Origin of the sequence: Moraxella sp. ZY200743, from assembly GCF_050885545.1 — a bacterium.
GTDB classification, from domain to species: domain Bacteria; phylum Pseudomonadota; class Gammaproteobacteria; order Pseudomonadales; family Moraxellaceae; genus Moraxella; species Moraxella haemolytica.
Genome location: NZ_CP091313.1, coordinates 922,747 through 1,038,089 on the forward strand (window position 1 = coordinate 922,747; position 115,343 = coordinate 1,038,089).

The 115,343-nt window shown below is 38.5% G+C and carries 116 protein-coding genes (2 of these 116 only partly in view); 51 read left to right on the top strand and 65 right to left on the bottom strand.

The window, feature by feature from the left end:
• Positions 1–2,043: the 3' portion of a bifunctional 23S rRNA (guanine(2069)-N(7))-methyltransferase RlmK/23S rRNA (guanine(2445)-N(2))-methyltransferase RlmL gene (gene rlmKL / locus L3D27_RS04505; protein ID WP_432481691.1), read on the top strand. 780 nt of this gene lie to the left of the window's left edge; the window shows 2,043 of its 2,823 coding nt (coding positions 781–2,823); its start codon lies beyond the left edge, outside the window; its stop codon occupies positions 2,041–2,043.
• Positions 2,044–2,236: 193 nt separating this feature from the next.
• Positions 2,237–3,214 (top strand): tRNA 2-thiocytidine(32) synthetase TtcA, encoded by a 978-nt coding sequence (ttcA, locus tag L3D27_RS04510; RefSeq protein WP_432481871.1) that lies wholly within the window; start codon positions 2,237–2,239, stop codon positions 3,212–3,214.
• 72 nt (positions 3,215–3,286) lie between these two features.
• Here ttcA and aroQ read toward each other — a convergent pair whose 3' ends face one another.
• A complete protein-coding gene (gene aroQ / locus L3D27_RS04515) occupies positions 3,287–3,766 on the bottom strand; it encodes a type II 3-dehydroquinate dehydratase (protein WP_432481873.1) in 480 nt (159 codons plus the stop codon).
• A 354-nt stretch (positions 3,767–4,120) separates the two neighbouring features.
• Between aroQ and L3D27_RS04520 the strand changes: the two genes are divergently transcribed.
• The 6 genes from L3D27_RS04520 to L3D27_RS04545 all read left to right on the top strand — a co-directional run bounded on the left by L3D27_RS04520 (position 4,121) and on the right by L3D27_RS04545 (position 9,401).
• Complete coding sequence (locus L3D27_RS04520) at positions 4,121–4,330, top strand: cold-shock protein (RefSeq protein WP_284674395.1); 210 nt, start codon at positions 4,121–4,123, stop codon at positions 4,328–4,330.
• Positions 4,331–4,481: 151 nt separating this feature from the next.
• Positions 4,482–4,922, top strand: a complete 441-nt coding sequence (locus L3D27_RS04525; protein WP_373630488.1) for a hypothetical protein — start codon at positions 4,482–4,484, stop codon at positions 4,920–4,922.
• 37 nt (positions 4,923–4,959) lie between these two features.
• Positions 4,960–6,186, top strand: a complete 1,227-nt coding sequence (locus tag L3D27_RS04530; RefSeq protein WP_432481874.1) for a DEAD/DEAH box helicase — start codon at positions 4,960–4,962, stop codon at positions 6,184–6,186.
• A 3-nt stretch (positions 6,187–6,189) separates the two neighbouring features.
• A complete protein-coding gene (hemW, locus tag L3D27_RS04535) occupies positions 6,190–7,395 on the top strand; it encodes a radical SAM family heme chaperone HemW (RefSeq protein WP_432481692.1) in 1,206 nt (401 codons plus the stop codon).
• A 339-nt stretch (positions 7,396–7,734) separates the two neighbouring features.
• Positions 7,735–8,268, top strand: coding sequence for a tRNA (cytidine(34)-2'-O)-methyltransferase (locus L3D27_RS04540; RefSeq protein ID WP_432481693.1), 534 nt, complete (start codon positions 7,735–7,737; stop codon positions 8,266–8,268).
• A gap of 65 nt (positions 8,269–8,333) precedes the next feature.
• Positions 8,334–9,401: a site-specific integrase gene (locus tag L3D27_RS04545; protein WP_432481694.1), complete on the top strand. Its 1,068-nt coding sequence runs from the start codon at positions 8,334–8,336 to the stop codon at positions 9,399–9,401.
• On the opposite strand, the gene nrdB is transcribed toward L3D27_RS04545, so the two are convergent.
• The 20 genes from nrdB to L3D27_RS04645 all read right to left on the bottom strand — a co-directional run bounded on the left by nrdB (position 9,331) and on the right by L3D27_RS04645 (position 22,500).
• On the bottom strand, positions 9,331–10,428 hold the full coding sequence (nrdB, locus tag L3D27_RS04550) for a class Ia ribonucleoside-diphosphate reductase subunit beta (RefSeq protein WP_432481695.1): 1,098 nt from the start codon (positions 10,426–10,428) through the stop codon (positions 9,331–9,333). The two genes, L3D27_RS04545 and nrdB, sit on opposite strands and share 71 nt — an antisense overlap.
• Before the next feature lie 47 nt (positions 10,429–10,475).
• The gene (locus L3D27_RS04555; protein WP_432481696.1) at positions 10,476–10,871 is read right to left on the bottom strand and encodes a hypothetical protein; all 396 of its coding nucleotides are present in this window, start codon (positions 10,869–10,871) and stop codon (positions 10,476–10,478) included.
• An 18-nt stretch (positions 10,872–10,889) separates the two neighbouring features.
• Complete coding sequence (locus tag L3D27_RS04560; RefSeq protein ID WP_432481697.1) at positions 10,890–11,420, bottom strand: crossover junction endodeoxyribonuclease RuvC; 531 nt, start codon at positions 11,418–11,420, stop codon at positions 10,890–10,892.
• Positions 11,421–11,432: 12 nt separating this feature from the next.
• Positions 11,433–12,128, bottom strand: a complete 696-nt coding sequence (locus L3D27_RS04565; RefSeq protein WP_432481698.1) for a hypothetical protein — start codon at positions 12,126–12,128, stop codon at positions 11,433–11,435.
• 32 nt (positions 12,129–12,160) lie between these two features.
• Positions 12,161–12,664 carry an HNH endonuclease signature motif containing protein gene (locus L3D27_RS04570; protein ID WP_432481699.1) on the bottom strand — a complete coding sequence of 168 codons (504 nt, stop codon included), beginning with the start codon at positions 12,662–12,664 and terminating at the stop codon, positions 12,161–12,163.
• Positions 12,657–13,376, bottom strand: a complete 720-nt coding sequence (locus L3D27_RS04575) for an AAA family ATPase (RefSeq protein WP_432481700.1) — start codon at positions 13,374–13,376, stop codon at positions 12,657–12,659. The genes L3D27_RS04570 and L3D27_RS04575 overlap by 8 nt, the downstream gene beginning before the upstream one ends.
• Positions 13,377–13,442: 66 nt before the next feature.
• Positions 13,443–15,605: a DUF3987 domain-containing protein gene (locus tag L3D27_RS04580; RefSeq protein ID WP_432481701.1), complete on the bottom strand. Its 2,163-nt coding sequence runs from the start codon at positions 15,603–15,605 to the stop codon at positions 13,443–13,445.
• Between the two features lie 8 nt (positions 15,606–15,613).
• Complete coding sequence (locus L3D27_RS04585; RefSeq protein WP_432481702.1) at positions 15,614–15,802, bottom strand: hypothetical protein; 189 nt, start codon at positions 15,800–15,802, stop codon at positions 15,614–15,616.
• Between the two features lie 53 nt (positions 15,803–15,855).
• Positions 15,856–16,308 carry a hypothetical protein gene (locus tag L3D27_RS04590; protein WP_432481703.1) on the bottom strand — a complete coding sequence of 151 codons (453 nt, stop codon included), beginning with the start codon at positions 16,306–16,308 and terminating at the stop codon, positions 15,856–15,858.
• Positions 16,305–17,267, bottom strand: a complete 963-nt coding sequence (locus L3D27_RS04595) for a hypothetical protein (RefSeq protein ID WP_432481704.1) — start codon at positions 17,265–17,267, stop codon at positions 16,305–16,307. The genes L3D27_RS04590 and L3D27_RS04595 overlap by 4 nt, the downstream gene beginning before the upstream one ends.
• Positions 17,268–17,347: 80 nt before the next feature.
• Complete coding sequence (locus tag L3D27_RS04600) at positions 17,348–17,788, bottom strand: enoyl-CoA hydratase (RefSeq protein ID WP_432481705.1); 441 nt, start codon at positions 17,786–17,788, stop codon at positions 17,348–17,350.
• The gene (locus L3D27_RS04605) at positions 17,781–18,353 is read right to left on the bottom strand and encodes a DUF4376 domain-containing protein (protein ID WP_432481706.1); all 573 of its coding nucleotides are present in this window, start codon (positions 18,351–18,353) and stop codon (positions 17,781–17,783) included. The genes L3D27_RS04600 and L3D27_RS04605 overlap by 8 nt, the downstream gene beginning before the upstream one ends.
• Position 18,354: 1 nt before the next feature.
• Positions 18,355–19,512, bottom strand: coding sequence for a gp53-like domain-containing protein (locus tag L3D27_RS04610; protein WP_432481707.1), 1,158 nt, complete (start codon positions 19,510–19,512; stop codon positions 18,355–18,357).
• A complete protein-coding gene (locus L3D27_RS04615) occupies positions 19,512–19,706 on the bottom strand; it encodes a hypothetical protein (RefSeq protein WP_432481708.1) in 195 nt (64 codons plus the stop codon). Before L3D27_RS04615 ends, L3D27_RS04610 begins: the two co-directional genes overlap by 1 nt.
• A 10-nt stretch (positions 19,707–19,716) precedes the next feature.
• On the bottom strand, positions 19,717–20,901 hold the full coding sequence (locus L3D27_RS04620; protein WP_432481709.1) for a hypothetical protein: 1,185 nt from the start codon (positions 20,899–20,901) through the stop codon (positions 19,717–19,719).
• Positions 20,902–20,956: 55 nt separating this feature from the next.
• Positions 20,957–21,289, bottom strand: coding sequence for a hypothetical protein (locus L3D27_RS04625; protein ID WP_432481710.1), 333 nt, complete (start codon positions 21,287–21,289; stop codon positions 20,957–20,959).
• Positions 21,255–21,455, bottom strand: coding sequence for a hypothetical protein (locus tag L3D27_RS04630; protein WP_432481711.1), 201 nt, complete (start codon positions 21,453–21,455; stop codon positions 21,255–21,257). Before L3D27_RS04630 ends, L3D27_RS04625 begins: the two co-directional genes overlap by 35 nt.
• Complete coding sequence (locus tag L3D27_RS04635; protein WP_432481712.1) at positions 21,424–21,690, bottom strand: hypothetical protein; 267 nt, start codon at positions 21,688–21,690, stop codon at positions 21,424–21,426. Before L3D27_RS04635 ends, L3D27_RS04630 begins: the two co-directional genes overlap by 32 nt.
• Position 21,691: 1 nt before the next feature.
• Positions 21,692–22,030 carry a hypothetical protein gene (locus tag L3D27_RS04640; protein ID WP_432481713.1) on the bottom strand — a complete coding sequence of 113 codons (339 nt, stop codon included), beginning with the start codon at positions 22,028–22,030 and terminating at the stop codon, positions 21,692–21,694.
• A gap of 161 nt (positions 22,031–22,191) precedes the next feature.
• Positions 22,192–22,500: a hypothetical protein gene (locus L3D27_RS04645; protein WP_432481714.1), complete on the bottom strand. Its 309-nt coding sequence runs from the start codon at positions 22,498–22,500 to the stop codon at positions 22,192–22,194.
• A 140-nt stretch (positions 22,501–22,640) separates the two neighbouring features.
• Between L3D27_RS04645 and L3D27_RS04650 the strand changes: the two genes are divergently transcribed.
• Together L3D27_RS04650 and L3D27_RS04655 are read left to right on the top strand one after the other, a co-directional pair.
• Entirely contained in the window at positions 22,641–23,006 is a 366-nt protein-coding gene (locus L3D27_RS04650; protein WP_432481715.1) for a hypothetical protein, read from the top strand.
• A gap of 9 nt (positions 23,007–23,015) precedes the next feature.
• Entirely contained in the window at positions 23,016–23,549 is a 534-nt protein-coding gene (locus tag L3D27_RS04655; RefSeq protein ID WP_432481716.1) for a TIGR02594 family protein, read from the top strand.
• A gap of 14 nt (positions 23,550–23,563) precedes the next feature.
• On the opposite strand, the gene L3D27_RS04660 is transcribed toward L3D27_RS04655, so the two are convergent.
• The 24 genes from L3D27_RS04660 to L3D27_RS04775 all read right to left on the bottom strand — a co-directional run bounded on the left by L3D27_RS04660 (position 23,564) and on the right by L3D27_RS04775 (position 38,774).
• Entirely contained in the window at positions 23,564–23,827 is a 264-nt protein-coding gene (locus L3D27_RS04660; RefSeq protein WP_432481717.1) for a DUF6378 domain-containing protein, read from the bottom strand.
• A gap of 17 nt (positions 23,828–23,844) precedes the next feature.
• Positions 23,845–24,765: an FAD-dependent thymidylate synthase gene (locus L3D27_RS04665; RefSeq protein ID WP_432481718.1), complete on the bottom strand. Its 921-nt coding sequence runs from the start codon at positions 24,763–24,765 to the stop codon at positions 23,845–23,847.
• Positions 24,758–24,937: a hypothetical protein gene (locus L3D27_RS04670; protein ID WP_432481719.1), complete on the bottom strand. Its 180-nt coding sequence runs from the start codon at positions 24,935–24,937 to the stop codon at positions 24,758–24,760. The genes L3D27_RS04665 and L3D27_RS04670 overlap by 8 nt, the downstream gene beginning before the upstream one ends.
• Before the next feature lie 3 nt (positions 24,938–24,940).
• A complete protein-coding gene (locus L3D27_RS04675; protein WP_432481720.1) occupies positions 24,941–25,198 on the bottom strand; it encodes a hypothetical protein in 258 nt (85 codons plus the stop codon).
• Positions 25,199–25,204: 6 nt separating this feature from the next.
• Positions 25,205–25,486 carry a hypothetical protein gene (locus L3D27_RS04680; RefSeq protein ID WP_432481721.1) on the bottom strand — a complete coding sequence of 94 codons (282 nt, stop codon included), beginning with the start codon at positions 25,484–25,486 and terminating at the stop codon, positions 25,205–25,207.
• Positions 25,487–25,496: 10 nt separating this feature from the next.
• On the bottom strand, positions 25,497–25,943 hold the full coding sequence (locus tag L3D27_RS04685) for a DUF6948 domain-containing protein (RefSeq protein ID WP_432481722.1): 447 nt from the start codon (positions 25,941–25,943) through the stop codon (positions 25,497–25,499).
• 135 nt (positions 25,944–26,078) lie between these two features.
• Entirely contained in the window at positions 26,079–26,609 is a 531-nt protein-coding gene (locus L3D27_RS04690) for a nucleoside triphosphate pyrophosphohydrolase family protein (protein ID WP_432481723.1), read from the bottom strand.
• A 16-nt stretch (positions 26,610–26,625) separates the two neighbouring features.
• Positions 26,626–26,859, bottom strand: coding sequence for a hypothetical protein (locus tag L3D27_RS04695; RefSeq protein ID WP_432481724.1), 234 nt, complete (start codon positions 26,857–26,859; stop codon positions 26,626–26,628).
• A 54-nt stretch (positions 26,860–26,913) separates the two neighbouring features.
• Positions 26,914–29,409: a DNA polymerase gene (locus L3D27_RS04700; RefSeq protein WP_432481725.1), complete on the bottom strand. Its 2,496-nt coding sequence runs from the start codon at positions 29,407–29,409 to the stop codon at positions 26,914–26,916.
• Positions 29,396–29,839 carry a hypothetical protein gene (locus tag L3D27_RS04705; protein WP_432481726.1) on the bottom strand — a complete coding sequence of 148 codons (444 nt, stop codon included), beginning with the start codon at positions 29,837–29,839 and terminating at the stop codon, positions 29,396–29,398. The genes L3D27_RS04700 and L3D27_RS04705 overlap by 14 nt, the downstream gene beginning before the upstream one ends.
• Positions 29,836–31,092 (bottom strand): ATP-dependent DNA helicase, encoded by a 1,257-nt coding sequence (locus L3D27_RS04710; RefSeq protein WP_432481727.1) that lies wholly within the window; start codon positions 31,090–31,092, stop codon positions 29,836–29,838. Before L3D27_RS04710 ends, L3D27_RS04705 begins: the two co-directional genes overlap by 4 nt.
• Positions 31,093–31,170: 78 nt before the next feature.
• Positions 31,171–32,280, bottom strand: a complete 1,110-nt coding sequence (locus tag L3D27_RS04715) for a vWA domain-containing protein (RefSeq protein ID WP_432481728.1) — start codon at positions 32,278–32,280, stop codon at positions 31,171–31,173.
• On the bottom strand, positions 32,277–32,600 hold the full coding sequence (locus tag L3D27_RS04720; RefSeq protein WP_432481729.1) for a hypothetical protein: 324 nt from the start codon (positions 32,598–32,600) through the stop codon (positions 32,277–32,279). The genes L3D27_RS04715 and L3D27_RS04720 overlap by 4 nt, the downstream gene beginning before the upstream one ends.
• Positions 32,601–32,604: 4 nt before the next feature.
• Positions 32,605–32,817, bottom strand: coding sequence for a hypothetical protein (locus L3D27_RS04725; RefSeq protein WP_432481730.1), 213 nt, complete (start codon positions 32,815–32,817; stop codon positions 32,605–32,607).
• Positions 32,818–32,826: 9 nt separating this feature from the next.
• On the bottom strand, positions 32,827–33,219 hold the full coding sequence (locus tag L3D27_RS04730; protein WP_432481731.1) for a hypothetical protein: 393 nt from the start codon (positions 33,217–33,219) through the stop codon (positions 32,827–32,829).
• The gene (locus tag L3D27_RS04735) at positions 33,216–34,211 is read right to left on the bottom strand and encodes an AAA family ATPase (RefSeq protein ID WP_432481732.1); all 996 of its coding nucleotides are present in this window, start codon (positions 34,209–34,211) and stop codon (positions 33,216–33,218) included. The genes L3D27_RS04730 and L3D27_RS04735 overlap by 4 nt, the downstream gene beginning before the upstream one ends.
• A gap of 136 nt (positions 34,212–34,347) precedes the next feature.
• Positions 34,348–34,632 (bottom strand): hypothetical protein, encoded by a 285-nt coding sequence (locus tag L3D27_RS04740; protein WP_432481733.1) that lies wholly within the window; start codon positions 34,630–34,632, stop codon positions 34,348–34,350.
• Between the two features lie 13 nt (positions 34,633–34,645).
• A complete protein-coding gene (locus tag L3D27_RS04745) occupies positions 34,646–34,915 on the bottom strand; it encodes a hypothetical protein (RefSeq protein WP_432481734.1) in 270 nt (89 codons plus the stop codon).
• 188 nt (positions 34,916–35,103) lie between these two features.
• Positions 35,104–36,321 (bottom strand): DNA-directed RNA polymerase, encoded by a 1,218-nt coding sequence (locus tag L3D27_RS04750; protein ID WP_432481735.1) that lies wholly within the window; start codon positions 36,319–36,321, stop codon positions 35,104–35,106.
• Between the two features lie 63 nt (positions 36,322–36,384).
• Positions 36,385–36,774: a hypothetical protein gene (locus L3D27_RS04755; protein WP_432481736.1), complete on the bottom strand. Its 390-nt coding sequence runs from the start codon at positions 36,772–36,774 to the stop codon at positions 36,385–36,387.
• Positions 36,774–37,694, bottom strand: a complete 921-nt coding sequence (locus L3D27_RS04760; protein ID WP_432481737.1) for a hypothetical protein — start codon at positions 37,692–37,694, stop codon at positions 36,774–36,776. Before L3D27_RS04760 ends, L3D27_RS04755 begins: the two co-directional genes overlap by 1 nt.
• Before the next feature lie 174 nt (positions 37,695–37,868).
• Positions 37,869–37,991 carry a hypothetical protein gene (locus L3D27_RS04765; RefSeq protein WP_432481738.1) on the bottom strand — a complete coding sequence of 41 codons (123 nt, stop codon included), beginning with the start codon at positions 37,989–37,991 and terminating at the stop codon, positions 37,869–37,871.
• A gap of 75 nt (positions 37,992–38,066) precedes the next feature.
• On the bottom strand, positions 38,067–38,309 hold the full coding sequence (locus tag L3D27_RS04770) for a hypothetical protein (RefSeq protein WP_432481739.1): 243 nt from the start codon (positions 38,307–38,309) through the stop codon (positions 38,067–38,069).
• 306 nt (positions 38,310–38,615) lie between these two features.
• Positions 38,616–38,774, bottom strand: a complete 159-nt coding sequence (locus L3D27_RS04775) for a hypothetical protein (RefSeq protein ID WP_432481740.1) — start codon at positions 38,772–38,774, stop codon at positions 38,616–38,618.
• 348 nt (positions 38,775–39,122) lie between these two features.
• Between L3D27_RS04775 and L3D27_RS04780 the strand changes: the two genes are divergently transcribed.
• The 20 genes from L3D27_RS04780 to L3D27_RS04875 all read left to right on the top strand — a co-directional run bounded on the left by L3D27_RS04780 (position 39,123) and on the right by L3D27_RS04875 (position 72,800).
• Complete coding sequence (locus L3D27_RS04780; protein WP_432481741.1) at positions 39,123–39,491, top strand: hypothetical protein; 369 nt, start codon at positions 39,123–39,125, stop codon at positions 39,489–39,491.
• Positions 39,491–39,931 (top strand): hypothetical protein, encoded by a 441-nt coding sequence (locus L3D27_RS04785; protein WP_432481742.1) that lies wholly within the window; start codon positions 39,491–39,493, stop codon positions 39,929–39,931. The genes L3D27_RS04780 and L3D27_RS04785 overlap by 1 nt, the downstream gene beginning before the upstream one ends.
• Positions 39,932–40,020: 89 nt before the next feature.
• Positions 40,021–40,416 (top strand): hypothetical protein, encoded by a 396-nt coding sequence (locus L3D27_RS04790; protein ID WP_432481743.1) that lies wholly within the window; start codon positions 40,021–40,023, stop codon positions 40,414–40,416.
• A gap of 528 nt (positions 40,417–40,944) precedes the next feature.
• Positions 40,945–41,634, top strand: a complete 690-nt coding sequence (locus L3D27_RS04795) for a hypothetical protein (protein WP_432481744.1) — start codon at positions 40,945–40,947, stop codon at positions 41,632–41,634.
• Between the two features lie 81 nt (positions 41,635–41,715).
• Positions 41,716–43,308: a hypothetical protein gene (locus L3D27_RS04800; RefSeq protein WP_432481745.1), complete on the top strand. Its 1,593-nt coding sequence runs from the start codon at positions 41,716–41,718 to the stop codon at positions 43,306–43,308.
• Positions 43,309–43,316: 8 nt separating this feature from the next.
• The gene (locus L3D27_RS04805; RefSeq protein WP_432481746.1) at positions 43,317–44,045 is read left to right on the top strand and encodes a hypothetical protein; all 729 of its coding nucleotides are present in this window, start codon (positions 43,317–43,319) and stop codon (positions 44,043–44,045) included.
• On the top strand, positions 44,042–46,498 hold the full coding sequence (locus L3D27_RS04810; RefSeq protein ID WP_432481747.1) for a portal protein: 2,457 nt from the start codon (positions 44,042–44,044) through the stop codon (positions 46,496–46,498). The genes L3D27_RS04805 and L3D27_RS04810 overlap by 4 nt, the downstream gene beginning before the upstream one ends.
• 19 nt (positions 46,499–46,517) lie before the next feature.
• Positions 46,518–46,823 carry a hypothetical protein gene (locus tag L3D27_RS04815; RefSeq protein ID WP_432481748.1) on the top strand — a complete coding sequence of 102 codons (306 nt, stop codon included), beginning with the start codon at positions 46,518–46,520 and terminating at the stop codon, positions 46,821–46,823.
• Positions 46,824–46,835: 12 nt separating this feature from the next.
• Entirely contained in the window at positions 46,836–47,951 is a 1,116-nt protein-coding gene (locus L3D27_RS04820) for a hypothetical protein (protein WP_432481749.1), read from the top strand.
• A gap of 13 nt (positions 47,952–47,964) precedes the next feature.
• Complete coding sequence (locus L3D27_RS04825) at positions 47,965–49,128, top strand: N4-gp56 family major capsid protein (protein ID WP_432481750.1); 1,164 nt, start codon at positions 47,965–47,967, stop codon at positions 49,126–49,128.
• 63 nt (positions 49,129–49,191) lie between these two features.
• On the top strand, positions 49,192–49,710 hold the full coding sequence (locus L3D27_RS04830; protein ID WP_432481751.1) for a hypothetical protein: 519 nt from the start codon (positions 49,192–49,194) through the stop codon (positions 49,708–49,710).
• Between the two features lie 15 nt (positions 49,711–49,725).
• Positions 49,726–51,558 (top strand): hypothetical protein, encoded by a 1,833-nt coding sequence (locus L3D27_RS04835; RefSeq protein ID WP_432481752.1) that lies wholly within the window; start codon positions 49,726–49,728, stop codon positions 51,556–51,558.
• A gap of 66 nt (positions 51,559–51,624) precedes the next feature.
• Positions 51,625–53,493, top strand: coding sequence for a hypothetical protein (locus tag L3D27_RS04840; protein ID WP_432481753.1), 1,869 nt, complete (start codon positions 51,625–51,627; stop codon positions 53,491–53,493).
• A gap of 19 nt (positions 53,494–53,512) precedes the next feature.
• The gene (locus L3D27_RS04845) at positions 53,513–54,268 is read left to right on the top strand and encodes a hypothetical protein (protein ID WP_432481754.1); all 756 of its coding nucleotides are present in this window, start codon (positions 53,513–53,515) and stop codon (positions 54,266–54,268) included.
• The gene (locus L3D27_RS04850) at positions 54,268–56,151 is read left to right on the top strand and encodes a hypothetical protein (protein WP_432481755.1); all 1,884 of its coding nucleotides are present in this window, start codon (positions 54,268–54,270) and stop codon (positions 56,149–56,151) included. Before L3D27_RS04845 ends, L3D27_RS04850 begins: the two co-directional genes overlap by 1 nt.
• Before the next feature lie 276 nt (positions 56,152–56,427).
• Positions 56,428–56,988, top strand: a complete 561-nt coding sequence (locus L3D27_RS04855) for a hypothetical protein (RefSeq protein ID WP_432481756.1) — start codon at positions 56,428–56,430, stop codon at positions 56,986–56,988.
• Between the two features lie 148 nt (positions 56,989–57,136).
• A complete protein-coding gene (locus tag L3D27_RS04860; protein ID WP_432481757.1) occupies positions 57,137–57,718 on the top strand; it encodes a hypothetical protein in 582 nt (193 codons plus the stop codon).
• On the top strand, positions 57,715–58,185 hold the full coding sequence (locus L3D27_RS04865; RefSeq protein ID WP_432481758.1) for a hypothetical protein: 471 nt from the start codon (positions 57,715–57,717) through the stop codon (positions 58,183–58,185). The genes L3D27_RS04860 and L3D27_RS04865 overlap by 4 nt, the downstream gene beginning before the upstream one ends.
• Before the next feature lie 75 nt (positions 58,186–58,260).
• Positions 58,261–72,159 carry a transglycosylase SLT domain-containing protein gene (locus L3D27_RS04870; RefSeq protein WP_432481759.1) on the top strand — a complete coding sequence of 4,633 codons (13,899 nt, stop codon included), beginning with the start codon at positions 58,261–58,263 and terminating at the stop codon, positions 72,157–72,159.
• A gap of 131 nt (positions 72,160–72,290) precedes the next feature.
• Positions 72,291–72,800 carry a tRNA (cytidine(34)-2'-O)-methyltransferase gene (locus L3D27_RS04875; RefSeq protein ID WP_432481875.1) on the top strand — a complete coding sequence of 170 codons (510 nt, stop codon included), beginning with the start codon at positions 72,291–72,293 and terminating at the stop codon, positions 72,798–72,800.
• A gap of 8 nt (positions 72,801–72,808) precedes the next feature.
• Here the strand turns inward: L3D27_RS04875 and L3D27_RS04880 are convergent, their stop codons facing one another.
• From L3D27_RS04880 to tusD, 3 genes are all read right to left on the bottom strand, one after another.
• Positions 72,809–73,132 carry a TusE/DsrC/DsvC family sulfur relay protein gene (locus tag L3D27_RS04880; protein ID WP_284674399.1) on the bottom strand — a complete coding sequence of 108 codons (324 nt, stop codon included), beginning with the start codon at positions 73,130–73,132 and terminating at the stop codon, positions 72,809–72,811.
• Complete coding sequence (locus L3D27_RS04885) at positions 73,133–73,441, bottom strand: hypothetical protein (RefSeq protein ID WP_284674400.1); 309 nt, start codon at positions 73,439–73,441, stop codon at positions 73,133–73,135.
• A gap of 80 nt (positions 73,442–73,521) precedes the next feature.
• The gene (gene tusD / locus L3D27_RS04890) at positions 73,522–73,902 is read right to left on the bottom strand and encodes a sulfurtransferase complex subunit TusD (protein ID WP_284674401.1); all 381 of its coding nucleotides are present in this window, start codon (positions 73,900–73,902) and stop codon (positions 73,522–73,524) included.
• A 117-nt stretch (positions 73,903–74,019) separates the two neighbouring features.
• On the opposite strand from tusD, the gene glnE reads away from it, so the two are divergent.
• Positions 74,020–76,812: a bifunctional [glutamate--ammonia ligase]-adenylyl-L-tyrosine phosphorylase/[glutamate--ammonia-ligase] adenylyltransferase gene (gene glnE, locus L3D27_RS04895; protein WP_432481876.1), complete on the top strand. Its 2,793-nt coding sequence runs from the start codon at positions 74,020–74,022 to the stop codon at positions 76,810–76,812.
• A 62-nt stretch (positions 76,813–76,874) separates the two neighbouring features.
• On the opposite strand, the gene L3D27_RS04900 is transcribed toward glnE, so the two are convergent.
• The 5 genes from L3D27_RS04900 to L3D27_RS04920 are packed head-to-tail and all read right to left on the bottom strand — an operon-like array spanning position 76,875 to position 82,833.
• On the bottom strand, positions 76,875–77,705 hold the full coding sequence (locus tag L3D27_RS04900; protein WP_284674402.1) for a glycosyltransferase family 32 protein: 831 nt from the start codon (positions 77,703–77,705) through the stop codon (positions 76,875–76,877).
• On the bottom strand, positions 77,692–79,122 hold the full coding sequence (locus L3D27_RS04905) for a mannose-1-phosphate guanylyltransferase/mannose-6-phosphate isomerase (protein WP_432481761.1): 1,431 nt from the start codon (positions 79,120–79,122) through the stop codon (positions 77,692–77,694). Before L3D27_RS04905 ends, L3D27_RS04900 begins: the two co-directional genes overlap by 14 nt.
• Before the next feature lies 1 nt (position 79,123).
• A complete protein-coding gene (locus L3D27_RS04910) occupies positions 79,124–80,743 on the bottom strand; it encodes a glycosyltransferase family 2 protein (protein WP_432481762.1) in 1,620 nt (539 codons plus the stop codon).
• A gap of 13 nt (positions 80,744–80,756) precedes the next feature.
• Positions 80,757–82,313: a phosphoethanolamine transferase gene (locus L3D27_RS04915; protein ID WP_432481764.1), complete on the bottom strand. Its 1,557-nt coding sequence runs from the start codon at positions 82,311–82,313 to the stop codon at positions 80,757–80,759.
• Positions 82,314–82,365: 52 nt separating this feature from the next.
• Entirely contained in the window at positions 82,366–82,833 is a 468-nt protein-coding gene (locus L3D27_RS04920; RefSeq protein WP_284674406.1) for an Lrp/AsnC family transcriptional regulator, read from the bottom strand.
• 180 nt (positions 82,834–83,013) lie between these two features.
• On the opposite strand from L3D27_RS04920, the gene leuA reads away from it, so the two are divergent.
• Entirely contained in the window at positions 83,014–84,756 is a 1,743-nt protein-coding gene (gene leuA / locus L3D27_RS04925) for a 2-isopropylmalate synthase (RefSeq protein WP_284674407.1), read from the top strand.
• Between the two features lie 152 nt (positions 84,757–84,908).
• On the opposite strand, the gene L3D27_RS04930 is transcribed toward leuA, so the two are convergent.
• Entirely contained in the window at positions 84,909–85,574 is a 666-nt protein-coding gene (locus L3D27_RS04930; RefSeq protein ID WP_432481766.1) for a TerD family protein, read from the bottom strand.
• A 227-nt stretch (positions 85,575–85,801) separates the two neighbouring features.
• Here L3D27_RS04930 and L3D27_RS04935 point away from each other — a divergent pair, with 227 nt between their 5' ends.
• Positions 85,802–86,584: an META domain-containing protein gene (locus L3D27_RS04935; RefSeq protein ID WP_432481767.1), complete on the top strand. Its 783-nt coding sequence runs from the start codon at positions 85,802–85,804 to the stop codon at positions 86,582–86,584.
• Between the two features lie 116 nt (positions 86,585–86,700).
• Here L3D27_RS04935 and ruvC read toward each other — a convergent pair whose 3' ends face one another.
• Complete coding sequence (gene ruvC, locus L3D27_RS04940) at positions 86,701–87,288, bottom strand: crossover junction endodeoxyribonuclease RuvC (RefSeq protein WP_432481769.1); 588 nt, start codon at positions 87,286–87,288, stop codon at positions 86,701–86,703.
• 168 nt (positions 87,289–87,456) lie between these two features.
• Between ruvC and L3D27_RS04945 the strand changes: the two genes are divergently transcribed.
• A complete protein-coding gene (locus tag L3D27_RS04945; RefSeq protein ID WP_284674411.1) occupies positions 87,457–88,035 on the top strand; it encodes an FxsA family protein in 579 nt (192 codons plus the stop codon).
• Between the two features lie 105 nt (positions 88,036–88,140).
• Here L3D27_RS04945 and L3D27_RS04950 read toward each other — a convergent pair whose 3' ends face one another.
• Positions 88,141–89,082, bottom strand: a complete 942-nt coding sequence (locus L3D27_RS04950) for a LysR substrate-binding domain-containing protein (protein ID WP_432481770.1) — start codon at positions 89,080–89,082, stop codon at positions 88,141–88,143.
• A gap of 250 nt (positions 89,083–89,332) precedes the next feature.
• On the opposite strand from L3D27_RS04950, the gene L3D27_RS04955 reads away from it, so the two are divergent.
• From L3D27_RS04955 to L3D27_RS04975, 5 genes are all read left to right on the top strand, one after another.
• The gene (locus L3D27_RS04955; RefSeq protein ID WP_432481771.1) at positions 89,333–91,162 is read left to right on the top strand and encodes an AmpG family muropeptide MFS transporter; all 1,830 of its coding nucleotides are present in this window, start codon (positions 89,333–89,335) and stop codon (positions 91,160–91,162) included.
• A 17-nt stretch (positions 91,163–91,179) separates the two neighbouring features.
• On the top strand, positions 91,180–92,013 hold the full coding sequence (gene prmC / locus L3D27_RS04960) for a peptide chain release factor N(5)-glutamine methyltransferase (RefSeq protein ID WP_432481772.1): 834 nt from the start codon (positions 91,180–91,182) through the stop codon (positions 92,011–92,013).
• Positions 92,014–92,074: 61 nt separating this feature from the next.
• Positions 92,075–92,854, top strand: coding sequence for a HesA/MoeB/ThiF family protein (locus L3D27_RS04965; RefSeq protein ID WP_432481877.1), 780 nt, complete (start codon positions 92,075–92,077; stop codon positions 92,852–92,854).
• A 29-nt stretch (positions 92,855–92,883) separates the two neighbouring features.
• On the top strand, positions 92,884–93,963 hold the full coding sequence (locus L3D27_RS04970; RefSeq protein WP_432481773.1) for an ABC1 kinase family protein: 1,080 nt from the start codon (positions 92,884–92,886) through the stop codon (positions 93,961–93,963).
• Positions 93,923–94,153 carry a hypothetical protein gene (locus L3D27_RS04975; RefSeq protein ID WP_432481774.1) on the top strand — a complete coding sequence of 77 codons (231 nt, stop codon included), beginning with the start codon at positions 93,923–93,925 and terminating at the stop codon, positions 94,151–94,153. The genes L3D27_RS04970 and L3D27_RS04975 overlap by 41 nt, the downstream gene beginning before the upstream one ends.
• 25 nt (positions 94,154–94,178) lie before the next feature.
• On the opposite strand, the gene L3D27_RS04980 is transcribed toward L3D27_RS04975, so the two are convergent.
• Positions 94,179–95,555, bottom strand: coding sequence for a DUF3482 domain-containing protein (locus L3D27_RS04980; RefSeq protein ID WP_432481775.1), 1,377 nt, complete (start codon positions 95,553–95,555; stop codon positions 94,179–94,181).
• Between the two features lie 199 nt (positions 95,556–95,754).
• Here L3D27_RS04980 and L3D27_RS04985 point away from each other — a divergent pair, with 199 nt between their 5' ends.
• From L3D27_RS04985 to sodA, 7 genes are all read left to right on the top strand, one after another.
• The gene (locus L3D27_RS04985) at positions 95,755–96,933 is read left to right on the top strand and encodes a carboxynorspermidine decarboxylase (RefSeq protein ID WP_432481776.1); all 1,179 of its coding nucleotides are present in this window, start codon (positions 95,755–95,757) and stop codon (positions 96,931–96,933) included.
• Positions 96,934–97,067: 134 nt separating this feature from the next.
• Positions 97,068–98,306 carry a saccharopine dehydrogenase family protein gene (locus L3D27_RS04990; protein WP_432481777.1) on the top strand — a complete coding sequence of 413 codons (1,239 nt, stop codon included), beginning with the start codon at positions 97,068–97,070 and terminating at the stop codon, positions 98,304–98,306.
• 85 nt (positions 98,307–98,391) lie between these two features.
• Positions 98,392–98,988, top strand: a complete 597-nt coding sequence (locus L3D27_RS04995) for a 6-pyruvoyl trahydropterin synthase family protein (protein ID WP_284674419.1) — start codon at positions 98,392–98,394, stop codon at positions 98,986–98,988.
• Positions 98,988–99,416 (top strand): tRNA (adenosine(37)-N6)-threonylcarbamoyltransferase complex ATPase subunit type 1 TsaE, encoded by a 429-nt coding sequence (tsaE, locus tag L3D27_RS05000; RefSeq protein WP_284674420.1) that lies wholly within the window; start codon positions 98,988–98,990, stop codon positions 99,414–99,416. Before L3D27_RS04995 ends, tsaE begins: the two co-directional genes overlap by 1 nt.
• A 22-nt stretch (positions 99,417–99,438) precedes the next feature.
• Positions 99,439–100,509, top strand: a complete 1,071-nt coding sequence (gene miaA / locus L3D27_RS05005) for a tRNA (adenosine(37)-N6)-dimethylallyltransferase MiaA (protein WP_432481778.1) — start codon at positions 99,439–99,441, stop codon at positions 100,507–100,509.
• Between the two features lie 60 nt (positions 100,510–100,569).
• Positions 100,570–101,196: an RNA chaperone Hfq gene (gene hfq / locus L3D27_RS05010; protein WP_432481780.1), complete on the top strand. Its 627-nt coding sequence runs from the start codon at positions 100,570–100,572 to the stop codon at positions 101,194–101,196.
• A gap of 164 nt (positions 101,197–101,360) precedes the next feature.
• Positions 101,361–101,972: a superoxide dismutase [Mn] gene (sodA, locus tag L3D27_RS05015; protein WP_432481781.1), complete on the top strand. Its 612-nt coding sequence runs from the start codon at positions 101,361–101,363 to the stop codon at positions 101,970–101,972.
• Positions 101,973–102,058: 86 nt separating this feature from the next.
• Here the strand turns inward: sodA and mnmC are convergent, their stop codons facing one another.
• The 4 genes from mnmC to lon form a co-directional block, all read right to left on the bottom strand.
• Positions 102,059–103,969 carry an FAD-dependent 5-carboxymethylaminomethyl-2-thiouridine(34) oxidoreductase MnmC gene (mnmC, locus tag L3D27_RS05020; protein WP_432481782.1) on the bottom strand — a complete coding sequence of 637 codons (1,911 nt, stop codon included), beginning with the start codon at positions 103,967–103,969 and terminating at the stop codon, positions 102,059–102,061.
• 17 nt (positions 103,970–103,986) lie between these two features.
• Positions 103,987–104,283 (bottom strand): YciI family protein, encoded by a 297-nt coding sequence (locus L3D27_RS05025; protein WP_432481783.1) that lies wholly within the window; start codon positions 104,281–104,283, stop codon positions 103,987–103,989.
• A 202-nt stretch (positions 104,284–104,485) separates the two neighbouring features.
• The gene (locus L3D27_RS05030; RefSeq protein WP_432481785.1) at positions 104,486–105,112 is read right to left on the bottom strand and encodes an inner membrane-spanning protein YciB; all 627 of its coding nucleotides are present in this window, start codon (positions 105,110–105,112) and stop codon (positions 104,486–104,488) included.
• An 89-nt stretch (positions 105,113–105,201) separates the two neighbouring features.
• Positions 105,202–107,625, bottom strand: coding sequence for an endopeptidase La (gene lon, locus L3D27_RS05035; RefSeq protein WP_432481786.1), 2,424 nt, complete (start codon positions 107,623–107,625; stop codon positions 105,202–105,204).
• A 270-nt stretch (positions 107,626–107,895) separates the two neighbouring features.
• Between lon and L3D27_RS05040 the strand changes: the two genes are divergently transcribed.
• The gene (locus tag L3D27_RS05040) at positions 107,896–109,218 is read left to right on the top strand and encodes a Na+/H+ antiporter family protein (RefSeq protein ID WP_432481787.1); all 1,323 of its coding nucleotides are present in this window, start codon (positions 107,896–107,898) and stop codon (positions 109,216–109,218) included.
• 151 nt (positions 109,219–109,369) lie between these two features.
• Here the strand turns inward: L3D27_RS05040 and L3D27_RS05045 are convergent, their stop codons facing one another.
• From L3D27_RS05045 to L3D27_RS05060, 4 genes are all read right to left on the bottom strand, one after another.
• Complete coding sequence (locus L3D27_RS05045; protein ID WP_432481788.1) at positions 109,370–109,825, bottom strand: M16 family metallopeptidase; 456 nt, start codon at positions 109,823–109,825, stop codon at positions 109,370–109,372.
• Entirely contained in the window at positions 109,818–110,831 is a 1,014-nt protein-coding gene (locus tag L3D27_RS05050) for a M16 family metallopeptidase (RefSeq protein WP_432481789.1), read from the bottom strand. The genes L3D27_RS05045 and L3D27_RS05050 overlap by 8 nt, the downstream gene beginning before the upstream one ends.
• A 132-nt stretch (positions 110,832–110,963) precedes the next feature.
• Positions 110,964–112,274 carry a M16 family metallopeptidase gene (locus tag L3D27_RS05055; RefSeq protein WP_432481790.1) on the bottom strand — a complete coding sequence of 437 codons (1,311 nt, stop codon included), beginning with the start codon at positions 112,272–112,274 and terminating at the stop codon, positions 110,964–110,966.
• A gap of 62 nt (positions 112,275–112,336) precedes the next feature.
• Positions 112,337–112,471, bottom strand: a complete 135-nt coding sequence (locus L3D27_RS05060; protein ID WP_284674431.1) for a hypothetical protein — start codon at positions 112,469–112,471, stop codon at positions 112,337–112,339.
• 296 nt (positions 112,472–112,767) lie between these two features.
• On the opposite strand from L3D27_RS05060, the gene L3D27_RS05065 reads away from it, so the two are divergent.
• The 4 genes from L3D27_RS05065 to L3D27_RS05080 all read left to right on the top strand — a co-directional run.
• Complete coding sequence (locus L3D27_RS05065; RefSeq protein ID WP_284674432.1) at positions 112,768–112,968, top strand: hypothetical protein; 201 nt, start codon at positions 112,768–112,770, stop codon at positions 112,966–112,968.
• Positions 112,969–113,031: 63 nt separating this feature from the next.
• A complete protein-coding gene (ftsY, locus tag L3D27_RS05070; protein WP_284674433.1) occupies positions 113,032–113,967 on the top strand; it encodes a signal recognition particle-docking protein FtsY in 936 nt (311 codons plus the stop codon).
• A gap of 157 nt (positions 113,968–114,124) precedes the next feature.
• A complete protein-coding gene (locus L3D27_RS05075; protein WP_373627420.1) occupies positions 114,125–114,679 on the top strand; it encodes a methylated-DNA--[protein]-cysteine S-methyltransferase in 555 nt (184 codons plus the stop codon).
• A gap of 135 nt (positions 114,680–114,814) precedes the next feature.
• Positions 114,815–115,343, top strand: partial view of a quinone-dependent dihydroorotate dehydrogenase gene (locus L3D27_RS05080; RefSeq protein ID WP_373627330.1) — the 5' portion only. It continues 500 nt past the right edge of the window; only the first 529 of its 1,029 coding nucleotides appear in the window; its start codon is at positions 114,815–114,817; its stop codon lies off the right edge, out of view.

Here is a 115,343-nt window from a genome sequence, read left to right on the forward strand (position 1 = left end):
GCTGATTACCCTGTAGGGCTAGATAAGACGACTAACGAGTTTGGTTTTTATCACTGGGCATACCATGACGATGCACTATGGCAACAGCAGGTCATGACGGCAAATGACAGATTTCATGCCAATTTGGATAAACTGAGTCAGAATATGCCTACTGTCATCGCCCTTGATGCCAATGCAACAGCGGTACACGCCTGCCATCAAAATCTCATGGCGTCAGGACTGTCGCCCATCATCAATCACATCACACTAAGACAGCAGCCACTTAGTGCCTTAAAAGATACGCTTGCCAAACTACAAGCGAGCAACCCTTTATTGATTACCAATCCGCCTTATGGGGAGCGATTGGGTGAGGCTGATTTTATTAAGCCTTTATATCAAGGTTTGGGCTTGTGTGCATCTGATGGTTTTGAGTGTGCTGGCATTCATCAAGCGACTTTAGCTGTGTTGGGTAGTCATGTAGAGCATGTTGATACATTGCCTATTATCAATCCTGCGACTTTGCGTTGTCATAACGGTGCATTGACGGTGTATTTTCGTCATGGTTCGCTAGATATACAAAGACAGCCAAGTTTGATTGAGCGATTTGAAAGACAGTATATCGTCAGCGAAGAGGCTCAAGAATTCATCAATCGCCTACAAAAGAACCTAGCTCACCTAAAAAAAGCTGCCAAAGTGGATGAGGTGAGTAATTTGCGTGTTTATGATGCAGATCTGCCCAACTACAATGTCGCCATTGATTTATATGGCACAAAGGTGCATGTACAAGAATACGCACCACCCAAACAAATCCCTGCTGATGTTGCCAAGCAGCGTTTTAATTCGGTGTTACATCACACAAGAGAAATACTTGGGGTGTTTCGTGAAGATGTTTTTATTAAAACTCGTGCCAGACAGTCAGGTAATGACCAATATACCAAAAATTCAGATGCTCAAACCAAACGCAAAAAAATGTATGTTGTGCGTGAATATGGGGCTTACTTTTATGTCAATTTTACCGACTATCTAGATACAGGGCTGTTTATTGACCATCGCAATATGCGTCAGATGGTTGCTGCTACCAGCCGTGGCAAGCGAGTATTAAATCTATTTTCTTATACCTGTACAGCAAGTGTCCATGCGGCGATGGCAGGAGCAAAGTCTGTTACGAGTGTGGACTTGTCCGCCAATTATCTAGATTGGGGGCGTCAAAACTTTGCTCTAAATGGTCTGGATTTATCCGCCTATGTTGATGGCAAATTGAAATATCAATTCATCGCATCAGATGTTTTTGAGTGGATTAAAGAGCATACTGAGCAATATGAGGTAATTTTTATTGACCCACCAACTTTCTCAAACTCTAAGAAGTTTAAGGGGACTTTTGATGTACAGCGAGACCATGTTGCACTCATTAATCGTGCGATGAACCGACTCTCGGCTGATGGCGTACTGTATTTTAGTAACAACTACACTCGCTTTGAGCTTGATGAAAGTTTATTGGCTCGCTATGAAGTGGTGTGCTTAACAGATAAGACAACCGGCTTTGATTTTAATCCAAAAAAACCCATCCATCAAAGTTACCAAATCCGTCATAAAAATGGCATAAAAGCCATAGAAAGATCTGTACAGACGCACCAAAAGCAAGTGGATGGTGAAGTCGTTAAAGATACGAATGAAAAACGCAGTGGTTGGAGTAGCTTTGATAAGCATGGCGACCGTACTCATCATGCCAGTAAGCACCGCTCTCATCAAAATGGCACAAAAGAAAGCGGGCGTAGCCGTTCCCAACAGGATAAATCTGCTCGGCATGGTCTAGCAGGTGGTTTTCATCAGCGTGGTATAAAAGATGAAACAAGGGTGGGGCGTTTTGATAGACAGTCCAAGCACTCTCATCGCTTTGATAAGACTTATGCCAATAAAGATGGTGATAATAACGCCCAAGCAGTCAAAAAATCCACCCCAAAGGTACGCTATGAAAAAATCGATGGTAAATTGGTCGCTGTTGCCATTGAAAACACCAAAAATACCAGTGAGATAAAAAAATATACCATCAAATCAAAATCCTAAACAACCCATGGCCATGGCAAGCTGTGAGCGATGGTCAAATGGGATAAATAAAGGTTAAACACATCAATCATAGAATATTGAGCAAGATAACATGAACGACATGATAAACGACTTGAAGAATGATGCAGCACCGCTAGACAGTGATGACCTAGAGGTCATTCATGCCTTGTCGCATGATGACAAGCGAGATGACATGACCGATAATAATGATGAAACTCATGATTTTGACGATGGCATTAAATCAACTCGCTTTAAGAAATTGCAAAAGAAACTTCGCAAGGAAGTCTCGTGGGCGATTCGTGATTTTAATATGATTGAAGATGGCGATGTGGTCATGGTGTGTATCTCAGGCGGTAAAGACAGCTTTACTTTACTAGATATTCTACTTTTTTTAAAGCGTATTGCACCGATTAATTTTGAAGTTGTGGCGGTCAATCTTGATCAAAAACAACCCGGTTTTCCTGAACACATACTGCCAGAATACTTATCTGAGCAAGGCATTCCTTACTACATTCTAGAAAAAGATACTTACAGTATCGTTAAGCAGGTTGTATCAGAGGGTAAAACTTATTGCTCGGCTTGCTCTCGCTTGCGTCGTGGCTCGTTATATGGCTTTGCTAAGCAAATTGGTGCAACCAAAGTGGCACTTGGGCATCATCGTGATGATATTTTGGCAACTTTCTTTTTAAACTTGTTTCATGGTGGTTCATTAAAGGCGATGCCGCCTAAACTGCTATCAGATGATAAGCAAAATATCTTGATTCGTCCGCTTGCTTATGTCGCCGAAAAAGACATCATTAAATACGCCAATTATAAAGGCTTTCCCATTATCCCTTGCAATCTTTGTGGCTCACAAGAAAACCTACAGCGAGCGATGATTAATGATATGTTGCGTGAATGGGACAATGCCCACCCAAAACGCCTAGCAAGTATGTTTAAGGCCTTGCAAAATGTTGCCCCAAGTCAGCTTGCTGACCGTGAACTGTTTGATTTTGAAAGCCTAAAAACCGAGCGGACGGATGATGAACGCCTGTTTGAAGGTGATAATATTCAAGTGGGTGTGGCAGATAAGCTGGCTGATATTGGACTGCCAACTAACCCTGAGGTGCAGACCTTTAATCCAAAATTTGACAAAGATAAAAAAATCCCTGTTATCAATCCTGTGTTATGACTTGTATCAAGATGGGTGGTTGGGCGTATTTTACCGCCTGCATTACCCATCTTAGCTATCAAAAAAGGATTGTCAATCACTGTCTGCTTTATTCAAATACTCAACCAACCAATCTAGTGCCATGTCGTAGCCCATATCGCCAAGCCCGCAGATTACACCCACTGCCTTATCGGAAAAATAAGAATGCGTACGAAATGGCTCTCGTGCATGCACATTGGATAGGTGGACTTCAATGAATGGCTTGTTTGCGGCGGTGAGTGCATCACGAATCGCTACTGAAGTATGGGTAAAGGCGGCAGGATTGATGATGACAGCGTCAAAGCCCGTACCATCAGCCAATAATCCCAATTCACCAATCTTATCAACGATGTCGCCTTCGTGGTTTGACTGAAAGGCAGTCAGCATGATGCCATGCTTGGTGGCTTTACTGATTAAGCGATGTTCGATGTCAGCTAGCGTGGTTGTACCGTAGATGTGCGGTTCTCGTTTGCCTAGCAGATGTAGGTTTGGACCATTTAGTAATAAGATGTGGCAAGACTGTTTCATAATGATGGGCGGTCTAAAAGTAAGAATGGTGTTATTTTAGCAGATTTTTTGTGAAAAGTTTTGTCTGATTGGTGGTTAATCGTGGATAAATAGACACTTGTGTGTGAAAATTGATAAAAATACTTGTATTCTGAATTTATCATGGTATGATAATTGCGGTAGTTATGTAAAGATGTGATTTTTTGTAAATATTGTTAGTAATATTATTGCTGGCGATATTGATGAAATTGCCTACTGATTACTGTAAAAAGAGTGTGGTTGAGATTTTCAACCCGCTTGAGTTCATTTAGCTTGATGAGCTTTGATGGCGTGTTTAGTAACCATGCCCATCATATTCAAGCGTTTTTATAGGAAGAGAATATGTCAGTTCGTGAACAAGGTACTGTAAAATGGTTCAATGATTCCAAAGGTTTTGGCTTCATTCAGCGTGCGACAGGTGAAGATGTGTTTGTGCATTTTCGTGCGATTTTGGGCGAAGGTTATCGCTTGCTAAAAGAAGGTCAAGCAGTGGAATTTGTTGTAAGAGAAGGCGATAAAGGATTACAAGCTGAAGAAGTAACCAAGCTATAAACACTTTTCTTGACACACTAAAAGTCCGCTTTTTTGTGGGCTTTTTTTATGCGTTCATCACTCATGATGTGGATAATTTTGCAAATCATTTGCATAAATTGTTATAATGCGTTATTGTGTATATTTTTTACTATCCTATTGGAGCATGACAATGAAAATTATGAATAAACTATTGGCTGGTGTACTTGCTGTAGGCATCTGCATGGGTGCATCTGCTGCAGACACTCAAGATGCACAAGAACTAAGCGATGAACAAAAAACAGCTTATGGCATCTGTAATATTGTCGGTGAAGGCGTGTTTAGCGTGGCGGTCATGCGTCAATCTGATGTTAAACAAAGCGATGCCGTAAAAGAAGTTGAGGTGGTATCAGCTGAGCTTGTCAAGCAGTTCGGTGATAATGAAATCACCGAATACATCAAAGAATTTTGGCAGGTGGCATTGACTGAGTTGTATAAGCAGAATGTTGAAGCAAGCGATGATAAAAAGCGTGAATTTGTACAAGGTGCAACCGCTGAAGCAGGCTATGCGTGCCTTGATATGATTTTAGAAGAATCAACTGAACCAACAAAAACATCCGCCAAAAATAAATAAGGATAATCATTTGAGTTTATACACACTTCCAAGCGATGTGGCGACTTTTGGTCGTTTTGAAGATTTGCCATTGTCTGAGACGACTTTAAAGGCGGTGCGTGCACTTGGGTTTGAGAAGCTAACCCCAATTCAAGCACAAATCTTACCACATACGCTTGCCAATCAAGATGCCATTGGTCAGGCTCAAACAGGTACTGGCAAGACAGCGACTTTTTTGATTACCATCATTGAATCGCTAATGAAACACCCCTTTGCGTCTGATGAGGCAAGGTTTTTGGGTGAGCCCCGTGCTCTAATCTTAGCACCGACTCGTGAGTTAGCACAGCAGATTTTTGCCGATTGCCGTGAATTAACCCGTTTTAGTAACCTGTATAATTTATGTATCACAGGTGGTGCGGATTTTGATAAACAAGCAAGTCAGCTTGAACGCCGTCCTTTGGATATTTTGATTGGTACACCAGGTCGCATTATTGACTGGGTGAACAAGGGAGTGTTGTTCTTAGATAGAGTGGAGGTGTTTGTTTTGGATGAAGCGGACCGCATGCTTGACATGGGCTTTATCCCTGATATTAAACGCATCGTTCGGCACATGCCTGTCAATACACACCGCCAAAGCCTATTGTTCTCGGCAACATTTAATACTGATGTGATGAACCTAGCCTATCGCTGGCTACATAACCCTGCTTTTGTGGAAATCGCTCCAGAGAGTAAGACCAATCAGGCGATTGACCAACGCTTTTATTTATTGACTGAGCGTGAAAAGATGGCGGCGTTGCGTGAGATTTTGTCTGACAAAGATGTGAAAAAAGCCATTATTTTTGCCAATCGCAAAGACCAAGTGAAGCGACTATATGATAACTTGCGTCGCCAGTTTGAGGTAACCATGCTCTCAGGTGATGTCGCCCAACAAAAACGAGAGCGTTATCTTAAACGCTTTAAGGATGGCGAGGTAAATATCTTGGTGGCGACTGATGTGGCAGGGCGAGGTATCCATGTTGATGATGTGACTCATGTCATTAATTATACGCTACCTGAGATGCCTGATGACTATGTGCATCGCATTGGGCGTACTGGACGAGCAGGGCACACAGGTATTTCCATTAGTTTTGTCAGTGAAAATGATGCCTTTAATCTACCTGCACTTGAAAAGCATGTGGATATGAAGTTTAAATTAAACCAATTTGAATTCATAGAGGCAGATAATCATGCTGGTTCATCACAAAATAAAACCGATCGGTCGGATTGTTATAGTGAAGCAGGGTAGCTAATGAACCCATTGTTAGAGCTACAACCCAAGCGTATTCCGCTGTCGCTATATATCCATATTCCTTGGTGCATCAAAAAATGCCCATACTGTGACTTTAATTCACACGCCTTGCCTAGCCCTGACCAAAACGCGCTGTTATCAGCACCTTTTGCTGATTATGTAGATGCTTTGATTGCAGATGCCCAGTCTCAGCTATCTTTTGTGCAAGATAGGCAGATTGAATCTGTGTTTATCGGTGGGGGTACGCCATCGCTACTGCCTGCTGAGCAGTTTAAACGGCTGTTTGATGCATTGCGAGAGCTTTATGATTTTCGTCCAGATTGTGAGATTACGCTTGAGGTCAATCCTGGTACGATTGAACATTCACCATTTGAGGCATATCGCCACATTGGAATCAATCGTGCGTCTATTGGGGTGCAGACTTTTGATGACAAGGTATTGCAAACGCTAGGGCGTGTCCATAATCCCATGCAGGCGATGAATGCCATTAAACAAGCAAGACAAGCGGGTTTTGAGCGGGTGAATGTGGATTTGATGCATGGACTACCCAATCAAGATGCGAATATGGCCATTCACGATTTAAAAACCGCTGTGCAGATGGGGGCGACTCACATTTCGTGGTATCAGCTAACCATTGAACCAAACACCGCTTTTTATCGTTCACCACCTGCCTTGCCTGATGATGAAGTGCTTGAATCCATTGAAGAGGCAGGGCGTTGTTATCTGCTTGAGCAAGGCTTTAATAATTATGAAGTCTCAGCATGGGTAGGGGCAAATGACAGACCTTGTCATCACAATATGAATTATTGGCAATTTGGTGATTATCTGGCAATCGGTGCAGGTGCACATGGTAAAATAACACTATATAATCATACTGAACATGCAGATGGTATTTATCGGTTTAGTAAGTCTCGTTTGCCTAAAGATTATCTGAATTTTATGCCATCCTATGCCCCAAAAATGGTGAGCTTTGAGAAAGTTAGCGAAGATAGTCTGCCCTTTGAGTTCATGATGAATGCCCTTAGGCTAAGGCATGGTGCGACAACACAGATGTTTGAGGAGCGAACAGGACTGCTTGTTAGTAGCATTGATAATGAGCTACTGCCCTTACAGCATGAGGGTTTTATGGTGCATGATGCGACCTTGCTTAGCCCAACTAACATGGGGTTTCGCTATGTAAATCATTTGGTGCGTTCATTTTTATGATTGGTGCTATCACATGAACAACGGATACCGAAAATAATTTTTTTGGTATTTTGTGAGATGAGCTTGTTAAATCTTTTGTCAAACTTTTTTGCACCATTGATAACGGCATCGCTAGCTTCCAAAAAATGTCCTTAACGCAACTTTTCATGGTGTTCAACCAGTTAGAACAAAAAATTATAGCAACAGTAGCGGTGATTGATTTTTGTATGATAATTTTCTTTTATAATTAGGCTTGAGTTTCAAGAAGTTCCGACAAACTTGCACTGATTATCATGAATATTGATGATATTTTGTGTGAATTTAAATCATTAATATTTTGATTAACCCTGTATAATAACCATGTCAACCATTCATATTATCCTATTTACCCCAAAAATCCCCAACAATACTGGCAATATCATTCGCCTGTGTGCCAATACAGGAGCCAAACTGCATTTAATTAAACCGCTTGGTTTTGAGCTTGACGATACCAAGCTAAAACGAGCAGGGCTTGATTATCATGAATATGCTGATTTGAAAGTGCATGAAGACTGGTGGGTGTGCCGTCAGATGCTAAATGAGATGGGTGTTGACCAAGTGGTAGCATTGACCACCAAGTTTAGCCATAGCTTTTATGAGCATGATTTTAGTCTTGCTCAAGAAGAAAGTGTTGCGATGGTGTTTGGTTCGGAGACTGATGGTCTGCCAGCGAAGATTAGAGATGATATCGGTGTAGATAATTGGCTTCGCTTGCCCATGTTGCCACAGTCTCGCAGTCTAAACCTTGCCAATTCGGTATCTATTTGCTTATATGAACTTTGGCGACAGATGGGTTTTGTTGGTGATGTTGGTGAGAGTGTTGGCTATCACCGTTTATCCAGTCGTCCTCATTAAGTATATGGATAAATTGGGTATTCTTGGGTTGTCTTTATAAAAAAGTTTCCCAAAAGTTTCCCAAAATGAGTCGTCAATTAACCCCTCATCGTCATGGCAATAAGTGGCGAGTAAAGTTTAGTTTTTCTAAACAAAAATACATCATCACTGCACATACAGAACAAGAATGTATCCATTTAGCAAAACAAAAACTAAGTATACTTGAACAAGCTAAAGTGTCTGGTGGAGGTTTAACTTTTAAACAAGTGGCTACCATTTATTATGAACAACATGGTCAATATCTAAAAAGCCATAGACAAGTATACTACTTGATACATAGGTTTATCCGTGAGTATCCAAATATAAGTAATAAACTTATCCAAGATATAACAGCACATGGTTTAATACTATGGCGTAATGATAGATTGCAGAAAGTAAAAATTAATACTGTAAAAACAGAATTATCAAGACTATCTGCCATCTTTGCTTATGCTAAAAATGAGTTGCTTATCATTAATGAAAATCCCTTTAATAAAATAAAACTATACAAAACAACCCTATCAAGAAATCGTAGAGTGTCTGAAAATGAGCTTGTAAGGCTCATACAAGCAAGCAAATACCTGCTGGGTACTAAACCTAAGAATAACTTACAAGTGGCTGTATGGTGCTTTATATTCGCTATAAATACCTGTATGCGGATAGGTGAAATACTATCCATTAAAGCAATACACATACATAGCAATCACATACATATACCCATTACTAAGAATGGTTATAGTCGTGATGTACCATTAACAGATAAAGCCAAAGAGATGTTATCTTGGTTGGATATAACTGATAATTTATTTGATAAACCATATAAAGTAAGTCAAATATCTGAAACTTGGATAAGATTAACCAAGAAAGCAGGAATTACAGATTTACACTTTCATGATTCTCGTCATGAAGGTATATCTCGGTTTGTCAAAGATTATCAATTACCTGTACAGACACTGGCTAAAATTACAGGGCATAGGAGTTTAAAGGTATTGCTCAACACTTACTACAACCCTACGGTTGATGAAATGTTGAGCATGATGAAGCTTAAAGCTCAAACTCATCAAGCTGTAAGTTATCCAAATCACTGTTCACTTGACCTACAAGATAAGAAGTAATCTCTGTTTCTTGTGGTGCTACTTGTACATTATCAGAAGATAACCAAGTATTTATCCAAGGAATTGGGTTGGACTTATTATCAAATACAGCAGGTAAGCCAATTGCAGTTAAACGGATGTTGGCAATGTACTCAATGTATTGGTGTAAAATATCTTTATTTAAACCAATCATAGAACCATCTTTAAATAAATACTCAGCCCACTGTTTTTCTTGTTCAACAGCTTTATGAAAGATACCTATTGCTTGTAGCTTACATTCATCAGCAATATCTACCATCTCTGGGTCATCTTTACCATATTGCATTAGGTTAATCATGTGCTGAGTACCATTTAGATGTAGTGCTTCATCACGAGCAATCATCTTGATAATCTTAGCATTACCTTCCATCAGTTTTCGCTCTGCAAAGGCAAAGCTACAAGCAAAAGACACATAGAAACGAATGGCTTCTAACACATTTACTGCAAGCAAGCACAGATACAGTTTCTTTTTGATGTCTCTTAGATTACCTTTACCTGTTAATAAATAATGCTGAGAGGCTTCATAAAGGTCATCATAATAATGAGCAATGTCTCCTGCACGAGCTAAGATATGCTCATTCTCCATGATATCATCAAATATGATTGATGGGTCAGTAACAATATTACGAATAATATGTGTATAGCTACGACTATGTACGGTCTCACTAAATGACCAAGTCTCAATCCAAGTCTCAAGCTCAGGAATAGAAACCAAGGGTAATAACACTGCATTAGGACTGCGACCTTGAATACTATCAAGTAAGGTCTGGTATTTTAGATTAGAAATGAAAATGTGCTTTTCATGTTCTGGTAGTGCCATATAATCCAATCTATCTTTGGATACATCAATCTCTTCTGGTCGCCAAAAGAATGACAACTGTTTTTCAATCAGCTGTTCAAAGATAGGATGTTTTTGTTGGTCATAGCGAGAGATATTAACAGACTGCCCAAAGAACATAGGTTCTTTGAGCTGGTCATTCTTAGTTTGGTTGAATATAGAATAACTCATTTAAGTTTACCTGTTTGTATGGTATGGTCATAAAGTTTTAGTTCTCCTTATGAAAATAACTTACGCACATCTGAAGTGGTAGATTGTTTAAAGGCAAATAAATTTTTATCCTCATGTTCATTTACCGTAATGGGTTCTTGGTTGTCTTGGTCATCATTTGATGTTGACTCTAACTCGTTTGCGTTTTCATTTTTTGGTTCTGGTTCTGGTTGAGCAACCTGTTTGGGTGTCTGCTCTGTCTTAGTCTTAACCTCTTTATTATCATCTTTATTTTTTGGTTTTTCTTGTTTGGTAGGTTTGGTGTCAGTAGGGTTGGTGTCAATCTTGACACCTTCTGAAGTAATCTCAACAGATGCTTTGTCTGTATCTACAGTAAGACCTTGAGATTCTAAGTATTGAAGTACTGCTTGGTTAAGTTCTTGTGAGTTAAGGGTAATTTTCATGGTTATTCCTTTTTTGGTTTAGTTAAGTAAGGCGGTATGAGTAGCTGCAATGGCATCACAAATATGCTCTTGTTTACCTTTTGGGTATTTGTTTAGCCATGCACAGACTTCTGGGTAGGTATTAACCACCCAGTTAATGACTTGTTCTTTAGAAGCATCTAGCTGTCCTACAGTACGCTTAACTTCCTGTGGGGTAACAGCCAGTAGTGGGATAGTATTAACACCATCTTGATAAGCCACTACGCTTGATAGTGCAATACACACACCATAGCTCACCATAGCACGAGCTGATTGTGAACCTACTGGTAGCTCTGCAATAAAGTACTTGGGTTTATGTGTCTGGTTAAGTTTATATAACCCATCATATAGCTGTGTGGCTGATGCTAAATCCTCTAAATTTTGATAAGGTTGTGTTTTTGGATTACTGTTGATAACACCCCCTTCTTTAATGAATAGGGTTTTAGTTTCTGGATTAAAGCTGGCAATACAATAACCCCAGTTGCGTAAACTGGGGTCAAAGCCAATGACAGTTTCTAAATTCTCTGACATTGATTGCACCTATTAACCAAATAGTCCAGATTTTTTTACACCAGCAGTAGTAGGTGTTGATGATTTATTGGTAGTGGTAGAATCTTTGATTTGACCTTCCCACTTATCTAACCAGTTTTTATAGAACTCTGCTTCTTTACCTGCACGAACCTCTGATGTAGTACGATTATCTTTGGCACTAAATACTTTTGAAATAGAAGCTCTTTTAATGATTTCATCACCATCTACATAGTTACCGTTGTTATCTTTAACTTGCTTGAATAGTTTTTCTTTAATGATGCCTAGCTTAACTTCTTTACCCAACAAATCTACAAGCATAGGCACTTCTGTTGGTACTTCTTTTTTTTGTTCAAAGTTATATACCTTGATGACTTTTGGTTGAATTTTTTGCTCTGCCAAAGGTTTGGTTGATGCAAATAAGGCGATGGCATCAGCATTTAAAAATGAGGGTAGGTAGTTTCTTTCACCGTTTTTCTCATAAAAATTATTACCTTGACGGTTAGTTACATACAAGGTCTCACGGAAAATAACACCGTCTAGGTCAAATTCAAAATTAATCGCACCTGCACCTGATTGCGATTGTGAAGTGTATGCGTGCTTAATAATTGCTGAATAAATGCCTGATTCTGGAACTTTATAATTACCACCAAGTACATCTTTTTCTTGTTCAATATTTTCTTGGTAGCCTAAATTAGATAAAAAGTTCATAATAATTCCTCTTGGTTTTGGTTGGTTAAAAATTAATTTCCATGATTCTCATGAAAGCCTAATTCTATGGCTCGTTGTTTACGAGCAATTATCGCATCATCAATATCATCAAAAGATTTTTGAAATACTTTTCGTCCGTTTAGGCGGATTTGTGCGACATACTTACGAGTGCGTTTGTTATACCAGATACCCACTTCTTGGGTTCTTGATTGGGTATTTTTAGCTCTGTTGCGAGCATTTTCGCTAACTGTAACCTGTCTAAGATTGTTAATGCGGTTATCTGCTCTATCATGGTTAATGTGGTCTATTAAGTGTTTGGGTGGTGTACCGTGTATGTAAAACCACGCCAAGCGATGCTCAGCGTAGCGTTTACCTTGAATGTTAATATAACGATAACCTGTGGATGAATCTACTCTACCTGCACGAACACCTGCATGGATATTCTTAGATGGTTTAATACGCCATGTAAAATGTCCTGTAGCAGGGTCATAATAAAGTGTCTGGGTTAGAGTGTCATGGGTTAGGTCATTAAGCATAGTATTCATTCAAGCGGTTGAGTACTAAAGTAACATCATTATTGATAAAGGTTTCTTTATCATCAAACAATCCCATTGGACTACGCATTCTTTCATTGACGGTATCTTTGGTGATTTGAGTTTGAAATACATATTTAAAACCTAATGCACGCTCACGGTCTGTGTAGGTAAGCAAGTCATTATCATAATCAGTTAAATCATCAATGGTTACTTTTTTAGTACTAACGATACAACTAAAGTATGACTCTACACCCTGATTTGACAAAGAGCCTTTGATAGGTACTTTGGTTTCCATAACCATTGCTTTATCATTTAAAGCACTCTTGGTGTGTGCAGTAAAGACAACGGATTTGCTACTACTAGCAACATACTTTTGCATCAAGTTTTTAAAAAACTGAGCATAATTAGACCAACTTTGCATGGTGTTTGATGCAGTTAAAACATGAACACTCTCATACATATCCATCAAGTAATTTAGACCATCAATAACGATGGTTTTAATGTCATCTTGATTTTCTGCCCATTCAAATGCTTCATATACTTGATAAGGGTCTGTGATGGTTACTTCTTTAAAGTTCTTTGGTTTAAATGGTAAGCGTTTTCCTGATTCACAATTTAAATAAAGTACATTACTTAGATTGGATAAGCTAACAGACTTACCTGTACTGCTCTCTCCACAGACCAACAGTAGATGGTCATTATTGCTACTCATAATTTCTCCTATTTAGGTTAATGAAAAAACACCCTATAAAGGGTGCTTTAACCAGTATCATTGATACTAGATTTTCCCATTGGCTGCAAGTCTCCCTGCAACTGTATGGAAAATGGTACTATGAAGCTCCAATTCATCTAGTTTATCAGATAGCTTATTGTTCAACGAAATTACCTTTTCTTTGATAATATCAAAGCTAAATCCACCATCTACTAATACAAAGGCATAACGAAGTAGCATATTATTGCGATTACCATCACCTGTGTTATTGATGACCCATCTTTCTAGGTTATCAAGATGGTTTTGGTCGTGTAAGATACGCTCTCGTTCTTCGTTCTTAGAAGTTTTTGGGATATAGGGTAAGATGTCAAATAGCTCACCTTCTGTATAGATAACTAATGCATTAGGGTTACTAAGCCACTTCTTAGCACGATGCCCACACTGTCTATCTACTTCAAACGGTAAATCATTAAGTACATTGTTATAAAGCTCTTTGTACTCATTCTTATCCAGTTTTAAATTGTAGTTGATGGGTAAGATGATACGGAAACGATGATTATCATCTGTGTGGCTCTTAGTGGTGTAATAGATGGCTTGATATTTTTTCAATAACATCTGAGCTGTAGATAAATTGGTGCTACCATCTACATCTAAAACCAGTAAATTAAATCCTTCAATGGCATTATCTTCTTTACGATAGCCATCAGTAACATGATGACTAAGCCAATGGTAATCAGGTTGGGTAACCAGTTGAGTTAGCTGCTCAAAGGTAATGCTGTCATTATAATAACCAGTGGTCATGTCTGAGTTATTGGTATAACTGACTGTAAGATTATCAAGACTGGTTTCATCAATAGTATCTGCATGAAGAAATAAAATAGATTCAATATAAGATTTTTTAATAATTATATTGTTTTTATATCCCCATGCAATAGCCATCATGAGCATCTCATCTTTTTGGGCTTTACTACCTCTAAATGATGGTAAATCCTCATCAAGGTCTGCCAAAGTTACTTGTGTACGAGTCTGTGCTAGATAGTTGGCTAATTTAACATAAGGTCTTTGAGGTGTCATAAGACTTACAAAAGCCTGTCCACTATCTTCTGCCAGTTTGATGGCATACTCTACATGATGTGGATAGATTTCATCATCACCATCAATAAATGCATAAGCACCTGCTAATTTCATTACTTTAAAATAACGATGTTCTAACTCACTTTTACGAATATTTTCAAGCTCTGATAACTGCTGGCTTTGTTGTTCACAGATGAGTTTATACTCAACCAGTAGCTTAATACTATCTTGGGTAAGTCGTAGTGATTTATTCATATTGGATAAATCTGCAAGTAATGCTAAGCGGTCTGATAGTTGTTCAATATAATCATCATGGTCGCTATTAAATAACTGATTGATGACTTCATCAACACTCATGCCTGTTTGCTTAGTACTGCGTTCTGCATAACCAAAGAAGCATCTACGAGCATATCCCATTTCAAGCATTTGCATGAGTTGCTCTTCTGTTCTTGCTCCATCTAATAGCTTAGAAGGTGTACCAAATAACAACATATTAGCAGGGGTATATCCATCAATGCGTTCAAATCTGGTATTCTCAGCAGAAGATTTAACCAGCTTATCTTTAATAAATCCTTTATCATACAGCTCTAAATAAGCGGTAAGAGCTTCAATAGAGCCACTAAAGTTCGCTCCAATTTCATCTACTTGCAGATTACAACTGCCTGCATTAGCCATAAGTAGCTTTTGACGCATTTGTTTAATGGCTGGTGTGGTAGCACTATCAAAACTGAATAATAATGCACCTAACTCATTAAAGCTCTTAGCCAGTTTAATAAGCTCATCATCAATGTCTGTACCATTCCTCTTAGCTCGTTTGGCTGCAAGTAATTCACAATTTTGTTCAGCACAGATAGGAAAAGTATGTTCCATAAATGCTGTCTTAAATGAATTAATCACTTCATTTTCAATCAGTGAAGTACTGTGTCCTTTACCACTACCTGAAGGGGATAAAGCAAAGGCATATACATTGATAGGAATAGTACCTTTACCTGCCCACCCTGCAATGTTTACTCTCATGTGGCTGGTAATCATTGCCATATAATAAGCAACAATTACTCTAAAAAATAAAGGATTGCTGTTTTGTGTTTTTGTTTGAAGTATCTTAACTAATTTTTGTGAAGTAGGGTGATACTCCATTTCATTAATAGATTTCATAATTAACCTTATTTAATTTTAATGCTAAGTACAAGACTAAGGATAAAAACAAAAAATGGATAATAAGGTAGATGCACATCTGTATCAAAAACTATTTTGATAAGTGCTACTGGAATAAGCAAGGTACTCATAACGATAAATAAGATAATATAGCTGAATAAAAAATCAGTTATGTCTACTGAGAATTTTTGTTTCATAATGGATTCCTTTTATTAAAAATAAAACCACAAAAGCGTGCCAGCACGCTTTACTAAAGGTGAGTAGATTGGGGTTGTGTGTATTTCATTAATAGCTGATATAAGGCATCTATTTGATTTGGTATGAGTACACGATTTATATGATGTACCCATTTTGGTTGTTTGAGCATATCTGCTTGAGGGTTTTTGGATATGTGTGAACCTCCTCTATTAACTACCTCAGCTGTACGACGCAAATGATTAATAGTCGTTACTAATTCTAGAAATTGCCAAATATCTTCTTCATCTGTAATGATGAAATCCTCATCAAAATATTCCTTAAGTTTAGTAATTGGGATTATATTTAACGAATGGAATTGAGTATAAATATCTTTATTATAAATATGTCCAAAACCCCAATACCAATCACAATCCCATGAAGGTCTCTTCATATACAGACGCCCTTCATGACTGCTCGTACCTATATAGATACTTTCAGGGTAATCATTTAATAGACTAGGTTTCATAAAGTAAGTTCTCCTGTATTAATGAGTGTGTCTTTTTGGCTACATAAATTAAAAGCAGGGCAATATTTACAAGAGGATACTTGCCCCTTAACCAGTTTAACGATGCCTTGATTACCTTGAGTAGCCTTATAGGCATAAGCATCTGCTGAATTATCAAAGTTCTTGGTAGAGCGAGTTAGTTTATTTGGGTCTTTGTAGTATTTATACACATCAGGTTTACGCCATAAGTCGTCATCTGTGCATAGGGGTAATTGGGATTCTGGAGCATCTTTATATAAGTCTATTTGCTTAACCTTATCATGGATATATTGATTGGTTTGTTGAAGACTCATCAAAGGATATTCTTGAGAGATTACTCGTGATGCTGGATAATCTTTATTACGCCTAGATTCAGCCATACTCCAATCAGTAAAGATATAATGAATAGTCATGGTATCTTTGGTAATAATGTCTGGATTTAACCAACGATAAATAGACCCTTGTAATCTGTATTTATCTGCATTGGATTGGTTCATATAATTCCATACAGAAGTGGATTTAAAATCCTGTACTTTACCTTCAGCAACAAAGTCAAACTTGCCTGATATGGTGTAGCCAAGCACCTCTCGTTTGGAGCGTTTTTCCATATAGACATTAATATCTTTTGGGTCTGGGTTATCAGGATTAATTTTAATTTTATTAATGACTTTATCATTAAATCCCAGTGCTTTTAGTGCTTGGTTTGGATTAAGCCAAGCTTGTTCAATAGCAGTATGAATGGCACTACCCATACGAGATGAGATAAGACTGCTGATGTCTGTTAGGGTATTCTCCTTATCCATTCTTAAGGATAATACTATCTGTCTAATAGAACGAAGTAGGGTAGTAGCACTAATGACATTGTCTTCATGGTCGTAACTGTCTGTGGCTAAGAATACTGCTAAGGGTAATGGGATATTTGTAATGTTGCTATAATTCATAATGCACCTTATGGGTAACAAAAACCCATCTTATGATGGGTTTTATTTTAAGTAAAAATGGTTTAGATACTAATAGTACCTCACACATCATTTTTTAGCATACTGGCTAAATCGTTGGGACTAAATCGCCAACCCTCATTAGAGCTAAAAATAGCGTTAAAACACCACTCTGAACAAAAATATCGCTCTTTAGATTGGGAAAACAATGCTACTACACCTAATGCACCCCATAAGTCATAGCCTGCTCCTTGGGTGTGCTTAAAATAGTCTTTTACTCGCTCGTGTGTGATGGATAGCGGTATCAAATCCCACTTATCAATAGGTAGTACCATCTCTTTACATCTTACACCACCATCACGGTAGCTTGATGTGTAGCATTCATAACGACCGTTAGGCAAGGCAATGGCAATTTCACAATGTGAATATCTTCCTTTGGTAAAAACCCTAGTAATACCATCACAAATGCGATGACTAAGTTTTTTAGCAGAACCATGATAACAAGCTAAATAAATCTTACTCATAAATAGCACTCCAACCTGTTGAGTAGTCATAATCATAAGGGTTATCCATTTGCATCATTTGAGCTTTGTGTTTTTCAGCATTGACAAAGTTGGCTTGCTCTTCTGCAATTAATGTAATGGTAAGCTCTGCTAATAAGTCTTTATTGAGTTCAACAAAGCTATTATCCATAGTTTTCCACATCAGATTGTCAGGTAGTTGTGGTAGCGTCTGTAAGGCAAGGTATTGTGTACGAGAAGAATCATCAGAATGGAACCATTTATCCACACTCTTGATGTATACACCACTACGACACATACGATATCTTTTATCTTTAATGGCTTCCCAGATTTCTTGCTGTGCTTGGTCTTTATCAATAGATAATACCCACCCATCATCAGTGTATTGATGGTGTATAGATGGTCGCTTAATAGCAGATAAATCAGCTAAGATGTAATAACCATCATTGATTTGTTCTAATAGCTTGGTGTGTTCATCTTTTGAGATTTCTATCAAGTCATTGGGTAAGTCTTGATAATCCAAACTGGTATCATAAAATGCTTGTTGGCTTGGGCTAAATTGGAGCATATTAGTATCCTATCACTAAAAAATAGAGTGGGTATCTTCCACTGCTTACTAGACCGTTGAATATTTTCTTCATATATATTGGGCAACTACGCCTACTCGGACTACCTTGAGCATAAGCTATATAACCATCATCATGCTTATTAGGGTTACCCATTGATGTCTGAATACTTAATGCTTTATTAGGAAAGGCGATGGGAAAACTTACATTATATGTTACGGTATCTCTACCACCTAATGTAAATTGATATATTCCCCATTGAATAATCAACCCATTTTTAAGTTTGACATAGCCTTTGTCTGCTAATGATGCTTCGCCATTAACTGCAGAAAGAATCTCTGCTCTTACCTCTGGGAGGCTAACAAAATTTGTAATATCAGTTCTATCTGCTTTACTGTTGAGTTCTGATTTTCTAGCATAAGCAGATAAATCAATATTAGTTTGATTGCGAGATAATGCTTGATTGAGTTGCTCAGTGTTTACCAAACCATTAAGAATGTTTTGTAAGTTTGTGATTTCACTGATGGAATGTGTATGCCTTAAATTTGCTTTACTACTTAAATCATTTTTAGTGGCATAAGGTGTTAAATCTATGGCATCAGATTTGCTATCAATGATTCTTAGAAGCTCTTGTTTTAAATGATTTAAATCCTCTGTACTTACCTTATCTAATAAGGCAGGTAAATTAGTATCCATGTTACTTGATAAGGCTTGTATAAGTGATTTTAGCTCAGTAACTTGTGTTTTATCTGCTTTACTGGCAATCACTTCATCTTGAATACGATTGGCTTCAGTAACCGCATTAGTAGCAGCTTTATCTGCTACTAAACGCAAAACTTCAGTCTGTACTTGTTCAAGAGTTAAGTCATTAAGCTCAGCTTCTGCAATTAGAGCTTTAACCTGATTAATAGTAACAGTATTTTCTAATTGAGATTTATCTGCTTTTGTAGATAATGCTTCAATCAAACCTGTAATTTGAGCTATTGTGTGAGTATGTCCTTCAATAGTACCATTTTGTATTGGTTGCTTAAGCCCTTGTTTGAGACCATCTAAAAGCGAAGCAGTGTTTTTATTCTCTTGTTTTACTAAACGCACAGCTTCTGCCAAAGCAATAATGGCTTGAGCAATTCCTTGTTTTTCTATTTTATCTATTGGCATCATTATTCTCCTAGAATCTCTGTAACTTTATTTAATAAGTCAAGGTCATCTTGGTAACCTGTAAAAGCTTTTAGCTTAGCGATTTCTCCAGAATTTTGTGTGTTCTTTTTAAGAATATCATCTTTAAACTCTTTAAATTTATTAGCCAGTAAAACAATAGCACCTGCTGTACCTGTATGAGATAATGAGTCAGACATAAGAAATTCCTTAAATTAGTAAAGAGTGAATTTGTGTTAATAGGTCTGTGTCTTTGACAAAACCTGTAAAGGTTTTATGTTCAGCAACTTCAGACTTAAGTAGCGTAACATCTTCTTTAGTTTGTAAGGAAATCTGATTAAGTTCTTTGTATTCACTTGAATTGACAAATTTATTAATAACCAAATCAATCATATCTTCTTTAAAAGTTTCAACATTAAATGCTTCATTATCATTGATACCTAAAATGGCTGATACAAGATGTATGTGTCTATAAAGCTCATCTACATGGGTTTTATTTGCTTTATCTTGGATAAGCCCTAAGATGTAATTGGTATTTTGAGATACCCATTCTGCATTGGCTTTTTGTTTGACTGTCTCTACCAATGCATCAAAAGCCTCTTTATCAGTCTTAAGGTCAAGTAGCTCAGTAATATGCTCAGTATTGTCTGTAAGCTGTTTTAATGACACTTTATCTTGTAGCTGACTTTGTGTGAGGGTAGCTGTGCTAGTAGCCATCTGTGCAGTTTTAACAGCTTGCTCTGTAAGCTCTGTTAATGTAGTTATGTTGTCTTTATCTGCTTTGGTTTGTGTTAGATGAGCATAAGAGCTTTGCAATAAACCAATGGCACGAGACAAGCTATCTACGCTGATTTTATCTGCTTTATTGTTGAGTACTTGTTTTAGTTCATCCAAAGCATCAATAGATGCTTTAATATCCAGTTCAGACTTTAAAGCATATACAGATAAATCAGGTAATTGGGGAATTGTAGGAATGAGTTTTAGAATTTGTTTTTTGGTTAAAAACTGTGAGATGTCTTGCTTAATAACTAAGTCATTAAGTTCATTCTTTTTTACAAAAGCATCAAGCTCATTTTTGGTAACCAGTGAAGGTAAATCCACTTGTGTCGTATCAGAGGCTATATCTCTTAAGATAGGGTTGGTTGCTGTAATAGATATTGTAGTGGCTGAAACCAAACGAACATATAAGATGCTTTTATCCAAGCGTAAAGGGTTACTTGCTTGTGGTTCAATAGATGCTAGTGGTTTCCATTCAAAACCATCAGTACTGTACTGAATACTAGCAGTATTTTCACCTGTGTTGGTAAAAGTAGTGGTTTCATGTAGTAAAGTAAATTTAACTACTTCACCTGTTTTGATGTGTAAGGTTTTAATCTTATCAGTAATAAATAACATAAAAACTCCTAAAGTATATGGAGCTTTTATGCTACAACTAAACAAGCAAAACTACCTAAAATGGGTCATAGTCTACTTTTTCATAAACTGTTTTGGCTTCATAATTATTAGGATGTGTTTTCATTTCTTGGATAACTTCTGAAATGATACTTTGTAGTTCCTGCCAATGCCCAATAAAGTGGTTATCTCCATTAACAATATAAGAGATAATATTTATCATACTGTGTAAAGATTCTGCTTGTACTGGGTCAAGATTACCAAAGCCAGAATAACTCTGTAAGATGTTTTTTATATTATGGGACAAATGAGTATTTAAAAAGAAAGAGCCATTAATTTGGCTCTTTGTCAGGTTATCAAGAGTGTTTTGCGATGTATGTGTGATGGGCATAGTAATTTACCTTATGAGAGTTTCGTGTATAGTAAGGAGTATAGCCATACTGTTTAGCTACCTCAGAGATGAGCATACGACTACGAGAATGTTTATCCAGTTCTCTGATGCTGATGATGCCTGATTTATTTTGTTCAAATACTTGTCTTAAACTCAATAGGCTCATCACAAACCTCTTTAATATAGGGACGGATACTATTTAGATGGTGTCGTTCTGCAAACGCCATTGCATCATAATGCTCGTCAAAATCAAATAAATGAATACGACCTATACCATCAGCACAAGCGAGTCTTAAACGCTTATGCTCTGGTTTGATGGTGTAGGTGTATTTAATACCCACAGCTTGCCATTCATCGTGTCCTTGCATATTCCATTCTAAGGGTTTTAGTTCAAATTTCATATTAACAACTCACCGTTAAATAAGAAGCACTTCTATCAATGTCTGCATCAACCAAGTAAGGCTCTAGTGCATTATCAATCAAACCGTTTAATTCGTGCTTATTAAGTAGCACAGGGGAAGTTACATTATCCACATACTTTTTACCGTCTAATGTGGTGATATAGATATTAATATACCACTGTCTTTTGGCATCTTTTGAGAGTATCTGCTTTCTTTGGGTAATCCATTGACCATAATAGGTAAGCTCCTTGGTCAATTGATTAAAAGGTTTATTAACATCTAAGGACATCTTTAGACACCCTTTGTATTTTTTGATTCTTTTTGGTTTACGAGTTTTCATTTGAAAAGTACCTAGTTAAATAAATGACTAAGACAATCAAAATGATAAAAATGATTGTCTTAATAATGATGGTAAGAATAAGAGGCAACAAACTCAAAGAGATAAGTGCAATAAGTATCCAAAATAATAAATCAATCATACAAAACTTACCAAATTGTCTATTAATGTTCTAAAGGGCTATTTGAAGACAGTTCAACCAAATCAATACCAAAACAGTCTTTCCATGCTGATGCTGGATAACTATTTGATAATAGCCCATACTTCTCAATTTTCTTAGGGGTGTAATTATTGCGATTACACCATTTTTTTAGTTCAGCCCATGGATATAAAAATCCTGTTTTTAGATAGACGGTAGTGGTTGTGGCTGATATTTCTTTATCATACTTATTGTCTTGTTGCTTAAGTTCCTGAAGAGTCTCAAGAGCTGAATTTAAATATCCAATCAGAGTGTCTAGTTGTGCTGTATTCATGGGTAAACTCCAATAAAAAAAAAGTTAATATAAAAACAACCGCAAAAGCACACCCCGTGTGCTGTTTGACAGGATTATGTTTGTGTTAAATAAATAATTTATAGTAGCTCAGTTGTCTGCGTATTAGGTTGGGAGATGCAATGAACAATATGACTGATATTCCAATCTTGGTTAAAATCTTTGGAGTGATTATTGGTGCAATTTTTGCTTTAACACTTACAGGAGATATTGACCAACAAGGTAAGTTACGCCTGAATATGGGTGTAATGGTTAAAGTGGCATTTAGTGCTTATTTTGGTTTCTTATCTGGTGGTTGGCTTATTGAATATATGGACTGGCAACGATACAGTTATGTATCACATGGCTTTGTCATGATGCTGTGTTCTGTGTTTGGTATGGCATTAGTTGGTGTGATTTATCAGAGCTTTAAACTATCTACAACAGATAAGACATTCTCTGAAATTATCCAAGAAATTAAAGAAACCTTTAGAAGTATCATTAAATAGGAGAATACTATGAATGAATTACGCTGGATAGCTAAAGCTCGCAGTTATTTAAATCTGACTGAAATTGTAGGTTCTAAACATAATCCTACTATTGTGGATATGTGGAAACTAGGGTTTAATGCTACAGGGCAATCCAATAGGCTTAAAGAAAAAGTATGGAATAATGATGAAACTCCGTGGTGTGGTGCATTTTGTGCTGCTGTAATGGCACAAAGTAATCTACCTCATCACATTCCAAAATCATTTCCACTTGCTCGTTCATGGGCTACAGTAGGGACTAAATTATCCAAACCTGCTTATGGTTGTATCGTGGTGTTTAGTCGCAATGGTGGCGGTCATGTGGGGTTTTGTGTTGGTAGAGATAAGCACGGTAATATCATGGTGCTTGGTGGAAACCAAAGTAATCAAGTAAATATCAAACCCTTCTCACCATCTCGTGTCTTAGCTTATCGCTGGGCAGGTGATGGTACAGTACCATCAGATGCACGCTACAAATTACCTGTACTGACATCTAATGGTAAAGTATCTACCAATGAGGCTTAAATAAAAATAACCCCTTATTTGGGGTTATTTTCTAATTCATTAACAATTAATTGGGCATATCCTGCAATATCTACCCAACTATCTTTATAACTAGGATTACCACTAACAATACGAGCCAGTTTAGATGCAATCATATAGATTGCCATATTCATACTATGTGTTCTGTACTCTTTATTGTATTCGCACGCTTCTGCAATTTGTTCTGCTATACTAGCAACATGGTTAAAGGTGCCATAATTATTGCGTCGTTGTTCTAAGATTTCGTTAATATTAGACATAGTTACCTCTATAGTTGTTATGGATTATACTTTTTACAATCATGATTGGGGATAAGCTGTCTGTACTGTACCCAGTTAGTGAAGTTGCCTGAGTAAAAGGTGTATTTGTTTCTATAGTTATACCAATGAGTAATTCCCTCAAATTCATCGTTCTCCCCTGATGGGTCAATAGGTGTGGCACAATGCTCAAAAGGACTAGCATGTACTGGCTCACTATTAACTAGCTTGTCATAGATAGCTAGTGCTTTTTCAATACTGGTATCATTTTTACGGTATGATACTTGTGCTGCACAGGAACAAGAGATTTTGATGGCTGTTTCTACATCAACAGTGCTAGGTAGTTCTGTTTCATCTGTTACAAGATAGATTAACTGACCATCAATATTGCGAGAATGCTTAATATAAGGCGTATGCCATTCACCTGCTTGTAATACTTCTGGCTCACTCTCTTGCATTGCTTGATACATCTTATCAGCTAGTTCTTTAATCTCTGGTTGGGCGTCTTTATGACAACGCAGATTAAAGAAGTTATCAAAGTCAGTAGCAGTTACTAGCGTTTTCATCATTTGAAATGGTTCTAGCAAACGGTTCACGATTTGTTTATGTAAGCCAAGAACCTGTAATTTGTAAGCATGATACATGGCTGAATCTCTTGCATCGTACCAAGCTCCTTCGCAAATATCTCTGTGTGCGTGTTCATCTTTGGCTTGCATACCGCTTTGATTTAAACCCCAGTATAAAGGTACTGCTGGGTTATCACTGACTTGCTCAATCATCCTATCAATGGGAATGGCTCTACTACTCGCTGCATTGCGTGAAAATTGGCGGTGCGTTAGAAGCTCTGCGTGGATATAGCGATGGTACTCTAATTCAAAAGTAGTAATACGCTGTCCTGTATGTGTTGATATACTATCAGCGATAATAGTTGCTTTAATCATTTTCAACCTCTCTAAAAACCTTCACTTCAATCACAATATTATTTTTTGTGTTGTAGCTGGTTTTATACTCTATCTCTACCCCATCACCAATTTCTTCTTCAGTGGCTTTTTGAGCCTCTAAAAATAGACGCTCAAATTCAAGAATAGCAGGGTGAATGATTTCGTTGTTCATGTTTTACTCCTCTGGTGGATTAGGTAGTGGTTGCCAACATTTGACTTCATCAAACTCCCACATAAAATCCCCAAATTCATCTGAAAACCAATGATAACCAGCATATTCTTCGCCATCATCACCAGTAAATGGACTATCATCTATGGTATAGATTGCGATTTTAATACCAACTGTTTTGATATAAATTAAGATTTCTTTGTCTTCGTATTGTCTTAATGAATCACAATCTGTGCTAATCCAACCGTTATTTGGCTTTACCATCAATTTTTAATCCTCGCCTATTTCTAAGAATTTTTTAAAATTCCCATTAGTTAAACTACCAATAAATTTACCTTTATGAGTAAAATCTAACTCATCATAATAACCAAGTTGCTCAAACAAAGTCATTATTGTTTCCTCACTTGAAAATTCACAATCATTAAGACGATAAGGTGTAAATTCAACTTTTAAACCTATCTCTTCTGAATGATAGTAAAAACTACCGCCATCAAAGCTAGCAAAAGTAAGGTTCTCATCTTTATGGGTTTTTACAAAGTCATAAATACTCATTCTTAATCCTCTAAAACCACTTCGCCATCAACAAAATCAATGATGGTTTTGCCTGTTTTTGGGTCAAATGGGATTCCTCTAGTGATTGAATGGCAATATCGGTGCAAGGGATAATCTCAATGGCTTCAAGCCATACAGATTCCACAGGCTCTACGATTTTTGATTCATCGTGCTTAACACCATATAAAGCACAAGCAGATAGACTAATGCCCTCTTTTGCCCACCATTTCCACATTCTACGAGCATTTGTAATAATGACCTCGCTACCTGCTTTTTGTTCTAGTGTACCGAACCAAACACCTGCAGAGTATGTACGCACAATAACTTTTTTACCTACCATACCGTTTAGACCCTCATGCGTTACTGTGTGAGTCTCTGATGCGGTTGGTGTGTTTATGTTATCCAACATAGACTGGATTTGTTTGATTTGATCTAGGGTTAGATTGTCAATGTTCATAAGATTTATCCTTCGTTTAATAAATGTCATCTTTAAATATTTCAATTTTATAAAGATGACAGGGTTGTTATGTTTACGGTATCATCATTACTCATATCTACAATAGTAGAAATTAAGGAAGGTCGTTAGACATCATTACTCATCAAAGTCAGATGGCATGAACGGTTCTAAATTAGGTCTGCGGTAAGTATCTGGGTTCTTTCCAATCTTACCGTTTTTAGTAATGTAAGGAACAAGATTGCCATGCTCATCAGTTGTAAACTTTGTGTAGTTAGAGCGATTTACTTCTGCTAAGGCACCTTCCATATCAAAACTTATCATATATCCTACGCCAAGTGCGGTTACGATTTGGTCGCATAAAGCATCAATTAGCTCTGCCTCGTCAACATTATCCATAAACTCTTTAGATTCGTCAGCATCATTAGAAATACTCAATAAATCATATTTTAGTCTTTCTACCATATCTGCTATGTCATCACAACGGATAGCAATTAGCATTTCTGAAAATTCTTCGCAATGAAATGCGATTTGTTTGATTAAATCTTGATTGCTTGGATTGGGTTTGGCAATCTTAAACCATTGAATAATAGAAAAGATGGTATCTAAGTCTTTTGTTTGGGTAACAATTTGATTCACCAAATCACCTAGATTGATGTCTTGTTTCATGTTAGTTTCCTTTTGGTTAGTGTTTAAGTTTGGATTTTTGTGTGGCTACACGGATTTGATGATAACGAATGAATTCGTCTAAGCGAGTGGCATAATTGATGGCATCTTGTTTGTTATATATGATAGTACCTGATGGTGTACGCCAACCTACACCTTGTGATGTAAATACTCGTACAAGTTCACCTTGTCCTACAACAATATTTTCCATACCTTCGTACTCTTTGTACTTATGAGTTTTGCGATGATACATAAATACCCCATATTTTTTAAGTAAATATGAGGTATTTTACATCAAAATAGTAACTTAACAAGTAGAGAGTATTTCATCTTCTGATATGTTATTAGGTAAGGTAATACTATCTGCCCAAGTAGGATAATAAATGTCTAATTCAGCTTCTAATTTAACAGTATCATGTTGTAACTCAGGCAATTCTTGCCAAGCCATGCAATCAATAAGATTGTCATTGACCCATTTAATAATTTTTACATCATTACGAACCATTAAATAGATAGCATCATGAATAAGACACACTGGCATGATGTCATACTTATATTCAGATGCCCATACACGCTCCATAAATTCGTTAGCAGCACGATTAGTAAGCTGGCAATAACTTTGTCCACTTGCAGCATTAGCAACGCTACGAGCTTCTGCTGTTGCAATATGAGGTGTTTTAGAACTGTTAAGTACAGTTCTGCCTACAATAGGGGTTCTAATGCGTAAACCAAAAGCTACATCAATATAGCCTTGTTGTTCACACTCTTTTAATCTGTCTGCTACCCAAGCATCAGATTGATAATACAATTTGTGATAGTTCTCCTCAATTTGTTTGGCTTCTTGCTCTGTAAATCCAGAGTTATTAACCAGCGTTTGCCAAGTACCTTGATAAGCTAATGCAAAACTAGGTGCTTTAGACTTCTGTCTTAGCTCTGGATACTTTTTGGAAATAGAGTTAATGCTTTCTACAGTCTCTACAATATCAGGCATTTTATCTCGCCAGTAATAAAAAGCTCGTAAACTATGCCCATCAAAACCATCAGTATAGATTTTAAGTTTGGCTTCATCTTTAGTGATGAGTGCATTGATTCTGTCTTCAAGAGCATTAAAATCACTACCAACAAATAACCAATCATCTGGTGCTGAAAAGCATTGTTTAACCAGTTTACCAAACTCAGAACCTGAGGGTAGGTTTTGTAAGTTGGGATTGGAACTGGATAAGCGATTGGATACTGTGCCTGCTAGGTTAAAATTACCATGTAGATAATGCCAACCATCTTTAGGCATGGCTTGTTCAAATGCTGGTATAAAAGTAGTTATTACTTTTTGTGCAGATGAGTAAGCCAATAAAGCATCAAGTAATTCCAATATTAAAGGACTGTTTGTATGGTTCTTTAATTTCTTTAAAGTCTTAGCACCTACAGCAGGTTGTTTGCTGGTAGTGTAATCTAATACAGGTAGCTGTAAATCTTCATATAACAGCTTAGCTAAGTGTGCATTACTGTTTGGATTGAACTGCATATCTACAAACTTATCAATGGTATGCTGTTTGGTTTTTAATTTTTGATTGACTTTATCCAGTTCAATTAATTTTAAATCCAACAAACAATCTTTAACATGGGGATTGTTATGAATCTTGGCTAAATTAGCATCTACGATAGATTGTAAATGTGCTTTTGACTCTATAACTTTATCCATGTTCATAGGCATACCATGCAATTCAATCTGTACTAAAGTCTTAATAGATGGAAGCATGATGCTTTTATAGATACCTTCTTGGTTATCTTTAAGCATTCGTGGGTAGTATTTATTAAACACATAAAAAGTAGCCAAGGTATCTTTTAGATTATATTCAAGCACTATATTGATAGGGTGCCTGGTTACATCTTTAACATCAATGGCATAATTACCCACAAATTCATGACTTAAATCTTTAAGACTTAGCTCATTACCAGTAGTACTGTTTAAAGATAAATAAGCAATAATCTTGGTGTCATGCACATTCTTACACATAGTGTGTAATCCATGAAGCATTCCTTGATGGTCTCTTGGATGAGACATAAAGCAATTAAAGATAATATGCTTAATATCAAAAGTAGCATTATGAAACACAAGTGTCCCACGATAACGCTCAAAGAACAGCTTCAACTGTCTTTTATCCAAGACTTTAAAAGCAATACCTTCATGTTGATTGTATGCAAATGCAATGGAATATAGCTCAGAGCCTATCGCTAAACCTGTGGTTTCAATATCACAAGTAAGTACTGGGTACTGATGTAAATTGGCTAATTCTCGCTCTATATCACTCGTATTGCTAGGATAAGATGCTGACTGGATAATATCTCCACGAGTAACATACTCACCCTTATAATGGCTTATAAGTGTATTTAGGGACATATCCAGTTTGCTATCAAGGTTTGGATTATATAGCAGTTGCCCATAGTTGATACCCAGTACAACATACAGATGCTCAAAGCCTTTAATCTTACAGGGCAATACATAACCAAGATGTTTATCTGTCTGTATTTGACCTGTTAATGCTTTAAAATATGTAGCATCTGCCACATATAAATAACGAATACCGTAATTAACCAGTGATGGTAATAGCTTGGTGATTTCTTTACGGCAGTTACCTACTGTCATTTTAGAAGTGGGATAGGGTAATTCACAAGCCATAATATCCAAGACATTATGTGATTGCATTGGTTTGACATAGTTATCCAGTAATTTGAGTTCATCAAAATAACTGGATTTGATAAGAATACAGATGGATGGGTTATCCCCAAAATCAAGACATCTCATATAATACTCTCAACATTAAAGATTCATTTACTATCTGCTCTAACCAATCAGGAATGTCATCAACAACTGGTGCTGTTGCATCAAATAGATGATGACAATTTTGTGGTAAATATGCCAGTACAGTACCTTGTTTTAGAGTTTTACCTTTAGTAACTAAACTTAGATGTGCATATATACTTGTTTTGGTTTTATTTATTTTGGATAGGTAAGACAAATAGTCATCAGCAAGAACTTTTAAATTACTAGGAAGTAGCACCATACTATATTTGTTATTATCAGAAGATAGATATAACATTTGTCCTTTGTGGATAGTAAGTTTTGAACCTGTTTGTTCATATAACTGGTTTAACAGATTCTCAAGCATTTTTTCAGCATGGATTTCCATAGGTAGGATAATAGGATGTATCCAGTCTAATAGCTTATTTTTCATACAATATCACCTGTAACATATACTTTGGATTTTGCTCGTGAAAAAGCAACATATAATAATCTGAAAGTCTCTTTTGGATTTCTTAAGTACGCATTTTTAAAATCATTAAGATTAATGAATACTTCATCATAAGTAGAGCCTTGTGATTTATGTACTGTGCAGGCAAATGCAGGGCGTAAGTCTGCAAAGAGCAATCTGTTGTCATAAGTTTTAGGATTACACTCACCTAATTGTGGGGCATATAGTTTATAGTTTTCTCCTGTGTGGGGGTCATGAGCTGTAATGGCATTAACTTTATATCTACCCAATTTACTGGTATGAACACTAGGGTTAATACTGCTAATAATCAGCTCTGTGTCTGCATAAATAGCTTTGGAGGTTGATGTAAAATATTTATATTCTGTTTCTCCAAATTTATGATTATAAAAGCTATTGTTGATGACAGTATCACCTACCTGCATCTCCTTACGCTTGGTAAAGTGTTTAAACATTTTATTGTTGGTTTGCTTAACTTGGTGGTTAGAATAACGAATGACTTTAACTGCTTTATCAGATTTAAAGGCAGTAATCATGGCTTTATCCCATGCTTTTTTATCCAGTAGCATCAGCTCATTATTAGCTTCTGTTGAATTTATCGGGTCTAAATAACCTTGTTTAATGGCTTGTCTTAGTGTGTGTGATGCTTTAGCAATAATGGGTGCATTCTGCTGACGCATGACAGTTTCTAAAGTAACTACTGGATAACCTTGCATGAATATGGGACAATGATTTAAACCAACAGGGGTAAGTTGATAGTTATCTCCCATAAAGATGAACTTAGCTGTAGGACTAGAACCCATACACATATTGATGGCTTTAAGCACATCATAATCAATGTAAGAACACTCATCTACGATAATAATTTGTATGTATGCAGGTGTTAAGGATTTAGCTGCCATGGCTGGTTTATTGGGGATAATACCTAAAAATTTGTGCAAAGTAGTAACTTTATCTGATACTCTTTGTGATAAAGCGTGCTTAGCTTTATGTGTCATTGCAGTAAAGTGGGCAACCATAGGTAGTCTATTATTATCTAATGACACAAGTAGTTCATTAGCTTTAATAGCTTGCTCTACAGCTTCATTAATAATAGTAGTTTTACCTGTACCTGCATGACCTTGTAGAATAATACAACGCTCATCCATAGTAGTTGATAACATAAATTCAACGAGCTTTTGACAAGCATCTTGCTGTTCTTGAGTAAATGTAATCATTAGTATTTCCTGATGAATAGTAGCATTAAGTATTGTTCATGAATCATTGTTTGGTACTTTCAATAATCATGAGTTTCTTTATAGGTTGATATGGATTACTTGTCCAAAAGGGGCTACAAAATTAGAATTATTAAATATTACCCAAATTACTGGATGAGTAGGTTTGGGTAAATTAATATTTAAGTAGCCATCAGTAATGATGATAAGTGCTTTGCAAGGTTTATCAATAAATCTTTGAATCACTTGAGCAACACAAGTACCTCCACCACCTACAAAATCAATAGCCTTAAGCTGATTGATATTTTTAACAGTATCAATGGTTCTAATACCATAATCAAACTGTATGGTTTCAATTTCTTTAGGCTTTAAGAACCTAAAAATACTCGCTACTTCTGTTATAAATTGATTAAATTTGTTTTTGCTGATAGAGCCTGAAGTATCAATAGCTATGCTTATTTTGGATAACTGCTTAGACTCTCTTGAAGGCAAATACATGGGTAAATATCTGCGTTTAGGCTTTTTCCATGTGTAATCCATGGTATCCAAATCACTAAAAAAGCGTCTTAGAACCACTTTCCAATTTACTTTTGGTTTCATCAATTCATCAAGGTGTCTTTGGACACTAAGAGGAATAGACCCTGCTTGATTGCATTGCTGAGCAACCATCGCAGCTTGTGCAAGTATACGGTTAATTTCTTCAGCATTATTATTGCTAGGGTTATCAGAATACTGAATATCTTGACCTAAACTGTTTGAAGGTGATGTGTCTTGTTGGTTTTGAAGTAAGTCATAAACTTCCTCTGTACTCATACCAGCATATTGATTATCATACAAAGCACCAGCAATCATGGTAAAGCCTTGCTCTACTAATTCATAATTGATGACATAGTCTGCTGCGATATTGAATAAGTGCATATCCCTATTACCCAGTCTAAGCATATGCTGATATGCCACATGAAGTGTCTCATGAGCCAGTAAGAATACTTGCTCATCATCATTGAGCTTTAAGAAGGTTTCTGGGTTTAAAATAAGAGATTTACCATCAGTCGCTCCATAAGGGATTGATGTATCCCATTTGGTATTTAAATTTGAGCATACTGTGGATAAAAATATACTGTTTGGTTTGGTTAAAAATTTAACCTTAGCACGAGACAGTACTGTGTCTTTGTCTTGGGTAGCATGTGTCATAAACTATCCAGTAATCTTTTTTGACAGTATTCTTGATATTGCTGTCTAAGGAATTTATAAGGTTGTTTTGTAAAGTATTTACCACGAATGTTTGGGGACATTATGAGTACATTCTCATAACCTTTGGATTTACCTCGTATTAAATAAGGTTCTGATAAGCTGGTAAAAGGAATAAGGGTATGTATTCTTAAATCCAAAGTAATATGAAAGCAAAGCATTCCTTTTACTTTACTTTTTACTTGCTTACAATCAATAAACCTAGAACTTTTTGTTTTAGGTTTATTTGCTTGAATAAGGTGTACTTCAAAGGTTGCTATCATAGTATCACTTAGGAAGTTTATTTATACATCTAGTAATGCGATAATCATCCATAAACCAGTCTAAACTGTCTAGCATGGCTTCATCACCCCTACTTTCACGGATGTTATTAAGGTCTATAAGAAAGTCATAAATGATTTCATGATATAGTAGCTCTTTGAACTCATCTTTATTGCTTTCTACTAAATCTTCTATGTCAATATCTACGCAATAATGCATATATACTCCTTAATACCAACTATAATAAAGTACTTTTTTACCTACTTGTAATGACGCTTTTATGATATAAACTGCTTTAAGTAAATCAGTATTGACTAAAAGCTGCCATTCATTGCTTGAATCGTTCATATCCAAGTTATTGATATTATTTTTAGCAAATTCTAATAAATCATCTGCTAAATCATCATCAATTTCTAAATACGAACAGTTAAAATCAGGTGCGTTTTTATAAGGATTTCTATCTAGCCAAACATCTGTTAAAAATGTTTGCAAATCCCAATTTTCATAAAAACGCACGATTGTTATGTGAGGTTCTGGTGAACATATTGAGATATGTCCATCTGCTTCACGAATAATCTTACTTTCATTGAATTCACAAAACCAAGCAACTAGTCCTATCAAAATACCTCCTTAGCAAGTGTGGTAATCCAAGAAGTGAGTTTGGTAAGTAATATAGGCTGTCTGTGTTTGATTTCACGCATGGCACAATATTGCAATTCCATAGGGAATCTACGCAAATAAATTTCACATTTTTCATAGTTATCCATGTTCATAGAGTGTGTAACCATAGACATAACTGCCCACTTGGTAGCAATTTCTGAAGGTATGGTAGTATCACTTGGATTATCCAAGATGGTCTTGATGGTTGGAATTTGTTGATATAGCTTGGTATAAGCAATAAACTCATTAGCCACTCCATCACCTATTAAAGATGCAGCCAGTAGCAAAGATGGTTCATCAATGCCTTTGATGACTTTGGATAACATTTCCCATGTTCTAGGAGAAGCATATGGCTCTGTTACATCTGGATTGAATGTGTAAAGAGCAGTCTTCTTAAAATTAATATAAGAAGTGATGCGATAGTCAATATCCGCTTTGGCTGCCCATTCAAGCCAATCATCCACATTTATTTCAATGTTAAAGTGGGCAAATCTTGAAATAAGTGCTGATGACATGGGGTTGACAATGGCATTATCTGTTTCTAAGTTACCGCACGCAATCATGACTACTTTGTCATTAAGTTTATGCTGTCCTACTTGTCTATCTAAAATAAGTTTATATGCAGCAGCCATGACGCTTTGATTAGCTGAATTGAACTCGTCCAGTACAAGTAGCCAGCCCTCATACCCTTCAGGGATAGGTGTATCTTGTAATGGGAAGGTATTAAATGGCATAAATTCTGCTTTGTTGTTATTAAAGTAAGGTAAACCAGATAAATCAGTAGGGTCTAGTTCAGTTAAGCGTAAATCAATAACTTTTAAGCCAAACTCTTTGGCTAATTGTTTGGCTAGTGATGATTTACCTTGTGCAGGACTAGAGTGCAAGAAAGGTACAATACCTGCTTTCCAAAGTTGTGGAATATGCTGGGCAACTTGTTTTAAGGTGGTATTCATGAAAACTCCGTTAATAGACAAAAAAAATACCCGTATCGTGGGTAAGTCGGGATTTGCCTGTAGGGAGTTTAATGGAGGGTCTACATCAAATCCTGCAATGGTTACACGCCACTCATTGCTTGGCGGCATGATGTTGTTATGGCTTTACATCATGCACAACTGCATCATGGAATTTATTATAATTTTCAATATAGACTTCTTGGTCTATTTCAGTGGTTGGTACATATTTAATAACTTTATTATCCATAGCAGATACGACTATATCACCTGCTTTATGCATATTTAATACTACTTCTGTGGGTTGTAGTTCTGTATCTTTATCCAAAGCAATATAGACTGTCTTAGTGTATGATTGGATAATATCCACAGCAACAACACGCTTATTAGCATCAAGTGCTTGTTGGATAGACATAGTAGCCATAACTATTCCTCGTTTATAAATAAAGGCTATTATAATAGTCTTCAATAAACTTACAAAGTTCTTTATCATTAGTAATACCAATGCTTTGTAAACTATCAAGCATATTTTGCTCATCTTTGGTTTTATACCATGATAGTGAGAATACACCTGCTTCTGCTAAAGCTCGTTTAACATTTTGTGTACTCATGCCTGTATCTACGGCAATTTCATCAAAACTACGACCATTTTGATGTTCATTAGCAATCCAATTAATGTCATTTTCAGTAAGATTTTTAAGTGCCATTATTACTGTCTCTATTTAGGGTGTTTATGGTATATTTTTAAAAAATATAACCAGTTAGTATTTAGGTTTAATAAAAAAAAAGCCAGCAACTAGCAAATACTAGTTACTGACTTTTTATGTTCTCAAAGTTACTCAAATTGGCTTTAAAACAAGCCACAAAACCGCACCCCGTGCGGTGTTAGGCAGTGTTAACAAATAGCATAATTTGAGTTTCTGATGGCTTGTGCATGGATTTTCTCTCCTACATCAATGGTAATATCCTCTTGATATAATTGGCTTAAAATATCTTCTAAGATACTACTTTCATACAAGCTAGCTAATATTTCATTGTATTGCTGACGCAATCTTTGTACATGATTTGGATGACAAGCAAAGGAATCATGCACTGTAACTACTTCAAAGGCTTCATATTCAAGTACATGGTCGCACAGAGCGTTTAAAGCATCTCTACACGCTTGGTTAATCATGGGTAGGGTATTTGCATCTAATGCGTAAATCATCGCCATATCAGCGATTCTGGTGGCATTATAGCGGTCATTTACCCAGTGATACTGTTCTACTGTGGTAGGTGGTACTTGTGCATTTAATGCTTTAAATTTAAGTACTTTGTCTTTGTCATAATTACATCTACGGACTAATGAGCGAAGTACATAAGCATCAATACTGTGTACGACATTGGCTGCATTGGATAGACCTGTTTCTTGACAACCTTGTTCATAGTAAATAGTACTAATAGAGAATCTAGTATTATTGGCTTGAACATTTAATTTTGTCTGTTTTTGTACCATTACAGGGATATACACTGTATGGTTATCAGGCATTACCCAAATATAAGAATCACGGTTTTCATCCCATGACTTCAATAACCAACTAAGTAAACATGATGCACCATGACACATTTCATCCATTACTGAATAAAACACATTAAGAGCTTCTCCAAATACTTGTTCTGGTACAGCTTTTGAGCCATACAAGTGTACCATGATAGCTTTTTTGGCTTCACTACGGCTTACAGATACCATGTCAATATCTGGATTATCTTTTAAGCGTTCGTTAATGCGTTTGGTAATCATGGTATATGCGTCCATACGGTTATCTGGGTCAATAAGACCTGTAAGACGCATACCTGATTCACAGTTGGTTAGTAATGACATAAGTTGTAGTCCTGATGATGCACTATCAAAAGCTACTGTATGTCCTACAGCTAAACCCTTATCTGCCATGCGTAAAGCATTGACAGCTTTGGCATATAAGATGGGTTCATCTGCTTTGTCTTGGTAGTTCTCAAGGGTATCATAGTGAGCTTTTACCCAGTTGATACGCTCCTCATAATTCAATTTATCCAGCCCATAATGGTTGGCTATATCAATGGCTAGATATTGTTTTGGATTGAATTGCTTGAACATAGACTGTTTCCTTAAATTAATTTGGTTTGTTTGGACAACATACACCACTACGCACTACACTCACTATCGTTCGTTTCGTGCTTGTGGTGTATATTGTTTATGTAAATAGGTTGCATGAGTTTGATGATACTCACAATACACAATTTCATCACCTAAATCTTCAATAATGAAACTCTCTTTTGGTTCTAGTGAGTAATCATTTAATTCTTTAGCAAAGGTAACTTTTTTGGTTTCCTTATTAACCCAAACTTTATGGGCTTGATAAGTAGGTTTACCATAAATACTGTCAAAGCAAATACCTAAACGGTACATTGCTTGTTCAATGCTCTCATTACCTTTTAATGAACCAATAGAATGTGAAATAACTTCATTCCTCTCTTTTAAACCATTAAGCATAATAATACTATCTGCTAAAATGCTTACATTTTTAAACGAAATAAATTGATACATCATCACAAATCTCCTGTTATATATTCTTTGGTTTTAAGGTTAAGACACGCTTTCTCAAAGCTACTGCCTTGGGGATTATAGTGATAACCTTGTGAATACACTCTGCCACGCTTATCATATTTATGCGTAAAGTAGAGTGTTTGATTGCGTAAATGCTTAGTCATTACCTCAAATTGTTGTACAAACATATTAAATGTCTGAGCTTGCAAGTAGTAATCTTGTTGTTCACTGTTGGATAATAGTGATAGCTCATTTTCATCTAATTCATCTCTATGCCAAGGCTTAGTGAAGTTATTTAAGATATATTCATCAAGCTCATATTGATTGTTATTAAGAGTGTTAAGTACATCTAGTGATAACGGCATATCATGTTGGTTTTGGGTATAACCTAATATGACACTGTCATTAAAGGTCAGATAACCAGATGTATGATTGTTCTTGATATACTTTGGTTTTTCTACCATAGGTGGTAGATAACAAGCATGATTTAATCTATCTTGGATAATTTGAGGTAAGGTAATATTGGTTTGTATGGTACGCATATCCCATTTTTTACCTATAAGGGTAAAGTAGGGAATTTGAGATAATACAATCAATAGTTCACATACTGTCTGTATGCTATGATATTTAGGCATATTATCCAAAGTAATCATATTGGCTATTGACACCACTGGTATGGGTGTACGGGCATTCATAGATACAGTGGATAAAATGTCTAAAATTAAGTCATATAAGGGTAAGTCCTTAATTACTTGTTTACGCTCATAGCGTTTAATAGACTGTTCAGGTGCATCAATGTATGTTTTGATGTGCTTGATGGATTGGTTAATCTCATTTGCAAATGATGTTTTTAAATCATCTATAATAGCTTGTTTGATATGGCTTGGATGGAAATAGTATTCCAAAGTGCGTTGGTCTATCATATTAACTCCATACTAAATTAAACACACACCCAAAGTGCGGATGCACCAAGTGATTTATCACCAAAAACAACCACAACCACAAGAGAATGTGCCTAGACTGTCTAACACTGTCTTAATTTATAAAAGATAAGAAAAAATAAACCCATATAGATTTTCATCTACATGGGTTATATTTTATTTTTGGTGAATTGCAAGAACACTGTAACCACAAGCTGCTGCTTCTTGACAAGCTGAGATACGGTCAGTTGAGCAAATGGTAACAAAGCCAATAGTGGTTAGAATTTGATAAATGTTCATGAGTAAACTCCAATTTGAGATTTGAGAAATGTTAAAAACAAAACCCTAACTAAACGGCTAGGGTTTTGGTTGTATTTAGGAGAAGGAATCAAGGTCAAATTTTACAGATGTAACGCTACGCTCACGATAAGTGCCTTCACATTGTTGAAGCAATGCTGTTGCGTTATTTTCATTGCGTTGCATAACCTCAACTAACTGTGGGAATTTATCAAGGGTAATATAACCAATCTGTTTACCCTGAAATCTAATATTCACATAATGCTGTGCTGGTTCACTGTCAGCAGTGGTTTGAGTGCGAGTGGTAGCGAACTTTGCCATGGTATATACTCCAATAATTAAGTTAACTGTGGCGTTATTGCCATCAGAAGTGTGGCTACACTTAGCATTATGGAGTACAGTCATAAGATATATAAAACCACCAAAAAGGAAGTAAACTTTGAGAAAAGACAGTCAGGCTTTAGCATTGGCTAGTAAAGACAAAGCTACAAAGTGCGACAAAATAAAATGAAAGAAATCTGTAAAAGTTTTCAATAGCCAATGCGAGCCTGTACTGTCTTAGCTTGTGTCTTGTGTTTTGTGTGCTGTAAAAAAAAAAAGACCTAACCACTAGGGCTAGGTCTTTATTTATTTATCTTTTTCATCAAAAGAGTTCTTTAACTGCTCAGCGTGTTTCTCTGCTGCTTCTAGGTATCTAACCATAATATCATTGAGTTTATTTACAACTCTTTTAAAGAACATGAAAGCAATTAACAATACAATAGCTGTACCAATACCAAAATCCATAATAGACTCCTAATTAATTCAGTTAAATTTGGGATTATTCCCATCAGAAGTGTGGAACACTTAGTATCTTAGTTTAATCAGCCAATAAGAATCCTTATTCAGCTGTTCAACAGGGGGGAGTACTTTTTCTTTTGACAGAAAAAGGTAGAACCCCTGCACATAAACTAATTTTTAATGATGATATAAAAGTTCGCCATGGCATTATCCACAAACTAATTTTTAGGAATTACATAAAAGTTAAAAGTTAAATGTTAAATAGTTTTTTTTTTTTTGATATTTACAAAGTGATAATAATTGGGTAATATTAACAGCCTATGGTGAGCCTTTTGTAATTATGGAGTTATGCTGGTGATAAATAAACTGCTGGATAAGGTAAATAAAATCAGTGATTCTGTGGGGCATCAATCAGATGCGTTAGTGGTACAGGCATTAAAACAAGCCAAACAGCAATCGCATGATGCTGCTATGTCAAGATGTACGGATATTTATATGGGATTGGATAGGCTGCTTGGTATGGGTCTTGAATATATCTGTCTGGATAATCCTAAGCAATATCGTATCATGTGTATGGATGATAGATGGATACAGGGCTATCCCATCGTTAATCATAGTGGTAGTTTGAGCTTTAATTATGAACATGGGGGTAAGGTATATCAGATACACAGTAGCCCTAAATCTGATGGTACGGTGTTGTTTTTTGTGGTGGGAGATGAGTGATGTCAAAGATTAAAAGATTAATTACAGTGGTAATGGGTCTTGCTATTAGTGGTAGTGCGGTGGCTAATGAACCTGTGATTGGTACAAGTACCAGTGGGTTTGAATGGCGTGTTTTACATGATAGGGTTAAGGTTTCTCATCGGGAATACTTTGGAGGTTTTTCTGTTGATAAAAAGACTATAACTGCATGGATTAGGAGGGTTGTGGTTAATGATATTGAACAAGATGGTTTGGGTATGGGGGACTATTACCTAACCCAAGTTAAGATTGATTGCTCTGATGATACATATAAAGACCTAAAAGATTACAAGTATAAAGAATACCCAAATAAGGGTTTTGTCATGGTTGATAGTTATGAACCAAGGAACCCAAGCTATAAAGAAGCCGTTCCTGAATCTATGGTAGACGCTATGGTTACTTATATGTGCAAGAATTATTAAGCCTTGTAGGGTGGATTATGTCCCCTATTTTAATCATCTTGGTGGGCTAAGTCCATCCTGCAAACTAAATCATGAGATAAGGATTTTATATGTTTTGGTTATTTTTAATAATTGTATTGGTTGTAGGTTATTTATGGGTAACTCGTAAAACAAGACGAGATAGACGCATAGGTCAGTTGATACAGCAGTCACTCCATACAGGTAGACCCGTGGTATCTACTTCAATATTCTGGGTAAGTTTCTGTAGTTATGCCATGGAAAATGGTGGAGGGAAGAGCTTAACCAGTTGGGAAAGGGAGCGATGGTATGAGCAGACTAACTGGACTATTTTTAAAGATGTGGTTGTTAATGGGTCTGTATATGTAATGATAATTAGTTTCTGCCAAGACCCTATAAGAACTCACGAAGTAACCGTGGATGCGAGTATCTATGAGAAGCAAGAGTACATGGAAGCCTTTGAAAGAAGGTTTATGGGTACTAGATAATTAATCAATAAAACAAAAAACCAACCCCTAATAGGGGTTGGTTTTTTGTTTGTTTATGTATTTTTAATTATCCAAAATAACCCATCGTTACTGTTCGTAGAGCTTTCATTCCCAATCTACGCCCAAGCTCGCAAGCTCGCTTGTGCTTGCTTGGGAATGAAACCGAGAAAGTGGGTTTACTTGGTTATGAATTGGGTGTAGGTTGGTTGGGAGGTTCTTAGGGGGACTTCGTAAGAAGTTGGGTACAGGGAAGTACCCAAGTCTCTTCCCCTAAGCTGATGTAGAAAATAAGCTGTGCTGTAGGTGCAGTGATTTTATAAATACACCTATAGCCGTATCTGACGGTAGGGGGTATGGGCAGTGGTCTTGGGGAACTGCAAAGCAGATTATGCCTGATTTTAAAATATCCTGTCAAGAGAGAATTTTGTAGGAATGTTATTGCTAAAATGTTACTGATTAAAATATCAGATTAGGTATGGCTAGAGGCTTGTTGTTATATTGCCTGTATCTTTGGTTTATGGAGCAACTATGACACTTACCCTAGATGTGGTACGCAAAGCACTGCCTGATAAGTACAAACGCAGTTTGACTGATGAAAGTCTTAATACAATTAATACACTACTGGCTGACCCTGAGCTACACGAAAGCTATCGTGATAACTTCTTGGCATATAGCAGTGTACTGACTGATGGTAGGTATAAGATTGAGGACTACTTAAACGCAGTACGCTACTGTACCCAAAAGCTCATGGGTAATAGCAACATTGACAGCTTTATTAAGGCATTCCCTGACCGTTATCAAGCCATGCTTGCTAAAGGCATCAGTAGTAAAGAGATGTCTGCTCATGTGGCGATGTATAACAAAAATAAGTTGGTTAATGCCATCATGGAGCAGTCTGCCATTCCTACTTGGATTATTAACCAAGACCTTTACCAAAAAGCCATCAATGTACAAGCTGACTTGATGATGAATGCTCATTCTGAAAAGGTAAGAAGTGATGCAGCTAACAGCTTACTTATTCATTTAAAACCACCAGAAGTTAAAAAAGTAGAGCTGGATATTGGTGTTAAAAAGAATGATGACATTGAACAGCTCCGTATACTAACCAGTGAATTAGCAGCACAACAACAGCGACTGATTAAAGCTGGTGTTACTACTGCTAAAGATGTTGCACAAGTAAAAATTGTAGGGGAGATTATTGACCATGAAGATGCCTGACAATGACCCTGATGTTCAGTTCTTTTGGGTGTGTTTGTTTACTTTTACGGTGCTTGTGCTATTGATTATATGGAGATTGTCATGAGTGATGAACGCAAGCAAAAGACAGTAGCACAATACCTTAATGAAGTGGACTATAGCGACCTTGAACATTATGTGCCTAGTGAGTTTGCTATTGGCTTTGTGAACTTTATTAAACTGGTTAATGGTGCTGATGGTGAAGAAAACTTAACCCCTGTCATTCATTATAAAATGCTAGATAGACTGGATACAGCCAGAAGTAAAGTAGCCAATCTTGTATTTCGTGGTGGTGCTAAGACTACTGTAATGGGTGAGTACTTATTACTATATCTGGCAGTATATGGTGAATTGCCTAATTTTGGTAAAGTAAACTTAGCCATGTATGTATCAGACAGCATTGACAACGGTGTTAAATCCATGCGTAAGAACTTAGAATTCCGTTGGGAAAATAGTGAGTTTTTACGCAAGTATATTCCTAAGATTAAATTTACAGACATCAGATGGGAGTTTGAAAACATCTCAGGTCGTAAGTTTATTATCAAGGCTTATGGTGCTAAGTCAGGTATTCGTGGTGTTAAAGAACAAGGTAAACGACCTCAATTGGCTATTTTAGATGATTTAGTTTCTGATGATGATGCCAGAAGCCCTACGGTGTTAGAGTCTATTAAAGATACCGTACATAAAGCGGTGGATTATGCCTTGCACCCTACACGACAAAAGATTATTTGGTTGGGTACACCATTTAATGCCAATGACCCCTTATATGAAGCGGTAGAATCTGGTGCATGGGAGGTGAATGTGTATCCTGTGTGTGAAAAATTCCCATGCAGTAAAGAGGATTTTCGTGGTGCTTGGGAAGACCGTTTTACTTACGATTATGTCAATGAAAAATACCAAGATGCTGTATCTATGGGTAGGGTGGATACCTTCTATCAAGAGCTGATGCTACAAATCATGAGTGATGATGATAAGTTAATCCAAGATGGTGATATACAGTGGTATGAATCATCACATCTACTGGATAAAAAAGATAACTTTAATTTTTATATCACGACAGATTTTGCCACATCAGAAAAAGACAGCAGTGATTATTCATTCATCTCGGTATGGGCAGTAAACCATAAGGGTTATTATTTTTGGGTAGATGGTATGTGTGCTAGGCAGACAATGGATAAAAACATTGATGAGCTGTTTCGCTTGGTATCCAAGTATCATCCACAATCTGTAGGGATAGAAATATCAGGACAACAAAGTGGGTTTGTTGCTTGGATACAAAGAGAGATGTTCCATAAAAACATATTCTTTACCCTAGCCAGTAACAGTAAAGATGGTAGCTTGGGGCTTAGACCCAATAACAATAAACTTGAAAGATTTAATATGGTGTTGCCTGATTTTAAGTGTCATCGTTTTTATTTCCCTTTAGATAAGAAATATACAATAGCACTCAAAGAGTTGTTGCTTGAGCTTTCACAAGCGTCTGTGGGTGGTTTTAGGAGTAAACATGATGATGCACTAGATACCATCAGTCAGCTTGCTATGATGCAAATATGGTTACCCAGTGAGCAAGACAACTATCGTAAAAACAAAGACGGTATATGGGAAGATAGTACCCCCATGCCCTTACAGCTTAGTATTGACAGTTATATCGTGTAGGAGATGCAATGACAGTACTTGATTATTTAAATTACCTTGTATTGGTGGATTTAAAAAATATGAACCTGACAGATGATGAGACTGGGGTGATTCGTGATGATAAATTCCCTTTACTGCTAACACTACTAAAAGCAGGGCTTAGAGAATTAAATACTCGCTTTCATTTATCAGAAGAAGTGTCTGATGTGATTGAACTGCTACGAGGCACACACACCATTGACATTACTGAGGGTGATGAACCTTGGCGAGCTGACATCGTAAAACTATCAGAAGTATACCTGATGGGGGTAGAGCCTAAAGACATTGGTATGCAGTACTTACCTGAGCCACAAATCATCTATCCTGAACCAAGACTACAAGGTCTGACTGCAATTGATGCTTTGGATACCACCTTTCAAAAGCCTTGTTATTTCATGGATAACAATCATAGGTTGCGTCTGTATAATCCCTATGATTTTGCGGTATATCAACTGGTGTGTCATACCGCCATGGGTGCAAACACACAGCTACAGCTAGATGATGAGTTACCACTGCCTATGGTGTATCACAATGCACTAGGTCTGTATATCGCATCTCGCTTATTAAAAAGCATAGATAATCAGCTTGATGGGGATATAAATGAAACCACACGCTATTATCAAGCCTATATCCAAGAAATACAGATGCTGGAAAATAGAGGCTATGAACTAGACAGACAACCACAAAAAGAACTATTTACCATTAAAGGATTCATATGATGCTACCACAACAACCACCTAAGCAACTTCCCCCAGAAATGCTTCAAGACCCTAACCAACTACCACCAGAGCTGATGGCTCAAATGGTTGGTGAGATGATGCCTCCTGAACTGATGGCTACCATGCAAGGAGGTGTATCTGCAGTACCCATGACTAAAGAGCAACAATTCAAACAAGCCTATGGCATGAGTGATGAGGATTTTTCTGCTTATGGTTTTCGTAAACTCATCAAAGAAACACAAAATAAAACTCGTAAAGTCAAACTGACCAACTGGAAAAATGAACCTAGTGTTCAGGATTTAAAGCATGACTATAACTTCGCTAAATCCAGTCAAGCAAGCTATCTGGCTCAATTGGATAAATGGCAAAAGCTGTATGATGCTCCTAAATACGGTACGGATAAACACAAAGGCAGTCGTGTCAATCCTAAGCTGATTCGTAAACAAGCAGAATGGAACGCACCTAGCTTATCAGAACCCTTCTTATCCACAAGTAACTTGTATGATGTCAAACCACTAACGCACGAGGATACAGATAGAGCCAAACAAAATTCTTTAATCTTAAACCGTCAATTTAATACGCAACTTAACAAAGTAGCATTGGTAGATGGTGTCATTAGACAACTGGTTAAAAATGGTAGCTGTGTCATTCGTATGGGCTGGGAATACCAAGAAAAGAAGGTTAAAGAAAAGTTACCATTATTTAATTATGTGCCTGTACCTATGGAGCAAGCAGAACAAGCCATGGCTCAAATGGAGCAATTAGCAACACTACAAGAAACTGAACCTAATACTTATGCCAGTCTGCCTGATGAGGTCAAAGCTGGTTTTGAAATGAGTAATGAAAAAGGTATGCCTTATGTGGCTGAACCTGCTGGATTTAAAGAAGTAGAGTCTGTCAAAGTCGTTACCAACAAACCTACTGCTGAAATCTGTAACATTAAGAATGTATTTATTGACCCCACCTGTAAAGGTGATATGGATAAAGCTCAATTTGTGATTCATCGCTATGAATCCAGCCTAAGCGAGCTAAAAAAACAAGGCATCTATGAGAACATAAGCTATCTGCTAGAGTATGATGAAAACGATAATACCAGCATTGATAAACCTGATGCTGATGGTTTTACCTTTCAAGATAAAGCTCGCAAAAAAATCACTGTTCACGAATATTGGGGGTATTGGGACATCAAAGGTGATGGGGAAACAACTGCCATCGTAGCATCATGGGTGGGTGATACCCTCATTAGAATGGAAGAAAACCCATTTCCTAATGGCAAACTGCCTTTTGTGGTGTTCAATTATCTGCCAGAGGAGGGTAGTGTCTGGGGATTACCTAATGCTGAACTACTCGGGGATAACCAAGAAATTCTAGGAGCAGTTACTCGTGGTATGATTGATTTGATGGGTAAATCTGCAAACAGTCAAACAGGTTATGCTAAGAACTTCTTGGATTCTGCCAATAAAGTAAAGTTTGCTCGTGGACAAGATTATGAGTATAACCAAGGATTTGACCCAAGAACCCATGTGTATATGCACACCTATCCAGAGATTCCCAACTCCGCCATGGCAATGGTACAGATGATGAATAATGAAGCAGAGAGTTTATCTGGTGTTAAGGCATTCTCTGGTACAGGCATCAACTCATCTTATCTTGGTGATACAGCTACTAGTGCAAGAGGTATACTTGACGCTGTATCCAAAAGAGAGATGAGTATTTTGCGTAGAATCTCTGATGGCTTTATTAAAATGGGTAGATTTATCATGGGCATGAACTCAGAATTTCTATCTGAAAAAGAAGTAGTGCGAATTACTAATGATGAGTTTGTTACCATCAGACGAGATGATTTGCAAGGTGAGTATGACTTGACACTCACCATTTCAACAGCAGAAGGTGATGAGAATAAAGCACAGCAATTAGCTTTTTTGATGCAAACTATTGGTAACTCTATGGGCATGGGTCTGACTCAAATGATTTTATCTGAAATTGCCAACCTGCGTAAAATGCCTGAACTTGCCAAAGCCATTCAAGATTATGAAGAACAACCTGATGAAATGGCTCAGCAGATGCAACAGTTACAAATGGAGCATTTACAAGCTCAAATTGCCCTGCTACAAGCACAAGCACAAGAAGCAACGGCTAAGAGCGAGGTACAATCTGCTAAAGTGAATGTAGAAAATGCAAGAGCAGAAAGCCTACAAGGTGATGCTGATAATAAAGTACTGGATTTCATGGAGCGTGATACAGGTACAAGACACGCTAGGGAAATGCAAAAGCAAGGGCAAATTAATGAAGGCAATCTAAATCGTGAAATGATGAAACAAGCTGGTAATACTTTAGCTCAACAGCAAGGGCATAACCAAAACTTGCTAAACCAACTGGCTCAATCTGACATCAGACAACGAGAACAACAACAAGCACTAGCTGGCATGGCAACACAACAGACTCAACTGTAATATAAGGATTTGGTAAATCATGATTGATATGAATACACTAACACAAGAAAAAGCAGAGCTACAGTACAAAGTACGGCTGGCAGATGCACTTTCACGCCTAAAGACAAATACAGATTTTGTAACTGTATTTGAGATGGCGTATTTTAAAGACCATGTATTAGGCTTGGTTAGAATGTTGGGTAAAAGTGATGTTACTGACCCACAGATTATCCAAGCACTAAAAGAAGTTGGTGGCGTACAACGCTACTTTGAGAAAATCAATAATGATGGGGCAATGGCAAAAGAATCTCTAAAAGAGCTAGAAGCTATCCCACTAAGCGAGTAAATAATGAGTGATATGAGTAATATTGACCTTAACAATTTGTCTGATGACGAACTCAAAAATCTGGATTTGGCAGCTTTAGAATCTGAACTATCTAAGACATCAGAGGATGTTGATGAACCTTCAACAACACAGCCAGATACGCAGAACAACGCTGACACCTCTGATGGTCAATCAGATACTACTGATGAATCTGATAAATCTGATGACTCAGATGAACCTGATGATGACAACAATGCAGAAGGTGATACCCCTACAGAGGATACAGCTACCCATGATGATGACCAAAACACACAACAATCATCTGAAGCTGTGTCTGATGGTGAAGTGGATTACAAAGCATTTTATGAAGTAATGACCAAGCCCTTTCGTGCCAATGGTCGTGAGATTCAAGTAAGCAATCCTGATGACATGATTGCTTTAATGCAACAAGGGGCGAATTACTCTAAAAAGATGGCTCAGCTAAAACCCAATCTAGCAACCATGCGTTTATTAGAACAGCGTGGTTTGACAGACAAACAGAAGCTGGGATACCTTTTGGATTTGTATGATAAAAAACCAGAAGCCATCGCTAAGCTCGTTAAAGATGCTAATATTGATTTATACTCATTTGACACAGACCAAGCAGAGGGTTACAAACCGCAAGAAGTCAATGAACCTTCTGAAGTGGAATCTGTGATTAATGAACTTTATGAAGGCTCAGAAAACTTTGGTGTTGTGATGAATGACATCACAAAACTTTGGGATAGCCAAAGCAAACAGATGGTAGCAGACAAACCTGAAGTACTATATGCACTGGCACATCATGCTCAAAGTGGTCTGTATCAGCAAATCAACGATGCCATTGATTATGAGCGAATGTTAGGTCGTATGGTGCATACACCTTATCTAGAAGCCTATGCTCAAATTGAAGCTCGTATCTTACAAGCCAATCAACAACAGCAAGCTCCGCAAGAGTTTACTGCACCTAGACCTACACAAAGCCAACCACAAGCATCACCAGCTAATGATAAAAAGCGTAAAGCCATGACACCTAAGAGTAACGGTAATACGCAGGTTAATGATTTTGACCCATTAAAGATGAGTGATGCTGATTTTTTAAAATTCTATGAACAACAGCAATTCCACTAATTAAGGATAACTTATGACTATTACTTATGAAAATGGTAAAAACCCTACTACCGTAGGTGCAAACCAATTAAATCCTTTTCTATATGAACGAAAGGCTCTGATTGATGCCCTTGATGAGATGTATTTTGGTCAGTTGGCTGATGTCAAAACCATGCCAAAAAATACAGGTACTAGCATCAAACAGTATCGTTATTTTCCTATTGTGGATGACCGCAACTCTAATGAGATGGGTCTAGATGCATCAGGAGCTAAATATGCACATGGTAACTTGTATGGCTCATCTAATGATGCTGGCTTGATTACTGGTAAGTTTCCTGTCTTGGGTGAACTTGGTGGCCGTAAAAACCGTATTGGTATGACTCGTAAAGAGATTCAATCTAACCTACAAAAATTTGGTGTGTTCTATGAATACTCCAATGATATGATGAATTTTGATTCTGATGCTAAGCTACTAGAACACCTAGAACGAGAGACTGTTAATGCTTGTATGACTGTATATGAAGACAAGCTACAACTTGACCTACTGACTAATGCTGGCTTGGTAAAATTCTCTGGCACAGCAACACAGAACTCAGAGCTTAGTCATGGTATGGATTTGACTTATGGCGACCTAGTAAAACTGGGTATTGACCTAGACAAAAACCGTACACCTAAATCAACCAAAATCGTTACAGGTACACAACTAACAGATACTCGTACAATTCCTGATTGTCGTGTGGCTTATATTGGCTCTGAACTTATTCCTACCTTGGAAGCCATGAAAGATTATCATGACAATCCTGCATTTGTTCCTGTGCATCAATATGCTGCTGGTACTACAGTACTAAAAGGTGAGATAGGTCGTGTGGCTGGTTTCCGTTTTATCGTTGTGCCTCGCATGATGAAATGGGCAGGGGTGGGTGCAACTGCCAGTAACAATGCTTACTACAAAACCAATAGCAAATACGATGTATTTCCTGTACTGGTTGTAGGTGATGAGTCATTTACTACCATTGGTTTTCAAGGTGGTAAAGGTGAATCTAAATTCCAAACCATTCATAAAAAAGCAGGCGAAGCTACCGCTGACCGTAATGACCCTTATGGTGAAACTGGATTTGTTTCTAAAAAATGGTGGTATGGCTTTATGCCTCAATACATTGAGCGTCTGGCTGTTCTAAAAGTAACTGCTAAGATGTAATTAACAGCCCCCAGTATGGCTGGGGGTTTTCTTATTATGTATTTATCAAGTAAGGACAATATCATGACTGATAACACTCAAATCCAAGACAAAACTTTAGAACAACTAAAAGCTCAAGCTGATGAGCTTGGCTTAACTTATGCTAAAAACGCTACTGCTAAAACCTTAAAGAAGCTCATCGCAGAAGAGTTATTAAAAGACACAGATGCAGATATTTCAGGAGAAATTAAAGCTGTAGAAGATGAAAACCTAAAGCTGGTTAATGTCATTGTTACCCCTGTCAATCCTCAAAAGCAATCTATGAGCCATGAGACATTCCAAGTGGGTAACTCAGTACTAGGCACAATCAAGCGAATCGTACCTATGGGTAAACCATGGCTGGTGGAGAACATCATTTATAAGAATATTTTGGAGAAAGAATACCAATTATTCATTGAACATGATGACCCTAAAAACCCATCACAAAAGGTGATAGAGTCTCGTCTAGTACCTGCTTATAATGTGCAAGTACTACCTTTGCCTACTCAAAAAGAGATTGATGAACTGGCTAAACGACAAGCCGCTCGTGATGCTGTAAACTAATAAGGAGAATCAAAGATGTCTGTAACAATTAAAAACAGCCAGATAGATAAAGACTTCAATATCCAAGAGCTAACAGATGGCACTTTAAATGGTACAGGTGTCTTTGATGTACTCATGGATAGTGTCAAGGCTCATCTATGGGTAGAATTTGATAAAAATCGTATCCGTGGCACGGATTATGCTAATGCTTATATCCGTGCTATGGAAGTAGCTTTACAAACCAGTACCCAATACGCATTGGGTAAAGCTAAGCTGGGTGCTGAACTTACCATCTTAGAAAAACAAGCCAATAAACTGGATAAAGAAATTGACTTTGTTGATAAACAGATGGCTAAACTAGATAGTGAGATTGCCCATACTGTGTATCAAGATGGTCTTACCCAAGCTCAAACCAGACAGGTAAACCAAGAAACAAAAGTGCTAGAAGCCAAACTACCAAAAGAGTTGACATTGCTTGATGACCAGCATTCACAGTTACTAGCTCAAACTGCTATGACGGTAGCACAAACTGCTACACAAAAAGAACAAACCAAACTGGTAACTGCTAATACTGCTTTGGTAGGTGCAAATAAAGCCAATACAGAGGCTCAAACTTCTAGCATCACTACCAAACTACCAAAAGAATTAGTACTTTTGGACGCACAGAATGCACAAACCTCTGAACAAACCAAAGCAATCGCTAAACAAGTCCTACAAACAGAGGCTCAAACACAGCTGGTACAAGCTCAAACAGCAACAGAACGCAAACAGACAGAAGCCATTACTGCTAATGTGGGTCTTACCCAAGCTCAAAGTACTGCCATCAGTCAAAAACTGCCTAAAGAATTATTAATCCTTGACGGTCAAAAATATCAAATGGCAGAACAGTCTAAGGTCATCTCAAAACAGATTGCACAAACACAGGCTCAAACAGACCTAACCAATGCACAAGTGCGTACAGAGGTTAAGCAACTAGATGTGTTAACCGCTAATATTGGATTGACCAATGCACAGAGTGCTTCTATTAACCAAAAACTACCCAAAGAACTGCTTATCTTAGACAGTCAAAAAGCCATGACAGATTCTCAAAAATCCATGGTGGATACACAACGGATTACGGAAGTAGAGCAAGCCAAACTCATCACGGCTAATATTGCCAATGTAACAGCTAATAAAGCCAATACAGAAGCACAAACATCAGCCATTAATCAAAAGCTACCAAAAGAGCTACTGTTGATGACCGCTCAAACAACTATGGTAACCAATCAAGCCACTCATGAGACTGCTCGTAGAACACAGACAGAAGCTCAAACTGCATTAATAGGTAAGCAAAGAGAGGAGATTGACTACAACATCCGTAGCCTAAAACCACAAGAGTTAAGAGTCGCTCAAGCGGAAGTTAGGCTCAAAGAAAAACAAGCAGATACCATGACAAAAGAGCTTGAACTAAAAACTGCACAAGTAGGGTTGCATCAGTATGAGCTTAGCAATGTCAAGCCTGTGGAGCTAGATATTGCACGAGAAAAACTCAAACTGGGTAAAGAAGAGCTTAAAGAAAAATTTGCTCAAACAGAGTTCTATAAGCAAAAAACCATTACAGAAAAAGCCAATACTGATGGCTCTGTGATTAAAGCTGGTTCTGTGATTGAAAAGAATAATGCTGTATTACAAAAACAAGCAGATAATTATGACAATGACAGTAAACTGAAAATGGCTAATATCATGGCTGATATCTGGAAAATCCATCATACCAATGCACAAGACCAAGCTGTACCTAACAACGCTACCAATGGTTTGGGTGCAACGAATATCAGAAGTGCCATGCAAAATGCCATGACTTCTGTTGGTGCAAGATTTAACCAAACCTAAGTTATTATCCATTAATAAAATAAGCTAAGGTAGTAATATCTTAGCTTATTTTATTTGGATATGATTATGGGTGTATTAAAGAAAAGAAAAACATATTCTGATGCTGATGCACAGAACATTTTTAATAAAGAAGAATACCGCAATGAGCAAAAGAATGCTCGTAAATATGCCATGCACCAATACCTTGCAGACACATCAGGTAAGTGGTCGTGGGAGACAGATGCGGATTTGATGGATTATCTACAAGGTGCTGATGATACCCAATATGCCAGCAGATGGGATAAAGCCTATAAATACAGTACGACTGATAAGTTTAGTCATACAGGTGAGTCTAAGAACACAGATAGGGATAAATATACTGGAGAATACTACCCACTGATTCAATTAAAAGGTGGTACGCTTGATAATCCAAAAGGGGTAACAGAAACTGATGAGCTGTGTACAATCCTAAACTTAAACCATGATGATTTAATTAAGCAATTTCAACAAGGATATGCAGATGAATGGGTAAATCTTAAAATGTGTGCTTTGGGTATGGCTGTAGAATTCCCTGATAGCAATATGATAGAAAAAACAAATGAAAAAAATAAAGTATGCTATCTGTACCGTTATTTTGAAAACTTAATTCATACTCGTAAAACTAATATCTGTGAAGTGGCTAATAAGCACATTAAATATCGTCATAGATTTGTAGAACTAAGTTATACAGTACAAGACACACTTACTGGGTATGATGATTGGCATATCCCACAAGGTGCTTACTGGATAAAATATGAAGAAAATATCACTACTGATACAGACACAACAGAAGTGTGTAGTGATGAGTTTGTAGAAATAGGTGCTGAGCGTGGTAGAGTTCAAAGAGTATGTAGAATGGTTACACAAAAGTACTCAACCTACATAAAAAGCTGTGTAATAGGTCATCATGACAGTCAAGGAAAATACCACATCATTCGTGTACCTATATTAAAACTAGTAGGTAATGAAATACATAAGAATGCTGATGGAGAATACTTTGCCGTAGGTGTTCATTATGAAGGTGCTAGGGATATAGATTATAGACGGTCTAAGCAACATGGCGTTTATTCAGGTGCCATGGTTTTTGGTTGGGTGGTTAATCATGGGTTTGCTACAAACACAGATACTGCTACAGATTTAGCATTGATACCCATTGACCGTAAGCTAATTAGTGATTACTCACCCAAAGAAAAATCTAACTTTCTAAGAGAAAATTTGTATGTCTTTCATACATGGCAAAAGACAGTTAAGGTTTATCGTGGCTGGGTAAAACCTTTTATTAAGATTGGAGCTATTATCGTTGCTGCTGTAATTACCATTAAAACAGCAGGTGCAGGGGGAACAGCAGCAGCAGCCATCATAAAAGCTGCAACCTCACTTTTGATTGGTCTGGCTGTAGATAAGCTCATTGACTTTGCTGTTAAGATAGGTTTTATCTCTGCAAGGACAGCAGCAATTATTAAAGTTGTTGTTGCTGTTGTAACTGTAGCTCAAGGTGCTGGTTGGGATTTTAGTAAAATCTTAACTGCACCTAATATCATGAAAGTCATCAATGTGTCTTTTGGGCAGTACAGTAAGTTACAACAAAAAGAACTTAAAGACCTTACCAAACAGATGAATGAGCATAACACCCTCCATGCTAAACGGATGTATGACTTAAAGCAAAAACAAAAACTCCATCTTGATGGTTTTAGTAGCGTGGCTAGTCTGTATATACATACACCCAGCTTTAGTCCTACTGTAGATTTATTTGAAACAGTAGAAATGATGTACGCTAGACATCACAACTATAATGTTGTGGGTGTGTCTTTAGGTCTGATTAACCGTTTGTCTGCTGGATTATACACAGGTAAACCAAAACTGTATCAAATCCAAGACAGTAGTGAAGATTTACAAGATATGCTCATTATCGCTTAACCAATATAGGAAAATTATTATGGCTACTGATTATATAGATAATCCCTTTTATCCAGATGATACTTTGGGTACTGTACCTACAACTGTAGGTGATGGTATTGGATATACCCCTGTATTTCAAAATGTTAAAATGCCCACTATAACAACCCCTGATTTAAGTAAATATAGTAACCACAGTGGTTATATCCAAGCTGGTATGAATGGGCTTAGACCTACTATTAATGACATCTATGACTTTAATGTGAGTACTCCTAGAAGTATTGGACTACCCATCAATAATGTAAATACAGCTACTACACCAAGTAATGTCATGGTACCTATGCCTACAGCAACAGTATCTGATGTAAAACCTTATACATGGGCTGATAGAGGCGTTAATTGGGTAACCACAAAGAATCCTACGGTAGGTGGGATATTAGGCTTGGGATTAAAAGGTATCCGTCATGGTGCCTTAGATGCTCAAAAAATAGCAGGACACTATGGTAATGCATCAGGTGGATTAACCACTTCACAAAAAGCAGGTATGTTATTACAGGGTGTGGGTGATGTCATGAATGCACTTAATGCTCGTAAACAAGTCAAACTGGCTAAACAGTCATTAAACCATACCATCAATATGGATAACCGTAACTATGAGATGGCTAGACGAAGCTATAATGCACAGCTAGAAGACAGACAACGCTATCGTGAAGCCTACTGGAAAGCCAATAATGCAGGTAATATGGATAACAAACCATTATCTGTTAATGAATATTTAAATAAATATGGAGCATAATGATGAGTGATAATATCTTTACAAACTACCCTACTTGGACTGGTACCAAAGCAACAGATACTTCTAACATCTTGGATAGCTTGGCTAATGCATATAATAAGCAACAACAATCCTTTGAAGGGTTGGCAACCTTGCATGACGACTTTTGGAAAACTGCACAAAAACAGCATCAACAAGATGCTGTTCACTTTTTAAATAACATGAGTGCAGATAACTTGGTAAAACAAGATGCCAAACAAAACTTTCTTAATGCCTTAAAACAACAAGGTGAGGATATTGGTGGCTATAGCAATATGTCTGAATGGGATACTTTATACGACTCTCGTGTCAATACTGCCATTGCTAATGAGAATGCCATCAAAAATCATAAAGTAGCCCAAGTAACAGATGATATTAGGGCTGCTACCATTATCGCTAATAATGTTACTGGTACTAATAGCCCAGATGAGGTAGATAAAGCAATTGATTATTTAAATAATCTGGATAGACATTATGGTGATGACCCTACAAAACTACAAGCAGCAATTCATGCCTTAACTCCTGCAAAACAAGATGCCTTGAATACCAAGGCTAATCTGGATGCCCTGTATGAAGCCAGTACTAAAAATGACTATGAAAAACTGGTTGCACCTACTATGAACAGTTATATTAACAAATGGGGTATAGCCAGTGCTATGGTTCGTATAGGTAAAGCAACAGGAGATGAGAGTCTTGTTAAACAAGGTCAAGATGCTATTAGTAGCTTAAGCAGTATGTTCAACAAAAAAGGTACTGTAGGTGCAGATGGTCAACAGATTACTGAGGATGGTGGACTGACATCATTTATAGCACAGCAACCTAAAAATGTTCAAGACTACTTTTTTAAACACTTTGATAACTGGAAAAATGAAGCTACTGATAGACATCATAAACAGTTTAGCAGTGATAGTGATTTGAGTTTGAATTATGCAAAACATAGGTTAAATGAGAAGATAGCTAATGAAGAGATTAACTTGAGCAAGACTAAGTTGGTTGTGAATACTGCTATAAAAACTGCTCAGTTAAATCAAGACAATGAACAATTCATTGCAAAATTAAAGCAGGATGAGCAAAAAGCACATGAAGAAAATACTGACCCATATAAAGTAAATAAAGGTGCTGCTGACAGTTTAGCAAAAAACTTTGGTCTGTATGACCCAGTAGTCAAAGATAAAGACGGTAACTGGACTTTAAATAGGTTAAGTATAAATAAAACCTTCTCTAAAATCTATAATACAACTACTATCACAAATATGAAACTCTTAGAGCAAGAACGAGGTAGAGCAACAAAGGAGTTATCTAAGGATGGTAGATTAATCAATGTTAAGTTTCAGCTTGGGAAAGAGGAACATAATAACTATATGGTGGAACTACTGGGTAGAAAACCTACAGAAGATGAAAAGAATTATGTAGAATTACGCATTCTACAGACCCCTGAAGCTAGTGCTAATAATGAGAATATAAAGGTAGCACTAGCTGAGTATGAAGGGCTTCGTAGAAAACATCTAACTGAAACATTTGAGAATTTGCTTACCTCTATTAGTCAATTAACGGGGCAACCTGTTGCTAATATTATGTATAGCTTAGAATGGGGTAGAGGGGGTAAAAAGGATTCATCTAGTAACTTTTTTAATTACCTAACGGTTTCAACTAATAAAGATTATACTAACTATGTTAGAACCCTTCGCTCACAGGCAAAATCAAATGTTGAAATTATTTTTAATCCTTTTTATCCACCTAATCCGTCAGAAAAAGGTGAAGGTATGCTTAAGTCAAATGGGTTGACTTATGTAGGTTTTAATAGTAATTTTCGTAATTTAGGTGGGGAAATCCCTCCTTCAGTAGGGAAACTATTATCAAAATAATATAATATTAAAAATTCACATAAGAAACTCTTTACAGAGCTACCTTATGTGGATTTTTTTTTTATGGTTACTTATTAATTTGTTAATCAACGCACGGGGTGCGTTGGTGTGGTTTGTATTTAAAGCATCATTTAGTAACTAAATATCCAACATTTATCACTTGACAAAAACTAGTCATAAAATTATCCTTTTTTATAATTGCTTAGTTTACTTAAAAGCAAGCCACCAAACCGCATCCCATGCGGTTTTAATTATATCTAAATACTAGGAAGTATTATGACTGATGATGAGTTGATTAAACAGTATTTTATAAATCCTAATATTAAGGGTAATGTACTTAATGAGGAGATAAACCATGCAAATGAGTTATTAAAAAAGAATTCAATAACTAGTAAGAAAAAGGCATCTAAGACCATTGTAGTATTATTGGATATTTTAATAGCTTTACATATTATACCTTTACTATTGGCATTGGGAAGGGATAATATTACTGTCAATATGTGGAAAGCATCTACTGGTGCTGTATATATTGTATTATTATCTGCTTTAGTATTTTTAGGTATTCGCATTATTAAACCTAAAAATATTAAAACTATGGTAACTGTAATACTTATAGTGTCATTGGTCTGTCAGTATTATTTACCAATCTATCTAAAAAATCTTTTTAGCCCATATCAGACAGGTTTACTTTCTAAAACATTTGAGTTTTTTTATGAAGTAAGCTATGGGAGGATGTATTACCCAACAGATTTGTTGATATTTGTATGGATACCTTGGTTAGTAATCTGGTTATTATATTGTTCTTTATCTATGCAGTATAAACAATACTATAAATAAAACTTAATTTAATAACTAAATACCCAGCATTTACCACTTGGCATAAATTACTCATAAAGTTATCCTTTTTATAATCACTGAAATTTACTTAAAGCCAAAACCACAAAACCGTGCATCGCACGGTATTTAGTTATTTATAGGAAATAATATGACTCACGATGAATTGGTTAAGCAGTACTTTATGAATCCAAATGTTGTAGATGCTGTTGCTGAAGCTAAAGTATCAGACGCTATTCTTTATTATAAAATGATTACGGATGAAAAATATGTACCAAAGACATTAGAAGAAGCCAAACAGCACCCACTATGGGTTGATGGGCATATTAACGGCATACATTCTGGATATAAAATACTACTAACAGCTGTTATATTTTCTTATATATTCTGTCTATTTAAAGGTACATATATTAATTTAGATTTATTTGAGAACTTAATATGGGCTACTATACACCATCTTGTACCCTTTTTAGTTGCACTGTTTGCTGTGAAAAAACCTGCATCACCCGTTACATCTCCAACAGCTATTTTCATTCTTGGTATATTAGGTTGGATACTAACCCAATTTATCAGTGATACACTTCAGGTAACCAAGAATGCTCCTGAAGTGTACCTACCATTAATTATTTATATACTAATCAGTTTACCACTTACTCTTAGCTACTTTACCAATAAGACAGCTTATAGGCTCAAATATCTAAATTCGTACAAAATTACTCAGGAAATGTTATGATTAATAATGAGTTAGAAACCAATAACCCAAATAATATTAAAAGCAAACATCCTAAAATTATTACAGTGCTATTGAACATTCTAATAGCACTACACATACCCCCTGCTTTAAATGCAATGGCTATGTATAGATTATCACCTATTGCCATACAGATTGTTGGGGTTTCTGCTTTGATATTTTTAATTGTGCGTATTATTAAGCCTAAAAATATTAGAAATGTGGTAGTTACTCTTTTTATAATATCTTTAGTATGCCAATACTATGTACCAACTTATGTACATTATATTTGGGATTACCTTTCTTTAGGTTCGAGTGTACAAAATGCAACTATCAGCTTTTTTCATGATATACAGTATGGAGCGTTGTATGCTCCTTCAAACTCATCAATTATTTTATGGATAGTATGGTTGGTAGTATGGTTACTGTGTTGCTATCTATCTAGCAATCATAAAAAACAAACTGAATAACACACCTACATTTTTTATAATTACCTATTTGCTTGTAAACTATTTTAAATTGTTTTTAGTAAATAGGTATTTTTTATGTCTAAAGTTTATAACATAAATGTTAATGACATTCTTAACGGAAACTCTGATGAGGTCTTAAAAAAGGAACTAGAGAATCTTGATAGGATGTCTATTCAAAGCAAACGAAATGCTGATAAATACCAAGAAGCGTTTGTTAGGTCTTCAAATAAATTAAAAAAAGCTCAAGATAGTAACAGTAATGGGGTGAATGTAAATTTATCAGGTACTGCTGTACCTACTGTTGATTTAGGGCTACCTATCTCACCTACAGCTCACAGAGCTGTTGCAGAATTTGATACAGCTAAAGATATTAACTTCACAGTAGGGGATATACACCCTTGGGCTAATGACTTCGCTAGAGGCTTAAACCAAGCACAAGGTACAGGTGCTACTATATTAGGGTCTGTTCGCTATGCCCTTACAAATACTGACGGTCTAACTGATGAGGAAAAAAATAAACGATACAATGAAATCATGCAGGATTCTGCAAAAATGGTTGGGTATACCCCTGTTAAACAATACCTAGATGATATTGATAATAGCTATAGAAAATTTCAAGAAAAGGAGTATGCAAAAATATCAGAGAAGGTTAATCCAAATGGTACAGTTGGGGGTTTCATTGATGAAATAAGACAATCAGCAAAATATCTTAGGGAAAATCCTAGCTATGCTTTTAGTTTAGTAAGACAGGAGCTTGTATCTGAATTGACACATCTTGCTTTACTTAGCAGGGCTGGTAAAGCTGCAGTTCCAACAGAAGGATTTCTTCAAGGTTATTCTGGATATATCCAAGATAAAGCACAACAAAATAATAATAATTATGATTTGAGTACTCGTAAGTATGCTTTAGCGGCAGGGGTTGGCGAAGCTGCATTTAATCAGTTAGGTACCTTATTAACTAGGGGTACATCTTTTGAGGATTTGGTTACAGCTAGACTTGGAAGAAGAAAAATAGATGATGTACCGATTGAGAAAGCACTTTTTGGTGAAGGGGTTTCTAATGCTGCATCAGGGGGTTATACCCAAGTAGTAAATAACCTTGAGGATGATAAACCGCTGCTTAAAGGGGTGGGGCAAGGTGCATTAACAGAGGCTTATGTAGGTGGTATAATACAAGCCCCTGTACTCTTTGCTAACAAGATAGCTAATATTGATGCTACAGACATATCCGATGCTTCTAATGCAGTCAAAGACCTATTCACATCTGATACACAAAAACTATTTAATAAATATCAATCTGAAGTAGATAATGAATTAAAAAATTCAGGTATTGCTATTGATGAGGGTAATACGGATGCTGTAACCAGACACAGACAATCTTATGATAAAATCCTAAATAAAGCCACTTCTGAATTGGATAAACTCAAAGCTGATTATGAAAATGAGCAAAACCCTAAAAAGAAAGCTAAACTAAAAAAAGACATTAATGTCGCTTCAAAAAGTATTGAGGAAATGACAAATAAGCGTGATGCTTATTTTAGTCAATTTGATAATACCTCATCAACTGTAGATACTGTGGTAGATGGTTTTATCCAAGCTCGTCAAACATTAAATAACATAGGGTTAAATCTGGCAAGTACTGGTGTCAGTGTACCTAATACACCTGTTATAAATACCAATACTGGTACATCTGATGCTAACTATACAGCACATGATTTTAAAGATGTTTTGGCACAAAAAGATGGTACTACCTATGGTAAATCACTTGGCTTTAAGACCAACTTTAAAGCTGATGCTCTGGCTGGTGGTGTAACTAAGGCAGACACATTAGGTTTTGCTAAAGTGCTTGATGACGATGGTCTGGGTGGTTTGATGAAGAATTTCTCAGCCTTTAATGATGGCTACCACAAAGGCAGTACATCAAAGCACACACAAGGTGTTAAGTTTGATTTGTCTTTAACTACTGATAACTTACAAACCTACAAACAAACCAAAGCTCGTATTGAACAACTGGCTAAAGAACATGGTTATGTTGTCAAGGTAGTGGCTGAACATAAAGATGGAGCCAGTCAAGGCTTAGATGGTTTTAAATGGTTTAAAACAACAACAGGTAATCACTTTGATATTGAAGTATTAGGTAGAGTGGGTAGTGTTGGTGGTACTAAATCTACTACTACTACTGAGTATAAAAAATCTAAAGACCTAAATCTTGGAAGCACTCAGTATGATGCTCTAATAAAAGAAATTTATACCAAGTATGGGTACACAGAGCAAGAACAAAGAATATTAAAAGCACAGCTTGCACAAGAGTCAAATTTTAACCCTAATGCACAAAGCTCTAAAGGTGCTAAAGGTATTGCACAGTTCTTAGATGGTACTGCTAAACAATATGGGGTAGATGTTAATGATGTGGCTTCATCTATTGATGGACAAGCCAGATATATGCGTGATTTACTTAAAAAAAGTAATGGTAACTGGGAGATGGCATTAGCATTTTATAATGCTGGTGCAGGTTCTACAGATGCTCAGACCAGATTTAATAAAGTAAAAAATTACAAAGAAACCCACAACTACTACAACAATATCTTGGCAAATGCAGGGGTTAATCCTGATACCACCAATGACCTTACAGATTCTCATCAAATTTCTGATGACCCTACTTCTCGTTTAAAAGAACTACAAAAACAGTTACTAGATGAAGACAATCAAGCCAAGCAAGTAGAATTACAAGCACAGATAGACGAACTACAAGCTTATGTCAATGAGCTTGAAAACCCTGAACAAACCAGTACAGAACAGACACAAGAACAGACACAAGAACAAACAGAGTCTAAACAAACTACAGCCAATCAACTGACTGATTTGATTCGTTATTCTCGTGAGATGAATGATGAACACATCAATCGTATGGTAGAGGCTGGCGTACTAAGTGATGATGAAATTAAATCCCTAAGACAGCTAAGTAAAGTAAACCAACTGGCTAATGAAAATAAGACAGGTGATACGGTAGTTTCTGATATTTATAAAGGCAGTGTAGGACATACCGCAGAGGAGTCTAATCGTGGCTTGCTTGAGTATCAACAAAGACTACTAACTGGTATTAGTGCTAATGATACCAGCAGTCTGGCTAAGCTGGCTGATGACTTATATACATGGGAGGCTTCACATACTTCTAAAGCTTTTGCTTCACAAGAAGCCTATGAGATGTTCAAACAGACAGGTAATACTTATACCGTAGCTCGTGATAGTCAAAGCAATGAATGGAAAATTTATGAGGGTGAGTTTACCCCTGCTGAGCGTAAAAAATATGGTGCTATTACCATTAACAATAAATCTGCTCGTTATGTAGAAAATGTAACCAATGAAGCAGCACACATTCAACAAATGGCTAGTGCCTACCATAACCTATTAAAAGATGATACAAGCATTCCTGCTCGTAGATTGGCTGACTTGGATTTGATTGATTTTGATAGTATTAATACCAAACCTGTCAATATCAATGCTCAAAATCTTAATGTAATCACTCGTCATGGTGAAAGTAGTAATACCAAGAGTAACACCAATACCCCATCAGAGCCTATCGTGGCTCGTAGTAGCAGTAAAGCTGATGATATAGCCACTGGTGAGCTTGTGGCACAGCAGTCATTTAAAGACTATAATCCACAAGTAAATAGACAATACAAGACCGTACAAGCATTTAAAACCAGTAATGATGGTAGTAATCCTAATAGTGTCTGGGTTGGTCGTGATGTAACTACAGATAAGAACAATAAGACAAAATACCACAGCATCTCTCACTATTTGTACAACGGTGCTAGAAAGAATGATGAGGGTACTTATACGGCTGTTAATAATGTCATGGATGAAGCTGGTAATATTACCGCTGGTGCTTTTGGTTTTGCAACCAATATTCGTGATAGCAACAACTACAAGCATAAACCTGATAGATACAATATTGTACATGATGGTACAAATGAAGGTAGGCAGTCTGCTTTTATTGAACAAGCCAATCGCTTTACGGATATGATTCGTGTGGCTGTAAAAGATAACCCCAATTATGCTAATGCTTTGGTTAGTATGGCTACCAACCCACAACTACAGCTATATGGTAATAACTACTCAACCAATAAATACTCAGAAGCTAGCGTATTAAAACAATTATTACCTGTAGTGGCTGATGCAATTAAAGGGTATGATAGCCCTATCAAACAGCAACAACAAATCACCAAAGCACTAGATAGCATTGGTACATTCATGAGTGATGGTACATATCATGCTGATGTGCCTCGTGTATTAACCATTGATGCTAATGATAGAGGTGCTAATAAAATTAAGTATGATAATAACATCATACACACTGCTAAAAGCTATCAGAGCGTGTATGCAGGCGATATACAGGCATCTGGTACATTTACCCCAGCTGATACCCAAAACGCTAATACAAGCAATACAGGCGATGCTACAGGAGGTATTACTGATACACCACAATTAGCACAAGATGCTGTCATTCATGATGACTCTAATGCCGTGGATAATCCTGCAATCAATCCAACAAATCAAGACACGGTACAGATTGCTGATGAAAACACTGTATTTGATTTGTCTGGTTTTGATACACAAGTTGTTCAACCAACAGATAATACAGCTACGACAGATACTACGGTTGTATCTGAAGATAAACCACAACGGTTATCTGCTATCCCTACCAACTTACGAAGGGACGCTAAAACCAAGCCAGCAACTAAGATGGGTATGACTGCAATTGCTGATGTGCTTAACCAAGAACAAGCTATTAAACCAGTACAGCCTCAGCTAAAAGATGTACTGCATAAGACAGTTAATGCAAAACAGATTGCTGATATCATTAATCCTGTAAAACCTGTTGAACAAACCACTAAGGGTAATACTCATCCACAAGCCATTCATCATGCTGAAATACAAAGCATCATTGAGACTTTGGATAAATATAATCCAGACATGAAAGTCAAAGTGGTGAATCAAAGTCATAAGCACCTTAGTGATGACAATGGTGTCATTCATCTGTCTGCTGATAGCAAAGACATACATACTGACTTAGCTCGTGGAATGCTTAAGCAATCGCTAAGTAAGATTGCTGATGAAATGGACGAGCTGACTGATGAAGCTGTAGAAGTTATTAGAAATACACAAGATACTGCTGACCTAGATGACACTCAAAAAGAGGCATTAAAGCGAGGTAAGAAAATTGCTAATCTACGCAATGATGTGAAGTATGTTGGTAAACAGATTAATAAGTATCTACGAGATAATATCAATAATATTGATAAAGATGTACAGACCAAGCTTATGTATTCTGTGATGAATCCCTCTACTACTTTAAGCCAAGGTTTGCTGGATAAAGATGTCAAAGAAGTACTTAAAAGCATCAAAATACAAAACAGACACAACAGTAAAATTAAGAATGCTTATCAAGCATTAAAGTCTGCTGTCAGTAAATATCTTGGATTTAGTAATAAACAACAGACTGCTTATGAAAAACTGTTAGATGTCTTGGCTGATAGTATTGAGCTGTCTGTAGCTGATGGTGTTGGTAATTTTATAAAATCTACTGATGCTAAGTTGTCTGTATTTCAATCAGAGGTAGATATTCAGGCAGAGCATAATAAAGCATTAAAGCCAGTAAAAGATAAAATTACAGATACTAAGAATGTACTGACAACTTACTTCAAACAAGACCAAAGTAAGAATAAGCCACTAAGTATGTACAGTAACTTTGTGGATAATTTATTGATTAATCCAGTTAAAGCAGCTTTAAAGATGGGTATTGATGTACCTAATCAAGCACAAAGTACACAGCTTAAAGACTTCTGGACATTTCATCATGAGTTTAAAGATTATCTGCAAGATGTAGTAGCCAAGAAAACACAAGGTTATGAGTTTGCTTCTATGGCAAGCTATTTCTTGGATGAAAATAACCAAGTGGATGAAAATCTACTGGGTGCATTAAGCTATACCGTCTACGACTATATCATCGCTAATGGTAATCATACCAGACATACTGATGATGAAATCAAGCAGTTACTAGGTCTGTATGATGAAGAGCAAAGAAAATCAGTATATCTTACCAAACAGCTTCGTGATACTTATCAGCACCGAGGTTTTGTGTATGATATCCAAGCTCAAAAGATTGGTGAGCGTGTTGCTAAGACATTAAACATCTCTGCTAATGAGCTAGGTTCTATGGAACTAGATAGCCGTTTGTATAGTGCATTAGGTGGTTGGGCTATCTCTGCCATGCAAGCTGCTGACCTTATACATATCACGCAGATGAATACCAAAGAGCATTTGACTAATATGGCACAAGTCAATTTAGCAGATGCTAGTATTGAGCTGGATAAAGTCTCAGAACATGCTACTACTCGTTTTATGGCTATTAGTGATTTATCTGGTAAAAAAGTAAATCCAAGACTTAAACAAATCATTGATACCAATAAAGCTACATCTGGGTATTTGTCTGATATATTTGGTGGTGTCAGTGCTAAAAGACAACCTTTAACCAAAGCACCTCAAAAAGGTAAAGTTAAACGCTCTATTAAAGGTACTAAAGCACAGGTGGCTGATGTACAAGCCCAACTGGTGGATAAATCACAGCAAGAGCCTATGGTGGTTAATGAAGAATTTAATCATGTGATTGAGACACTATTAAAAGACCATGAAGAGAGTCTTTTACAAACCATTGGTGCTAAGGTAACTGCTGATAAATTGGCTAAAGCTCATATCAATGATAGAGCTGGTATGCTAGGCAGTGCTGATGGTGTCATGAGAGACTTAACCAATGCGACCAGCTTCTTTGCTGGCTTGGTTAAACAAGGTGGTGTACGACAGTTCTGGGATACGATGTTTATGGCTAAGAACACTCGTATGCACTTAAATTCTAATGTGGTTAATATTCAAAGCTCTAAACTGCACCGTGCTTGGGCTGATTTAGCCAGTTATAAAACAACCATTAAGCTAAGTAATAATAAAACAGACACATTGGCTTCAATGCTAATAAAGCTAAATACAGTAAAAGACAAAGCCAAAGCAAAAGACTTCAATAAAGATGAACTACGGCTAATGATATTCTTGCGTGCATTGGGTGAGAATATGGAAGGTTCAGAAAATTTTATTGAAACTGTTATTAAACAAGATGAACACCTTAGCCAAATCTTTAAAGAAGGCTTTACGGTGGATAAACTGCCAAGCTATGTGTTTATACCTTTATTCTTGGATTACTTAAATCAAGAACATATTAAGCAAGCTACTGATGCCATGACTAAAGTATTGGCTTCTGAAAAAATCAGTAAAGCCCAAATGTCTAGTATCCAAACAGCAGTATCTGATATGGATATGAATGCTTCATCACTAAGGGCTTTAATGGAGTGGAGTAGATACCAAACAGCAGTTAATGGTACAGATGGTAGCTTTACCCATTCATTAGGGTTGGGTTCTGATGGTATTAACAACGGTGTCATGCTGGCTCATGTGAATACAGGTACAGCAGATGAAATCATGCAGTTGCGTACTGGGTTATTCAGCCATGATTCTGGTTATGATAATTATCAAAATGCTCGTCATAACCCTACACTTGGGGATTACTATACTGAATTTAAAAACCGTATGGTACAAGGCATCAATAACAACATTACCCTTATCAACCGTGAATTAGCGAATCCATCAGAAAATGCTGATGACACTGCACGGCTACAAAGCAAATTACAGATATACATACAGATTCAATCATTCTTTAAAACATTGGATAAGCGAAAGTCAGCCAAAGATGTACTTGTGCCTGTAAACTATGGTTCAGGTGAAACTTCAACCATCAATTCTGTGTATCATAGATTCTTAGCTGACATTCAAGATATATTTGCTGATATTGCTAATAAAGCCAAAGAGCATAAAGACAATCCTGCCAAGCTTGGCATCATCTTAGAAAGTGATGTTGTTCCTTTGGTTAAAGCAGTAAATACTTTGCTGGGTAAAGATGCTGGTACAGTACTTAGTCTTAAAACACAAGATGGTAAAGACTTTATCTTAAGCCCTAGCAGTGATTTAACTAAGCTTAGCGAAGTATGGTTTAGTGATAAAGACATTCTTAAGATGAATGACAGCTTCACAAATACACATGGTAATAGTATCTGGCATAGTTTGGAAGTATATGAAGGTGATTTCTTAGAAGCCAATAAACGCAATATCCGTATGCTACAAGCATCAGCACAAGCATATATTGCTGAGTATGATATTGCTTACCAAAATATGAAAGATAAGAAACTAAAACAGCTTATCCAAAAGTATCAAGACTTAGGTCTTGATGGTAAGTCAGCAAGTATTCAAGCCAATAATGAGCTTGAATTTGTAGGCTTAACTTATACTGAACTTGCACAGCTTGAAAGTAGTCTAAATCACCTACTACCAAAAGTACACACACCACACAGTATTGAAACCAATGATGAAAAAGCCAAGATTCATCTGATTAACACTGTAAAACAAACAGTCAGTGGTAACAGTGAACTTACTCAAAATAACTTTTACATGATGAATGAGCAGGGTATGTTACAGTCCACAACAGCATCATCTGCTACTAAAAAGATGGTGATTGAGACTGCTGCTCGTGTGGCTAACTCTATCCAAACACAAAGCCAAGATTCTCGTATTTCATCATTAGCAATGGCTGGTACTGATGTCATTCATAGCAATGTACATGATGCTAACATTGGTGGTGGTAATCATTATGTAGATATGGCTATTGCTCAAAATAAAGCTGCGTATGATGTTATCCGTAAATACTCATCACATCTTGAATCATTAAGTACATTGATGGATAAGATTAATGAATATGCAAAACATCTTGAAAGTAAAGGCATTGATAAAAACACCAATGAGGTTTTTGTTGATATGTTATCTGTGGCTTATAACAGCTTTGGTGATGTAAGAGAGGGTGATGATAATAGACAGACAATCATGCTTAACTTAAAAGCCATGCACCAATATAGTGGAGAGTTTGGTAGCTATGACATTACTCAAGATGATTTGCAAACGACCATAGAAATCTTTAAAAAGACTAATGAACGCTTTGATAAGCTGTATGATACTTTAACTGGTTATGCAACGGCTTTTGATGTTACCAAGCATCATGAAGACTATCCAAAAGCAAACAGTCATCAAGAGCTAAATCTAATTGCTGTAACAGATAATAAGTATGGTATCCAAAGCGTAGAGCATATTGTTAATCAAGCAAATCGCTATGATTTTAGTGGCAGTCATATTAATCATACTAGCCATGCAAACCATCAAGATGCTTATATTGAAAATAATGCCAGAAAGTTTATTGGACACAAACGACTCAAACAACTGGATAAAGAGCGTTTCATTAAAGGTAAAGCTGGTAATGATGCTCGTAGTGATTATAGCAAACTCATCAATATTGCCAATCAAATGTATCACAGTGATGCTGTCTATGTTGAAGATGCTTTTTACTTTGATAAAAATGATAAGTTCAAACTCAGCCATGCACTATACACAGCAAAAGATTTGGCATTTAAAATGAACAAACCTTTATATGCTGCGATGGGTAGCCAGTGGTATAAATATGACCCTATTAAAAGGGACTGGATACAGATTGATACACCTGCACTGGCTAAGAACAGTATGTATTATTCTGAAAGTAAATACACACATGGTTTGGATAGCCTATTACAACAAGGCATTAAACCTACTACTACTGCTACTACAAATCAAAAGCAGGATAATCAAACTGTTGAACAATCAAAACCAGTAGTATCAAGAGTAGGTAAAACATTTAATCATAAAGATATTGAAAAAGTATTTAAAGGATTAAAAGCTAAGCATCACAGCAAACAATTGTTTAATGCTTTATTTACTACACTGGTTAAACAAAAACCTGATATTCAATTACAGTTTGTTGCTGATGCTAATTTTAATGGTAAATACCAAGATGGTGTGATTACTCTAAACGAAGCTGTATGGACAAACATGAGCGATAATGAAAAGGTTCGTTTATTAAACCATGAAATCTCTCATGCTGTAACCATTAAAGGTCTTGAGCATACTGAACATCAAGCTGTCAAAGATTTAAAAGTCATGTATAAACAGCTTAAACAAGCCTATCAAACAAAAGGTTATAAAGAACAAGACACTGTCTTAAAACAAATCTTTGAACCAGAGGTAGATAAAGATACTTCTGATGAATTAAAAGATATGCTTGGTTTGGCTGAACTGATTGCTTATGGTATGGAAAACAAAGCAGTTGCTGACTTTATTAAAGCTGAACTGAATCTGACCAAAGCTGGTATTAAAGTTAAAAAGAAGTTAACCTTTTTTGAGCAATTCTGGGCAGCAGTACAATCTATGTTGTCTAAGATTGGTTTTAATACTAATTACACAACCTTCTTGGCTAATATTGAAAAAGTCATTGAATTAAATGGTAGTGAAATCCAAAGCAATTTAACACTAGATTTTGGGGATACTTATAATAAAAATATGTCTGAACAAGACATTATTAAAGAGTATGACAATAAAGCAAGTGTTAATGAAGTGTTTGGTAGTATCTACGATGAAACCATCAGTAGTGAGCATTCTCAACGCTTACAAAGCTTAATGAATGCCATCTATACACCAGCTTATGAATCTATTCATGTCAATGAAGATGAAGCTGTACGGCTGTATAATAACCAAGAATATATCAAAGCACCAGCAACACTATTTAATCTAAGCCCTAAAGAAGCTCATGCTTATTCTGCACTGGCTACCAGCATGGAACATTTGTTTATCCATCATAATGATAACCAAGCCATGATTGAGCTTAAAGATGTGGTTGCACAGATGGTAGCATATTTTGATGATGTGCATAAGCTGTATCCTGAATATGACAGCATGACAGAGATTGAAAAACAAAGAGCTGATAGACAGTATGGTGATTTATTTCATGATGTAAATAGCAATGAAGCAACTGCTCGTATTATTGCTCTGGTTATGACATCTGAATCCATGAAACAAAGATTAAATATCAAAGTGGATAAAACATCACACATCAAGAATGAATCATGGTTTGATAAATTCATGTCTATGGTGTTTAAAGCACTCAATTTAATCCGTGATAAATTCATTTATAAATCTGATACATCATCTGATGCTTTGGCTGAACTGGCGATTAAACTGGCTAAGATTGATGCTAATATCCGTGCAGATAAAATGAACATGGTAGATACCATGTTCCATTGGGCATATATAAAGCCTATGAATTTTGCAAATAAAGTAGTAGATAAAGTGATTGATACTGCTTTGGATAAAGCATCTGCACTTGATGATAAAAGTGCTATAGGTAGATATGCAAATCTTGTTAAGAACTTACGAGATAACAGCTTGATTGATAAGAAAGATGGTACACAAGCTGATTCAGATATTCCTACCGTAAAAGAAGTTACACAAAAATCATTAAACATGACTGCTGATTCTATTGCTACTTCTTTAAAGAATGGTGGATTTGATGAGCTTGGCAGTTTATTTCAAGAATTGCGTGGTCAGTACAACACAGCAACAGGCATATTTGAAAGACTGGTTGCTTATAACAATGTGGCTCAAAAACAACGAGTAAGCATTAAAGATGGTTTTATTGAACTGGCAAGACAATGGTTTGGTAAAGATTTAGAAAAACCTCAAAAAGAAAGTATTACTCGTCATCTGCTATTAACAGATGCTCAAACACTGCTTAATTATCACAGTGATAAAACCAAAGTTAAAGAGCTGATTACTAGTAAAGCTGAGCGAGCTTTGCGTAGAAGTGAGCTTGAGAGTAAACTTAAACAGCTAGTACCTGAGCAACATATCTTAAATGACATGAAAATCCAAATTAAAAACTTGGGTTACTATATGTCAAATGAGACCACAACACCCAACTTATTAAAGTCTGCTGAAATGATTGCAGTCAGTGTTGGTACACCTTGGGCTAAGCAGTTTGAAGACATGGATAAAGATGTCTTTGAAACTGTAGATGAACTGGTTACTTTGTATGCTTTGGATACTGTTAAATCCAAATATAGTGATGATATTAAAGACTTGATGTTTAAGCATGAAGAGGCAATCTTTAAAGTGCTACAAACCCAGCGAGCTAATGTCAGAAATTCCAAAGAAGAGTTTAAAGACAACCCTTTAAACTACAACAAGGGTTATATCCCTGCTATTCATGATGCTCGTACAGATATTAAAGCTGTATCTGAAGATGATATAAGTAAATACATTAAAGAAGGTTATGAATTGGTAGATTTAAAACCTTTACCAAAAGATAGCCTTGACCCTACAAACGAGCGTTATTTGATGGTGAATAAGAACTATGCAGCAACCAGACGAGTGTCTGGAGCTACTGACTTATTGGATACCCATAACAAGGGTACTGAAGTGCTACACTACAAAAAACATGGTAAAGAGATAGCCAATATTGCAAAAGAGCAATTAAATTTAAGAATACAATTGTCTAAGATGAATCCTGATGAATATAATCCAAAAGATTATGCAGGTTCTAACTTAATTGCTGTTGCAGGTACTGATAGTAGGATTATTAGTTATCAGTATGAGATGGAAGGTACTACCCGTGATAGCATCTTAAAAAGAGATTTAAGTTTTGATTTGCTGATGGGTACACAAATGGCTGCTTTGGAAGTTAATCCACAAATCAAAAACCTACAACAGAGTTTGGGTAAAACTCTGGTGGATATTGCTAATGACCCTGTTGAAGGGTTTAAAGCAAGACCTGATTTGTATAAAGTGTTAACCCCTAATAGCAAAGATGAAGAAGTACAAGATATTCTACGCTTACTCCCTTACCCTTTGCGTAAAGAGTTAGAAGCTGGTTTTGGTAAAGGTAAACCCATTATTATACCTAAGCATCACATGAATGTTATCTTTGGTTTTAAGAAGTGGACTGTTGCGGAATGGTTTGATATTGCTAGTGAAGAACGCAATTTCTTTCAAAGGCTAATTACATCTTTATATGAAGCAATCTATGACAACCAAGCTAAGAATAAAGCACATGAGCATCAGCTGGTATGGGAATGGTTTTCTGAACAAGCGAAAAATACCATTGTTATTCGTAGTATTAAAGTTCTTTGGGGCAACATCAGAGCCAACTTAATGTATCTGGCTTTACAAGGTATTACGCCTACACAAATGGCTAGGGATATTACTTATGCTTGGCGTGAAGGTAAACGCTATAATAAGTGGGTTAAAGACCTTACTAAAGTACAAATAGAACTTCAAGCATATCAAGATAATCCAAATAAAGTTAAAGAGTTACAAGCCAAACTCAAAAAACTAGAATATCAAATACAATCAAGTGGTATGCACAAATATATGCAAGAAGGTATTATGAGTACTTTGGTTGAAGGTGAAGATATTTCATCCAAAAACAAAGTGTTTAAAACAGACTTTGAAACCAAGCTGGATAAACTTGGCAATAAGATACCTACACCTATTCGTACAGTAGTAGATTGGGCAATACTTGCACCTAATACCAAAGGTTATCAGTTCTTGTCTGAAATGACTCAGTTTTCTGATATGGCTGCCAAATATACTTTGGCTAGACATATTGAAAAACAACAACTCAAACAAGGTAAGAATGCTAAAGAAGCATTCATGGCTGGTATTTTTGCAGCACAAGAAGCATTTATTAACTATGATTTACCCACAGGTCGTACGACACAGGCATTAAATGACTTGGCTGTATTAAACTTCACTAAGTTTGTTTTAAGATTCCAAAAAGCAATCGCTAAGCAATTGTATACAAATACAGGTCATGTACTGGCACAACATTATTTGGCAGAAAATATACTTGGTACTCAAGGTGTATTAAACCCATTTTTACCTGTGCCTAATGTAGGTTGGGGTGTTGGTACAATCGTAAGTTCACCAAGTATGTTACCTATTGCTGAATTATTTTAATGGTAATTGATTGCTAATTTTTTAGTTAAACTGTACAATATAAAAACAGCCTTGGTATTTAAGGCTGTTTTTCATTCCAAGAATATGCCCAGAACTTTCCCATTAAACCTTTATAATCTCTGTAAAATCAAATAGTTACATTAGTAAATAGCAACACTGGCAATATCATTCGCCTGTGTGCCAATACAGGAGCCAAACTGCATTTAATTAAACCGCTTGGTTTTGAGCTTGACGATACCAAGCTAAAACGAGCAGGGCTTGATTATCATGAATATGCTGATTTGAAAGTGCATGAAGACTGGTGGGCGTGCCGTCAGATGCTAAATGAGATGGGTGTTGACCAAGTGGTAGCATTGACCACCAAGTTTAGCCATAGCTTTTATGAGCATGATTTTAGTCTTACTCAAGAAGAAAGTGTTGCGATGGTGTTTGGTTCTGAGACTGATGGTCTGCCAGTGGAGATTAGAGATGATATCGGTGTAGATAATTGGCTTCGCTTGCCCATGTTGCCACAGTCTCGCAGTCTAAACCTTGCCAATTCGGTATCTATTTGCTTATATGAACTTTGGCGACAGATGGGTTTTGTTGGTGATGTTGGTGAGAGTGTTGGCTATCACCGTTTATCCAGTCGTCTTGATTAAGCGTAGCTCTATAGACAATTAGGCGGTTTTGGCAATCCTGCGATGCGATTGATGTGGCGTGCCACAAGCCCTGTATTAAAGAGTTGTTGCAATTTGGTATTGCTAATATCATCAGTAGGCAATGCTTGAGTTAAGTGCTTGATGAGTGGGCGAGTGGTTGGGCTGTGATGGTATTTTTCAAAAAATGCCCGCACTTCGCCTAAGATGCGATAATGAATATCGCCTAACTGTATATCTAGCGTATCTGCCAAAGCCTGTGCTACCGCTGGCGTCCATGTGTTGTGATCGGTAAGATGACCATCACCGTCTAGTTGTAGAGTTGTGCTTGTCATTTAAAATTCCAAAACGCTGTCAAAATCTGTCGTCATTGGTGGTGCATCTAGGCGTAGCAATAGACCATCAATCATCTCATCAAAGATGGTATCATGACTAAAATCTGTCCATGCTTTAGCAATGTCATATAATTCAAGTGACTGCACCATGCCATAGATACGACTCTGTTTATCGTTTAGTGCCAGATGGCTATTACCAGTAAAATAAAACTGCACTTCATGGTCAAAGCTTGCTAAAGTGAATCCCAAAGCGACTGCTTCATAGCTAATTAGCTCGCTATCAGTACTGATGGTGATTAAAAATTTCATCTTTTTGTCCGTTATAAATATCTGATTTTGGTGCTATTTTGCTAGCCAAAAGTATTAGACTTGTCTGCTAAATAACACCATTAAAACTGCAATACTTCATCACAAACATCAATCTGCATGGCAAGTTCGGATAGTCCCACTAGATAAAAGGGTGTGCGTAGGTTGTCGCCATTTAGTTCATGCCGTGTGGCATTTTGAGTGTCGGTAATACCTCGTGCCAGTGCGGTACTAACACAAACAGGTAATTGCAATCGGTGCGTCTGTGCAAGCCTTACCCACTCATCAGCAACACTCACTACATCGGCGGTCTGCCATAATAGGCGGTTTGCGGTATAAGCACCATCGCCATAAAAAAATACCTGTACGGATTTGCCTGCATCAAGTAGTTTTTTGGCGGTATCTAGGGCGAGTTTTGCTTTATGACTGTGCGGGGCATTGGTAATAAGTAACAATGTGGTCATGGTATGGCTAATGGCTGTTGATAGGATGTTTTTTGCTGTATGATTTAAAAATTAAGCTTATTATAGCGTAATTTTTGGTGTAAAATGGGAAAAATTAATTTGCGTAAAAAAATAGCCATGACGACAGCCGTATTCATACCAACCGAAGCTCAGTTGCAGACTCTATCCCTAGCCAGTCCTTTTGCTAAAGATTTATACGATAAGCACACCAAAAATGCTCAGTCGTTCTTGGGTCAATATGGATTATTTGATGAGCTTGGTGATGATGAGTTAAGAAAACAGGTTGACCAATTCATCACAATGACCAAAGGTGATGATAATGTGATGATGGGGCTAAGACGATGCCGACAGATGCTCATGCTAAAGTGGATTTGGCAAGATGCACTTGGGCTAATCACTCTTGATGACCTTATGCGTGAATTGTCTGTTTTTGCTAATGCCTGCATCAATATCGCTAAAGACCATGTCTATCATCAGCTCACCCATCGCTACGGTGTGCCGATGACCATCGTTGATGGAAAAAGACAGGTAGATGAATTTGCCATCATTGCCATGGGAAAACTTGGAGCGATGGAGCTAAATTTATCTAGCGATATTGATTTAATCTTTATTCATAAAGGGCTAGGTGAGACTGATATCAGTCAGATGGGCAAAAAAAGCATTGATAATCAAAAATTCATGACTCATTTGGGGCGAGGCGTGATTCGCCTGCTTGATGAAATAACGGCAGATGGTTTTGTGTTTCGGGTGGATATGCGACTGCGACCATGGGGTGATGGTTCGGCATTGGTCATGACAGCCAGTGCCTTAGAAAAGTATTTTAATCAACATGGACGCACTTGGGAGAGATTTGCTTGGTTAAAGGCAAGAGTGGTTAATCAAGTCTCTGCATCATTTTTTGATCAACTGGTTAACTTGCGTAAAAACTTCGTCTATCGCTATTATATTGACTATAGTGCTTTTGGGGCATTGCGAGAGATGAAATCGTTGATTGTGGCTCAGCAGACCCAAAGGCAGGATTTGGATAATGTTAAGTTGGGTGTGGGTGGCATTCGTGATATTGAGTTTATCGTACAGGCGTTTGCACTGATCTATGGCGGTCATCAGGCGGTGCTTGGGGATAATTTATCCTGTCTAAAAGGGATTGAGGTGTTGTCATCGCTTGGGCATTTAGAGCATACCGAAGCCGAAAAACTGTCTGCTGCCTATCGCTTCTTGAGGCGATTGGAACACGCCATTCAAGCCAGAAATGACGAGCAAACCCAACGATTGCCCCAAGATGAGCTCTCCTTACTCGCCATCGCTAAGGTGATGGGTTTTGATGAGATTGGTGCTTTTCGTCAAAAGCTAGATGAACATAGGGATAATGTGTCTGTGCCGTTTGAACGCATGGTAACAGACCGTCAAAGCCCCACCCAAGAGCTAGGTAGTGTTGATGATATTTGGCAATCCTTACAGTCAGTGCTAAGTGATGAAAGCGTGAAGCTGTTGAGTGAATTCAATCAGTCTAAACTTGTAGCCAGCCTAGATGATGAGCCAAAATCACGGCTTGATGCTGCCTATCCTATTATTTTACACGCTTTATTGGAGCATGCAAAAAGTGATGGGGCTAAGCGTGCTGATGTCGCTGTGCCAAGATTGATTGTTCTGCTAGAATCCATTTGTCGCCGTTCAATTTATTTGGTGATGATTGCAGAAAATCCGAATGCTACTGTGGCACTTATCCCCATGCTTTCGGCAAGTCATTGGATTGCCAAAGAGCTTGCCTTATATCCGATGCTACTGGATAATTTTTTACAAAAACGCTATCTGCATTTGCCCAATAAGGCAGAGCTGACTGATATTTTGCGTCAAGGCTTGCTTAGGGTGGAGCGATTTGATGATGAAAGTTATTTGGCGAATGTCCGATTATTCAAAAAAACACAGGTCTTGGCAGTTGCAACCGCTGATGTTTTAGGACTAAGACATATTATGAAAGTCTCTGATAGCCTGACTTTTATTGCTGAAGTGGTACTAGAATCAGCGGTAAGGCGTGCTTTTGATGAGCTGACGCATAAGCATGGCTATCCACTATTGCAAACAGGTGAGCGAGCTAATAGCGAACATTCGGGCTTTGCGGTGATTGGCTATGGAAAGCTTGGCGGTATCGAGATGTCTTATACTTCGGATTTGGATGTGGTATTTTTGCACAATATTGATGAAAAGGCGGATACCGATGGGGTGAAGGCGGTGAGTGGCATGAAGTTTGCTTCTCGTTTGGTACAAAAAGTGCTTAGCTATCTAACCACCCAAACCCGTGATGGCCGTGCTTATGAATTAGATGTTCGCCTTCGACCATCTGGCAATGCAGGCGTGATGGTGGTGTCGGTACACGCCTTTGAGCTGTATCAACAGCATAAGGCGTGGGCGTGGGAACATCAAGCGCTGGTAAGAGCAAGGGGGGTTGCTGGTGATGAAATGGTGTTGGCTGCGTTTGATGAGATTCGCCAAGCCATTCTCACCAGACCCAGAGAGCTTGCCCAAGTACGCCAAGAAGTACTAAATATGCGACAAAAAATGCAAAGTCATCTAGGTACACAAGACACCAAAAACCATCAGTTTCATATTAAGCAAGATTTTGGTGGTTTGGTTGATATTGAGTTCTTGGCACAGTTTATGGTATTGTCTTATGCTCATGTGTATCCAAATCTTGCCATATGGTCGGATAATGTGCGTATCTTTGAAGAAGTGGCAAAGACGGAGCTGATGAGTGAAAAATGGTGCGATAAACTCACCCAAACTTATCTACTACTGCGTAAGACCACGCATGAACTTGCCCTGTCTGACAAACAAATCATCGTTGATGATGAAGCATGGCAGGAGAGTAGGGCGTTCGTACGAGAAGTTTGGGAGCGTGTTTTGATGGCGTAGTAGCTTGCTAGGTTATTGACAGCAAACCGATTATTGACCAACAATACCCATCAATCTGCTTTCTATTCTTTAAATACACCTAGAGACTTTAATGTGTTTTTGCACAGTCTGGTGCTGGCAATATAAATGGTGGATAAAAAATTTATCCAGTAGCCTTGATTGACAATATATCCCTTATGTCTGGCATAATGGCCTTTTAGAATCTTGGTGTGTGCAGTGCTAGACTCCAAAGCACTGTACACAAAGCCAATTTCTTTGTCAAAACGCACAAAACGAATGGGGTGTAAGTTTTGAACTTCATGAACGGCTTTGGTGTAGGCAACAGGACCTGTTACAAAAAGAACACCACGCTTACCATAGCTATGGAAACCATAGTGCCAAGCACGGTAGTTTAAGATGTTATCCACGACCGAATCAAGTACATGTTTCATGATTGGAGAGTGTTTCTCACAAATAATGAACCATTGTTGATATTCGCCATTTTTAATGCCAAGATTTTCTGTTATATACAAGAATTTACCAATACCTTCTTCGGCTTGTCCGATTTCATTTTGCCATTGGGTAACGATAAAAGTGTCATTTGGTTTGATGACCTCATTTAGGGGGTGAACGCAAGTGCTTTTGATATCCAGATAAACACCGCCCTCATGATATAGTACCAAATAACGAAATAGATCGGCTTTGGCGGCACCATACACAGGGTTAATGCGTTGATATGCTTGCAGAATTCGACCGTTGTCGTGTTTTTTAATGTATGCCAAAACAGCCTCATCATCATAAAACCGATAATCCCAATCGGGGTTCTTCTGTTTTAACTCAGCAACGATGGGTTGTATTGTTTGTGGTAATTTTTCGGTTTTATAGGTTTGATGAATGATTTTAGGAATTGCCATTATTTTCTCTACCATAAATGTCACTGAAACGAACAATATCATCTTCCCCAAGATAACTGCCTGATTGTACTTCAATCAACTCTAAGGGCAGGATACCGGGGTTTTCTAGGGCGTGGATTTCTCCAAGCGGAATGTACACTGACTGATTTTCGGTTAATAAAAAACTTTCGTCCCCCTTGTGGATTTTGGCTGTGCCTTTTACTACAATCCAGTGTTCTGAGCGGTGGTGGTGCATTTGTAATGATAATTTTTGATTTGGGTTTACAGTGATGCGTTTGACCTGATAGCGATCTGAAGCATCGATGCTGTCATATTTTCCCCATGGTCGGTAGATTTCACGATGAATGTCGTGTTCTTGGCGACCCTTATCTTTGATATGCTCAACGATACCTTTAATGTCTTGAGTGTTGTCTTTATTGGCAACCAAGACGGCATCTTTGGTCTCAACCACAATCAAATTATCAACGCCAACTAGGGTAATCAAGCGATTTTCGCCATGAATATAGTTATTGTGGCTGCGATGAGCGATGACATCGCCAATAATAACATTGCCATCATCATTTTTTTGTTGAATATCCCACAGTGCTGACCATGAACCCACATCGCTCCATCCTGCATCCAAAGTTACCGTAGTGGCGTTTTGAGTATGTTCCATGATGGCATAATCAATGGATTCAGAACGACACGTTTCAAAAATAGATTGATCAATACGAATAAAATCAAAGTCTGCCTTGGTGGTGCTTATCGCTTGCGAACAACAGTCAAATATGTCTGGTGCGTATGTTGCTAATTCTTGTAAATACTTGTCCGCCTTAAACATAAACATACCGCTATTCCAAAGAAAATCCCCACTTTGTAGATAGCTTTGTGCGGTGGCATAAGTAGGTTTCTCCACGAATTTATCAACACAAAAGCCATTTAGGAAAGGTTTGCCTTGTTTAATATAGCCATAGCCTATTTCGGGGTGGGTAGGTGTGATGCCAAAAGTAACCATGCTGCCTTGTTGGGCAAGCTGAGTGGCGTGCAAGATGCTTTGATGCAGTATGTTTACATCTTGGATGACATGATCTGCTGCCAAAACCAGCATGGTTGTATCAATTTTTTGTCGTTGTAAATATAATGCCGCCAAAGCAACAGCTGGAGCGGTGTTCTTACCAGTTGGCTCAAGAATGATGGTTGCAGAAATACCGATTTCACGCATCTGCTCAGCTGCCAAAAAACGGTGTTCTTCATTGCAGATTAAAATTAACTCGGTGCAATTAAGCTCTTTTAGGCGTAGTACGGTTTGTTGCAATAGGGTATGCTGATCTAGTCCTAATGTTAAAAACTGTTTTGGATATTTGGTTCTTGATAGAGGCCATAGTCTAGTACCACTACCACCTGCCATGATTACTGGGGTGATATTTGCAGAATTCACCTTAATGCTCCTTGATGTGCTGATTGTTGTTGTCCTTGTTCATTTGCCAAAGCATGAGGTATTTGTCCAATGTGTAACCAAAAGAGGCAATCGCAAGAATCAGTCCGTATGTACCTGATAAAAAACCACCCCGTATTAAATAGATTTTGATGAAAGAAAACCATGCTCGCCAAAAGATGGAGAGAATATTAACCCTCTTGCCTTTCTTATATGCTTCAATCGCCCAATCATGGCTATAGCGGACATTTTTAAATAAAAAATGGTGCAGATTATCATTGGTGATATGGGGCAAATATCCTGCCAACAATTTGCTTGGTGCACCTTGTTGATCTAGGGATTCATGCACTTCCAAGCTGGAATATTGAAATTTTTCACGATCATAAATGCGAGCCAATCGGTTGGTTTTCCAAAATCTTGGCTGCGTTTCTACACCGCAGAATAAATTAACTCGTGATACCGAAAAGACTTTTTCATGCTCAATGGGGTAATTCAAGACTTTTTCAACAATTTCTTGACGCAAGCACCCATCAACTCTTTCGTCAGCATCTAATACCAGTACATAATCACTGCTTGCGTAGCTTTGTGCCAGTTGGCGTTGTTTACCAAAGCCTTGCCAGTCGGTATTAACATACCATTTTGCTCCATATTGCTCAGCGATTTGTCTGGTGTGGTCGGTGCTACCACTATCTAAAATGATGATTTCATCAACAATATCATGTATTGTATCTAGGCATGATTGTAAATGCTTGCTTTCATTTTTGGTAATCATGACCAAAGAGAGTGTACTTTTCTTTTGTGATAAGTCCACAGGTTGCTGTTGTTTGGTGAGTTCATTATAATCTAAAAACGCCCGTTCTGCTTGATTGTGCTTTAAATCGTATAAAATTGCATATTTATTAAAGGTGTATTGCATGAATAATAAGGCATATAAATATCCATACTTCCCCTTTAAGAATCGACCATCAAGTAAATATTGCTTAAAAAACGCCCCAATCGTATGTATTAAAATAGAAGAAAAAGAAGCATCTTTACCATGTTGGAATTTTTCTTCTGCCCAAGTTAAAGCATAGCTTAACCGCTTATTTAACCAAAATAGCGGGCTTTCGGCAGTGTGGTGGCGTGCGTAGCCAGATAATGTTTGTGTTTCCATCTTATCCGATAAAACCAAAGATTCGTGGACTGCGTTATCATTAAATTGAATGTGCTTGGGGTACAATCGCCAATGAGATTTGATACGCCAATTTGGCACATCAATTTCATTTTTTCCAAATATGCAGTCAATATTTCTTATGCCATAAACAATCTGGTCTGGCTTATTTTGAATGACTTGTAAAATACTTTGTTTTAATTCAGCTGTGATTTCTTCATCGGCATCAATTGCCAAAATCCAATCTCCTGTGGCGTAGCTTTGGGCGATTTGGCGTTGTTTGCCAAAGCCTTGCCAGTCGGTATTAACATACCATTTTGCTCCGTACTTTTCGGCAATTTCACGGCTGTTATCAGTACTACCACTGTCCAAAATGATGATTTCATCTGCCAAGTCATCTAGGGCGGGCAGGCTGATTGCTAAATTTCTGGCTTCATTTTTGACAATCATGACTACAGATAATTTGTATTTCATATATATGCCTTATTTAATATTCATTTTCACTTGGTTGTAATAAATCGCCATTGAATGGCTCTACGGATAAGTATGGTTTAATAGAATCATCAAAAATCTTTATCTCTTCTAAGCTGTGCATGCGATAATCGTTAAGAAAGTCATTTTGCTTTTGATTTTGTGTATCAACCCCTAGCCATTCGGTTAAAAACCAAACAAAGCTAAAACCAGAGATGATGTCGTCATTGACCGTCTTGTGGGTATCGTTACTGGATATTTTAAATAGCGGAACTTGCAAGCTAAATTGCGATATGCCGTGCTTTAAAGATGTTGGCAGTAGCCCATGGTCTGACACATAAATCATACTAAAAGGTTTTTGATTTTGAATCAAGGATTGATGTATGTCTTTTAATAGCATATCAGTTTGTAATATACTGGATAAATAAGCAGATAAATGATTATTTTTGAAGTTAAAATGTGCTTTGTTATTATCCACTCGTCTAGAAAAACGAGCGTGCGAACCCATTAAATGCACCACGATGAATCTAGGCTGATTTGATGGGGTTGCTAATATTGCTTGGATTTTTGGCAATAATTGATAATCATAGCGAGTACTGGTAGGGGCTTCTTCGCTCAAATAGTAGCTTGTTTGGGCATGAGAAGCAATGTATGAGATTTCATTATTGAACTTGCCCATTTTATCTTGATTGGAGAGCCAGTAAGTCTGCATACCTAATTTATTTGCCAGACTTAAAATGTTATTTTGATATTCAACATTTTGTTCGCTAGGAACTGTCAATAAGCGTGGAATGGCATGAATGGTATAGCTTGCAGGACTGATTAAGCCATTGTATTGTGTACCATGAACTTGTTTTAAAAAGGGTGATGTATCCACAGGGTAGTCATAGGCGGATAAATAATGCTTTGACGCACTTTCGCCCAATATCAGTATATAGTCTTGATAGGCAGGCTTAAAATCAACAACTTCCCAATCATCATTAATCTTGCTAAGTTGCTTCATTTTTTCTTTATGGACAGCATAAAATTTATATTGTGTGATGGTGTGAGGGAAGATGCTTAGTAGCTCAGAATAGCCCCAGTGAATGCGTTTGTGTTTAATAGATAACATATTTGCCAAAAATAATGCCAGTAGAATGAGTGCAAAATAGTTAAAAAATTTTCTTTGTTTGCTGGTGGCGGTGATATTTTTGGTTAAATGATAGGTTAATAATGTTGATAATATTGCAACAATAAAATAAAGAACGGCGGTTGCGTCAAAGAACTCTAATGCTTCGTTGCTTGTTGTTTCAAACAAAGAAGCAATCATGCCAGAGTTGGGGTAGCCATATTGAGCACCTAAGGGAGCGTACAAAATCCATGTTAGCATTAAGGGGCTTGCTATTTTAAAAATAATGGGCTTTAGCCACAATGTATTCCAAATCACCCAGAATAATAAAATATCATGAAAGCGTGGGCTACCGCCTGTTGTTGCCCAACAAATCAATACAGAAAACAAAAAAGTAAGTATAAAAATACCGTAATTTTTGAGTTTTTGATATTTCTTTGGTGCTGTTAAATGAAACAGGGTCACTTTGGTGACGCTCCCTTATATACAAAGAGTTGGGATAATAATTACTTAAATATTATAGCACATCTCTACGAAACACTTCACGCAGTTCAAAACTGGTATGTAACTGGCTGACACCTTCAATTTTGCTTAGGCGATGTAGTAAAAATTCTTCATAATGTGCCATGTCTTTGACCATGACTTTGAGTAGGTAGTCCTCTGTGCGTCCTGTTACTAAACTGCATGACACCACCTCATCAAAGGCTTGGATATGATTTTCAAACTCGTCAAATCGTTCGGCAGTATGTTTATCCATACTCACCGCCACAAATACTGACAGCGTGTAGCCAAGTTTGGTAGGGCTGGTGTGGGCGTGATAGCCTGTGATGATGCCCAGCTCTTCTAAGCGTTTGATTCGGCGAACCACAGGCGTGGCTGATAGGCTAATGCTCTCGCTAATCTCTGCCACAGGTAGGCGTGCGTTATCGGTTAAGAGTTTTAAAATCTTGCGGTCAGTGGTATCTAAGATAATGGTATTAGTCATGATGATGTTGATGTGGTGATTTTTAGTGAATTTTACTATAAAAAATAGTATTTTTGGTTAATTTTGATAAAAATTATAAAAAATTTTTGTAAAATTGGTAAAAATTGGTGTGAAAATTTGCTAATATAATTAGTCTAGTGATTTCTTTTTTTAATATGATTATATGCAGGAAAATCAGCCATGAGTCAATCTGCCAATACCCCTAGCATCATCCCAAAAAATCCAGCCTTTGACTTTACAAAGTATCGTCCTTTTGAATTTGCACCGCACATTCTTGACCGTACTTGGTGCGATAAACGCATAGAAAAAGCACCCATTTGGGCAAGTGTGGATTTGCGAGATGGCAACCAAGCCTTGATTGACCCCATGACCATCGAGCAAAAATTAAGGTTTTTTAAACTGCTTGTGGCGGTCGGTTTTAAAGAAATTGAAATTGGTTTTCCTTCTGCTGCTCAAGTGGAGTTTGATTTTACCCGCTTGCTAATTGAAGGCGGTCATGTGCCTGAGGATGTTACCTTGCAGGTCTTGGTGCAGGCTCGTGAGCATTTGATTGAACGCACCTTTGAGAGCTTAAAAGGTGCCAAAAAAGCCATTGTCCATGTTTATAATTCCACCTCAAAAGTACAAAGAGATAAGGTCTATCAACTTGATAAAGAAGGCATTAAAGCGATTGCGGTTAATGGGGCGACTTTGCTAAAAAATATTGCTAAACGCTATCCTGATACTGAATGGACTTTTCAGTATAGTCCAGAAAGCTTTAGTCAGACCGAGACCGATTTTGCCATAGAGGTATGTCAGGCGGTATGTGATGTGTGGCAGCCTAATAATGGTCAAAAAGTGATTTTGAACTTACCTGCCACCGTTGAGGCAAGCACGCCAAACTTATATGCCGACCAGATTGAGTATTTCTGCCGTCATTTGCCTAGTCGTAAAGATGTCATCATTAGCTTGCATACGCATAATGACAGAGGTTGTGGTGTTGCAGCGAGTGAACTGGGTCTGATGGCGGGGGCGGACCGTGTGGAAGGGACGCTTTTGGGGAATGGTGAGCGTACAGGCAACATGGATATCTTGACGATGGCGATGAATTTGTACACGCAAGGAGTAGATCCAGAGCTTGATTTGTCGCAAGTGAGTGAAATCGCTCAAGTGGTAACAGATTGCACCAATTTGCCAATTCACCCACGCCACGCCTATGTGGGAGAGCTTGTATTTACGGCGTTTAGTGGGTCGCATCAAGACGCCATCAAAAAGAGCTTGGATTATAACGAGGCTCACCCAGAGACTGAGCAACATTGGGATGTGGCATATCTGCCCATTGACCCTGTGCATATTGGACGCAGTTATCAAGATGTGGTGCGTATCAATAGCCAATCTGGTAAAGGCGGGGTGGCTTATATCCTACAACGCCATTATGGCTTTGATTTGCCTCGCTGGACGCAGATTGACTTTGCAAAAGTGGTGCAAAGTGAAACAGAAGTGTTGGCTCGTGAATTAAAAACCGATGAGCTTCTTGATATTTTTACTCGTACTTTCTTGACCCAAGATGTTTTTGAATTGAGTGATTACCAAATCAATAACAAAGGTGGGGAGGTTTCCTTTAATGGTCAAGTCGCCACACCAGAGGAAGTGTTGGAAATCATGGGGCGAGGCAATGGGGCGTTATCAGCGTTTATTGATGGGTTAATCAAGGCAACAGGTAAGCAAATTCATGTAACCAATTATAGCGAGCACGCCATCAACACCAAAGCCACACCAAGTGTGCTAGATGATGAGCTTGGCGACAACCAAACACATTCGGCAGCAGCATCATATGTACAGCTTAATGTATCTGGCAAGGTCTATTCAGGCATTGGTATGTGTCATAGTACCGTCTCGTCCATGCTAAAAGCGGTCTTGTCGGCATTATCGCAGGCGTGGTAACGATCCATCGCATAAAACACCCATAAAGTACAAATAAAATCAGCATGATTATGACAAAATCGTGCTGATTTTATTTGATGGGTTTATCAAATCATATGTCTAAATAAGCCATAAAAAAGCAGACCAAAAGTCTGCTCTTGATTGTAAGACAATCAATTCATACCAGATGGACCGGTCAGATTTAGCACATCTTTGATACTGTGTAGGATTTTTGCCAAATCATCATGCTTAATGGGTGTTAACGGAGAATGCACCACCCAATCATCATTGTCTTTTTTTAGGTGCCAAGCGATGATTGCCTGCGTGTCTTTATCCAAAGATGGTAGTTCAATCTCATGTAGCAGAATGTCGTCATTGTCTCTAAGCTCAGCGACGCCTTTATTGCTAAGATGTAATGAATGCTTATGGTAACTTGAAATAACAATAGCAATATGATGAATGTTATCGGCTAGTTTATCTAGATATATGCTGATTTGTTCTTGATTAATAAATTTATCTTCAAACTCTATTGCTCCAACCAGTGCATCGCCACCATGACGGACGCTGGCATCTTCGGTTCGTATCTGCCCATAATGTACACAGTCCACCACTTCTCCTGCCTGATTAAGTAGCACACAGCCCATGTCAATATCCATGGAGATGGGTTGTTTGCTGATGGCGGGTAGGTAAGCGAGATATTTTTTTAATCCTTGTTTGGGGATTTTGGTTTCTTTATAGCGTATGGACGGAATTAAGATATGTCCTGTACTATCAAGTTCTCTTAAGGTTTTGGGTTCAAAAAAGGTCTTTAAAGGCTTGTCAAAGTTGGACTGGGTCATGAAACTATCCATTGAAAATTTAAGCTATTGTAGCAAATTTTCCCAATCAATCTCAACAAGTTTAGTTGTGTGCTTAAATTTAATGTGGGCTTGTTTAAAAAGATAAAAATTTGATGATATAAACATTATAAAAATACAACGATATTAACTAAAAACTAACATAGCCAATCATTTGGTCATGCTACACTATAAAAACCCCATATCTTTAGGCAAAATTAGCATCCATCATGAAAACCAGTTTTATCAAATACAGCTTAGCCCCATTGATGCTATCTGCTCTACTTACAGGCTGTCAGGCACATGCAACCAGCATTGCTACTGCCAAAGATTCGGTGGATGATACTACAGTTGTGCCGACCAATCAAATGCTTGCTCAATATGACTGGCAGTTGATACGAACTGAAGATAAGGAAGTGGTGCCATTTTTGGCGAACACAATCCTTGATTTTAAGGGTAATCAACTTGCCTTTAGTGTGGGCTGTAATAGACATTTGGGTGAATTTACACTCAGTGATGGTCTTTTGTCATTAGACAAAACAAGTCTTATCGCCACACGAAAGTCCTGTGAAAGCTCGCTACATCAAGCAGAAAATGCACTCATTACATCGCTTGAATCAGCAAAACTGAATTTTATATCCACAGATAAACAGGCCACGCAGGCGACACTCGCCATCAGTAGTCGTGGCAAATCTTCACTTTGGCAAGGAAAGCGAAAGCCTGACCTGCTATATGGCGAATCTGTCATACTGTATTGGGAGATTGATGCCAAGCCTGTCGTCTGTGCCAATAATACCCAAGAATGCTTAAAAGTCCGTAATATACGCTATGATAACTATGGGGTAAAAATTGGAGCGGGTGCTTGGCGATATTTTGATGGTAAGATTGAAGGCTACAAACATGACCTAAGCCTTAGTCAGATTATCCGCTTAAAAGCCTATGGCAACACTGCCACGCATGATACCCCTGTGTATATTTATGACGGTGTGGTGGAGTCGTCTCTTGTTGAGTAATCCATGATTAGCAGGTAGTACTTTTATATTAAAAACAAAAAAGCACCTCATAATTTTAGGTGTTTTTTTGTTTTTAAGGATGATTTGTTGGTTGCTATGATTTTTCAGAGAGTGGGTTAGGTTTTTAGGTGTAATGCATCTTCTTCGGATAATCGCCAACGACCTTTTTTCTTAGAAGCACTGCGTCCAAGTAGAGCGGTATTGCCTAAAAGTTTATGCATGGAATGGCTAGAATGAGCGTGGCAGATGGCACACGCCAAGCCGTCAGCGGCATCGGCTTGCGGAACAATTTCTAATGATAAAATACGACAAACCATCGCTGAGATTTGTTCTTTTTCGGCGGCCCCATAGCCACACACTGCCTGTTTTATTTGGCGGGCGGTATATTCTGAGACGCTCAAGTTCAGTGCAGTTAAGGCGGCAATAGCAGCCCCACGAGCTTGTCCAAGTTTTAAGGCAGAATCAGGGTTACTTGCCATGAATACTTGTTCAATGGCGGCGTGCATGGGTTGATTGCTGTATTTTTGATGGTGTTGGACGATGCGTGAAATACCGCCAAAAATCTGTGCAATGCGATTGGGCATATCGCTACTGTCTGTGCGAATCGTACCTGCATCTAAATAGGTCAGTTTGTCGGCGGTAGCGTCAATGATGCCGTAGCCTGTCATGCGTGAGCCGGGATCTATGCCGATGATGATGGTCATAATGGGTGTGTAATATGTTAGTGAGTGAGGCAGGTGGCAGTTATGCCTTGCTGTACAAAAATTAAAAAAACTTTGGGTGTGTGGCTTGAAAAATTTGCCAGTTGCCCAAATTGTCTATAGTATAGCCTATTTTTGGCATTTTTTTAAAATTTTGTGTAAGGAATGAGTATGGGTGCAGTCGTTGGCATTGCTTTGGTTTGGTTTATTATTGAGATGTTGCTTTGGTATCTTGTGGCACAGTTCATCAGTGGTTGGTGGGTGTTCTTTTGGTTTATTGTAGCGATTTTCATCGGTCTGATGCTTATAAAAAAAGCTGCCAGCACTCTTAATCCAATGGCACAGCAAGTAAAGCAGATGCAAAACGGCGTTATTCCCAATCCTGCCAATCAGCCTGCTGAATCTAAGATTGCCAGTTCGGTTGCTAAGGGTGTTGCAGGTATCTTATTCTTATTGCCAGGTTTATTGAGCGATGTTGGTGCGGTAATTTTATTGATGCCTGCAGTACAAAGAAAGCTGACGGGTGCCGCCAAGAACTATGCTTTAAAAAACCAAGATAAAATCATGCAAATGATGTCCAAGCAAATGGGTGGTCAAAATCCATTTGGTATGGGCGGTGTTAATCCGAACAATCCTTTTGGTCAAGGTGGTGGCTTTAAGAAGGGTGGGTTTGGTGGTACGACCGTTGATGGCGAGGCCAAAAGTGTGCAAAAAAACATAAAAAAAATTGGCTCTGCTAATGATGAATGACACTTGCTGATGAATCACAACCATGATAAATCCGTCCTTTTGGGCGGATTTATTTATGCTAAATTGTTTATTACACATTGTTTATGTTAATCAAGTTTGTGCCAATCAGTTTGAAAATTGAGCTTGGCAAAGTTTAATGAATTCATGCCCAAACTTACGAATCTCGCTATCATCACGCACTGCAATCCAACTGGTAAATCGCCCAAAATGCGTGATGGGAATGGCAACCAAATCAGGATAATGTCTGGGTTCATATGCCATCTCTGCAATGATACCAATGCCTAAACCTGATGAAACATAGGTGCTGATGACATCAGAGTCTAGAGCTGCTAGTACAATCTCAGGTACTAGACCTTCTTGGGCAAAAACCTTGTCAATAGAATTACGCCCTGTAAAGCCACCATGATAGGTAACAATCGGATAGCTTGCCAAAGTTGGTAAGTCCACGCCATTTTCTATACCTGATAGGGTAGCAAGCTCGTGGTCTTTTGGCACGATGACGACATGCGACCAGTCATAATAGCGATGGCAACGCAGTATGTCATTATTCAGTAGTGATTCGGTGGCGATGCCAATATCTGCTTGACCACGAATCACCATTTGGGCAATGGTTTCTGGGTCGGCTTGCTGTAATACCAGATTGACTTTGGGGAATTTATCTCGAAATGCCTTGACGATTTTTGGCAACACATAGCGAGCTTGGGTGTGCGTAGTGGCGACCGTCAAAGTACCTGCTGCTGCATTATTAAAATCAAGGCTTATATTCTCAATGGTGCGTATTTCAGCAAAAATTGCTTCAATGTGTGGCAAAAGTGCCTTACCGATGGGGGTGAGTCCTGTCAAGCGTTTACCTTGTCTGGTGAATACATCGGCTTTTAGCTGATTTTCTAGGGCGGCGATTTGTTTGGATAGGCTTGATTGACTGGTGTGTAATAGTTCGGCTGCTTGGCTTAGATTATAGCCATTGACGATGGTGTGCCAAACGGTTTCAAGTTGCTTAAGCTGAATTTGTAAATGACGCTGATTGATGACGATGTCAATTGCCATAAGAATAATCCAAGTATGCTCACAAAGCTGTGGTGTGGCTTTAAAATTGTTATTATAAAAATTTGGTATGGAAAATAAACCGCTAAGAAAGTAAAAGTATATTCCAAAATTGCATAAAATTCAAAAAATCGTCTGATTTTATGCCTAAATTGGTGGATTTGGTGTGAATACACTTTGCAAAAATCATGATTTTGTTCTAATATGCACACATTTACAAACTCTTATTTGATTGAATCTCCTTGGATTGCTTATGGCTGATACAATGCAACACTCTTCGCCTTGGTTGGTGTTTAAACAGACTTATCTGACAAAAAATGCCTTAATTATGCTGATGCTTGGGTTTTCGGCAGGATTGCCTTATTTTTTGGTATTTTCAACGCTGAGTATGTGGCTTGTAGAAGCACAGATTGATAAAAGTAAAATAACGATGTTCGCTTGGGCAGGTTTGGCGTACTCATTCAAATTCTTGTGGGCACCTTTGGTGGATAGCTTATCCATTCCGTTTTTGCACCGCTATTTGGGCAAGCGTCGCAGTTGGCTTTTAGTTGCACAGCTTATGATTATTCTGGCGGTTTGTCTAATGGCATTAACCAGTCCAAATGCTGATAGCATCACTTCACTTGAAATGATGGCACTATTTGCGGTACTACTTGCCTTTTCATCAGCTTCGCAGGACATCGTTATTGATGCGTATCGTATTGAGGTGGTGCCTAAGTCCATGCAAACAGCATTTTCGGCGTTGTATGTCTTTGGCTATCGTTTGGGACTTATCATCTCTGGGGCAGGGGCTTTGTATTTGGCGACTTATTTTGGCTCAACAGAAGAGATGTATCAGTACATTGCATGGAAGCAGACCTATTTTGTTATGGCATTGGTGATGGGTGTAGGTGTTCTAACAACTTTGAGTGCCAATGAGCCGCACACCCAAATATTAACGCCCATTAAACAAAAACTCAATGATAAAATTATGGGCTGGTATGCACTTGTGGCTCTTGTTCCGATGGGGTTATACGGTCTTTGGTATCTATTAAACCAAATTTGTGAGCGTATCTTGCAAGTGGAGAATCATCCTTTTGTCATCTCTGAGGCGGTGGCAAATTTTGCCAGTATGTACGGGATTGCCATGCTCATTCCTGCACCGATTGCTTTGATTTTCTTGTTATTTAATCAGCCAAAAATGAAGTCGGTACTGACAAATCAGGCGGTGGTCAATAAACAAGATGCTAAAAACAACCTGCGTCTGGTGATGCTATTTGTCGTGTGTATGGTCGGTTTTATTTTTGCGTTTCGTATCTTTGGCGATGTCATCATTGGTGATGTCAAGCATTCTAATTTGGTGGGTTTTTTGCTTGAGAGTGTGCGTTTTATCATCAGTGTCTTGGTGGCTGCCATCGTTGCCCATGTATTGATTAAGATTAAATTGGTTCCTAAAGAAGTTGCTGCTAAAAATTGGATTGAGCCTATTTTGGAGTTTTTTGATACTTATGGAAAAAAAGCAGTACTGATTTTGGCATTGATTGGTTTGTATCGTATCTCGGACATTGTTGCGGGCAATATTGCCAATATCTTTTATCAAGATATGGGCTATACCAAAGTGCAGATTGCAGATGCCAGTAAACTTGTGGGCTTAACCATGAGTATTTTGGGTGGTTTTTTGGGTGGATTTATTGCTCAAAGAATGAAAATCATCGCCGCCATGATGGTTGGGGCTATCTTGGCTGCCGTTACCAATCTGCTGTTCATCGCTTTGTTTTATGAGCCGACAGCGGGTATGTTGTATGTTGCAGTTATCGCTGATAATCTGGCAGGTGGTCTGGCGAGTGCGGTATTTGTGGCGTTCTTATCGGTACTCACTTCCATTCGCTTTACGGCAGTGCAGTACGCTTTATTTTCGTCTTTGATGACCCTATCACCAAAAATTTTGGGTGGTTATTCAGGGAGTATTGTGGAAGCAACAAGTTATCCAACTTTCTTTTTGATTACCTGCTTGTTGGGTGTGCCTGTGCTATTTTTGGTATATCTGGTGGGTAAATACATTAAACTTGGTGATGAAAAATTTACCTTAAAAGATGAATCATAGACGGTATAAACTCAGTCATGACAACACTTAGTATTCATAAAATCAAGCAAATGTATAGACATGGCAGTCTGCCACGCCATTGGTGGCAGGGTTGGCTATGTTTTGTGCTTAACTGCCCTAGTAGTTGGTTGATTAGCCATGAAGAATACATACTAAAACCTAATGAACAAGCCAAGTTTGTAGCAGGCATGGCAAAGATGGCACAGGGCGTGCCACTTGCATATTTGACAGGCGATCAGGAATTTTTTGGTCGTTCATTTTGGGTTGATGAATCCACCTTAATACCTAGGGCTGATACAGAAAGGCTTGTTGAAGTGGTGCTTGAATGGATAGGTAACCAAACCTTTTGCAAGGCGGGTAATCTGTTGGATCTTGGTACAGGTACAGGTTGTATTGCCATTACACTTGCTAAAGCATTGCCCACTTGGCAGGTGTTGGCGTGTGATGTGTCAATGGCAGCTTTAAAGGTTGCACAAAATAACGCTCACCGCTTGGAGGCGAATAATTGTCGCTTTGTACATTCAGATTGGTTTGATGATGTATCGGGTAGTTTTAATGTGATTGTTTCTAATCCGCCTTATATCGCCAAAGATGATGAGCATTTAGCGCGGCTCACCCATGAACCCATGACTGCATTGGTTTCGGATAACGCAGGCATGGCGGATATCGCTCATATCGTTACAAAGGCAAGGGAATTTTTGACTTGTGGGGGCTTATTGGCGATAGAGCATGGCTATGACCAAGCATTGGCTACTCGCCAGTTATTCTTGGATTCTGGTTATCATGATGTTGCTGTTGTTTGTGATTATGGCGGTAACGACAGATTGACCATTGGGGTGTGGCGTGGTTGATGTTCAGATGAATCAAAATGAGATAGATGAGCAAGATGGCAATACAAGCCAATCATCAGACATGATCGATGTTTTAAGCGATGCTGAACTCATGAGATATTCTCGGCAAATTCTTTTAGATGATTGGGATTTGTCAGCTCAGCTTGAACTAAAAAAAAGCCATGTGTTAATTGTGGGCATGGGTGGTTTGGGGTGTCCCATCTCTCAGATTCTGGTGCGAGCAGGGGTGGGGTGCTTGCATTTGGTTGATTTTGATGTGATTGATGAGAGTAACTTGCAAAGGCAGACTCTCTTTACCGCTGATGATGTTGGGCGGTCAAAAGTTGCTGTTGCCCACCAAAAACTTGCCAAGCACAATGAATTGGTACGCATCGTATCAACTGACATTCGCCTAACCAATGACAATATTGGTAGGGTATTTGATGAGTGTGCTGGCAGATTGCCCAACCTTGTGATTGACTGCACCGATAATTTTGCCATTCGTGATTTGCTTAACCAAGCTTGCCAAACTTATGGCGTGCCACTGCTGTCCAGCTCGGCAATCGGTGAGGTGGGTCAGTTGGCACTGTTTACCAACAAAACAGGCTGTTATCAGTGTCTGTTTGGTACAGATAAGGGTGATGAGATGACTTGTGCGACTTCTGGCGTGCTTGGCAGTACGGTATCTGTCATTGCGTCCATGGCATCGCAAGTGGCACTGGATTTTTTGGGTAGGCATCATAACCCCATTGAGCATCAACTTGTGCTGTGGCATGGTCGAGAATTTAGCCTAAAAAAAATACGCTTCACTCAAGATGAACATTGCACCATCTGTAATAAACAACTTGAAAAATCATCATAATTTTTTTAACCAACACAATCAACGCCATTATGCCTATAAAAACATCTCCGCTTGCCATCATCAAACAGTCTGCTAGCACAGGGCTAAATGTGCTTGGGCGTATTCAAAAAACAGCCAGTGTGGCAGGGCTGTCAGCACTGAGAGTTGCCAAAGGTGAAAAGATGGATGCAAATCTGCTAAAAGATGCCTTTGAGCAGATGGGCGTAACCTACATCAAACTTGGTCAATTTATCGCCAGTACGCCATCAATTTTTCCTAGAGAATATGTACTGGCTTTTCAAGATTGTCTTGATCAGACCACGCCTGTTCCATTGACTGAGATTTTGGCGATTTTGCGTGAAGAGCTTGGGACAACTTGTGATTTGGATGAAATATTTGAGTATATAGACCCCAATCCATTGGCATCGGCAAGCATTGCACAAGTGCATCGTGCAGTGCTTACTGATGGCAGGCAGGTGGCATTAAAGGTGCAAAAACCTAAAGTAGGTACGATTATTCATACCGATTTGACTGTGCTTCATGGTGGTTTTTGGGTTATTGAAAAGATGATGCCAGTCATGCGTACTGCCAATATCGCCCCAATTTTAGACGAGATACGCAAAAGAATGCTTATGGAGATAGATTTTATCGCTGAGAGTCGCCACATTGAGCGGTTTTTGGCGTTTTTATCTCGTACTGGCAATGCCAAAGTAACTGCTCCTACTGTACATCATCATCTAAGCACTAGGCGAGTTTTGACAATGGATTTACTGGTGGGTAAATCGCTTGTTGATGAGACGCTTGGACTTGCCAAAGATACCACAAAAGCCCAAAAGGTGATGAGCGATGTATTGGATACTTGGTTTTTATCCTTGATGACGACAGGGGAGTTTCATGCGGATTTACACGCAGGAAACTTAATGATGCTTGATGATGGTAGGATTGCCTTTTTGGATTTTGGCTTAGTTGGGCAAATTGAACCAAAGAGTTTGGAGGCTTGCTTTACTTTGGTACAAAACTTGCAAGCCAGTGATTATCATGGCATGGCACAGGCGATGGCACAGATTGGCATGACGCATCAAAAAGTTGATGTTACTAAACTGGATGCTTGGCAAAGTCGGTCAGGATAATCAGCCAGAAGCACTCAATACCATGATGCTTGAGATGGCTGATGTTGGCAAAAAACATGGCATTCATTTTCCGCAAGATTTTGCCTTGCTACTAAAGCAGCTGTTGTATTTTGACCGCTTTATGGTAACGCTTGCACCTGAAATGGAGCTGTTTGAAGGTGAACGGTTAAAAGTCATCAGTGCCAACTGACCAACTACTATTGACTGCAATGCCATCAATCAAGCGTTGATAAATGCTCTAGTAGGGTGATGCTTAGCTTATCGCTAAGCTCTTGGCGCAATCCAATATTATCTTCATAATACCCATCTAAGCTAGAGTAGTGCGGATAAGCACGAGCTTTTTTTAGTGAGGTTGGTAGCCCATGACTTTGCCATGGCAAGCTGCCACTTGGATTGTCCGTTACCACCGCATGCAGACTGGCATGACCACGATGACGCAAGGCGTGATGTAGATTTTGGGCTCGTGTGGCAAGTAGAGTTAAGGTTGCATCATCAATGGTTAAGGTCTGTATGCCCAATGCCTTATCACGAATGGCATTGGTATTGGGCAAAAGTCCACCAATAATACCACCTAATGCTGTACCAAGCCCTAGACTTGCCCCTAAAGTTGCCACATCGATACCCGCACCTACCACCATACCTGTAATGCTACCACCTGCGGTGCGAATACCATGGCGAGCTAATAGTTCGCCATCAAATATGTCCTGCTCACGACCTTGAATCTCAATATCGTGTTCATCAATAGCGGTGTTATAAAACTGATATAGGTGCAAAAGTTTTTCTTGCATGATATCTTCAGACTGACGCACAGCGTTTTGCATGGCATTTAGGGTGGGGGTGGGGTCTTGGCTTTCGTCAATTTTCTTACTAAAACTTGCGACATTTACCAAAAAATCAGCAATGATAAGAGAGCCTTCTTCTGCCATGTCTTGCCAAGATTCTTGGCGTTCTTGTTGTAGGGTGTTTAGACTGTCCTTTTCAACACTTAAAGTCGCTAAATTCTGCCAAAGTGCCATCTCGCCATCAAAATCAAATGCCACTGTATCAAAGGTATTGACCACATATAGGGCACGCCGAGACAGCATGAGTCGCCATAGCTGCATATTGTCTTCATTACCTTTAATAAAGTTAAACACAGGCAGTACAGGTGTGCCACTGATTGCCAAAATGGCAAGTTCGTCTTTATATTTTGGTAGTACAGGCTCACGCGCATCAATCACATAGATGGCAATGTCAGCTTGAATCAGACTGCGAATGACTTTGGCTTCTTGGCTAAAATCATCGCCTAGGCGAGCATCACTCTCATCGGTTGCCGATAAAAATGCCAAGAGTCGTTCAATGCCATCATCTCGCCCATTGGTATAAGCCTGCACAAAGTCCATAACCCCTGAGGCATCTTCTAAACCAGGAGTGTCGTGTAGGGTTAGTAGTAGCTTGTTATGCTTACCAAAAATATGCACAGCTTCGACATGCTTGGTGGTGGCAGACTCATTCTTGACTTCGCCAAACTGAGCATCTCTAAGTAGTGTACGCATGAGCGAGGTTTTGCCGACATTGGTGTGTCCGATGACCGATAAGATGGGTGTTTTCATACTATGATGGGTGGTATTATCAATGAATTTGAATTTTATTGTAGCATTATTTGGATTGCTGATGGGTGGGGAATTTGTGAGTTTTTAAAAATTGGTGTGTTCATTGCGATATTTTGGGCAATCTTGATGAGCTGTTTGAAAAAATTGTGCTTTTGGGAAATTATGCTAAAATGTGGTGGTTTATTTTGCCTTATTTGTCATGAATACAAAGAAATTAGCCATGAACCAAGCGATTGATTTAAACGATTTGCCTACGCCATACTATCTGATTGATGAATACGCAATTACCGACAATCTTGCCATCATTCAAAAACTATGCCAACTGTCAGGAGCAAAGGCATTGCTTGCGTTAAAGTGCTTTGCTACTTGGGGGGTGTTTGATGTCATGCGTCCTTATTTGCATGGCACAACATCATCATCACTATTTGAAGTTCGTTTGGGGCATGAAGAGTTTGGTGGAGAGACGCATGCTTATAGTGTGGCGTATGCCCACGATGAGATAGATGAGGTGCTCAATCATGCTGACAAGATTATCTTTAATTCTATCAATCAGCTTAACGCCTTTAAAGAAAAAGCCTACAAAAAGGGCATTCCTGTAGGACTTAGATTAAATCCTAATACCAGTAATTCTGCGTTTTTGTTGGCAGACCCTGCTCGTCCGTTTAGCCGATTGGGAGAGCATGATGTAAGCAAGGTGCTTGCGGTGTGTGATGACATCAGTGGTGTCATGTTGCATTATAATTGTGAGAATGCTGACTTTGCAGCGTTTAGTCAGAGCTTAGATGATATTGAGATTAAGTTTGGGGCGATGTTATCTTGCCTTGATTGGGTAAGTTTGGGCGGCGGCATTCATTTTATTGCTAAAGATTATCCGCTTGAGGCGTTGGCACAGCGATTAAAAGACTTTGCGACAAAATATGGCGTGCAGGTTTATCTTGAGCCAGGCGAGGCGTGTGTTCATAATGGTGCACAACTGGTAACTCGAGTGCTTGATGTGATGGAAAATGGCAAAAAGCTGGCAGTAGTGGATGCTGCTACCGAAAGCCATATGCTTGATTTACTAATTTATGGTCAGCCAACCACTCTAACAAGCATCAATGGTCAATCGCTAAATCTATCTGCATCCGAGCATCAAAATAACACCATTATCTATGGTAAGACTTGCTTAGCAGGAGATATTTTTGGTGAATATGCCATTGATACGCCACTACAAGTGGGCGATAAAGTCGCATTTGGGAATGCAGCTGCCTATACGATGGTTAAGAAGAATTGGTTTAATGGCGTGGGTATGCCTGCCATCATCATTAGACGATTAGATGGCAGTATCATTCAGCAGCGACGCTTTGATTATAAGGATTATAAAAATAGTCTATCATGATATGAGTGATTTGTTGTGATGGCGTGGGGCAAACTTTATAAACGGATGCTTGGTGATTTGTCAATTTTGTGTATTTAACTTGTATGTTTGGCTCAAGGTTTTTTTGTGATTGATGGGAATTTAGGAGAAAATATATGAATAAACCCAATATTTTAATCATCGGTGCAGGTGGCGTAGCTCAGGTGGTTGCTCATAAAGTAGCTCAGTATCGTGAGTATTTTGGCACTCTTCATATTGCCAGTCGCACTGTAAATAAGTGCCAAGCCATCAGCGATAGTGTGCAACAAAAACAGCATATTTCCCTACAAATTCATACCATCAATGCTCTCAATGTTGATGAGTTAACTGATTTTATCCGTAGTATTGAGGCAGGTATTGTCATCAATGTTGGTTCGTCCTTTATTAATCAAAGTGTACTCAAAGCCTGTATCACCACAGGGGCAAGCTATCTAGATACCGCCATTCATGAAGAGCCAAATAAGGTTTGTGAAACACCGCCTTGGTATGAAAATTATGAATGGCGACATAAGGCGGCGTGTGAGCAAGCGGGCATAACTGCTATTTTGGGTGTGGGTTTTGACCCTGGTGTGGTTAATGCTTATGCTCGCATTGGTGTGGATTATTTTGATGAAGGGCAGATCACCGACATTGACATCATTGATATTAATGCAGGCAGTCATGGTAGATATTTTGCTACCAATTTTGACCCTGAAATCAACTTTCGAGAGTTTACAGGCGTGGTTTATACTTGGCAAAACCGTAAATGGCAGACCAATCAGATGTTTGAGGTGAAACGCACGGACGATTTGCCAGTTGTGGGTGAGCGTAGTAGCTATCTGTGTGGTCATGATGAGATTCATTCGCTACACAAGAATCTAGATGTACCTAATATTCGTTTTTGGATGGGGTTTGGCGATCATTATATCAATGTATTTACTGTTCTAAAAAATCTTGGGCTACTGTCAGAACAGCCAGTCATGACCGCAGAAGGGGTGGAGATTGTACCACTAAAAGTTGTCAAGGCGTTGTTACCAGACCCAAGTTCGCTTGCCAAAGACTATACAGGGCATACTTGCATTGGCAATAAAATGCGTGGCAAAAAAGACGGCGTCAAGCAAGAAATATTTATTTATAATATCGCCGATCATGCTAAATGTTATCAAGAAGTTGGTAGTCAGGCAATCTCATACACCGCAGGCGTGCCAGCAGTCGCAGCGGCGGTGCTGATTGCCAAAGGGGGCTGGAGAGTAAATAAAATGGTTAATGTTGAAGAGCTTGATCCACGCCCATTCATCAACCTACTAAATGACATGGGATTGCCGACCCATATCCAAGATGAGAGCGGTCATCGCTTGTTGTCATTTGATATTTGAAGGTTGGTGAATGAACATAAAAAACCACTTCATCAGTCCAACTTTATGATAAAATGAAGCGACAGACTTGATTTACCTTAATATTATGCGTATTCGTAAACTCTTTAAATTTGAAAATGCTCATGTGGTGCGTAATTGCACCTCTGAGCGTTGTAGTCGTTCTATTCATGGGCATAGCTATCAAGTTGAGCTTATTCTTGAGGCACAGGCTTTTGATGATGGGCAAATGGTCTATGACTTTGGTCTATTAAAATCTCACATCAAAGAACTTATTGATAGCTTTGACCATGCCATCACTTTTTGGAATAAAGATGATCCAAGCTATATTCGTGCCTGCAAAGAACTATCGGCTCGTTGGGTATCTCTACCTGTTTCGCCCTCAGCAGAGCAGTTTAGTCGTGTGATTTTTTATTGGGCGGATAAAGTGTTAAAAAATACTGTCATGCAAAACAATGAACAAGATGTCAGTATTTATTCTGTCATTGTGCATGAAACCGCCACAGGCTATGCTCAGTGCTTTCGTGAAGACATTGACAATCTACGCATGGGTGCATTATCGCTTGATGACTTTGAGTTTAGTGAGCAAGTTCAGGCGGAGTGGAGCGATCCTAAGATGTTTGAAAAACTAAAACAAGAAGAGCGTTTTTTCAATCCACTACCCTTAAGACAGGTTAAAGTTTAATGAAAATTATTTTGGAAAATGAGAAGGATACCGAGCGTCTGGCGGTTGCCTTAGCCAAAATGAACCCTGTGGGTAGTCTGTGGTTGTCAGGTGATTTAGGGGCGGGCAAGACGACCTTTACTCGCTATCTTTTGCGTGCTTTAGGTCATACTGGTGCGGTAAAAAGCCCAACTTATACTTTAGTCGAATCCTATCGCATCAATCAAAAACCTGTCTATCATGCCGATCTTTATCGTCTAAATGACCCAGAAGAGCTTGATTTTATTGGGTTTTTTGAGTATTTTGAAGAGAAAGATTCGCTTGTCATCATCGAGTGGGCAAGTCGTGCCGAAAGTCTTTTACCAAAGCCTGACATACAGCTAAAAATCACAAGACAAGCCCATGATGCTCGATTGGTTGAGATTGTTGGTGTGGACTTATCTATTTAATGCCTTGCTTAACTGATTTGCCATGACTTTAAATTATAAAAATTTGCCTGATAACACTGTGTTATCGCTCATCGCACCCACTGCCAGTGGCAAGACGAACTTGGCTTGTCGGCTGTATGAGACAGGGAGATTTGAGCTTATCTCGGTTGATAGTGCTTTGATTTATCAGGACATGAACATAGGTACGGCAAAGCCATCTGATGGGGAGTTAGCCTGTTTTCCACATCATTTGGTCAACATCATCAAACCCACCAAGACTTACAATGTGGCAAGTTTTGTGGCGGATGTAGAGATGCTGATTACTCAAATTCACCAACAGGGCAGAATACCGCTACTCGTTGGTGGTACGATGATGTATTACATGGCACTTTTGGACGGATTGTCTGCCGTTCCTGATACTGATATTGCCACACGAAAAATGGTGGTGGCATGGCTTGATGATAAAGGTGTTGGTGAGCTATACGAGTATTTACAAACACACGACCCAAAAATCTGCCAACGGCTTAAAGTTACCGATACTCAGCGTATTACCAGAGCGGTAGAGGTGTATTTACAAACAGGTGTGCCGATGAGTGTGTGGCAGCAGACCCCAAAAGTCGCTCTTTGCCACAATCCTAAGCAGCATTGGATTACCTGTTTAGTGGAGCCTGACAGAATGTGGCTACACGACCGTATTGCCAAGCGATTGGATATCATGTGGGAGATGGGGCTTGTTGATGAAGTTGTCTCGCTACTTAAAAAATACCCCGACTTGACTGCTGATATGCCGTCCATGCGATGTGTCGGCTATCGGCAGGTGATTGACTTTTTGGCGATATCAGGGCATGAGGTCATGCAGACCAATGAGTACTGGATGGGATTTTCATCACTCATGCAGGCACAATGGCATGATTTTGTTAAAAAAACACAAAAACAGCCTGTAAATCCCCTACAAATGGCTTGTCAAGACATGAAAAATAAGGCATTATATGCAACAAGACAGTTAGCGAAACGCCAATCTACTTGGCAGCGTAGCCTTGCTCGTCTTGAGGGTACTTCATCTTTGATTGTACCGTTTTTTAGCATACAAGAAGTACAAAATCAGTTATTATAATATTAAGCCTGTTTGGGCGGATATTTTTTGCATGAGTTTCTGTTATTTTGGAGAATTTCTATGTCAAAAGGGCAAAGTTTGCAAGACCCATTTTTGAATGCACTTCGTAAAGACCGCATTCCTGTCTCTATTTTTTTGGTTAATGGTATTAAATTACAAGGACAAATCGAATCATTTGACCAATATGTCGTTCTCTTAAAAAACACGGTCAGTCAAATGGTTTATAAGCACGCCATCTCAACCATTGTTCCAACCCGTAACCCTCGTACAGATAGCGTTGTGCCATCAGGTCCTCAGTCAGGCTATCCAAACGCCTCTATCGGTGTGATGTCATCAAGTAGCTATCAAACTAGCGTGGCATCAGGCAATGCGAGTACAGGCTTTGAACGCCAAACAGGTTTTGGTACTCGTCCTGTGGGAGGATTTACACGCACGCCACCATCGGATAACTTCGGCTCTCGTGGATTTGAGCGTGGTGGCTACCCACAGGGTAATGGCATGAATGCAGGCTTTGACCGTGCTGCCTTTGATGAGCGTGGCTTTGATGGCAAAAACTTTGAAAAAAAGCAAAGTCGTAGCATTGAGCGTGGCGGTTTTGATGACAAGGGTTTTAGTGATAAAGGCTTTGATGAAAGAGGCTTTGATGCTAAATTTGGCCACAGTAATGACGAGGGTTTTGATAACTGATCATTGATGCTAATTTTGTCGTTGGCATTTGTTCTATGGCTTAATTTTACTTAAATGAATGAAAGATCATCAAGATTTACTTGATTTTATACTTTCAAGCCCTTATTTAAAAAGAGCGGTAAAACGCCGTTCTCTCACTTTTATCTAACAAAGGAAAATATATTATGGCATTTACATTACCAGAACTTGGCTATGCGTATGAAGCCCTAGAGCCACATTTTGACAAAGAGACCATGGAGATTCACCACAGCAAGCACCATCAAGCCTATGTAAACAATGCAAACGCAGCACTTGAAGGCACTGAGTGGGCAGACAAGTCAGCTGAAGAAGTGATTGCTAATCTAGATAAAATCCCTGCCGAGAAGCAAACAGCTGTTCGCAATAACGCTGGCGGTCATGCCAATCACAGCTTATTTTGGACCATCTTAAAAACTGGCACAGAGCTAAAAGGTTCACTTAAAGAAGCCATCGAGCGTGATTTTGGTTCTGTTGATGCTTTTAAAGAGCAATTTGAAAAAGCTGCACAAACTCGCTTTGGTTCTGGTTGGGCATGGCTAGTAAAGCAGGGCGATAAATTGGCAGTGGTCTCTACCGCCAATCAAGACAGCCCATTGATGGGCAAGGCAGTGGCAGGTTGTGAAGGTACTCCGATCATTGGTCTTGATGTCTGGGAACATGCCTACTACCTAAAATACCAAAACAAACGCCCAGACTACATTAAGGCGTTTTGGGATGTGGTAAACTGGGACGAAGCTCAAAAACGCTTTGATGCCTAATCATCACGCCTTTGATGGTCGTAATGACAACAAAAAAAACAGCTATTTATGGCTGTTTTTTTGTTGATACATGACTGTAAATAAAGTCAAGCAGAGTTGTCGGTAAGTGGCGTTAGTAGGCGAGTGCGTTGTGGACTGATTTTTTTGATGAAATGGTCGCAAGCGGGTAAAATCTCATCGCACACCATGCCGGCAATAATCTCGCCACATAGTGGTGAAAAGGTAAAGCCCTTTGATCCCATGCCGTACATGGCATAGATGCGATCAGAAACTTTGCCAATAATGGGGTGGTAATCAGGTGTTTGGGCTCTAATACTGGCACGACCTTGTAGTTGCTGTGTGATGGCATTATTTCCTATGCCTAGTGTGCTTGCAATATTAGGTAGGCTTTGAGTGAGTTTATCAATGTTAAATTTATGTTCATCTGGCATGATGGCAGTATGCGTTTCATTGCGAACAAAACTGGCTCCCATCAAAAAATAGTTGCCACCATCATCGGTGAATTTGGCACAATAGCCATCGTATTTGATGGGGTTTTTGGGTAGTTTGGCGAATGTATCCGTATTTACAGACAGCCATGATATCTGACCACGGATTTTTCGGGGGTTGAATAACTGCTCATGCAGCAAATGGCTTTCAAAGCCTGCTGAAATGACTACTTCGTCCGCTACAAATGTCTGATCATTACCGTGTAGCACCACCTGTTTTTCATCGCAACTGATGTGCTTAATATCTGCTTGTTGCCAAGAAATAAGTGGCTCTGATAGCACCGCTTGGGCAAGTTTGGCAGGATTGATAAGACCTGCTTTTGGTATGAATGTATGAATTTTTTGATTAGGATAGATGGCGTCTATTTGATGAATCAAGTCATGCGGATAGGGGTTGATGAGTGCTTGTAGTTTGTCAACGCTTTTTTGGGTGGGTAGTAAAAAATCCACCACGCCCAATGGTTCATAAATGCCGTCTTTGGTATTTAAGCTTTGATAAAAACGCACCGCATACAAAAAAGAAATGGTGGATAGATGATGACTGGCTTGCTCAATTAAAGACAGCTTGGGGGCGAATAACGCTCTAGGATTGCCAGACGCACCTGATATGGGGGAGATTTTATCATACAAGCTGACTTTAATGCCTCGTTTGCTCAAAGCCCATGCAGAACACAGTCCTGCAATGCCTGCACCGATAATAGCAATGTGCTTAGGGAATGTTGTCATTACTTTATCATTGCAATGCAATTTTCCTGTAATCATCTCTCGTTTTCGCCCAAATCCTTGCTTTTTTTGTACATCAAAACCTACTGCACTCAGACCACGGCGGACAAATCCTGCTGCTGTAAAGGTAGCGATGGTGGCATTGGGAGAAGAGAGCTTGCGGATAAGCTCAAACAGCTCATCAGACCATAAGTCACTGTTTTTACTAGGAGCAAAGCCATCTAAGAACCAAGCATCAACTTTTGATGTATTGGGGTGTAATGTCTTTTGATAGCGGTATATGGCATGGAAGCTGTCCAATGCTTCGCCCAACCATAAATCCAACATGATGTCATCGGCGATATTCATGCGATGACACCCTGCAAGTGGCACAGGATAGCAATCAAGCAAACGACTAACAAATACTGCAATGGTGTCATCATGCAACCAACTACCAAGTGCCTTTTGTAAGTCGGCGTGGCTTAGGGGAAATTTTTCGGTGCTGATGAAATGTAGGCGTGCTTTTTTTGCCAGCCTGCCTTGGTGCTTGAGAGTTCGCCACAGTTTGTACAGGGCTAAAAAATTCAGCCCTGTACCAAAACCTGTCTCAGCAACAACAAAGATATGGTTGTCATTAAGCTGTGTCAATCGATGGGGCAAGTCGTTGCCTTCAATAAACACATAATGACTCTCATCAAGACCGCCTGCGTGCGAAAAATAGACATCATCAAACTTTTGTGATGTCGGTACAGTATTGCCAAGATGGTCAAGTCGCCATTCAATCACGGCATTATTTATTTGGTTCATGATGACCGTGAATTAGATTATATTTTTGGTAAGGCTTGGATAAATGGCTTAATATCCACATGGCTATATACACCGCCATGCAAATATGGTTCATCATTTGCCCATGCTCGTGCTTGTTCAATATCATCAAAATGGGCGATGATGATACTGCCACTCATGGCAGGCTCTCCATGATTGATGGGTGTTGGTCCTGCGATGACAAGGCGATTTTGAGCATTTAGGGTGTTTAGGCGTTCAAGATGGGCGGGGCGAATTTCGCTACGCTTGGCGGCACTGTCCGCTACATCATGACCGATAATGACAAATAAAGGCATAAAAATTCCCAGTATGAATTAAAAAGTAAACCAATAAAAAGACTGCCAATTTGATTGTTATGTATCCAAAAATACCCACCAAACCCAAAGCAACTGGCAATAAATCTCATAACAATGTATCACTTTAAGGTGTGGTGATTAATGTTGGGCGGAAGTTATTGAGTGTGAGTTGTTTTTAATGAGTTTTTGGTTATTAAAAACATTACTTTTTTGGTTGATTCTCGTCCAATATAAAATGCTTTCGTAATATCACAAACATACCCGCCATAAAACTCATCATCACGATGATGTCGCCAAAGGCAGTAAACTCACCCCAATACTCACCGTCCATAAATACAAAGGCAAAAAAGGCATGTAGTGTCGCCATCAAAGTAAATAATCCTGCCCATGCCAAGTTTAATTTTATCCATCCTTGTGCTGTTAGATCCAAAATTGGAGCAAAAAGTTTTTTGATAATGGGTTGTCTATTTTTATTAAATAACGGTGAAATGGCAAGACCAATGGCAAAAGCTAGGTTAATCAGCACTGCTTTTAATCGAATGTAGTAGTCATCACTCAAAGCAAGTGTTAGTCCACCAAAAACCACTGTCATGACCAGTACGAACCATTGCTGTTTTTCTAGGCGAAATTTTTGATTGATGAATAAATAGCCATATATCAATGCCGTTGCCAGCACCAAGCCTAATGTCCCAACCAGAATGTGATTATTATCCACGCCACCACTTATCCCAAAGATGGCAAGTAGGGGGTGGTTGGCATCTGCTTTATCGGTATTTTTGTAAAGCACATAAAAAATAATCAGCGGTAAAAAATCAAGCAAAGATTTCATGAGTACATTCAATAAAAAAAGATATAGTTTAAATGAAAAGCCATAAAAATAAAACCCAAATTTTACTTTGGGCTTTATTTTTGATGGCTTTAGCTGCGTAAAGCCTGTTCTTCTGCTTTAACGGTTAGTGCTGGTTTTAAGGGCATGAGTAGGGCGACCAAAGCGACTTTTAGCACTTCGTCAATCGTCTCAACCGCTTGAATGGTTAAGCCTTCTTTGACATTATCAGGAATGTCGGCAAGGTCTGGCTCATTAGACTTAGGGATTAGTACATGTTTGATGCCACCACGATGAGCAGCAAGTAGTTTTTCCTTTAGTCCGCCAATTTTTAGCACTTTGCCACGCAATGTAACCTCACCTGTCATGGCGATATCCGCACGAATGGCAATGCCTGTAAAGGCGGATACTAAGGCAGTGGTGAGAGCGATACCTGCAGAAGGTCCGTCTTTAGGCGTCGCTCCTTCTGGCATATGCACATGAATATCAGTGTCTTTGAATTTTTCATAACTGATGCCAAAGCGTTCGCCACCTGCACGCACAACACTCATGGCAGCTCGGATGGATTCCTTCATGACATCGCCAAGCGACCCTGTAAAGACAAGTTCGCCTTTGCCCTGCATGGTGGCGGTTTCAATCGTCAGTAGTTCACCGCCCACAGATGTCCACGCAAGCCCTGTAATTCGTCCAACTTCTGGCTCTTTTTCTGCCAAGCCAAAGTCAAAAGGCTTAACGCCCAAATAGTCAGCAATGTTATCGTCCGTTACAGACAATGACTCAATTTTTGTGCCTTTTTTGGGTTTGATGCCATAAGTTTCCACCTGTGAACGCACCGCTTTACGGCTAATTTTATTGATTTCACGCTCCAAATTACGCACGCCTGCTTCACGAGTATAGTAACGGATAATGCTAAGAACGGCATCATCAGTAATATTAAGCTCATCTTTGCCAAGCCCATTTTGTTCTAGAGCTTTTGGTGTTAGATAATTTTGGGCGATGTTCATTTTTTCGTCTTCGGTGTAGCCTGGCAGACGAATCACTTCCATGCGGTCAAGTAAGGCTGGAGGTATATTCATGCTGTTAGCAGTGCAGATGAACATCACTTCTGACAAATCCAAATCTAGGTCAAGATAATGATCGTTAAAGCTGTTATTTTGTGATGGGTCAAGCACTTCTAGTAGGGCGGACGCAGGGTCGCCACGATAATCTTGAGCCATTTTGTCAATCTCATCAAGCAAAAATAGCGGATTTTTAACTTCTACTTTTGCTAAAGATTGCACGATTTTTCCTGGCATCGCTCCAATATAGGTGCGTCTATGCCCACGAATTTCAGCTTCATCACGCACGCCACCTAATGCCATACGCACAAACTTGCGACCTGTAGAGCGAGCAATGCTCTCGCCCAAAGATGTCTTACCCACACCAGGAGGACCCACAAGGCATAGGATAGGACCACGCAATTTTTTGACACGAGACTGCACCGCTAGGTATTCTAAAATGCGATCTTTAACATCATCTAGCCCATAGTGGTCTTTATCTAGAATTTCTTTGGCTTTATTTAGATTAATAGAGACCTTGCTTGCCTTGTTCCATGGGGTATCTAGTATCCATTCAACATAGCCGCGCACAACGCTTGCCTCAGATGAGCTTGAAGGCATTTGTTTTAGTTTTTTAAATTCGGTTTCGGCTTTTTTGCGAACATCATCGGGCAAATCAGCTTCTTTTAGGCACTTTTCAAGCTCTCCATCTTCGTCATCAGCACCGTCATTTAAATCGGACAGTTCTGACTTAATTGCTTTCATTTTTTCATTTAAAAAATACTCACGCTGGTTGTTTTCCATTTGCTTACGCACTGTGTCTTGCAGTTCGTTTTCTAGTGTGCGTTCGGCTTTATTGTTGGTAAAAAATTCAGTCAAGGCCACATAGTACGACATCATGTCGTCGTCTTCTAGAATGCTTTGTTTGGCTTCTAGCTTCATGGATACTCGAGTGGCGATGAAATAAATCAGCTCAAGCAGATTGTCAATGCGACTGGCTACTCGGATAATCTCACGAGCGTTGCGTAACGATGCCTCAGCATAATCACTAAAAAGCTCAAGCAAGACTGCATGATGTGCCTCGTGTTCATCATCGGACAGAGGATTGTCAATCAAGGCTTCATGAAAAGTAGCCATCAATGCCTCATCAATTTCATCAATCTGGGCACGATACAAACCTTCAATAAGTACCTTTAGGCAGCCGTCATCATTATCATGTGGCATGGTGCTGATGATGCGACAGACAGTGCCGTGCTTGTGCAGGTTGTTAGTATCGATGTCTTCACTTAAGGAATCTTTTTGGGAGACAACCAAAATGTTGTCGCCAAAATCCTCTTGGGCGGTCTTGATGGCATGAATGGACTGTTCACGCCCCACAAAAAGGGCAATCTGCATATGTGGATAGACCACGACATCACGAACAGCAAGCAGGGGCAGGCTATTTGATTCAACTGAAAAATCTAGGGCTTCATCAGTCATGAAGTTCTCCTTTTTTGTTTATATTATTGTGTGGGCTATTTATGGTGGCAATATGACAAAAATGCAAGCAGAACCCATTTTTTTCTAAAAAAACTTGTCAGACAACTTGCTAAAGGCGGTTTTATTGGGTTTAAGATTGTCTTATTTGGTTAAGTTTTGCTGTCTATTGACAAAAAAGTGGTTGTACATGATTGATTGTTCGTTTTGGTTAAAATTTTGTATAAAATGAGTTATAATTGTGCAATCTTTTTTTAACTTAAGAAAATAATCATGAATGCAGTATTAGTCGCTATTGTCGTGATGGTTGGGTTGTCTTTAGCTCGAGTTCATGTCGTATTGAGTTTAATTATTGGAGCAATGATTGGCGGTCTTTTGGCGGGCCTGCCGATTGCCGACACTTTAAATGCTTTTCAAGAGGGCTTGAAAAATGGAGCACAGATTGCCTTATCTTATGCCATTTTGGGGGTATTTGCAATGGCGATTGCTCACTCGGGTGCACCCAAGTTGCTAGCAGATGGTATGATTTCTCATTTAAATAATGCAGGTGCAAGCCAAGCTGTCAAGTGGATGCTATTTGCCATCATTTTTGTGATGGCGATATTTAGTCAAAATTTAATTCCTATTCACATTGCATTCATTCTGTTGATTGTACCACCTTTGCTATTGTTATTAAATCGCTTGCAGACAGACAGACGGCTTGTTGCTTGTATTATTACCTTTGGTTTGGTAAATACTTATATGTTCATTCCTTACGGTTTTGGCGATATTTTTTTAAATCAAATCATCTTAAAAAATGTCAGCGACGCAGGCATGGATACGACAGGTGCATCCATCATGCAGATTATGGCAATTCCTGCGTTGGGTATGCTACTGGGTCTTTTGACGGCGATTTTTGTCAGTTATCGCAAGCCAAGAGTGTATCAGGACATACAGCCACAGAGTGCAAACGATGCCCCAAAAACACATAATAAATCAAGTCGCTACCGTGCCGTCATTGCTTTGGTTGCCATCATCATTGCATTCATGACCCATTTATATACAGATTCTTTGCTCATCGGTTCGATTGCAGGTTTTGCAGTCTTCATGGCATCTGGTGTGGTCAGATGGCATGAGGCAGATGGTGTGTTTAATGATGGCATCAAAATGATGGCAATGATTGGATTTATCATGATTAGTGCTCAAGGCTTTGCTGAGGTAATGAAAGCAACAGGGCAAATTGATGTACTGGTTACAGGGGTGATGGAAGTTTTTGGAGATCACAAAGGTTTTGCTGCTTTGGTCATGCTTCTTATTGGACTTGTGGTAACACTGGGTATTGGCTCTTCATTTTCTACTGTGCCTATTTTGGCAGCTATTTATGTACCACTATGCTTGGCATTGGGATTTAGTATGCCTGCAACTGTTGCACTCATTGCGACGGCAGGGGTACTGGGCGATGCTGGTTCACCTGCTTCTGATTCTACGCTTGGTCCAACCATGGGTCTTAATATTGATGGGCAACATGACCACATCAAAGATACGGTCATCCCAACTTTCATTCACTACAATATCCCACTTATTATCTTTGGTTGGATAGCGGCGATGGTTTTGTAGTTTATTTGCAGTTATATTGTCATGATAACAAAAGTATCATTTAATGATTTTGTTATCTGTGGCTATAAACATCAAACAATAAAAAGACAGGGATGGCCTGTCTTTTTATTGTTTGATTGATTTTTATCATCAAAGTGATGGCTAAGGGTGTCTATTGATTATTGAGATTTGTTTTTAAGACATCGGATAGGTCTGGCTTGTCTTGACCGACTGTTACGATGATAAAGTCATCAGGGTGAATGGTCTGCCTTAGGGCTTGATTGACATCATCTAGGCTTGCCTGCTTGATTCGGTCAATCTCGCCATTGGCATAAATATCAGGCAAACCATGTATGTTCATTGTGGTAGCTAGGGCGTGTATGCTAGCATTACTGGCAAAACTCATGGGGTGTTGGTAGGTATGCTGATTGGCAACCAAGTTAAGCTCGTCCGATAAAATACCATTCGTGATGGCATCATCAATCACCGATCGAGTTGCTTTGATGGCATCTTTTGCCTGACTGGCGTTGGTTGAGAAGCTGATTTGATAATGACCAGCAACATTCATGGCGACATTTCGCCCATAGATGCCATAGGTATAGCCTCGCTTTTCTCGTATCTCATCCATGAGGCGTATTAAAGCTACCGCCTGCTAATGCAGTATTTGCCAATGAAAAATGTGTCTTTTGCAAGAAGTCTGCTTGTGTTCGAGCCACTTTTGGTGCCAAATGCCCCATGATGATGCTTGTCTGTGTGCTGTCATGTGGCACATGAATGTGTTTGGCAGTTGCTTTGGTGGGTGAGGGTAGCATTGGTGCTTTTTGACCACTTGGCAAAGATGCACCGATTTGATTGGCGATATTTTTTGCTTCCGCTTGGCTAAGATTGCCTGTGATGGTGATGACGGCATTTTGAGCAACCAAAAATTTATCTCTAAAATTTCTGATGTCATTAACTGACAGTGTCTTTACTGTCTGGATATCGCCTGTGGTGAGTGTGGCATACGGATGGTCTTGGTATAGTGCCTGCTGATATGCACGAGCGGCAAGATAGCTTGGGTTTTGTTTGTGTTGTTTTAGACTGCTGATGAGCTCAGATTTTTCACGCTCAAGAGTGGAGGCATCAAAGTTTGGCTGACTGAGCATTTTTTGTAATAAACTGAGTGCATCATATAAAGTCTTATTTTGATTTAAGCTACGCAAAGAGATTCCTAAGGTGTCTTTGGTAGCACCTGCATTTAGGTGAATACCAAGCCTGTCTTTTGCCAATAAAAATGCTTCTTCGTCAAGTTCTCCTGCCCCTTTGGTCAACAGATTGGCGGTCATGTTTGCTACGCCTAAAGCATCGGTACGCACCTGCCTATCAAATGCTGAACCTGCCTGAAAATCAACGCTGATATCAACCATTGGCAATCCATCAAGCTGTGTAAAAATAACAGGTATGCCACCATCAGTAGTAAATCGCTCAAACTTAGGCAGGGTGAATTGTTTTTCTTGTACTTGTTTTAGGCTATCAAGTACGGGTAGTGGCTTGCTAAAGTCAATGCGTTCGGCATTTTGGTGTTCGTTGGCATGAGCTGTACCCATGATGCTAATGAGTAGCGATAGCCACAGGGAGGATAGTCGTTGAGTCATGATGTATTCCTAGTTATTTATTGTCTGCTGATGGCGTATTGTCGGTTTTGGGTAGTATGTACATGCTAGTCAAATTATCTTTAGTGAGATAGTGCCTTGCTGTTTTTTGAATATCTTGAGGGCTGATGGCTTTTATTTCATCAGGTAGTTTGTCATAACTGTCAGCAGGTAGCCCCATATTCCCAAACCGCCTATCATCTGTGCCTGAGTGCTAATGCTATCTTGTGTAAAGGTTAGAGCAGAGATGAGAGAGGTGCTAATACGCTGCATTTCATCATCGGTAATTGGCGTATTTTTGGCATTCTCTATGACTTGCAAAATGGCGTTTTCGGCATCTTGTAGCGATACACTATGAGCGGGTACGCCTTCAATAAAAAATAGTCCATCGCCCATCTCATAGGAATCATAAGATACAGAAATGCGACTAAACAGCTGTTTTTCACGCACAAGCACACGCTCAAAATAACTAGACATATCGCCATCTAGTATGTATTGAAACAAGGATAGGGCATAAGTGGTGGTCTTATCGCTGGTGGTGAGTGTTGGCACATTAAATGCCATCATCAGGCTTGGTACTTTGACCGATTGATGTGTGATGGCATGGCGATAGCCTTGATGACTGGCTTGCCTTGGTAGTTTTCTTTGGGGTATGTCGGCAGGTTTTTTGTTGCCAAAATATCGCTTGGCAGCTGTTACCACCTCATCATGACTAACATCTCCTACGACAACAAGCGTAGCATTATTTGGGGCGTAATAAGTGTCATACCAATTTTGTAAATCTTGGGTTGTTAGATTGTCAATATCCTGCATACTGCCGATAACAGGGCGTGATTTTGGGCTGTCTGGCTGACTAAGTTTGGAGAATTCTTCATAAGCTTTTGATAGGGGGTTGTCATCAACACGCAAGCGTCGCTCTTCTTTGATGACCTCTTTTTCGGTGGCAACCTCTTCATCTTTTAGGTGCAGATCTCTCATGCGAAAAGCTTCCATTTGCATGGCAAGGGGATAGTAGCTAGCAGGAAATAACTCATAATATGCTGTGTGCGTATTGCTAGTAAAGGCGTTGTTTTGACCGCCAAACTCAGCAATCAAGCGGTTATAATCCGTGCGTTTTAGGTGGGCATTGTCCTTGAACATCATATGCTCCAAAAAATGCGACATACCACCTTTGCCAATCGGCTCATCATCCGAGCCGACCTTGTACCATACTTGTGTCATGGCGATGGGAGAGCGGCGATCGGTCTTGGTAACGATGGTTAGTCCGTTGGTTAGCACACTTTGTTCATATGGATGGGTTTGGCGAACATTGTCGGTGGTAACTTTGATTTGACTTGACTGCTCAGTTAGCTGGGGTAGGCTTTGACAGGCGGTCAGCAGAGCACTGATTGCCATGACAATAGGGAGCTTGTTAATGATGGGTGTTTTTGAGATTATTAGTGTCATTGGTCTTATGCCTTTTTTTGTTTAAATGGTTTGGTTTTGTTGGCTACAGTTGAATGGGTCAATTAAAGACCTGTGCCGACCATGACGCTTGCGGTGGGTTTGATGGCAATGCCGTTGGGCGACTGACAAGCACTAAGTAGGCTGATGACAGTTGTTAGCATGATGATAGAAATGGTGTGATTGCGATATTTCATCATAGTTTCCTTGCATTTGAATAAAAGAATAAATAAGTAAATAACGGTCAAATTTACAGTCATGCCAAATGAATCATTTCGCACATGAGATATGGCCGTGCTTGAAATACAGTTCATTTGTCCTTATGTAGTGGCTTTAGCATTATAAATAAAAGCAAATACTCTTGCTAGTAAAACTTACATATCACAAACAGTTTGTCATGATAAAACAAGGTAATGATAAGTTGCACATGGCTTACGGTTATCCTAAGTTGTGATGTGACTAAGTTGTGCTATAATAATGAACAATAGGTAATAACATGAAAGACATCAAAAATACCATTCATCAATCCGATGCCAATCTTAAAGAGTCATCTGATGAGTTAAAAGAGCTTGATGAATTCGTACCACTGACCACACAGCCATCATTGGCTGAGAATGAAGATGATGCACGCCATGAGGTCATTGGTAACGACAATCAGCAAAAAGAGGTGGTTGTACCCATCATGCCATTGGTATAATATGGTGTTCTTTTTATTTCCTGAATGCTTGAATAATAAACAAAAATAAACAGTGAGTAACTCATGAGCGAAAAACAAGGCTGGTTTAGCCGCATGAAGCAAGGACTGTCCAAGTCTAGCAAAAACCTAACAGAGGGGCTGATGACTGCTTTGGTTGGCGGTAAAGAGATTGATGATGAACTCTTAGAAGAGGTGGAAGATCAATTACTTGTTGCTGATATTGGCGTTGATGCAACCAATCGCATCATCAAGAGCTTGACCGAACAAACCGCTCGTGGCGATTTGATTTATTCGCATTCGCTATATAAAGCCCTAAAAAAAGAGTTGGTGGAGATTCTTACTCCTAAGGTTGAGCCACTGGTTATAGATACCACCAAAAAACCTTTTGTTATCTTAATGGTAGGTGTTAATGGCGTGGGTAAGACCACCACCATCGGTAAACTTGCCAAACGACTACAAGCAGAGGGTAAATCTGTCATGCTTGCTGCAGGCGATACTTTTCGTGCAGCCGCCACCGAACAACTACAAATTTGGGGTGAAAGAAATGACATTCCTGTGGTAGCACAAGGTCATGGAGCGGATAGTGCATCGGTTGTTTTTGATGCCATGCAGTCGGCTCGTGCAAAGGGTATTGATGTGTTGATTGCCGATACAGCAGGGCGATTGCAGAATAAAACACATCTGATGAACGAGCTTGAAAAGGTTGTTCGTGTCATGAAAAAAGCCGATGAAACAGCCCCGCATGAAACGATGATTGTTCTAGATGCTGGCACGGGTCAAAACGCCATCAATCAAGTGCAGATTTTCTCTGAAGCTGTACCGCTATCAGGCATCAGTATTACTAAGCTAGATGGTACAGCAAAAGGTGGGGTAGTCTTTAATGTCGCCCAAAACACCAATGTGCCTATTCGCTATATTGGCGTGGGCGAAGGAATTGATGATTTGCAATCATTTGATCCAAATGAGTTTGTTGAAGCATTATTTGATGAAGAAAAATAAATTAAAATACCGTAGAATAATGATTTTACGGTATTTTTTTTATGATTTGAATGCTTGATAAGGTGTTTGGTTTTTATTTATCAGATGGTTGTTGGCTGTTTAAGGCAGTGGTTAATTGTTTATGTATGTTACAATCGGTTAGGATAAATATATGGCTATCATTAGCACGCATTACACACCACCACATCAGTTGCCCACCATCAGCTTAACCATCAAAGATGGTAGGCTTGTTTTACTAGATTGGTATGATGGCAAGACGCAATGCCTGCTTGCTAAGGTGGGTGAGAGTAGCCTTTGGGTTGGGCATAACTTTCTAGATGCTTTTGATTTAGACCAAGCAGTCGCTTTGATGACAATCAATCAACTGGATGAGTATTTTGCAGGACGCCGTACAGTCTTTGATATACCACTGGATTTGTCTTATGGCACGGCATTTGAACAGTCAGTTTGGCAGGCTTTGCAAGCTGTAGAATATGGCACAACCATCAGTTATGCCACGCTTGCTCAAAACATCAACAAGCCTACTGCCTATCGTGCTTGTGCTAATGCTAATGGCAAAAACCCCATCAGTATTGTCGTGCCATGCCACAGAGTCATCGCATCAGATGGTGGTATTGGTGGTTATACAGGTGGGGTTCACATCAAAAGAACATTACTGGATTTGGAATGTCGCACAATGGCACAGCACAAGGGTGCAATGAGCGGTTACTAATTTGAATTGGGGTGAATTGACAACTCTTTATCTTTTATTCACAAAGTTCATGAAAAGCTATATCGCAGGCGGTGTAGCTGTGTTATAATTAAACGATTTTTCTTTTTACTTATCTGATTTAGGGAGTTTGTCTTTATGTCGTATGCACTACTTCGCCCGCTCTTATTTAATATGGAGCCAGAGCATGCACATGAACTTACCCTAAGTATGCTGGATAAGGCCTATCATGCAGGTCTGCTTGGTTTTGGCTATTCCAAGCAGGCACTACCTACCACTTGCATGGGGGTAAAGCTACTTAATCCTGTGGGATTGGCGGCAGGACTAGATAAGAATGGCTCGCACATTGATGCTTTAAGTGAGTTGGGTTTTGGCTTTTTAGAGATTGGTACGGTAACGCCACGACCACAGTCGGGCAATGACAAACCAAGATTATTTCGCATTCAGCGAGCAGGGGCGATTATCAATCGCATGGGCTTTAATAACGATGGCGTCGATAAGATGATTCAAAACATAGAGCGATCCAAATATCAAGGCGTACTTGGTATCAACATCGGCAAAAATGCCATCACTCCTGTTGAAAACGCCTTAGATGATTATGTTTACTGCCTTGAGAGAGTCTATCCTTATGCCAGTTACATCACCATCAATATCTCAAGTCCTAACA

Excerpts from the sequence above, each read along its gene's own strand:
- ttcA (WP_432481871.1), top strand. The coding sequence starts at position 2,237 with ATGACCGATAATAATGATGAAACTCATGATTTTGACGATGGCATTAAA.
- L3D27_RS04520 (WP_284674395.1), top strand. The coding sequence starts at position 4,121 with ATGTCAGTTCGTGAACAAGGTACTGTAAAATGGTTCAATGATTCCAAA.
- L3D27_RS04525 (WP_373630488.1), top strand. The coding sequence starts at position 4,482 with ATGAAAATTATGAATAAACTATTGGCTGGTGTACTTGCTGTAGGCATC.
- hemW (WP_432481692.1), top strand. The coding sequence starts at position 6,190 with ATGAACCCATTGTTAGAGCTACAACCCAAGCGTATTCCGCTGTCGCTA.
- L3D27_RS04540 (WP_432481693.1), top strand. The coding sequence starts at position 7,735 with ATGTCAACCATTCATATTATCCTATTTACCCCAAAAATCCCCAACAAT.
- L3D27_RS04545 (WP_432481694.1), top strand. The coding sequence starts at position 8,334 with ATGAGTCGTCAATTAACCCCTCATCGTCATGGCAATAAGTGGCGAGTA.
- nrdB (WP_432481695.1), bottom strand. The coding sequence starts at position 10,428 with ATGAGTTATTCTATATTCAACCAAACTAAGAATGACCAGCTCAAAGAA.
- L3D27_RS04555 (WP_432481696.1), bottom strand. The coding sequence starts at position 10,871 with ATGAAAATTACCCTTAACTCACAAGAACTTAACCAAGCAGTACTTCAA.
- L3D27_RS04560 (WP_432481697.1), bottom strand. The coding sequence starts at position 11,420 with ATGTCAGAGAATTTAGAAACTGTCATTGGCTTTGACCCCAGTTTACGC.
- L3D27_RS04565 (WP_432481698.1), bottom strand. The coding sequence starts at position 12,128 with ATGAACTTTTTATCTAATTTAGGCTACCAAGAAAATATTGAACAAGAA.
- L3D27_RS04570 (WP_432481699.1), bottom strand. The coding sequence starts at position 12,664 with ATGCTTAATGACCTAACCCATGACACTCTAACCCAGACACTTTATTAT.
- L3D27_RS04575 (WP_432481700.1), bottom strand. The coding sequence starts at position 13,376 with ATGAGTAGCAATAATGACCATCTACTGTTGGTCTGTGGAGAGAGCAGT.
- L3D27_RS04580 (WP_432481701.1), bottom strand. The coding sequence starts at position 15,605 with ATGAAATCTATTAATGAAATGGAGTATCACCCTACTTCACAAAAATTA.
- L3D27_RS04585 (WP_432481702.1), bottom strand. The coding sequence starts at position 15,802 with ATGAAACAAAAATTCTCAGTAGACATAACTGATTTTTTATTCAGCTAT.
- L3D27_RS04590 (WP_432481703.1), bottom strand. The coding sequence starts at position 16,308 with ATGAAACCTAGTCTATTAAATGATTACCCTGAAAGTATCTATATAGGT.
- L3D27_RS04595 (WP_432481704.1), bottom strand. The coding sequence starts at position 17,267 with ATGAATTATAGCAACATTACAAATATCCCATTACCCTTAGCAGTATTC.
- L3D27_RS04600 (WP_432481705.1), bottom strand. The coding sequence starts at position 17,788 with ATGAGTAAGATTTATTTAGCTTGTTATCATGGTTCTGCTAAAAAACTT.
- L3D27_RS04605 (WP_432481706.1), bottom strand. The coding sequence starts at position 18,353 with ATGCTCCAATTTAGCCCAAGCCAACAAGCATTTTATGATACCAGTTTG.
- L3D27_RS04610 (WP_432481707.1), bottom strand. The coding sequence starts at position 19,512 with ATGATGCCAATAGATAAAATAGAAAAACAAGGAATTGCTCAAGCCATT.
- L3D27_RS04615 (WP_432481708.1), bottom strand. The coding sequence starts at position 19,706 with ATGTCTGACTCATTATCTCATACAGGTACAGCAGGTGCTATTGTTTTA.
- L3D27_RS04620 (WP_432481709.1), bottom strand. The coding sequence starts at position 20,901 with ATGTTATTTATTACTGATAAGATTAAAACCTTACACATCAAAACAGGT.
- L3D27_RS04625 (WP_432481710.1), bottom strand. The coding sequence starts at position 21,289 with ATGCCCATCACACATACATCGCAAAACACTCTTGATAACCTGACAAAG.
- L3D27_RS04630 (WP_432481711.1), bottom strand. The coding sequence starts at position 21,455 with ATGAGCCTATTGAGTTTAAGACAAGTATTTGAACAAAATAAATCAGGC.
- L3D27_RS04635 (WP_432481712.1), bottom strand. The coding sequence starts at position 21,690 with ATGAAATTTGAACTAAAACCCTTAGAATGGAATATGCAAGGACACGAT.
- L3D27_RS04640 (WP_432481713.1), bottom strand. The coding sequence starts at position 22,030 with ATGAAAACTCGTAAACCAAAAAGAATCAAAAAATACAAAGGGTGTCTA.
- L3D27_RS04645 (WP_432481714.1), bottom strand. The coding sequence starts at position 22,500 with ATGAATACAGCACAACTAGACACTCTGATTGGATATTTAAATTCAGCT.
- L3D27_RS04650 (WP_432481715.1), top strand. The coding sequence starts at position 22,641 with ATGAACAATATGACTGATATTCCAATCTTGGTTAAAATCTTTGGAGTG.
- L3D27_RS04655 (WP_432481716.1), top strand. The coding sequence starts at position 23,016 with ATGAATGAATTACGCTGGATAGCTAAAGCTCGCAGTTATTTAAATCTG.
- L3D27_RS04660 (WP_432481717.1), bottom strand. The coding sequence starts at position 23,827 with ATGTCTAATATTAACGAAATCTTAGAACAACGACGCAATAATTATGGC.
- L3D27_RS04665 (WP_432481718.1), bottom strand. The coding sequence starts at position 24,765 with ATGATTAAAGCAACTATTATCGCTGATAGTATATCAACACATACAGGA.
- L3D27_RS04670 (WP_432481719.1), bottom strand. The coding sequence starts at position 24,937 with ATGAACAACGAAATCATTCACCCTGCTATTCTTGAATTTGAGCGTCTA.
- L3D27_RS04675 (WP_432481720.1), bottom strand. The coding sequence starts at position 25,198 with ATGGTAAAGCCAAATAACGGTTGGATTAGCACAGATTGTGATTCATTA.
- L3D27_RS04680 (WP_432481721.1), bottom strand. The coding sequence starts at position 25,486 with ATGAGTATTTATGACTTTGTAAAAACCCATAAAGATGAGAACCTTACT.
- L3D27_RS04685 (WP_432481722.1), bottom strand. The coding sequence starts at position 25,943 with ATGAACATTGACAATCTAACCCTAGATCAAATCAAACAAATCCAGTCT.
- L3D27_RS04690 (WP_432481723.1), bottom strand. The coding sequence starts at position 26,609 with ATGAAACAAGACATCAATCTAGGTGATTTGGTGAATCAAATTGTTACC.
- L3D27_RS04695 (WP_432481724.1), bottom strand. The coding sequence starts at position 26,859 with ATGTATCATCGCAAAACTCATAAGTACAAAGAGTACGAAGGTATGGAA.
- L3D27_RS04700 (WP_432481725.1), bottom strand. The coding sequence starts at position 29,409 with ATGAGATGTCTTGATTTTGGGGATAACCCATCCATCTGTATTCTTATC.
- L3D27_RS04705 (WP_432481726.1), bottom strand. The coding sequence starts at position 29,839 with ATGAAAAATAAGCTATTAGACTGGATACATCCTATTATCCTACCTATG.
- L3D27_RS04710 (WP_432481727.1), bottom strand. The coding sequence starts at position 31,092 with ATGATTACATTTACTCAAGAACAGCAAGATGCTTGTCAAAAGCTCGTT.
- L3D27_RS04715 (WP_432481728.1), bottom strand. The coding sequence starts at position 32,280 with ATGACACATGCTACCCAAGACAAAGACACAGTACTGTCTCGTGCTAAG.
- L3D27_RS04720 (WP_432481729.1), bottom strand. The coding sequence starts at position 32,600 with ATGATAGCAACCTTTGAAGTACACCTTATTCAAGCAAATAAACCTAAA.
- L3D27_RS04725 (WP_432481730.1), bottom strand. The coding sequence starts at position 32,817 with ATGCATTATTGCGTAGATATTGACATAGAAGATTTAGTAGAAAGCAAT.
- L3D27_RS04735 (WP_432481732.1), bottom strand. The coding sequence starts at position 34,211 with ATGAATACCACCTTAAAACAAGTTGCCCAGCATATTCCACAACTTTGG.
- L3D27_RS04740 (WP_432481733.1), bottom strand. The coding sequence starts at position 34,632 with ATGGCTACTATGTCTATCCAACAAGCACTTGATGCTAATAAGCGTGTT.
- L3D27_RS04745 (WP_432481734.1), bottom strand. The coding sequence starts at position 34,915 with ATGGCACTTAAAAATCTTACTGAAAATGACATTAATTGGATTGCTAAT.
- L3D27_RS04750 (WP_432481735.1), bottom strand. The coding sequence starts at position 36,321 with ATGTTCAAGCAATTCAATCCAAAACAATATCTAGCCATTGATATAGCC.
- L3D27_RS04755 (WP_432481736.1), bottom strand. The coding sequence starts at position 36,774 with ATGATGTATCAATTTATTTCGTTTAAAAATGTAAGCATTTTAGCAGAT.
- L3D27_RS04760 (WP_432481737.1), bottom strand. The coding sequence starts at position 37,694 with ATGATAGACCAACGCACTTTGGAATACTATTTCCATCCAAGCCATATC.
- L3D27_RS04765 (WP_432481738.1), bottom strand. The coding sequence starts at position 37,991 with ATGAACATTTATCAAATTCTAACCACTATTGGCTTTGTTACCATTTGC.
- L3D27_RS04770 (WP_432481739.1), bottom strand. The coding sequence starts at position 38,309 with ATGGCAAAGTTCGCTACCACTCGCACTCAAACCACTGCTGACAGTGAA.
- L3D27_RS04775 (WP_432481740.1), bottom strand. The coding sequence starts at position 38,774 with ATGGATTTTGGTATTGGTACAGCTATTGTATTGTTAATTGCTTTCATG.
- L3D27_RS04785 (WP_432481742.1), top strand. The coding sequence starts at position 39,491 with ATGTCAAAGATTAAAAGATTAATTACAGTGGTAATGGGTCTTGCTATT.
- L3D27_RS04790 (WP_432481743.1), top strand. The coding sequence starts at position 40,021 with ATGTTTTGGTTATTTTTAATAATTGTATTGGTTGTAGGTTATTTATGG.
- L3D27_RS04795 (WP_432481744.1), top strand. The coding sequence starts at position 40,945 with ATGACACTTACCCTAGATGTGGTACGCAAAGCACTGCCTGATAAGTAC.
- L3D27_RS04800 (WP_432481745.1), top strand. The coding sequence starts at position 41,716 with ATGAGTGATGAACGCAAGCAAAAGACAGTAGCACAATACCTTAATGAA.
- L3D27_RS04805 (WP_432481746.1), top strand. The coding sequence starts at position 43,317 with ATGACAGTACTTGATTATTTAAATTACCTTGTATTGGTGGATTTAAAA.
- L3D27_RS04810 (WP_432481747.1), top strand. The coding sequence starts at position 44,042 with ATGATGCTACCACAACAACCACCTAAGCAACTTCCCCCAGAAATGCTT.
- L3D27_RS04815 (WP_432481748.1), top strand. The coding sequence starts at position 46,518 with ATGATTGATATGAATACACTAACACAAGAAAAAGCAGAGCTACAGTAC.
- L3D27_RS04820 (WP_432481749.1), top strand. The coding sequence starts at position 46,836 with ATGAGTAATATTGACCTTAACAATTTGTCTGATGACGAACTCAAAAAT.
- L3D27_RS04825 (WP_432481750.1), top strand. The coding sequence starts at position 47,965 with ATGACTATTACTTATGAAAATGGTAAAAACCCTACTACCGTAGGTGCA.
- L3D27_RS04830 (WP_432481751.1), top strand. The coding sequence starts at position 49,192 with ATGACTGATAACACTCAAATCCAAGACAAAACTTTAGAACAACTAAAA.
- L3D27_RS04835 (WP_432481752.1), top strand. The coding sequence starts at position 49,726 with ATGTCTGTAACAATTAAAAACAGCCAGATAGATAAAGACTTCAATATC.
- L3D27_RS04840 (WP_432481753.1), top strand. The coding sequence starts at position 51,625 with ATGGGTGTATTAAAGAAAAGAAAAACATATTCTGATGCTGATGCACAG.
- L3D27_RS04845 (WP_432481754.1), top strand. The coding sequence starts at position 53,513 with ATGGCTACTGATTATATAGATAATCCCTTTTATCCAGATGATACTTTG.
- L3D27_RS04850 (WP_432481755.1), top strand. The coding sequence starts at position 54,268 with ATGATGAGTGATAATATCTTTACAAACTACCCTACTTGGACTGGTACC.
- L3D27_RS04855 (WP_432481756.1), top strand. The coding sequence starts at position 56,428 with ATGACTGATGATGAGTTGATTAAACAGTATTTTATAAATCCTAATATT.
- L3D27_RS04860 (WP_432481757.1), top strand. The coding sequence starts at position 57,137 with ATGACTCACGATGAATTGGTTAAGCAGTACTTTATGAATCCAAATGTT.
- L3D27_RS04865 (WP_432481758.1), top strand. The coding sequence starts at position 57,715 with ATGATTAATAATGAGTTAGAAACCAATAACCCAAATAATATTAAAAGC.
- L3D27_RS04870 (WP_432481759.1), top strand. The coding sequence starts at position 58,261 with ATGTCTAAAGTTTATAACATAAATGTTAATGACATTCTTAACGGAAAC.
- L3D27_RS04880 (WP_284674399.1), bottom strand. The coding sequence starts at position 73,132 with ATGACAAGCACAACTCTACAACTAGACGGTGATGGTCATCTTACCGAT.
- L3D27_RS04885 (WP_284674400.1), bottom strand. The coding sequence starts at position 73,441 with ATGAAATTTTTAATCACCATCAGTACTGATAGCGAGCTAATTAGCTAT.
- tusD (WP_284674401.1), bottom strand. The coding sequence starts at position 73,902 with ATGACCACATTGTTACTTATTACCAATGCCCCGCACAGTCATAAAGCA.
- glnE (WP_432481876.1), top strand. The coding sequence starts at position 74,020 with ATGACGACAGCCGTATTCATACCAACCGAAGCTCAGTTGCAGACTCTA.
- L3D27_RS04900 (WP_284674402.1), bottom strand. The coding sequence starts at position 77,705 with ATGGCAATTCCTAAAATCATTCATCAAACCTATAAAACCGAAAAATTA.
- L3D27_RS04910 (WP_432481762.1), bottom strand. The coding sequence starts at position 80,743 with ATGAAATACAAATTATCTGTAGTCATGATTGTCAAAAATGAAGCCAGA.
- L3D27_RS04920 (WP_284674406.1), bottom strand. The coding sequence starts at position 82,833 with ATGACTAATACCATTATCTTAGATACCACTGACCGCAAGATTTTAAAA.
- leuA (WP_284674407.1), top strand. The coding sequence starts at position 83,014 with ATGAGTCAATCTGCCAATACCCCTAGCATCATCCCAAAAAATCCAGCC.
- L3D27_RS04930 (WP_432481766.1), bottom strand. The coding sequence starts at position 85,574 with ATGACCCAGTCCAACTTTGACAAGCCTTTAAAGACCTTTTTTGAACCC.
- L3D27_RS04935 (WP_432481767.1), top strand. The coding sequence starts at position 85,802 with ATGAAAACCAGTTTTATCAAATACAGCTTAGCCCCATTGATGCTATCT.
- ruvC (WP_432481769.1), bottom strand. The coding sequence starts at position 87,288 with ATGACCATCATCATCGGCATAGATCCCGGCTCACGCATGACAGGCTAC.
- L3D27_RS04945 (WP_284674411.1), top strand. The coding sequence starts at position 87,457 with ATGGGTGCAGTCGTTGGCATTGCTTTGGTTTGGTTTATTATTGAGATG.
- L3D27_RS04950 (WP_432481770.1), bottom strand. The coding sequence starts at position 89,082 with ATGGCAATTGACATCGTCATCAATCAGCGTCATTTACAAATTCAGCTT.
- L3D27_RS04955 (WP_432481771.1), top strand. The coding sequence starts at position 89,333 with ATGGCTGATACAATGCAACACTCTTCGCCTTGGTTGGTGTTTAAACAG.
- prmC (WP_432481772.1), top strand. The coding sequence starts at position 91,180 with ATGACAACACTTAGTATTCATAAAATCAAGCAAATGTATAGACATGGC.
- L3D27_RS04965 (WP_432481877.1), top strand. The coding sequence starts at position 92,075 with ATGATCGATGTTTTAAGCGATGCTGAACTCATGAGATATTCTCGGCAA.
- L3D27_RS04970 (WP_432481773.1), top strand. The coding sequence starts at position 92,884 with ATGCCTATAAAAACATCTCCGCTTGCCATCATCAAACAGTCTGCTAGC.
- L3D27_RS04975 (WP_432481774.1), top strand. The coding sequence starts at position 93,923 with ATGTTACTAAACTGGATGCTTGGCAAAGTCGGTCAGGATAATCAGCCA.
- L3D27_RS04980 (WP_432481775.1), bottom strand. The coding sequence starts at position 95,555 with ATGAAAACACCCATCTTATCGGTCATCGGACACACCAATGTCGGCAAA.
- L3D27_RS04985 (WP_432481776.1), top strand. The coding sequence starts at position 95,755 with ATGAATACAAAGAAATTAGCCATGAACCAAGCGATTGATTTAAACGAT.
- L3D27_RS04990 (WP_432481777.1), top strand. The coding sequence starts at position 97,068 with ATGAATAAACCCAATATTTTAATCATCGGTGCAGGTGGCGTAGCTCAG.
- L3D27_RS04995 (WP_284674419.1), top strand. The coding sequence starts at position 98,392 with ATGCGTATTCGTAAACTCTTTAAATTTGAAAATGCTCATGTGGTGCGT.
- tsaE (WP_284674420.1), top strand. The coding sequence starts at position 98,988 with ATGAAAATTATTTTGGAAAATGAGAAGGATACCGAGCGTCTGGCGGTT.
- miaA (WP_432481778.1), top strand. The coding sequence starts at position 99,439 with ATGACTTTAAATTATAAAAATTTGCCTGATAACACTGTGTTATCGCTC.
- hfq (WP_432481780.1), top strand. The coding sequence starts at position 100,570 with ATGTCAAAAGGGCAAAGTTTGCAAGACCCATTTTTGAATGCACTTCGT.
- sodA (WP_432481781.1), top strand. The coding sequence starts at position 101,361 with ATGGCATTTACATTACCAGAACTTGGCTATGCGTATGAAGCCCTAGAG.
- mnmC (WP_432481782.1), bottom strand. The coding sequence starts at position 103,969 with ATGAACCAAATAAATAATGCCGTGATTGAATGGCGACTTGACCATCTT.
- L3D27_RS05025 (WP_432481783.1), bottom strand. The coding sequence starts at position 104,283 with ATGCCTTTATTTGTCATTATCGGTCATGATGTAGCGGACAGTGCCGCC.
- L3D27_RS05030 (WP_432481785.1), bottom strand. The coding sequence starts at position 105,112 with ATGAAATCTTTGCTTGATTTTTTACCGCTGATTATTTTTTATGTGCTT.
- lon (WP_432481786.1), bottom strand. The coding sequence starts at position 107,625 with ATGACTGATGAAGCCCTAGATTTTTCAGTTGAATCAAATAGCCTGCCC.
- L3D27_RS05040 (WP_432481787.1), top strand. The coding sequence starts at position 107,896 with ATGAATGCAGTATTAGTCGCTATTGTCGTGATGGTTGGGTTGTCTTTA.
- L3D27_RS05045 (WP_432481788.1), bottom strand. The coding sequence starts at position 109,825 with ATGGATGAGATACGAGAAAAGCGAGGCTATACCTATGGCATCTATGGG.
- L3D27_RS05050 (WP_432481789.1), bottom strand. The coding sequence starts at position 110,831 with ATGACTCAACGACTATCCTCCCTGTGGCTATCGCTACTCATTAGCATC.
- L3D27_RS05055 (WP_432481790.1), bottom strand. The coding sequence starts at position 112,274 with ATGACACTAATAATCTCAAAAACACCCATCATTAACAAGCTCCCTATT.
- L3D27_RS05060 (WP_284674431.1), bottom strand. The coding sequence starts at position 112,471 with ATGATGAAATATCGCAATCACACCATTTCTATCATCATGCTAACAACT.
- L3D27_RS05065 (WP_284674432.1), top strand. The coding sequence starts at position 112,768 with ATGAAAGACATCAAAAATACCATTCATCAATCCGATGCCAATCTTAAA.
- ftsY (WP_284674433.1), top strand. The coding sequence starts at position 113,032 with ATGAGCGAAAAACAAGGCTGGTTTAGCCGCATGAAGCAAGGACTGTCC.